The sequence below is a fragment of the Ensifer sp. ENS10 genome, from assembly GCF_014852025.1.
Taxonomy (GTDB): Bacteria; Pseudomonadota; Alphaproteobacteria; order Rhizobiales; family Rhizobiaceae; genus Ensifer.
The window spans coordinates 163,172-278,514 of the sequence record NZ_JACVAS010000008.1 but is presented as its reverse complement, the minus strand read 5'-3'; the positions used below and the strand labels follow the sequence as shown (position 1 = coordinate 278,514).

Below are 115,343 nucleotides of genomic sequence, written 5' to 3'. Positions count from 1 at the left end.
CCATCAGGGAAAACGCCATGAGCCTCTCCAAGCGAACCACCCGCCCGCTCGATCACCTCGTGCTGCCGGTGGATACGCTTACGCAGGCACGGCGCCGCCTATCTAATCTCGGCTTCACCGTCGCTGAGGATGCCCGCCATCCCTTCGGTACCGAAAACGCCTGCGTGTTCTTTTCCGATGGCACCTATCTTGAGCCGCTCGCCGTTGCTTCCCGCGAGGAATGCGAAGCCGCTGCACTCGAAGGTAATGCCTTTGTCGCGCGCGACCAGGCCTTCCGCTTCCGCCAGGGTCCTGAAGGTCTCTCGGCGCTGGTCCTCGGCACCGAAGATGCGGCGAGCGATCACATCCGCTTTCGGGCGCGCGGCATTTCCGGTGGCGACATGCTGGAGTTCTCGCGGCCGATGAAGCTGCCGGATGGCCGTGAGGGATTGGGTTCCTTCCGCCTTGCCTTCGCGGCAGACCTGCGCTCGCCGGATCTCTTTCTCTTCAACTGTCAGCGTGTCCGGGCGCTGCCCACCGATCGGGCTGCGCTGGAGCAGCATGAAAACGGCGTGATCGGCATCGCCGAGGTGGTTCTGTCGGAAACCAACCCCACCGATTTCCAGTACCTGCTGCAGGAAGCGATCGATGAGCGCGAGGTCGCGGCCCACTCCTTCGGCATGGATGTGTCGGCCACCAACGCCAAGATCTCGGTGCTGAACGCCGCCGGCATGGAAGCCTTCTTCGGCCGTTCCGTGCGCGGTGCCGAGCGCGGCCTGCGTGGTCGCGCCATCGTCTTCCGTGTCGCCGACCTCGAGGCGACGCGTGCACTGTTTGCTGAAAACGACATCGAATTTGCAGAAATGGGCGGGCGCCTCATTGTTCCCGAAATGCCGGGGCAAGGGGTGATCTTTGCTTTTGGAGCTTGATGATGAAAACCAATGCCAGAGTAGTAGTCGGCAACGGCGGCCATGAGGTCGCCTTCGCGCAAACCGAGAAGCTGTCGCTGATCGCCGGCCCCTGCCAGATGGAGAGCCGCGAGCACGCCTTCATGATGGCGGGCGCGCTCTCCGAACTCTGCAGGAAGCTCGATCTCGGCCTCGTCTACAAGTCCTCCTTCGACAAGGCGAACCGCACGTCGCTCTCCGGCAAGCGCGGCATCGGCCTGGATAAGGCGATGGAAATCTTTGCCGACCTCAAGAAGGAGTTCGGCTTTCCGGTCCTGACCGACGTGCACACCGAAGAGCAGTGCGCTCTCGTCGCCGAGACGGTCGACATCCTGCAGATCCCCGCGTTCCTGTCGCGCCAGACGGACCTCCTGGTCGCGGCCGCCAAGACCGGCCGGGCAATCAACGTCAAGAAGGGCCAGTTCCTCGCCCCCTGGGACATGAAGAACGTACTGGCGAAATTCACCGAGAGCGGCAACCCGAATGTCATGCTCTGCGAGCGCGGCGCCTCCTTCGGCTACAACACGCTCGTGTCCGACATGCGCTCGCTGCCGATCATGGCTTCGCTCGGCGCACCCGTCGTTTTCGATGCGACCCATTCCGTGCAGCAGCCGGGCGGGCAGGGCGGCTCTTCGGGCGGCCAGCGTGAATTCGTCGAGACCTTGGCGCGCGCCGCCGTCGCGGTCGGTGTCGCCGGTGTGTTCGTCGAGACGCACGAAGATCCGGACAACGCGCCGTCGGACGGTCCGAACATGGTGCACCTGAAAGACATGCCGCGGCTGCTCGAAAAGCTGCTCGCCTTCGACGCGATCGCCAAGAGCTGAGCCATCAGCGGCGCTTCGTGAAATTTTCATGAACCGCAATGGCGCGAACGGTTTTGCATCTTGCGCGCCATTGAAATTTCGAGGCCTTGGCGTATGACAGGCCCCGACCATTCCACCGTCCTCAAGCAGGGAAGAGATCATGACTGCAATCATCGACATCATCGGCCGAGAAATTCTGGACAGCCGCGGCAACCCGACCGTCGAGGTCGACGTGTACCTGGAAGACGGAAGCTTCGGCCGTGCGGCGGTCCCGTCGGGCGCCTCGACCGGTGCGCATGAGGCTGTCGAGCTGCGCGATGGTGGTACGCGTTACCTCGGCAAGGGCGTCGAGCGCGCCGTCGAAGCCGTCAATGGCGAGATCTTCGAAGCGATCGGCGGTCTCGATGCCGAGAACCAGATCCAGATCGACAAGACCATGATCGAACTCGACGGCACGTCGAACAAGTCGCGCCTCGGCGCCAACGCCATCCTCGGCGTGTCGCTGGCCGTCGCCAAGGCTGCCGCCGAAGCGGCCGGCCTGCCGCTCTACCGTTACGTCGGCGGCCCGAACGCCCACGTGCTTCCGGTTCCGATGATGAACATCATCAACGGCGGCGCCCATGCCGACAATCCGATCGACTTCCAGGAATTCATGATCGTTCCGGTTGGTGCCGATACGATGCGCGATGCGGTCCGCATGGGCTCGGAAGTGTTCCACACGCTGAAGAAGCAGCTTGCAGCCGACGGCCACAACACCAATGTCGGTGACGAAGGCGGCTTCGCTCCGGGCCTCGCTTCCGCTCCGGCAGCGCTCGACTTCATCATGAAGTCGATCGAGAAGGCCGGCTACAAGCCGGGCGAAGACATGTTCGTCGCGCTTGATTGCGCCGCGACCGAATTCTTCAAGGACGGCAAGTACGTTCTCGAAGGTGAAGGCCGCACGCTGGAGCCGGGCGCAATGGCTGAATACCTGGCGGAACTCGCTGCCAAGTACCCGATCTTCTCGATCGAAGACGGCATGGCGGAAGACGACTGGGACGGCTGGAAGGCCGTGACCGACCTCATCGGCAACAAGTGCCAGCTCGTCGGCGACGACCTGTTCGTCACCAACTCGGCGCGCCTGCGCGACGGCATCAAGATGGGTGTCGCCAACTCGATCCTCGTCAAGGTCAACCAGATCGGCTCGCTCTCCGAAACGCTCGACGCCGTCGAGACCGCACACAAGGCGCGCTACACCGCCGTCATGTCGCACCGCTCGGGCGAAACCGAAGACGCCACGATCGCCGATCTCGCGGTTGCCACCAACTGCGGCCAGATCAAGACCGGTTCGCTCGCCCGTTCGGACCGGCTCGCCAAGTACAACCAGCTGATCCGCATCGAAGAGCAGCTCGGCCTGCAGGCCACGTACGCCGGCCGTTCGATCCTGCGCGGCTGATCCTGTAGCGCCGCGCGTCTTTTCAGACGCGCAAAGGTCGCTGTAGCTGACAAACGAAGCCCGCCCACGTTCCCACGTGGGCGGGTTTCTGTTTTCCTGCCATTCATGGTCAACGGTCGGTTAATCAATCGACGCTAGTCTCATTTCCGTAATGCGTATCAGGGCGTGAATGGATGTGGACACGGCATCATAAGAAACGGAAACTGGGCCGGCTGGTTATGCCGTTGATCGCGGTCGCCTTTCTCTCTTACTTCGGCTATCATTCCATCCACGGCGGCTATGGCTTGAAGGCGACGGAGCAATTCGATCGCCAGATCGTCGAGCGGCAGGCGCGGCTGGATAAGCTCACGAAGCAGCGGATGATCCTTGAAAAAGAGGTCCAACTGATGAGTGATGGGTCGCTGGAACGGGACATGCTGGATGAAAAAGCTCGCCTCGCGCTGAACATGTCGCGAAGTGACGAGATCGTTATTTTTCACCGCCCCGAAAATTAACTTGAATTCAGTTAATTGAAATTTGTGAAGCAAATTCAATTGTTTGCGTGGAATGCGAGCCATGCAAATATGGCATTGCTGTGGCGCTTTTCTTTCCCTATGGTAACCGCCAAAGGCTAACCATTGGGAGGAATGAATGGCTCCGCGAAAAACCGCGTCCGTCTCCAGCCGTAAGGCCGCCGCAAAGCCGGCCAAGAAGGACTTCAACGGCGGCACCATCGCCGATTTCACCAAAGAAGATGACCTGAAGGCTTACCGCGAAATGCTGCTCATCCGGCGTTTCGAGGAAAAGGCCGGCCAGCTCTATGGCATGGGTTTCATCGGCGGCTTCTGTCACCTCTACATCGGCCAGGAGGCTGTTGTCGTCGGCATGCAGATGGCACTGAAAGACGGTGATCAGGTCATCACCGCCTATCGTGACCATGGCCACATGCTGGCCTGCGGCATGAGCGCTCGTGGCGTCATGGCCGAACTTACCGGTCGTCGCAGCGGTCTTTCCAAGGGGAAGGGCGGCTCGATGCACATGTTCTCCAAGGAAAAGCACTTCTACGGCGGTCACGGCATCGTCGGCGCCCAGGTTTCGCTTGGTACCGGCCTTGCATTCGCAAACCGCTATCGCGGCAACGACAATGTCAGCGTCGCCTATTTCGGTGACGGCGCTGCCAACCAGGGTCAGGTCTACGAAAGCTTCAACATGGCGCAGTTGTGGAAGCTGCCGGTGATCTACGTGATCGAGAACAACCGCTACGCCATGGGTACGGCAGTATCGCGTGCCTCGGCCCAGACCGACTTTTCGCAGCGCGGCGTTTCCTTCAACATTCCGGGCTTCCAGGTCGACGGCATGGACGTTCGCGCCGTCAAGGCGGCCGCCGACGAGGCCGTCGAGTATTGCCGTTCCGGCAAGGGCCCGATCATCCTCGAAATGCAGACCTACCGTTATCGTGGCCACTCCATGTCCGACCCGGCGAAATACCGCTCGAAGGACGAAGTGCAGAAGATGCGCTCGGAGCATGACCCGATCGAGCAGGTGAAAGCCCGTCTGACCGAAAAGGGCTGGGCGAGCGAGGACGAGCTCAAGCAGATCGACAAGGATGTCCGCGATATCGTTGCCGACAGCGCCGATTTCGCCCAGGCCGATCCGGAGCCGGATGCATCCGAGCTCTACACCGACATCCTGCTTTGATCCGGGGAGGGACAAACATGCCAGTAGAAATTCTTATGCCCGCCCTTTCCCCGACGATGGAGGAAGGCACGCTCTCGAAATGGCTGAAGAACGAGGGGGACAAGGTGTCCTCCGGCGACGTCATCGCCGAAATCGAGACGGACAAGGCGACGATGGAAGTCGAAGCCGTCGACGAAGGCACGATCGGCAAGCTGTTGATTGCCGCCGGCACCGAGGGCGTCAAGGTCAACACGCCGATCGCCGTGTTGCTGCAGGACGGCGAAGCGGCAGGCGATATCGCCGCTCCGAAGGCCGAAGCGCCGAAGGCGGCAGCCACTGAGGCTCCGGCTGCGTCCGCGCCGGCTCCGGTTGCAGCCCAGCCGAAGGTTGAAGTTGCCGCCGATCCGGCAATCCCGGCCGGCACCGAAATGGTGACGATGACCGTTCGCGAAGCGCTTCGCGACGCCATGGCCGAAGAAATGCGCTTGAGCGACGACGTTTTCGTCATGGGCGAAGAAGTCGCCGAGTACCAGGGCGCCTACAAGATCACCCAAGGCCTGTTGCAGGAATTCGGTTCGCGTCGCGTCATCGACACCCCGATCACCGAGCACGGCTTTGCCGGTGTCGGCGTCGGCGCTGCCATGACCGGCCTTCGCCCGATCGTCGAGTTCATGACCTTCAACTTCGCCATGCAGGCGATCGACCAGATCATCAACTCCGCTGCCAAGACGCTCTACATGTCCGGCGGCCAGATGGGCGCGCCGATCGTCTTCCGCGGCCCGAGCGGTGCCGCTGCCCGCGTGGCTGCCCAGCACTCGCAGTGCTATGCCGCCTGGTACAGCCATATCCCCGGCCTCAAGGTCGTCATGCCCTATACGGCAGCCGACGCCAAGGGGCTGCTGAAGGCCGCGATCCGCGACCCGAACCCGGTCATCTTCCTCGAAAACGAAATCCTCTACGGTCACTCCTTTGAAGTGCCGAAGCTTGACGATTTCGTGCTGCCGATCGGCAAAGCCCGCATCCACAAGGTCGGCAAGGACGCAACTATCGTCTCCTTCGGCATCGGTATGACCTATGCGGTCAAGGCGGTTGCTGAACTCGAAGCCCAGGGCATCGACGTCGAGCTTATCGACCTGCGTACCATCCGTCCGATGGACCTGCCGACGGTCATCGAATCGGTCAAGAAGACCGGTCGCCTCGTCACCGTCGAAGAAGGCTACCCGCAGTCGTCCGTCGGTACCGAGATCGCGACCCGCGTCATGCAGCAGGCATTCGATTACCTTGACGCTCCGATCCTGACGATCGCCGGCAAGGATGTGCCGATGCCTTACGCCGCGAACCTCGAGAAGCTCGCGCTTCCGAACGTTGCTGAAGTCGTCGATGCGGTGAAAGCCGTTTGCTACAAATAAGGGGAGGGTTCTTCGATGCCTATCAACATCACAATGCCGGCCCTCTCTCCGACGATGGAAGAAGGCAATCTGGCCAAGTGGCTGGTCAAGGAAGGCGACAAGGTCAAGTCCGGTGACGTGATTGCCGAGATCGAGACCGACAAGGCGACGATGGAAGTCGAAGCCGTCGACGAAGGCACCGTCGCCAAGATCGTCGTTCCCGCCGGCACCGATGGCGTCAAGGTCAATGCGCTGATCGCCGTTCTCGCCGCAGATGGCGAGGATGTTGCTGCCGCTGCAAAGGGTGGCAACGGCGCAGCCGCACCGGCTCCCGCGGCCAAGGCGGAAGCGCCGGCACCGGTGGCGCCGAGCGCTCCGGCTGCGGCTCCTGCCGCTGCTCCGGCTCCGGTTGCAGCCCAGCCGGCGAAGTCCGAAGGCGCTCGCGTCTTCTCCTCGCCGCTCGCCCGTCGTCTGGCCAAGGACGCCGGCATCGACCTGTCGGCAATCGCCGGCACAGGCCCGCATGGTCGCGTCGTCAAGAAGGACGTTGAGACTGCCGTTGCCGGTGGCACCGCGAAGCCTGCAACCGCACCGGTTGCCGGCACTGCCGCTCCCGCGGCCGCTCCGCTTGCCAAGGGCCCGTCGGACGATGCCGTTCTCAAGCTCTTCGAGCCGGGCTCTTACGAGCTCATACCGCATGACGGCATGCGCAAGACGATCGCCAAGCGCCTGGTCGAATCCAAGCAGACGATCCCGCACTTCTACGTGTCGCTCGACTGCGAGCTCGACGCGCTTCTTGCACTGCGCGCCCAGCTCAATGCCGCTGCTCCGGAGCAGGGCGGCAAGCCGGTCTACAAGCTCTCCGTAAACGACATGGTCATCAAGGCCCTGGCGCTTGCGCTGCGCGACGTTCCGAATGCGAACGTCTCCTGGACCGAGAGCAACATGGTCAAGCACAAGCACGCTGACGTCGGCGTTGCCGTGTCGATCCCGGGCGGCCTGATCACCCCGATCGTGCGCCAGGCGGAGCTGAAGAGCCTGTCTGCCATCTCCAACGAGATGAAGGACCTCGGCCAGCGCGCCAAGGACCGCAAGCTGAAGCCCGAGGAGTACCAGGGCGGCACCACGGCGGTCTCCAACATGGGCATGATGGGCGTCAAGAACTTCGCCGCCGTCGTCAATCCGCCGCATGCCACGATCCTCGCGGTCGGTGCGGGCGAGGAGCGCGTCGTCGTCAAGAACAAGCAGATGGTCATCGCCAATGTCATGACCGTTACGCTCTCGACCGACCATCGCTGCGTCGACGGAGCGCTCGGCGCCGAACTGCTCGGAGCCTTCAAGCGCTACATCGAAAACCCGATGGGCATGCTGGTCTGAGTTGGATAGGGACCGGCCTTCGGGCCGGTCCGTTCCTTTTCGCGCAGTCGAAGGCGGGCCCGGACGATGAAAACAGTTCTCTGCTATGGCGACAGTCTGACCTGGGGCTACGATGCCGCGGATGGCGGCCGTCACGCGTTTGCCGATCGCTGGCCGAGCGTGTTGCAGAAGGCGCTGGGCTCGGGCGTTCAGGTCATCGCCGAGGGACTGAACGGTCGCACGACCGCCTATGACGACCATCTCGCCGATTGCGACCGCAACGGCGCAAGAGTGCTGCCGACGGTGCTGCACAGTCATGCGCCGCTCGATCTGATCATTCTTCTTCTCGGCGCCAACGATATGAAGCCGGTGATCCACGGAACCGCTTTCGGCGCAGTGAAGGGCATCCAGCGTCTCATCACGCTCGTGCGCCGGCATGACTGGCCGGTCGAAGACGAGGGTGGGCCAGAAATCCTGATCGTCTCGCCGCCGATGCTCTGCGAAACGGCCAATGCCGCCTTCGGCGCGATGTACGCCGGCGGTGTCGAGCAGTCGGCGATGCTGGCACCGCTCTATCGCGATCTCGCCGACGAACTCGATTGCGGCTTCTTCGATGCCGGATCGGTCGCTCAGACCACGCCGCTCGATGGTGTGCATCTCGATGCCGAGAATACGCGTGCGATCGGCCGGGGTCTCGAACCGGTCGTGCGGATGATGCTTGGGGTCTAGGGATGGTGGGGGGCGTCACCATTCGTCCGGCGGAAAAGCGCGAGGCGGCCGAGCTCGCCATCCTCGTCGATATCGCCGCGCATGGCTTTGCCTCCTGGCTCTGGTACGGCGCCGTTCTTCATGGGGTGACGGATACGGCCTTCGAGCGTGGCCGCAACAAGCTGCGCGAAGAGCCCGGGCCTGGAAACTGGCGCGACGCTCTCGTTGCTGACGTTGATGATGAGGTTGCCGGCCTGACGGTCGGTTATTCGATCGGTCCGGAAGTGCTGGAGATCGTTCCCAAGCATCCGGTTCTGGAACCCTTGCTGGCACTGCAGAGGCAGATCGTCGGTCACTGGTTCATCGAGAGCCTCGGCGTCTATCGCCATCAGCGCCGCCGCGGAATCGGCAGCGCGCTCCTGGCAAAGGAATTCGAACGCGCCGGATCGGCGCCGGTGAGCCTGATCACCGAAAGCCACAACGACAGGGCCCAGGCACTATACAGAGCAAACGGTTTCGGCGAGGCAGCGCGCGCCGGGGCGGTTCCGCTCTTTGAGGAAAGCAAGAAACACGACTGGGTGCTGTTCACCCGCAAGGTCGCTTGAGACAAAGGCAGGAAACATATGGCTGAGAATTACGACGTCATCGTCATCGGTTCGGGTCCAGGGGGCTATATCGCCGCCATTCGTGCGGCGCAGTTGGGTCTCAAGACCGCGATCGTCGAGCGCGAGCATCTGGCCGGCATCTGCTCCAACTGGGGCTGCATTCCGACCAAGGCGCTGCTGCGCTCCGCCGAAGTTCTGCACTACGCCCAGCATCCGAGCGCCTATGGCGTCAAGATCGAAGGCACGGTGACGCCGGACCTGAAGGCGATCGTCGCACGCTCGCGCGGTATTGCCGAACGCATGAACGGCGGCGTCGGCTTCCTGATGAAGAAAAACAAGGTCGACGTGATCTGGGGCGAGGCGAAGCTGACGAAGCCCGGCGAAATCGTCGTCGGTAAATCGACGAAGCCGGTCGTCCAGCCGCAGGCGCCGCTGCCGAAGAACACCAAGGGCGAGGGCACCTACACCGCCAAGCACATCATCATCGCGACCGGCGCCCGGCCGCGCGCGCTTCCGGGCATCGAGCCCGATGGCAAGCTGATCTGGACCTATTTCGAGGCGATGAAGCCTGAGGAAATGCCGAAGTCGCTGCTGGTCATGGGCTCGGGCGCGATCGGCATCGAGTTCGCCTCGTTCTACCGCACCATGGGCGTTGACGTAACGGTTGTCGAAGTCATGTCGACCGTGATGCCGGTCGAGGACGCCGAAATATCCGGCGTTGCCAAGAAGCAGTTCGAAAAGCAGGGCATGAAGATCCATCTCGAAGCCAAGGTGACGAAGGTCGAGAAGGGCGCGAACTCGATCACAGCCCATGTTGAGATGAAGGACGGCAAGGTCGAAAAGATCACCGCGGACCGGATGATCTCCGCCGTCGGCGTGCAGGCCAATATCGAGAATATCGGTCTTGAGGCGCTCGGCGTGAAAACCGATCGCGGCTTCATCGCCATCGATGGTTACGGCAAGACCAACGTGCCGGGCATCTACGCCATCGGTGACGTCGCCGGCCCGCCGATGCTCGCCCATAAGGCCGAGCACGAAGCCGTGATCTGCGTCGAAAAGATCGCCGGCCTGCCGAATGTGCACCCGATGGACAAGCTGAAGATCCCGGGCTGCACCTATTGCCATCCGCAGGTCGCCTCCGTCGGCCTCACCGAAGCCAAGGCCAAGGAATTGGGCCGCGACATCCGCGTCGGCCGCTTCCCCTTCGTTGCCAATGGCAAGGCAATCGCGCTCGGCGAGGACCAGGGTCTCGTCAAGACCATCTTCGACAAGAAGACCGGTGAGCTGCTCGGCGCCCATATGGTCGGGGCCGAAGTCACCGAGCTCATCCAGGGCTTCGTCGTCGCGATGAACCTCGAGACGACAGAAGAAGACCTGATGCACACGATCTTCCCGCATCCGACGATTTCGGAGACGATCAAGGAAAGCGTGCTCGACGCCTACGGCCGCGCGCTCAACGCCTAAAGCCCCGTATAATTCCTTAAATCGACATCGATTTAAGGGCAAAATTATACGACATTCAAAGGGTTACAGCGACCTTTGCGCGTCTTTCGAGACGCGCGGCGCTGTATCCTCGCCGGAACTTTTGATAGGCTTCGGCATTGAGAATGGCCTCGTTTTCAATGCACGGAGATCAAAATGAGCGTGAACGGCGTCGGCATTCTGGCTGCGATCATCATCGGCGGTTTGGCCGGGTGGCTCGCGGAGAGGTTCATGAACAGCGAGATGGGGCTGTTCATGAACATACTGCTCGGCATCATCGGCGCGGTGGTGCTGAATTTCATCCTGGCGGCCTTCGGCATGGCTTTTGCCGGATGGGTCGCCTATCTGGTCATCGGCTTTATCGGCGCCTGCCTGCTGATTGCCGTTGGTCGCGCCGTCAAACGATAGCCTGCCGGGCCATTTGCGCTTCCGTCGGGCAAGACGGCCTGACATTTCCCGTCGGGCCGTCTATATAGAGCGAAAATGGGTCATCCGGCCTGATGCCGGCCCGCCGCGACGAGGAAGACAGTATGGTAACGGTATTCGATGCCGTCTCTGACCGGGCGCAACGCGTCCGCCACCCGGAAAAGGCCCACAAGCCCGACACCGAAGTGATGCGCAAGCCGGAGTGGATCCGCGTCAAGGCGCCGATGTCCAAGGGATATCAGGAGACGCGTTCGATCGTGAAGAGCAACAAGCTCGTCACTGTTTGCGAAGAAGCGGGCTGCCCGAACATCGGCGAATGCTGGGACAAGAAGCACGCCACCTTCATGATCATGGGCGAGATCTGTACCCGCGCCTGCGCCTTCTGCAACGTCGCGACCGGCAAGCCGAATGCGCTCGATCTCGAAGAGCCGGCGAACATCGCCAAGGCCGTCAAGCAGATGGGCCTCAGCCACGTCGTCATCACCTCGGTCGACCGCGACGACCTGGAAGATGGCGGCGCCGAGCACTTCGAGAAGGTGATCTGGGCGATCCGCGAAGCGTCCCCGGCAACGACCATCGAAATCCTGACGCCGGACTTCCTGAAGAAGCCGGGTGCACTGGAGCGCGTCGTCGCTGCCAAGCCTGACGTCTTCAACCACAATATGGAAACCGTACCGGGCAACTATCTGACGGTCCGTCCGGGTGCGCGCTACTTCCACTCCGTCCGTCTGTTGCAGCGCGTGAAGGAACTGGACCCGACGATGTTCACCAAGTCGGGCATCATGGTCGGCCTCGGCGAAGAGCGCAACGAAGTGCTGCAGCTGATGGACGACCTGCGCACCGCGGATGTCGACTTCCTGACGATCGGCCAGTACCTGCAGCCGACGCGCAAGCACCACAAGGTCGAGAAGTTCGTGACCCCCGAGGAGTTCAAGTCCTACGAGACCGTCGCCTACACCAAGGGCTTCCTCATGGTCTCCTCGAGCCCGCTGACGCGCTCGTCGCACCATGCCGGCGACGACTTCGCCCGCCTCAGGGCAGCGCGTGAGAAGAAGCTGCAGGCTGCCGAGTAAGACGGAAACAGGTTCTCAAAAAACGATCGGCTCCGGCGCTTGCGCCGGAGTTTTTGTTTTGGGGAGGGCGTCGGAGCGACAACTGGCCGCTCGCGCCAGGCTTGCATCCTCCGATCCAATCACCTAACGGCTGTCACTGGAGGAGGCGAGCCGATGCCGCGATGCATGAGCAACTGGGACGAGGCGGCGACGCATCTCAAGAATGCGCAGCGTATTCTGGTGATCGGCTGTTCCGGCAGCGGCAAGAGCACGCTTTCCCGGCAACTGTCCGAACAGTTCGGTTTGCCGCATCTGGCGATGGATCGGGAATTCTTCTGGTTGCCGGGGTGGAGGCTGCGGCCGAGGCAGGAAATGCTTGCCCTGATCTCGAAGGCTGCTGCTGGCGAACGCTGGATCATGGATGGTACCAGTCCGAAGACGCTGCCGCTCCGCTTGCCACGCACACACGTGGTGATCTGGATGCGGCCGCCGCGCTGGGTTTCGTTGCGCGGTGTGCTCTGGCGCTGGTTCGCCCATTGGAAAAAGACCCGCCCGGATATGGCCGACGATTGTCCGGAGAAGGTCGATCTCGATTTCCTTCGCTACATCTGGAACTTCGAGCGCAGGGATGCGGTTGAGATCGAGGCACAGCTTGCCGGTCATGCCAACCTGCCGGTTCTCGTGTTGAAATCGCACGCGGAAACGGCGTTACTACTTGCGAAGATAAGGCGGGGCGACTAGCTCTCGATCATGCCGCATTTCGAAACCAACCACGTCGTCAAGCATACCGCCGATCAGATGTTCGATCTCGTTGCCGATGTCGAGCACTATCCCGCATTCCTGCCGCTCTGCGAGGCACTGACGGTGCGCACGCGCAAGGAGCGCGACGGCAAGGTGTTGCTGCTGGCCGACATGACCGTCGGCTACAAGGCGATCCGCGAGACCTTCACGACGCAGGTGCTGTTGAACAAGGACGAGCGCGTGATCGAGGTCAAGTACATCGACGGGCCGTTCAAATATCTCGACAACCGCTGGCGCTTCGAACCCGCGGGCGAGGGGCAGTCGATCGTGCATTTCTACATCGACTACGAGTTCAAGAGCCGCATTCTCGGCGCGTTGATGGGATCGATGTTCGACCGGGCCTTCCGCATGTTCTCCGACGCCTTCGAAAAGCGCGCCGACAGCATCTATACGGTCTGAGCGATTTCCGTGAGCATGTCGAGCGCGGTGCGGACGGTCGCAAGCCGGATGCCGCTGCGGCCAATATCGCCGTAGCGCATCTCCCGATGCAGCATCGCGCCGTTTCGCCCGGATGCCGCAAGGTGCACGAGCCCGACCGGCTTTTCGGCCGAACCGCCGCTGGGACCCGCAATGCCGGTGACGGCAACGGCGAAATCCGCTGCCGAATGGGAGATGGCGCCACGCGCCATCTCGATTGCAGTCTCCCGCGAAACGGCGCCATGGGCCGCAAGGGTGGCGGTCTCGACGTCGAGCATCGCTACCTTCGCTTCGTTGGAGTAGGTGACGAAACCGCGATCGACGACCGCGGACGAACCGGAAATTTCGGTCAGCGCCCCGGCGATCAGGCCGCCGGTGCAGGATTCGGCGGTGGCGACTTTGAGGTCCCGCGCCGTGAACTTGGCGATGATCTCACCGGCTTTGACTTCGATATCGGCGGGCCACATTACGAAAGGCTCCCATAGACGACGGTGGCCGTGGCGATGGCGGCAATGCCTTCATCGCGGCCCACGAAGCCGAGACGCTCGTTCGTCGTTGCCTTGACCGAGCAGCGGTCGAGCGAGATGCCCAGTATCTCCGCAAGCTTTTCGCGCATCGTCAGGCGATGCGGGCCGACCTTCGGCGCTTCGGCGATCAGCGAGATGTCCGCATTGGTGATGATGCCGCCGCGCTCGCGCACGATCCGTGCGGCATGTTCAAGGAAGATGCGCGACGGCGCGCCCTTCCATTGCGGGTCGGACGGCGGGAAATGGTCGCCGATGTCGCCGGCGCCACAGGTGGCAAGCAGCGCGTCGGTGAGCGCATGCAGCGCCACATCGGCATCGGAATGGCCGGAGAGTTTTTTCGTGTGCGGAATGAAGACGCCACAGAGCGTGACACCGTCTCCTTCGATGAGCTGGTGTACGTCGTAACCGTTTCCCGTGCGCACATCAGGCAGGGCGATGCGCGTGAGTTTCTCGTCGGCCATGGCGATATCCCTTCTCAGCGTAAGCTTGACGTTGTCGACCGTGCCCTCGACGAGGACGACCTTGAGGCCGGCCCATTCGGCGATCGAGGCATCGTCGGTAAAATCGGTGCGGCCGCTCTTGGCTGCATCCCGGTGGGCAGCAAGAATGGCCGGAAGATCAAAGGTCTGCGGTGTTTGCGCGCCATAGAGACCGTCGCGCGGCACCGTCTCCAGTACGACGCCATCCTTGCCCCCGCGCTTTAGCGTGTCGGCAACGGCAATCGCCGGCAAGACGGCTTTGACCTTGCCACCGAGCGCCGCTGCGCAGCGCGAAAGCAACGGGTGATCGGCAAAGGGACGGACCGCATCGTGGATCATCACATGACCGACGCCAGTTTCAGCCAGGGCTTCGAGGCCGGCGAGCACGGAGATCTGCCGGGTCGCGCCGCCATGGACGATGATCACATCGCCGGCCACCGAGCGTCTGCGTGCGGCGTCGAACAAGGCCCCGTCGTCCGGATGGATGACGACGACGATCGGGCCAGCGCCCGGCCATGTCGCGAAAGTGTCAAGCGTATGGGCGATAACGGGGCGGCCGCCGATGGTTCGATACTGCTTTGGGCCTTCGGCGGATTGCCCGGCACGCTCGCCGCGTCCGGCCGCAACGATCACCACGCCGCACTTAAGCTGTTCTTGAGGCTGCATCTTCTGTATGAGGTCCCGCATTCGCCGATCTTCGCGGTGATGTACCGCGAAGGGTCGCGCTTTGCCAGCAGTTCTCGTTTCTTACGGCCACCTTGGCGCGTCTTGAAAGACGCGCGGCGCTGTAAACCGGGAAATTTGCGCAAGGCGCCGAAATCGCTTGGCAAGCCCGAGAACAATGTCTAAAAATAGTGCAGGAACAACATGTGCCTGAAAGATATGCATTTGCCAATTCCGGCTCTTTCGTCTCCGCTCCGGATAGGGACTATCGAACTGCGCAATCGCGTTGCGCTCGCCCCCATGTCCGGCGTTACCGATCTGCCGTTCCGGCGGCTTGCATGGCGTTATGGTGCCGGCTTCGTCGTGACCGAGATGGTTGCAAGCCGCGAACTGGTCGGCAATGCGTCTGAATCGTGGGCGCGGCTCAAGAACTCCGGCATCAAGCCGCATATCGTTCAGCTTGCCGGCCGTGAGGCCCATTGGATGGCGGAAGCCGCCAAGATAGCTGCAGACAATGGTGCCGATATCATCGACATCAACATGGGATGCCCGGCCAAGAAGGTGACGGGTGGCTACTCCGGCTCGGCACTCATGCGCGATCCCGATCACGCGCTGTCGCTGGTTGAGGCGACAGTCGATGCCGTCGAAGTGCCGGTGACGTTGAAGATGCGGCTCGGCTGGGACGAAAACTCGATCAACGCGCCGCTGATTGCCAAGCGCGCCGAAGACGCCGGGGTTAAGGCGATTACCGTGCACGGCCGTACACGCATGCAGTTCTACAACGGCAAGGCGGATTGGGATGCCATTCGCCCGGTCCGCGAGGTCATTACCGTCCCCCTGGTCGCCAATGGCGACGTGGAGACGATCGCCGACGCGCAAGAGATTCTCCGCCGGTCGGGCGCTGATGCCGTCATGGCCGGGCGTTCGTCGCAGGGGCGCCCGTGGCACGTCGGCTTTCTTGCCGGTGCCGTTGAGCACCCGTCGCAGGCGGAGATCGCCGATATCTTTGCGGAGCACTACGAAATGATGCTCGAATTCTATGGTGTCGACGTGGCCGTGCGGCACGCGCGCAAACATGTCGCCTGGTACCTTGACCGCTTTGCCCCTGATATCGCAGGCACGGAAAAGGCAGCGATCCTGACATCGACTGATGCCCGTTTCGTCTGCGACAGGGCAAGCGCCGTGATACTCGACGCGGCTCCGGCCAAGCTGGACGGCGAGGCGGTCGCGGAAGGAATGGCCGCATGACCGAGAAACCGAGCATTCCCGATACGGCCGCAAACGGTCTGTCGATGGCGGTTCTGAACGCCATTCAGAATCCGGTGATTCTGGTCGATGCCAATGGTTTGGTCGCGTTTGCCAACTGGGAAGCCGAATCGTTTTTCGGCGCGAGCGCCAATCATCTGGCGCGCCACAACATCAGCGCCTTCATCCCCTTCGGCAGCCCGCTCTTGACCCTGATCGAACAGGTGCGCGAGCGCAAGGCGCCGGTCAACGAGTACCGCGTCGACCTGAGTTCGCCGCGTCTCGGCGCCGACAAGCTCGTCGATCTCTATGTCGCCCCGGTCCTTTCCGAGCCAGGCTCGGTCGTCGTCGTCTTCCAGGAGCGCTCGATGGCCGACAAGATCGACCGGCAGCTTACCCATCGTGGTGCTGCCCGTTCGGTGACGGGGCTTGCCTCGATGCTGGCGCACGAAATCAAGAACCCGCTTTCGGGCATCCGCGGTGCCGCCCAACTGCTGGAAACCTCCGCCAATGACGAAGACAGGGCGCTGACACGTCTGATCTGCGATGAGACCGACCGCATCGTCTCGCTGGTCGATCGCATGGAGGTGTTTTCCGACGAGCGCCCGGTGGATCGCGTGCCGCTGAACATCCATTCGGTGCTCGACCATGTGAAGGCGATCGCCAAGGCCGGTTTTGCCCGACACATCAAGTTTGCGGAGAACTACGATCCGTCTCTGCCGCCCGTTTATGCCAACCGCGACCAACTGGTTCAGGTGTTCCTGAACCTGATCAAGAATGCGGCCGAAGCGATCGGCGACCGCAGCGATGGCGAGATCGTGCTGACGACGGCCTACAGGCCGGGTATACGCCTGTCGGTAGCCGGGACGCGCGAGAAGATCTCGCTGCCGCTGGAATTCTGCGTGCACGACAATGGACCGGGCGTGCCGTCCGACCTGCTGCCGCTGCTCTTCGATCCTTTCATTACCACCAAGACCAACGGTTCCGGCCTGGGGCTGGCGCTGGTCGCCAAGATCATCGGTGCCCATGGCGGCATCGTCGAATGCGACAGCCAGCAGAACCGCACCACTTTCCGTGTCCTGATGCCGGCCTCCAAAGGCCAGGCAGCGGATGAAGACGACATGCCGATGACAAAAGGAAGCCTTGCATGACGGGTGCCACGATCCTCGTTGCGGATGATGATGCCGCCATTCGCACCGTGCTGAACCAGGCGCTGAGCCGCGCCGGCTACGATGTCCGCATCACCTCCAATGCGGCGACGCTCTGGCGCTGGATCGCAGCGGGCGACGGCGATCTCGTCGTGACCGACGTTGTCATGCCCGACGAGAATGCCTTCGATCTCCTGCCGCGCATCAAGAAGGCGCGCCCCGATCTGCCGGTGCTGGTCATGAGTGCCCAGAACACCTTCATGACGGCGATCAAGGCTTCGGAGAAGGGTGCCTACGACTATCTGCCCAAGCCCTTCGACCTGACCGAATTGATCGGCATCATCGGCCGGGCGCTGTCGGAGCCCAAGCGCCGGCCGGCCAAGCTCGACGACGACACCCAGGACGGTATGCCGCTGGTTGGTCGTTCGGCGGCGATGCAGGAAATCTACCGGGTGCTGGCGCGCCTGATGCAGACGGACCTCACCCTGATGATCACCGGCGAGTCCGGCACCGGCAAGGAACTCGTCGCCCGCGCGCTGCACGATTATGGCAAGCGACGCAACGGTCCGTTCGTTGCGATCAACATGGCGGCGATCCCGCGCGATCTTATCGAATCGGAGCTTTTCGGCCACGAGAAGGGCGCCTTCACCGGTGCCCAGGTGCGCTCGACTGGTCGTTTCGAACAGGCCGAGGGCGGCACGCTTTTCCTCGATGAAATCGGCGACATGCCGATGGACGCACAGACCCGCCTGCTGCGCGTGCTGCAGCAGGGCGAATACACGACCGTTGGCGGCCGCACGCCGATCCGTTCGGACGTGCGCATCGTGGCGGCGACCAACAAGGACCTGAAGCAATCGATCAATCAGGGCCTGTTCCGCGAAGACCTCTATTATCGCCTCAACGTCGTGCCGCTGCGTCTGCCCCCGCTGCGTGACCGCGCGGAGGATATTCCGGATCTCGTTCGTCACTTCGTCCAGCAGGCCGAAAAGGAAGGGCTCGACGTCAAGCGCTTCGATCATGAAGCGCTGGAACTGATGAAGGCGCATGCATGGCCGGGCAACGTGCGCGAGTTGGAAAACCTGGTGCGGCGCCTGACGGCACTTTATCCACAGGACGTGATCACCCGCGAGATCATCGAAAACGAGTTGCGTTCCGAGATACCGGACAGCCCGATCGAAAAGACCGCGGCGCGGCCCGGATCGCTCACCATTTCGCAGGCCGTCGAAGAAAACATGCGCCAGTATTTCGCAAGCTTCGGCGAAGCTTTGCCTCCGGCCGGCCTTTACGATCGCGTGCTTGCCGAAATGGAGTATCCGCTGATCCTTGCGGCGCTCACCGCAACCCGTGGTAACCAGATCAAGGCGGCCGATTTGCTCGGCCTCAACCGTAACACGCTGCGCAAGAAAATCCGCGAACTCGGTGTTTCGGTCTATCGCAGCTCACGCAGCGCTTGACTTGGACACGGCCACCGTTGCATTTTCGCCACAATGCGTTGCTTGAACGTGTGACGATCGCCGAATCGCGTGTCGTTGCCGTCTCGTTCAATCGATTTGACCCAATTGATTGACTGGGGGTGCAACGCGGCAGCCCTTTGGGCGGCGAGGTCAACCTTTGACCAGAGAATGCTAGCAAGTGATGCCGTCGCCGGCTGGCGCCGGTTGGGGGAACGCTTTTCATGGTGGACGCAATGGCCTTGCCGCTGGGCACAGATGAGGGACTCGCGGCGCAGGACCGGCGCGCGTCCTTTGCCCTGCCGGGGCTGATGCTGGCGACCGGCGCCTTGATCTGCGCCACTGTCTCGCTGCTCGTTCTTCTCGGATTGACGCCGATACGGCTCGAGCGAAATGTCGTCATCGCCTGCGCTGCCATCAACAGCCTGTTCGTCGTTGGCCTGATCTATCTGATCGCCCGCGAAATCCTGCGGCTGCTACGCGCCCGACGCAAAGGCCGCGCCGCCGCGCGCCTTCACGTGCGCATCGTTGCGCTGTTTTCGATCGTGGCGATCACGCCTGCGGTTCTTGTCGCGATTTTTGCCAGCATTACGCTCGACGTCGGCCTCGATCGCTGGTTTTCGCTGCGGACGCAGGCGATCGTCCGCTCGTCGATCAACGTCGCCCAGGCCTATGTGCTCGAGAATGCCAGCTATCTGCAGGGTCAGACGGTGTCGATGGCCAACGACCTCGAACGCAACCGGCAGCTCTACAGCCTCGACCGCACCGGTTTCACGGAACTCATGACCCGCCAGGCGCGCGGCCGCGGCATGCTTGGGGCATTCCTGGTTCGTGCTGATGGCAGCGCTATAATTCAGGCCAACATCTCCACGGACCGTCCGCTGCCCTCCATTCCGCCGGACGCACTGAAAAGCTCGGTATCCGGTCAACCGACACTGATTCCGCCAGGGGTCACCAACCTTGTCGGGGCCGTTATTCCGCTCGACGACATTCCGGGCACCTATCTCTACACGGTTCGCAATGTCGATCCGGAAGTGATGCGCTCGCTGCGGCTGATGGAAGAGAACACGGCCGAGTACAAGATGCTTGAGGCCGGTCGAACCTTCACGCAGATCGCCTTCGGTGTTCTCTATATCGGGTTTGCGCTCATCGTTCTCCTGGCTGCGATCTGGACCGCGATCGCGGTTGCCGACCGGATCGTCCGGCCCATTCGCCAGTTGATCGGCGCTGCCGACAGTGTCGCCTCCGGCAATCTCGATGTTGTCGTGCCGGTCCGTGCCGTCGACGGCGACGTTGGTAACCTGTCGCGCACCTTCAACAAGATGGTCTCGGAAATCCGCAGCCAGCAGGAACAGATCCTGGAGGCCAAGGACGAAGTCGATCATCGCCGTCGTTTCATCGAGGCTGTTCTTTCAGGCGTGACTGCGGCGGTGATCGGTGTCGGGCGCGATCGACAGATCACCATCGTCAACTCGTTTTCCGAAGAGTTCCTGAAGAAGGCGGCGCCTGAACTCCTCGGCGCGGACCTGCGCACGGTAGCGCCGGAGGTCGAAGAGGTTCTGGTGGAGGCCGAAAGCCGCCATCGCAACGACTACCGCAAGCAGATCAATATCATGCGCAGCGGAACCGAGCGGACGCTGAACGTTCAGGTGACGCGCGAAGAGGGTGGCGAAGCGAACGAATCCTACGTCATCACCATCGATGACATCACCGACCTCGTCATCGCTCAGCGCTCGACCGCCTGGGCCGATGTCGCGCGCCGCATCGCGCACGAGATCAAGAACCCGCTGACGCCGATCCAGCTCTCCGCCGAACGTCTGAAGCGCCGTTATGGCAAGCAGATCAACCAGGAAGACAAGGCTATCTTCGACCAGTGCACCGATACGATCGTGCGCCAGGTAGAAGACATCGGTCGCATGGTCGACGAGTTCTCGGCTTTCGCGCGCATGCCGAAGCCGACCAAGGAAAAGGCGGATCTCCGCACGATCCTGAAGGATGCGATGTTCCTGCGCGAGATGGGCAACAATCACATCGATTTTGTGCGGGACCTCGGCGAAGAGCCGCTCGAGGGCCTGTTCGACGGGCGCATGCTCGGTCAGGCCTTCGGCAACATCGTCAAGAACGCGGTCGAATCGATCGAGGCGGTGCCGGCCGATGCGGCGCGCGGCCATCCGAGGATCGTCGCGCGAGCACGAACCGACGTGGCAACGGGCCGCTTCGTTGTCGATATCATCGACAACGGCAAGGGGCTGCCGACGGAGAACCGGCACAGGATTCTGGAGCCATACATGACGATGCGCGAGAAGGGCACGGGCCTGGGACTCGCCATCGTCAAGAAGATCATTGAGGACCATGGCGGACAATTAGAGTTGCACGACGCGCCAGCCGATTTTGACGGCGGTGTCGGGGCGATGATCCGCGTGGTCCTGCCGCCTGCCGGAGAAACCGGGGGCGAAGACAGTTTGAAGGATAAGGGTGCGAGCGATGGCCGCTGATATTCTGGTTGTGGACGATGAGGAAGATATCCGCGAGATCGTGTCGGGTATCCTCTCTGACGAAGGGCACGAAACCCGCACCGCCTTCGACAGCGACAGTGCGCTGGCGGCGATCAGCGATCGCGTGCCGCGCCTGGTCTTCCTCGATATCTGGATGCAGGGAAGCCGGCTCGACGGCCTGGCGCTGCTCGATGAGATCAAGGGGCGCTATCCGGACCTCCCCGTCGTCATGATTTCCGGTCACGGCAATATCGAGACCGCCGTCAACGCCATCAAGCGTGGCGCCTACGATTTCATCGAGAAGCCCTTCAAGGCCGACCGGCTGATCCTGATTGCCGAGCGGGCGCTGGAAAACTCGAAGCTCAAGCGTGAAGTCTCGGAGCTGAAGAAGAAGTCCGGCGATCCGGTCGAACTGATCGGGACGTCGGTTGCCGTGTCGCAGCTTCGTCAGACGATCGAGAAGGTCGCGCCGACCAACAGCCGCATCATGATCCAGGGGCCGTCCGGATCGGGCAAGGAACTGGTCGCGCGGATGATCCACCGCAAGTCGACGCGGTCGACCGGTCCCTTCGTGGCGCTGAACGCGGCGGCGATCACGCCGGACCGCATGGAAATTGCGCTGTTCGGAACCGAGGGAACGCCGGGACAGCCACGCCGCACTGGTGCGCTCGAGGAAGCCCATGGCGGCATCCTCTATCTCGACGAAATCGGCGAGATGCCGCGCGAGACGCAGAACAAGATTCTGCGGGTGCTCGTCGACCAGCAGTTCGAGCGTGTCGGCGGTACCAAGCGCGTCAAGGTCGATGTCCGGATCATCTCCTCGACCGCCTACAATCTCGAAAACATGATCTCCGAGGGCCTGTTCCGCGAAGACCTGTTCCACCGGCTTGCCGTCATTCCGGTGCGCGTGCCGGCGCTCGCCGAGCGGCGCGAGGATATTCCGTTCCTCGTCGACATGTTCATGCGCCAGGTCAGCGAACAGGCCGGCATTCGTCCGCGCAAGATCGGCGACGATGCCCTGGCCGTGCTCCAGGCCCACGACTGGCCCGGCAACATCCGCCAGCTTCGCAACAACATCGAGCGCCTGATGATTCTTGCCCGCAGCGACGGTCCGGACACGCCGATTTCCGCAGACATGCTGCCGACGGAGGTGGGCGATACGCTGCCGAAGATCTCCGCGCAGGGCGACCAGCACATCATGACGTTGCCGTTGCGCGAGGCTCGCGAAATGTTCGAGCGTGATTATCTGATCGCGCAGATCAACCGATTCGGGGGTAATATTTCGCGCACGGCGGAATTTGTCGGAATGGAGCGGTCGGCGCTGCATCGCAAGCTCAAATCGCTGGGCGTCTGAGGCATTTTTCCGGCCATCGCGGCAGTGCTCCCAGCTGAAAGTACGACATGAAGGTAGTCATTTGTGGTGCGGGCCAGGTGGGGTACGGCATTGCCGAGCGGCTCGCGCAGGAAGATAACGACGTATCGGTGATCGATACCTCGGCGACGCTGATTGCCAACATCACCGAGAGCCTCGACGTGCGCGGCTATGTCGGCCACGGTGCGCATCCGGATGTGCTGGCCAGGGCCGGCGCCGACCAGGCCGACATGCTGATTGCCGTCACGCTCTCCGACGAGGTCAATATCGTCGCCTGTGAAGTGGCCCATGCGATCTTCAACGTGCCGACGAAGGTCGCGCGCATCCGGGCGCAAAGCTATCTCGCGCCCGAGTATTCGAACCTGTTTTCACGTGAGAACGTGCCGATCGACGTCACCATCTCGCCCGAAGTCGAGGTTGGGCGGCTGGTGCTGCGCCGTATTTCCTTTCCCGGCGCGATCGACGTCGTGCGTTTCGCCGAAGATCGTATCGCCATGGTCGCCTTCGAGTGCCTGGAAGATTGCCCGGTCGTCGGCACGCCGCTCCAGCAGCTGAGCGAACTGTTCCCCGATCTGCTTGCAACAGTTACCGGCATCTTCCGCAACGGCAAGGTCATGGCGCCGCATTCGGATGACCAGCTGCAGGCCGGCGATATCGCCTATGTCGTTTGCGACCGGGACCACGCCCGCCGGACCTTGGCGCTCTTTGGCCATGAGGAGCAGGAAGCGCGGCGCATCATCATCTTCGGTGGCGGCAATGTCGGCTACTTCGTTGCCAAGGCCATCGAGGAGCATCAGCCGCGGACCCGGGTGAAACTGATCGAAAGCGATCGCGACCGGGCGGTGGTGATGGCGGATAAGCTGAGCAACACGGTTGTGCTCAACGGTTCGGCGATGGATCAACGGATTCTGGCCCAGGCTGACGTTCAGGATGCCGATCTCGTGGTGGCGCTGACCAACAACGACCAGATCAACATTCTCGGCAGCATGATGGCGAAGCGGCTGGGCGCCAAGTCGACGCTGGTGCTGATCAACGAACCGTCCTATCAGGATTTTGCCGGCACGGCTGGCGTCGACGCCTATGTGAACCCACGTGCCGTTACCATCTCGCGCGTGCTGCAGCATGTCCGCAAGGGGCGCATTCGCGCGGTCTATGCGGTGCAGAAGGGCATGGCCGAGGTGATCGAGGCCGAAGCGTTGGAAACCTCGCCGCTGGTTGGCAGGGCCCTGCGTGACCTCGATCTTCCCGAAGGCATCCGCATCGGTGCACTCTATCGCGACAAGACGTTTATTCGTCCGGACGGCAATACAAAGATCAAGGCGAAGGACCGTGTCGTGCTCTTTGCCACCGCCGATGCCGTACGGCACGTCGAACAGCTTTTCCGCGTCAGCATCCAGTACTTCTAGGGCCGAGATCCATGCCGAGAATTGCCGATGTCAACGGTGCCTACGTGCCGCATGCCGACGCCGGCATCCATATCGAAGACCGCGGTTATCAATTTGCGGACGGCGTCTACGAAGTCTGCGAGATACGCCATGGTTACATCGTCGATCTCAACCGGCATCTCGATCGCCTCGACCGTTCGCTTCGTGAACTGCGCATCGACCGGCCGATGAGCCGGGCGGCGCTCGTGCATGTGATTCGAGAGGTGGTTCGGCGCAACCGGGTCCGGAATGGTCTGTTCTATATCCAGGTCACGCGCGGCGTGGCGCGCCGTGACCATGTGTTTCCGGCCAAGGAGACGATGCCGACGATCGTGGTGACGGCGAAGCGCATCGATGCCGAGGCCATCGCCAAAAAAGCGACGCATGGGATCGCCGCGATCACCGTACCGGAAAACCGCTGGGACCGGGTGGACATCAAGTCCGTCGGGCTCCTTCCCAACGTGCTCGCCCGCCAGAAGGCGAAGGAGGAGGGTGCCCAGGAGGCAATTTTCGTCGATGCCGATGGCACGGTGAAGGAGGGCGCCGCGACCAATGTCTGGATCGTCGATGGCGACGGAACCCTGCGCACGCGTCCGGCCGAGCACGGAATCCTGAAGGGTATCACCCGCACCACCCTGATGGATGTGGCGGGGCCACTTGGGCTCAAGGTCGAGGAGAGAGCGTTCTCGGTCGAGGAAATGCTCGCGGCGCGCGAGGTCTTCATTACCGCTGCCACCAGCATCTGCTTTCCGGTGATTTCGGTGGACGGCAGGCCGATCGGCAATGGGCATCCGGGAAGCATAGCACAGAATATTCGTGAAGCCTTTTTCGGCGTTGCGGAAAAGACATTGATTTGATACCAAACTTAAAGAGGTGTCGGGGAAGGTACTTGTGGCGCCTCTGATTGCAGATATCGACAAAAATGCACCGGCGCGAAACGCCGGCAAATAAGAAAGAAGCGGCGCGATGGCGGAACGTTCTCAAAACTTGCAGGATCTCTTTCTCAACACGGTCCGCAAGCAAAAGATTTCATTGACAATTTTTCTTATCAACGGTGTCAAGCTCACCGGCGTCGTGACGTCTTTTGATAATTTCTGCGTCCTGTTGCGTCGCGATGGCCACTCGCAACTGGTCTACAAGCACGCAATCTCGACCATCATGCCCGGCCAGCCGCTGCAGATGTTCGAGAACGAAGAAGCTGCATCCTGACGGGACGTTAGGCACATTACCAAGCGGGATTCAAAGTCGTCGTCGATCATTCCGGAGCTCGAGAAGCTCCGCGACGACATGCGCGCGGTTGTCATCGTTCCGGTCTTGAAGAAGACCGGAAGGCAGTCCGCAGACATCCTCTCGACTACAACGACGCGTACCGACGAAAGTCGCCTTGAAGAGGCGACCGGTCTGGCGATGGCGATCGATCTGGAAGTCGTGCATGGCGCCATCGTTCCGGTGTCGCAGCCCAAGCCAGGCACGCTGCTCGGCAGCGGCAAGATCGAGGAAATCGGTCACATCCTCGTCGAGCTCGATGCTGGCCTGGTGATCGTCGACCATCCCTTGACGCCGGTGCAGCAACGCAACCTCGAAAAGGAATGGAACGCCAAGGTCATCGACCGGACCGGCCTCATTCTGGAGATTTTCGGTCGCCGCGCCTCCACCAAGGAAGGCACGCTGCAGGTCGATCTCGCCCATCTCAATTACCAGAAAGGCCGCCTGGTTCGAAGCTGGACCCACCTTGAGCGTCAGCGCGGTGGTGGCGGCTTCATGGGCGGTCCGGGTGAAACCCAGATCGAGGCGGACCGGCGCTTGCTGCAGGACCGCATCGTCAAGCTCGAGCGCGAGCTGGAGCAGGTCCGCCGCACCCGGCAGTTGCACCGTTCCAAGCGCAAGAAGGTGCCGCATCCGATCGTCGCTCTCGTCGGCTATACCAACGCCGGCAAGTCCACGCTTTTCAATCGCATGACCGGGGCGGGCGTTCTGGCCGAGGACATGCTGTTTGCGACGCTCGATCCGACACTTCGGCGCTTGAAGCTGCCGCATGGCCGCATGGTCATCCTCTCCGACACGGTCGGGTTCATTTCCGATCTGCCGACGCACTTGGTCGCCGCCTTCCGTGCGACGCTTGAAGAGGTGCTGGAAGCGGACCTGATCCTGCATGTGCGCGATCTCTCCGACCCGGACAACCAGGCGCAGGCAAGTGATGTACTTCGCATTCTCGCCGATCTCGGCATCGACGAGAAGGAAGCCTCCGAACGGCTCATCGAGGTCTGGAACAAGATCGACCGGCTCGATACCGAATCGCGTGAGGCGCTGCAGAGCAAGGCGGCAACCTCGGGCAATACGGTCGCCGTTTCCGCCATCACCGGTGAGGGCGTCGATGAGCTGCTAGGCGAAATTGGTCGCCGCCTGTCAGGCGTGCTGACCGAATGCACCGTCGTGCTCGGCATCGATCAGCTGCAGCTTCTGCCCTGGGTCTATCAGCACGCCATCGTCGATGGCCGTGAGGACCTGGAGGACGGGCGTGTGAGCCTTGAACTCAGGCTGACCGAAAACGAGGCCGCCGATCTGGAACGCCGCCTCGGAAACGGGCCAAAGCCGGTTGAGGAAGACTGGTAAGCCTGCGCTTCCGATTCGCTCACTGTTGACCTCAGCTTTCGCGCGAGGGAACGCATAGGATATATGCGTTCCCGATTGCCTTAGCCGAGTTGCCGCTCGATCGCCTTCGCCGCCTGCCAAAGCTCTTCCATCCGCTCGAGCGTCGCGCCATCCAGCGTCTCGCCGGCGTCGCCGAGTTCGCGCTCGATATGGGCGAAGCGGCGGCGGAACTTGGTGTTGGTTCCGCGAAGGGCCATTTCCGGATCGGTCCCGACATGACGGCCGATATTAACCACCGCAAAAATCAGGTCGCCCAGTTCATCGCTGACCTTGGCGCGGTCCTTTTCGCGCAGCGCCTGGCGCAATTCGCCGATCTCTTCCTCGATCTTATCGAGAATAGGCTCGGGCTCCGACCAATCGAAACCGACCTTGGCAGCCCGTTCCTGCAGCTTTAGGGCCTCGACCAGTGCCGGAAACGAGCGCTGGACCGAGCCGAGATGGCTTGCGGCGGAGTCCGGAAGAAGGCCGCGCTTAGCGCGCTTTTCCTGCCGCTCAGCCTTTTCGGCCTGCTTGATCTCGTCCCACTGCAACTTGACCGCTTCAGGCGTATCGGCCTCGGAGCGGGCAAAGACATGCGGATGGCGGCGGATCATCTTGCGCGTCACCGCTTCGACGACGTCGCCAAAGGCAAAGTCGCCGGCTTCCTCCGCCATCCGGGCATGGAACACCACCTGCAGCAGCAGATCGCCGAGTTCGTCGCAGAGGTCGTGCATGTCGCCGCGCTCGATGGCATCGGCAACCTCATAGGCTTCCTCGATCGTGTAGGGTTTGATCGTCTCGAAGGTCTGGACGATGTCCCAGGGGCAACCGGTTTCCGGCTGCCGGAGCGCGGCCATGATATCGAGCAGGCGTTTTATATCGCGTGAAGGTTCCATGGATCTCAGTTCAGCGGAATGGCGTTGTGATCCTTGCCCGACTGGTAGTTGTCGGAAAGGCTCTGGTAGCGGGCGCGAATGCGCGAATCTTGTTCGGCGAGCCGCGCCTTGGTCACGGGGTCGGCATCCCTGACGAGCGCGGCGATCGAGGCCGAATGCCAGAAGGCATTGTCCTGCGCATAGCCGCCCGGCTCCAGCCGGAAGACTTCCTTCAGGATCTTGAGGTCATGCGGGATCGCAAAGCTGTCACGCGAATCTTCGTGGCTGAAAAAGTAATAGAAATTGTCGAAGCCGGCCCAGGTTATGGCCGAAAGGCACATGGAGCAGGGCTCGTGCGTCGAAAGAAAGATGAGGTCGCGCGTATCGGGCTTCTCGGCCATCTCGTAGAAGCGCTTCAGCGTATGAACCTCGCCATGCCAGAGTGGATTTTCCGTCTCGTTATTGGTTTCGGCCAGCACCAGCGACAGGTCGGATTTGCGCAGGATCGCGGCGCCGAACACCTTGTTTCCGGCGGCGACACCCTTTTCGGTGAGCGGCAGGATATCTTGCTCGATTACGGTCAAAAGCCGTTCGGCGAGGTCCGAATGGGTCATGTCTTGCATCTCCGGCGGGTCAGTGACCGCATTTAACGGAGGTTGCCCCCGCGGCGCAATGGCTGCGGAAGGGCAGGCGTTTTGGTGACCTCGGAGATATTTGCTCAAAATGATGCACCGCCGAGCAAAACAATACGTGCCCGGAAAGGCAATGAAATTTCTGTTCCTTCAAATGTCGTGCCCCATGCGGGATATTCGGCGCAGCCTGTAGAAGGAACCGTTTGCCAGACCATGACGCAGCAGCTCGCCGTTTTCCCAGCATTCTTTCGCGTCGCGCAGAAGCGCGTGGCGGTGTTCGGCAATGGCGACGAGGCCCTTGCCAAAGTGCGGCTGCTCTTGAACACGGAAGCGTCTCTCGTCGTCTTTGCCGATGAGCCTGAAGCGGATTTTGCACAGTATCTGCGCGACCGCGGCGTTGAACATGTTCGGGCTGCCTTCGCAGCCGAGCAGCTTGACGGCGCCATCCTCGTTTTCGCTGCAACCGGCGACGGCGCGGAGGATCGCCGTATTGTCACTTCCGCGCGCGAGCGCAAGATCCCGGCCAACGCCGTCGACCAGCCCGACTATTGCGATTTCTTCACCCCCGCGCTCGTCAACCGCGCGCCGGTCGCCGTTGCCATCGGTACGGAAGGTGCGGGCCCGGTGCTCGCGCAGATGATCCGCGCCCAGATCGATCAGCTTCTTTCGCCGTCGCTCGGAGTCGTCGCCTCGCTCGCGGCAAGCTACCGCGAGGCGGTTGATCGCCTGGTGCCGCGTGGCGTGGCGCGTCGGCTCTTCTGGCGCCGGTTCTTCCAGGGGCCGGTTGCCGATAAGGTCGCCGGCGGTGATCTGGCCGCTGCCCGCCGTGAGGTTTCACGTCTGCTCGATGCGCCCGAGAAGGCGCCGGGCCACGTGTGGCTCGTTGGCGCCGGTCCGGGTGCCGAAGACCTGTTGACCCTGCGCGCCCAGCGCGTGTTGATGGAAGCCGATGCGATCGTCTATGACGCGCTGGTACCGCAGGCGATCGTCGACATGGGCCGCCGTGACGCCGAGCGTCTCTCTGTTGGCAAGCGCAAGGGCTGCCACACTAAGTCTCAAGGTGAGATCAACCAGTTGCTCGTGACGCTCGCGGCCGAAGGCAAGCGCGTGGTTCGGCTGAAATCCGGGGATCCCCTGGTCTATGGCCGCGCTGGTGAGGAAATGGCTGCCCTCCGCGAAGCCGGTATCAGCTACGAGATCGTCCCGGGCATCACCTCCGCCTTCGCCGCTGCCGCTGATTTCGAACTGCCGCTGACGCTTCGGGGTGTCGCATCGTCGCTGGTCTTCACGACAGGTCACGATCTGACTGGCGAGGTCCTACCCGATTGGGCGCGGCTTGCCGTTTCTGGCGCGACGATCGCTGTCTATATGGGTCGCACGGTCGCGGCCTCCGTCGCCGAGCGTCTGATGCAGGCGGGTCTGCCTGCGGAAACCACGGTCGCGGTGATCGAGAATGCCAGCCGCGCGGATCGTCGCCTGCTGCATGGCACGCTCAAGGACCTTCCGGACCTGGAAAACCGGACTGAGCTTTCGGGTCCCGTCATGGTCATCATCGGCGACGCCGTCGCAGGCGCCAACTTCGAGCGGTCCGAGCCGCTGGTCGTCGGCAAGGCACGCGATGCCAAGAGAATCGTTGAAGTCGCCCTGGGGCGTAACGAACAGATTTTGAACTGAGGAAGAGGTCATGGTGAGCAAGGTTTTGACGGCAAACAGGCTTTCGGACGGCATTTCCGTCTGGCTGGATGCTGCGGGCAACTGGGTCGAATCGCTTCAGGATGCCTTCATCGCCCGCCATGCTGAGGCCGTGACGGCGCTCGAAGCCACCGGCAAACAGGCTTTCGACGACAACAAAGTCGTCGATGCCAATGTGGTCGACGTCGAAGAGGTCAACGGCACGCTTCGCCCGCTGCGCATGCGCGAGCGCATTCGTGCCGAAGGCCCGTCGATCCCCTATGCTGCCGGCTACAACGGGCTGGCCGGCCCGAAACACGCTGCCTGAGGAACCGATACCCGATGTACCGTTACGATGAATTCGACCACGCTTTCGTTTCCTCCCGCGTCGAACAGTTCCGCGATCAGGTCGGGCGCCGCCTGAGCGGCGAGCTCGCCGAGGACGCCTTCAAGCCGCTGCGCCTGATGAACGGTGTCTACCTGCAGCTTCATGCCTATATGCTGCGCGTCGCCATTCCCTATGGCACCTTGTCGAGCCGCCAGATGCGCATGCTTGCCCATATCGCGCGCAAGTATGACCGCGGCTACGGCCACTTCACCACGCGCCAGAACATCCAGTACAATTGGCCGCGCCTGTCGGACACGCCGGATATCCTGCAAGAACTGGCAAGCGTCGAGATGCATGCGCTGCAGACGTCAGGCAATTGCATTCGCAACGTCACAGCCGACCATTTCGCCGGTGCGGCTGCCGATGAAGTAGCGGATCCAAGGCCTTACGCCGAAATCTTAAGGCAGTGGTCGAGCGTGCATCCGGAATTCTCGTTCCTGCCGCGCAAGTTCAAGATCGCCGTGACCGGTGCTGAGCGCGACCGCGCCGCGATCCAGGTCCACGACATCGGCCTGCACCTGAAGAAGGACGAGAACGGCCGCATCGGCTTTGCCGTCTATGTCGGCGGTGGCCAGGGCCGCACGCCGATGATCGCCAAGAAGATCCGCGACTTCCTGCCGGAAGAGGATTTGTTGTCCTACACCACGGCGATCATGCGCGTGTACAACCTGCATGGCCGTCGCGACAACAAGTACAAGGCGCGCATCAAGATCCTCGTGCACGAAACCGGTGCCGAGGAGCTGTCGCGTCAGGTCGAAGTCGAGTTCGCGGCGTTGAAGGACACCGAGCTGAAGCTGCCGGAAACCGACATTCAGGCAATCTCCACCTACTTCGCGCCGCCCGCCCTCGAAAACCGCGCCGAGGGCTGGGAAAGCCTTGCACGCTGGAAGAAAACCGATACGGACTTTGCCCGCTGGGTGCAGCAGAACGTGCAGCCGCACAAGCACCCGGACTACGGCATGGTGACGATCTCGCTGAAGCCGATCGGCGGCATTCCGGGTGACGCCAGCGACGCGCAGATGGATGCCGTTGCCGATATCGCCGAGGAATATGCCTTCGACGAAATCCGCGTCAGCCATGAGCAGAACCTCATCCTGCCGCATGTGGCACTGGCCGATCTTGAACCGGTCTACCGTGCGCTCGTTGCCGCCGGTCTCGCCACCGCCAATGCCGGCCTGATCACGGACATCATCGCCTGTCCCGGGCTGGACTATTGCGCGCTCGCCAATGCGCGCTCCATTCCGGTGGCCCAGGAGATTTCGACCCGCTTCGGTTCGCCCGAGCGCCAGGCCGAGATCGGCGAGCTGAAGATCAAGATCTCCGGCTGCATCAACGCCTGCGGTCATCACCATGTCGGCCATATCGGCCTGCTCGGCGTCGAGAAGAAGGGTGCGGAACTTTATCAGATCACGCTCGGCGGCTCCGGCGACGAGAACACGTCCATCGGCGAGATCATCGGCCGCGGCTTTGAGCCGGAGAAGGTGACCGACGCGGTGGAGACGATCGTCGACACCTATCTGGGACTGCGCCGCGACAGGCAAGAGACCTTCCTCGAAGCCTATCGCCGCGTCGGCCCGCAACCCTTCAAGGACGCGCTCTACGGCAGTGCGCAGGAAGCTGCCTGAGGCGCAAGGAACGAACATGACGAAAATCTGGAAGGAAACCGGCTTCGTGGGCGATGATCCCTGGGTCATCGAGACGGAGGAAACCAAGGCAGGCTCGAACGAGAAGGCGATTATCGGCCTCGACGCGTTCCTCGCCAGGGTGGAGACGAGCGACGAAACCGGCCTCGGCGTGGTGATCGCGCCGGCGGACGACGTGACGAAGCTGGCGCCCCATCTCGATCGCGTTGCGCTGGTGGCGGTGGCGTTCCCGGCCTTCAACGACGGCCGCGCCTTCAGCCATGCGTCGCTGCTGCGTTCGCGGCTCGGCTTCGGCGGTGAGGTGAGAGCGGTTGGCGACGTGTTGATCGACCAGATTCCGCTGATGCTGCGCTGTGGTGTCGACAGCTTTGCGGTCAGCAATGCGACGGCTCTTAAGCGCCTAGCAGAGGGACGCCTGCCGGGCATCGCCGTGCACTACCAGCCGACGGCAAAGCCTTCCGCCGACGCGAAATCCTATAGCTGGCGGCGGGTTTCTTAAGTCTCGATCAGCCGCGACAGTGTGAAGCACGCGGAAATCCCCGAAAGCGACTATATTTGGAAGGGATTTCCTTCCCATTGCGCGTGGCTTGGAATATCCGATCATTGTTGATAAACAGGGTCATCATTACAGGACTTTAGCCAGATGAATGCTCCGGCAAAAACGGAAGATTTCGCGATCCAGGCACCGGCAGGCGTTTACGTCGAGACGGTGACGAGCGTTGAGCACTATACGGATCGGCTCTTCCGCTTCCGCATGACCCGCCCTGCCGAATTCCGCTTCCGCTCGGGCGAATTCGCGATGATCGGCCTGATGGTCGGCGACAAGCCGGTCTATCGCGCCTATTCGATCGCCAGCCCTGCCTGGGACGAAGAGCTGGAGTTCTTCTCGATCAAGGTGCCGGATGGCCCGCTGACCTCGCATCTGCAGGGAATCAAGCCCGGCGATAAGGTGCTGATGCGCAAGAAGCCGACCGGCACGCTGGTGCTCGATGCGCTGGTTCCCGGCCGAAGGCTCTACATGTTCTCGACCGGAACCGGTATTGCGCCCTTCGCAAGCCTGATCCGTGATCCGGAAACCTATGAGAAGTTCGAGGAAGTGATCCTCACCCATACCTGCCGCGACGTCGCCGAGCTGAAATACGGCTTCGACCTCGTGGAGGAGATCCGCAACCACGAGTTCCTGAACGAGATCGTCGGCGACAAGCTACGCCACTATGCGACAGTCACGCGCGAGGACTATCCGTTCAAGGGCCGCGTCACCGACCTGATGGTCAACGGCAAGTTCTTCTCCGATCTCGGCCTGCCGCCGCTTGATCCGGCGATCGATCGCGGCATGATTTGCGGCTCGACGGCGATGCTGAAGGACACCAAGGAAATCCTCGAAGCTGCGCGCTTGACCGAAGGCGCCAACAACAAGCCGGCCGAATTCGTGATCGAGCGGGCCTTCGTCGGCTGATCCTTTTTTGTGCAGTCTTATCGTTTGAAGGGCGCGCCTTGGGTGCGCCCTTCGTCGTTTGTGGCGATGCGTGGTGGAGCTATGCATTTGCGGTAGCTCGGCCCTGTCCATTCTGCGTGTCGCGCAGCTTCGCCAAGGGCTATCGTGCCTCCGTAAAACTTCATAACGTGTGCGTGCAGCCATGCAGATTTAGCGCACCAAAAACCAAGCCCGCGCCGTCCTGATGTGAGCCCCGCGGGCTCTGCAGGGAGTGCCCGATGAGCCGCGATACTCGAACAAGCCTTGAGACCAGGATTCGCTGCAAGCCACTGCGTGATCGCATCGCCACGCCGGAAGCGGCGGCCGCGCTCATCAAGGATGGCATGACAATCGGCATGAGCGGCTTCACCAAGGCGGGCGATGCCAAGGCGGTTCCGCTCGCGATGGCCGAACGTGCGGCGCGCGAGAAGTTTCGCATCACGCTGATGACCGGCGCTTCGCTCGGTCACGACATCGACAGGACGTTGACGGAAGCCGGTGTCCTTGCCCGGCGCCTGCCGTTTCAGTCCGATCCCGTTCTTAGGGCCGCGATCAACCGTGGCGAGGTGATGTTCATCGACCAGCATCTCTCGGAAACCGTCGAGCAGTTGCGCTCCGGACAGATCAGCCCGATCGACTATGCGGTGGTTGAGGCGGTGGCAATTACCGAGGATGGCGGCATCGTGCCGTCGACATCGGTCGGCAACTCCGCAAGCTTCGCGATCCTGGCGAAGAAGGTGATCGTAGAGCTCAATCTCAGCCATAGCCCCGAGCTCGAAGGCCTGCACGACATCTACATTCCGGCGAAGCGCCCGAGCCGCACGCCGATCCCGGTCGTTGCTTGCGACAGCCGCGCAGGTTCACCCTACATCCCGGTCGATCCCGAAAAGATCGTCGCTATCGTTGTCACGGAGAAAGAGGACAGCGCTGCGCGCATCTCGCCGCCGGACGCCGAAACCACCGCGATTGCCGGCCACCTGATCGGCTTCCTGCAGGAAGAGGTGCGCAGAGGCCGCCTCGACATGACGCTCAATCCGTTGCAGGCCGGCATCGGCGTCATCGCCAATTCAGTGCTGAGCGGTCTCGTCGACAGTCCCTTCCATGATCTGCGCATGTACAGCGAGGTGCTTCAGGACAGCACGTTCGAGCTCTTCGAGGCAGGCAAGCTGAGTTTCGCCTCGGCATCGTCGATGACGTTGAGCAGCGCTTGGGCCGATCGGGTGTTCCGCAACATCGGCGCCTACAAGGACAAGCTGGTCCTCCGGCCGCAGGAGGTGAGCAACCATCCGGAGATCATTCGCCGCCTGGGTGTCATCGGCATCAACACGGCGCTCGAATTCGATATCTATGGCAACGTCAATTCGACCCATGTCGGCGGCACCGACATGATGAACGGCATTGGCGGCTCTGGCGATTTCGCCCGCAACGCCTTCCTGTCCATCTTCGTCGCCAAGTCGGTTGCCAAGGGCGGCGCCATCTCGTCCGTCGTGCCGATGGTGTCCCATGTCGACCACACGGAGCATGACGTCGATATTCTTGTGACCGAGCACGGACTTGCCGATCTGCGCGGGCTGGCGCCACGGGAGCGTGCGCCCGTCGTTATCAGCAACTGTTGCCACCCGGCCTACCGCGAATTGCTCCTAGACTACTTCGAACGTGCGGTCGCGACCCGCGGTGGCCAGACGCCTCACATCCTTGAGGAGGCTTTCGCTTGGCATGTACGACGCCTGAAGACTGGAAGCATGATGCCAACCGCGTGATTTGAAGGATTTGAAGCGAAGAAATCACTGTGAAAGCAAGTATTTGCGATGATTTCTTCGAGTTCATTCAAGCATCTTCAGGCGTCTGAGAGATAGTTCATCAACTCCGTCATGGCTGCAGACGCACCTGGAGCGTCAGCCCTCTCGATCGCATCGATCACGATGACATGGCGGCGGACGGATCCCACCATCTTCTCGGGAGAGGATGACGCAAACCAGATCCGGCGCGCATGCGTCTGCAAAGGCGCCAGCGCCGCAGTCAGGAAGCGGTTGGGACAGGCCTCCTCCATCAGTTCGTCAAAGACCTTGTCGGCCACGAGGAACCCCTCCATGTCGCCTGCGTCGAGGCGGGCGGCCATCTCCGCGCCGCAAGCCTTCATCGCACTTCTGTCATCGGCGCTCGCGTGTGTCGCTACCAGAGCGGCCGCAAGCGGCTCCAGCTTCTGCCGGGCCTGCATGACATGGACCTGGTCGTCGGGGCGGATCGTGGTGATCTGCAGGCCGACGCGTGGTCGGACATCCATCAGGCCCTGCCAGGCAAGCTTCTGGATCGCCTCGCGAACCGGCGTTCGGCCAAGCCCCGCGAGCTCGATCAATTGTCTCTCGGTGACCAGCGCGCCGGGCTCGAGCTTCAGTGTAACGATGAGGCGTTCGAGCGCGAGGTAGGCGAGGTGAGCATGGGATTGCAGTGACATGCCGTTCCTTTGCTTCTGATATATCAGGAGCTTGCACAATTTTTGAGAAGGAGGCAAGCAAGGCGATCGTCGCATCTCTGTATCGCCCCTCAAGCTGATGCGAGCCTTGAGAAATATAATTAAGCGATCGCTCAAAAATCACGAATTTCAAAGGCATGAATAAAGGAAGCTCATAGGCCGTTTCCAAGGGGATTGATGTTGACGAATGGTAAGGGGCTTGTCAGTCTTCCCCTTGGCAACAACCGTCTGACGTCGGCGTTGAGGGGCGCAAGATGCAAGTGGGCGCGTTTCTGGTCTGGTCGCTGATGGTGCTCGCAGGGCTGCTGGCCGTACCGGCGGTCAGCCACACCAATGCATTGACGACATTCTCGCTGATGGCGTCGTCCGCTGCCTTCGTCGGCATGGCGATCGCCCAGTTCATGGCGACCCGCCCGCCTTTCGTCGAAGCCTTGTTCGGTGGGCTCGATCGCGTCTACCACTTCCACCGGAGGATCGGCATCTCGGTGCTGTGCCTTATCCTCATCCATTATTTCCTGAAACCGGACTTCAAGGGCCTGGCACTGACGAGCGGTTTGAACCAGCTGGCTGCTTCTGCCGGAAAATACGCGTTCTATGGTTTCGTCATCCTACTTGTTCTTAGCATTGTCAAAATCATCCCGAGGACGAAGATCGAGATTCCCTACCATCTCTGGCGCTACACGCACCGTCTGATCGGCCTGCTCTTCGTTCTCGTCGCCTTCCATCAGATGTTCATCAAACGTCCCTATGACGGCACGGCACTTCTGGCGGTTTATCTCAATGCCTTCGCCGCGCTCGGCATCCTGAGCTATGCCTACACCCAGCTTCTGCCGTGGCTCAGAACCCGCGGCTACGAAGTTTTCGAGGTGGCGAAGCATGACGGAGCGACGATGATCACGGCGCGACCGGTCGGACGGCCCATGCGAGCGAAGCCGGGCCAGTTCGGATTCCTGCGTGTCATGAAGCCGGGCCTGCGCGAGCCGCATCCGTTTACGATCGCGGGCATCGAGGCTGACGGTATCGTCCGCTTCGCGATCAAGCCGCTCGGCGACTACACGCAGGCGCTGCGCGATGGTGTCGCGGTCGGTGATCGGCTGAAGCTCGAAGGCGGCTATGGTCGCTTCAACCATCGCCGCGGCGGCAAGAAGCAGATCTGGCTCGCCGGCGGCATCGGCGTCACGCCGTTTCTGGCAATGGCCCGGCACTTGAAGGGCGATGAAGGCCAGGAGATTCACATGGTCTACTGCGTGCGCGACAGGCGCGAAGCGATTGGCCTGGAGACCTTCGAGGGGCAGGCGCAGAAGCTCGGAAACTTCAGTTTTGTCCTGCACGATTCTTCCGTGAACGGGCGCTTGGACGCTGCCAAGCTGGCGACCGGAAGCGCGATCGATCCGGCGGAGGCCGATCTCTGGTTCTGCGGCCCGGCGCCGCTGAGGGAGGCAATCGTCAAAGGCTTGAAAGATCTTGGCAAGAGGCCGCGACGGGTCGAATTCGAGCAATTTCAGTTTCGATAGACAGCAGATTTCAGTAGCGATTCTATTGTTTTAGGGAGAGGTTTTCATGCGCGGTCTGCAGGCAAAAGGAGAGAGTGCTTCGCCAAGAGCCGGCCGCGGCCGGGGACCACTGGCATTCTCGTTGGCGGCGTTGGCCGCCGCCCTCTTGCTCTGTCCCGCCCTTGCCGAAGCGCGCGACGCCTTCGCCGACGACGCGTTTTCGACCTACAAGGCCAATGTCGACAATGGCAAATACGTGTTCAATGCCGCGGGATGCGGCGCCTGCCACGGATCCGGCGACAATACCGAATTGCTTTCCGGCGGCATGGAGATGAACACGGCGATCGGCACATTCTACGCGCCGAACATTTCGCCCCACGCCAACGGCATCGGCGGCTGGACCAACGCCCAGTTCTTGAACGCTGTGCTGGTCGGTCTCGACCGGGAGGGCAACAATCTCTATCCGGTCATGCCCTATACATCCTATGGCGGGATGAAGCCGGAGGATGCGCTCGATATCAAGGCCTATATCGAGACACTGCCGCAGTCTGACGCCGCCTCGAAGGAACACGAGATCGCCTTCCCCTTCAGTCGTCAGACGACGATCACGCTGTGGAAGCGCAGTCACTTTACGGTGCCGGGCTATCAGCCGCGGGAGGAGACGCAAGCCGAGCGCGGCCGCTACCTTGTCGAGAACGTCGGCGGCTGCGGTGATTGTCATACCCCGCGCACCACCACCTACGGGCTCGATCTGGAGCGCGCTTACCAGGGCGAAAAGGATCTGACGGGTGCGGTCGCCCCGGACATCAGCAAAGCGAAGATGGCGGGGCTTGCCTCGCCGGAAGTCTTCACCAAGGGGCTAATTGACGAAGGCAAGAAACTCTCGGGCGCCCCGGTCAGCGATCCCGTGATGCGGCGCATCGCCAAGGGCCTGAGCGTTCTGACGGAGGAAGACCGCAGGGCGATCTACGCCTTCCTCTCCGACCGCGAGGTGAAGGCGCCGGCGCCGGTGGCGCAATCTGTGACCGCCGTCTGCAAGGAAAACACGGCAGCGGAAGCGCTCGGTGGCGACAATGCGGCACTGGCACAGCAGGCGGACGCCTTCATCGGCAAATACTGCCGCAACTGCCACGGACCGGGCGAAAGCTCGCAGGGGAGCTACCCCGCCGGCGACCTCGCTTCGATCGGCGCGGATGCCAATTTCGTGGCGCCGGGCGACGCATCGAAGTCACGCCTCTATACGACCGTCGTTAGCGGCCGCATGCCGCTCGGCAAGCGGCCCTCGGCCGAAGAGATCAAGGTGCTGGAGGACTGGATCAATTCCCTCAGCGAGAAGAGTCTGCCGCAAACGGCGGCGGCCAAGCCCGACCGTTCCCGCCCGATGCAGAGCTATGGCCAGTTCGTCGAGGCGGCGCTGAAGGACATCGATAAGGTCAACGAACTCGACCGTCCGTTCATGCGCTATTTCTCCTACCGCGACCAATATAACGGCATGATGGGCTGCGAGGACGACCAAACCTTCATGAAGCGCATGGATGTGCTCGCCGGCGGCTTCAAGAAGCTGCTGAATTCGCTCTCCTATGGGCCGAAACTGGTTCTGCCAGCCGAAGTCGATGGCACCAAAGGGCTGCTCGTGCGGGTCGATCTGCGCGAGCTGCAATGGGAGACCGCGGATTACGACTTCCTCGCCAAACGTTACTTCTATGGCATCGCCCCGGAGAGCGACGCGTCGCTGGCGGCGCTTTCTAAGGAGACTGCCACGTCACTGCCGATCATGCGGATCGACTGGTTCATGAGCAATGGCGCACGGCCCGAGATCTACAACCGGCTGATGCGGCTGCCGACTGAGATCAGCGAACTCGAAAAGCGCTTCAAGATCGACGTGGCCGACAACATTCGCCGGCGCAACGTCCTGCGCGCCGGTTTCGCCGACGGCTCATCCGGAGTGTCCGACCACAACCGCATGCTGGAACGGCATGACATGCCCTTTGGTGGTTACTACTGGAAGTCCTATGACTTCGGCGGCGAGCTGGGCAAGCAGGTATTGAAGCGTTTCCCACACGGGCCGAAGGAACTCGCTCCGCTCGACGCGGGCCTTGTGCCCTTCGAGCATGATGGCGGCGAGATGATCTTCTCGCTCCCGAACGGATTGCAGGGCTATTACCTCTCCACCTCGGCGGGCAAGCAACTCGATGTCGGACCGACGACGATCGTATCGTTCCGCAAGCGGCCGATCGGCAAGGGCGTCGAGATCATCAATGCACGGTCCTGCGTCGATTGCCACGCCGACGGCATTCTATCGAAGCGCGATCAATTGCGTGAACATATCGAGACATCGACGCTCTTCAGCAAGGATCAACAGGACGTTCTGCTCGCCATGTATGTGAAGCAGGAGGAATTGGACGAGGCCTATCGGAACGACCGCGAGCGTTTCGTCAATGCGCTGAAGGCGCTGGGTGTCACCGAGCCGACGCCGGATGGCGGTCTCCAGAGCAAGCACGCTCCGGGCGATGCAGAGATCATCACCTACTTCGCGGACAAATACGAAGACGAGCTCGACTTTGACGGTTTGGCGGCCGAGTTCGACATGACGCCGAAGCAATTCTCCGATGCGATCAAGCGCGTGACGAATACGGATGTTTTGCGCCTGGGGCTCGATTGGGTGACGACGCTTGAAGCCGGCGGAACGATCCCGCGCAATGAGGTCGAACAGCAATATGCCTTGCTGCTGGAGCCGTTGCTGCAGCGTCGTCCGCTGGATACCGCAGTGATCGTCGTTGCCGGTTCCGAGCACCCGGTGGGCGCCAAGCCGCAATCGATCGTGGCTGCCGTGCCCGAGTATCGCAAGGAGGATGCGGCGGCTGGCAACAAGCTCGAGCTCGCGCTCAACGTGAAGTCGACGACGGCGAAAGTTGGCGATCAGCTTTCTTTCGAGCTTAGCGCCAACCACGCCTGCGAGTTGCAGATCCTCTATGTCGAGGAGAATGGCAATGTCGAGGTCATCCCGGATGTGATGATCGGCAACATCACGCTGCAGCCGGGCGAACGGCGCCTTATCCCGCAGCCGGGGACGGGCACGCTGACCTTCGATACGCCAGCACCATCCGAGTCGATGTTGGCTTTCTGCCGTGTCGGCGGACTTGGCGATCAGAGGCTCACCGTGGAGAAGGCGCGCGACTACGTGGCGAAGTCGAGGTTGCCACCGACAAGGGGGCTGGCAATCAACCTGGCCAAACAGGCCCAGGGCGATGCTGGGGCCAGCAGCGTTCAGATGGTGACCTTCGAGATCAAGAACTGACGAGCGAACAATGGCAAAGGTGATCCGGTCTCTTATTCTCGCGTCGGCAATGGTGCTGCCAGTCGCCTTGCCCGCGATGGCCTGCGATGGTCTTCGCCAGGCGTCCGAAGCGCTGAACCGCGGCGACGAGGCGGCCGCGCGTGCTGCCGCTGCTCCGGAGAGTGTGGCGGGATGTTCGTCAACGGAGATCGCGCTGACGCGTCGCGTCGTGGCGCTGGTGACCTTCAACCGTGTCGCGGCTGCTGTGGGGCAGGGCGCCAAGCTCGAAAGCTTCGAAGGCGACCTGACGACAGCGAGCAGAGACGCCGGCGGCCCGTGGCAGATCCTTGATGCGCTCGGCGACATTAGCCGGGAGCACCGCGACTATGAGGCGGCGGCGACCTATTATCAGCAGGCGCTGGAAGATTCGGCGAACGAGGAACTGACGCCCGATTGGATGGCGCCGGACAAGGACTACATCCTGCGGCTGGACAGGTTGGGCTCGGAAATGCGGCTTGCGGCAACCAAGCCCGTCAAGCTCGCCGCGCGCGGCGCCTGCAAGTTCTCCTATCGCGGCGTCTCGATCAAGAAGAAGGCCACCCCGGTGCGCTACGTCTTCGGCACCGCCGAGTTCACGCCGGAGGGGCTGCAGTCGGCAAAGGATCTTTTCGAATGCCTGAAGTCGGCGAAACCGCCGGCAATCACGCTGATTGGTCATACCGATCCGGTTGGCACGACCGAGGCGAACAAGGCATTGTCGATCGCCCGCGCCGAGGCCTTGGCGCATTACCTTGTGGATGCCGGATATCCGGGTACCTGGATAGCCGTCGGCAAGGGCGAGGAAGAGCCGTTCAAGCCGGATGACCCGAGCGCCTACGACGAGGCGATGCTGCACCAACTCGACCGGCGGGTGGAAGTGGACGTGGGGAACTAGTTGTGTTGCACAGAATCCTGCTTTCGACGGTCCTGTTCGTCCTGCCCGTGCCCCCCGTCCTCGCGGCCACGTCGGCGCTGGTCGTCGGGGTGGATGCCTATCCGCATGAAGTGAGCCTCGACGGCGCAGTGAAGGACGCACGCGATGTCACGCAGGCGCTAAAGGCGGCCAATGTCGACACGATACGGCAGTTCATCAATGAGCAGGCGACGAAGGACGCCATCCGCTCCGCCTGGACCGAACTGGTCGCCGGCGCAGCCCGCGGCGATACGATCGTCTTCACCTATGCCGGGCACGGCGCGCAGATGCCGGAACTGATTGCGGGCAGCGAAGAAGACGGTCTGGACGAGTTCCTGGAACTACCCGGCTTCGACAGGAGCCGCGCGGAAGAAACCAGCAAGGAGATCATTGTCGACAACGAGCTGAACGCCTGGTTCGCGGAAGCGGAGGCCAAAGGTATTCAGGTTCTGTTCCTTTCCGACAGTTGCTTTTCCGGCGGCATGAACCGTTCCATTTCCGGTAAAACGCGGCTTGCACCGATCGTGCGTGCGAAGGTGCCGCCGCCGTCCGAAGAGGCGCTCAGGGGCGCGAAGGTGAAGGAAGCGGATCTGTCTCGCGTGACGATCCTGGCCGCGTCGCTCGAAAGCCAGCCGACGCCGGAAGTGGTGATCGGCGGCGAGCCGCGCGGGGCCCTGAGCTGGAGCTTTGCCCGCGCCATAGAGGGGGCTGCGGATCGCGACAGCGATGGCCGGATCTCGCGCATCGAGCTCGAGGACTATGTCTTCTCCAACGTCAAGCTTCAGTCGGAAGCGCTGCAGGTGCCGAACTTCACGCCGCAAGTGCCGCGCTCCGACAAGGAGATTGTCCTGTCCCTGCCGCGAAGCGCGACCATCGGCGCGGGCGCGACAGGCGACGCCGGAGCGAAATTGAAGTCGCCGCGTGAAATGGGCTGGACGGGGAAACTGGCACTCAGCGTGACCGGTACGGCGCCGCCGCTCAACAATCTCGGCGACAATGGTGTGCCCTATCGCTGGGATGCTGCCACCGGGGTGTTCTACACGCCGAACGGCGATGTCGCCGGCGAACACATCGCGCCGGACATGCTCCAGGGCGCCGTCGACAAGTTTATCCTGGTCGATTTCCTGAAGGTCCTGGCGACGCAGAGCCCCGGCAGCGTTTCGCTCACGCCGTTGAAGGACATCTACGCGGCAGGCGACAGGCTGAATTTCAAGGCGGCGCAGGGCGACTACGCCAACATGCTGGTTTTCAATCTGGCGAATACCGGCGAAGCACAGCTTCTCGATGCGCAGATTGCCGGTACCGGCAGCCACGCGTTTCAGCTTCAGGGCCTGGAGGTGGTGAAACCCTTCGGCGCCGATCACCTGGTCGCCATCTCGACGAATGCGCCGATCGACGCCATTGCGGCGGCCTTCTCCAACTCGAAGCTCGATGCCGCAGCGCTTCTGCGCCTCCTTGAAACACGGTTGGAAGGCAGCGAAAGCACCATCGCCATCCAACCGCTTTACACGAGGGACCGGGGCCAATGAGCGCGCGTGGCAAGTCGTGGTGTACCGCGGCGCTTTCTGTGGTGGCATGGCTCGCCTTGCTTGCGGCTCCGGCCGTGGCCGGCGACCGGGCCTTGCTCATCGGTGTCGGCAGCTACCCGAGCCTGTCGCCAAAATTCGCACTCAAAGGTCCGAAGAACGATCTCGTGGCAATGCAGGGCCTGCTGACGGGAAAACTTGGTTTCGACCCGTCCTCGATCCGCATTTTGAAGGAGGAGCAGGCGACGCGATCAGGGATACTCTCGGCCATGAACACGTGGCTGGTCGAAGCAACCGGACCCGGCGATCGCGTCTACATCTACTTTTCCGGTCACGGCCTTCAGGTGACGGATGCAGATGGCGACGAGCAGGATGGACTGGACGAGGCGCTGGCGCCCGTCGATATCGTCTCCGGTGAAACGGACTGGCAAGGCGCGATCCTCGACGATGAGATCGACCGGATCCTGGAACGGCTGCAGGGGCGGGCGGTGACGATGGTGATTGATGCCTGCCATTCAGGCACGATCTCTCGTTCGCTTTCCGACGACGTCTCGTCGGGCATCGAGGGCGCTCGTTTCCTGCCCCGCCCGCATGCCAAGCCGGTTGAGCAGGCATTGACCCGCGGCCTCAGGATCGATCTTGCCGTCGTCGATAAGCCGAAGCTGGTGGAATCGGGCGTGACCGCCTGGAGCGCGGCCGCTCCATACCAGGTGGCCTGGGACGATGTGCGGCTTCCCGTCGAAGATCGGCACGGCGTGTTCACCGCGGCTTTCGTCGCTGGCCAGACCGGCAATGCGGCGGACGCCAACGGCAACGGTTTGACGAGCAATGCCGAACTGCTCGAATTCGTAAAGGTGCAGTCGACCGCTTACTGCTCCTCGCAGGAAAAATGCGGCAATCTCGACCCGCAATTGGAAAGCAAGGCGCAGACGCTTGGCGAGAGTGCAATCGCACCCGAAAAGCTCGGTGCGGGTGGCAACGGGCAGGGGACTTACCAGCAATCCAGCGCTCCAAGTGGGACGCCGACGACCTATCAGGACTCCGATGCGGTCAACGCGATCGGTGACATCATCGGCAAGACCGAGACCGGCGAAGTGAAACTCGTCATAGACCGACCCACGACCATGAAGGCCGGCGACGTTTTCAAGCTGACAGTCACCAGCCGGACCGGCGGCGACCTGCTGCTCTTCGACGTGAACAGCCAGGGCAAGGCCACGCAGGTCTTCCCGAACGAGTTCGCGCAGAAGATCACGCCGCTTGCGCCGGACGTACCGCTGACATTACCGGACGACTATTATGGCTTCGATTTCGAAGCGTCGGGTGAGGGCGAGAGTGCCTTCGTTGCACTCGTGGTCAGCGATGCCGTCGATCTGAGCGACGTCGCGCCGAAATCCCGTGGTCTGAAGGTTGAGCTGAATACCCGGGAGACCTTGAGCGACATCGTCGCGCGGCTACAGAAGACCTGGGCCGATGATCTTGACAGGCGTAGTATCCGCTGGTCCGTCGGCACTTTGCGCTATCGCGTTGAATAGGACCGAGCCAAGCAATCCGAATAGAAAAAGCCCGCCTCGATGAGACGGGCTTCCTTGTGAAGGTGTCTGCCGATCCTAGTGCAGGATCTGGCTGAGGAAGAGCTTGGTGCGCTCGTGCTGCGGATTGTCGAAGAACTCGGCCGGCGAGTTCTGCTCGACGATCTGGCCCTGGTCCATGAAAATCACGCGGTTGGCGACCTGGCGGGCAAAGCCCATTTCGTGGGTCACGCAGAGCATGGTCATGCCTTCCTCGGCGAGGCCGACCATCGTGTCGAGCACTTCCTTGATCATTTCCGGGTCGAGCGCCGAAGTCGGCTCGTCGAACAGCATTATCTTCGGATTCATGCACAGCGAGCGGGCGATCGCCACGCGCTGCTGCTGACCGCCGGAGAGCTGGCCCGGATATTTGTTCGCCTGTTCGGGAATCTTGACGCGCTTCAGGAAGTGCATCGCGATTTCTTCCGCCTGCTTCTTCGGCATCTTGCGCACCCAGATCGGCGCAAGCGTGCAGTTTTCGAGGATCGTCAGGTGCGGGAAGAGGTTGAAGTGCTGGAACACCATGCCGACTTCGCGGCGCACTTCGTCGATCTTCTTGAGGTCGTTGGTCAGCTCGATGCCGTCAACGACGATCTTGCCCTTCTGGTGCTCTTCGAGGCGATTGATGCAGCGGATCATCGTCGACTTGCCGGAGCCCGACGGGCCGGCAATGACGATGCGCTCGCCTTTCATAACCTTCAGGTTGATGTCACGAAGGACGTGGAAGTCCCCGTACCACTTGTTCATTCCAGTGATTTCGACTGCGACATCCGTTGCGGAAACAGTCATTTTGGAAGCAGTGGCTGCGTTTGCCATGCGATCCTCCCCTCATTTTATCGTTTATGGGCCGTGTCGAGAACGCGTTCCATGAAGCCTGAATAGCGCGACATACTGAAGCAGAAAAGCCAGAATATGAAGCCAGCGAAAATAAGGCCCGAGATCGGCGTGACCGAAGAGGCCCAGTTGGCGTCGGTGAAGTTGAAGCGAACGATGCCGAGCAGGTCGAACATGCCGATAATCGACACCAGCGACGTATCCTTGAAGAGACCGATGAAGGTGTTGACGATGCCGGGAATCACAAGCTTCAGCGCCTGCGGCAGCACGATGAGGTTCATCTTCTGCCAGAAGCTGAGGCCGAGCGAATCTGCGCCTTCATACTGCCCCTTCGGAATGGCCTGCAGACCGCCGCGCACCACTTCGGCCATGTAGGCCGAGGCAAAGAACGACACGCCGATCAGTGCGCGCAGGAATTTGTCGAAGGTGACGCCCTGCGGCAGGAACAGGGGCAGCATGACGCTCGCCATGAACAGCACGGTGATCAGCGGAATGCCGCGCACCAGCTCGATGAAAGCGGTGCAGAGCATCTTGATCACGGGCATGTGTGATCGCCGGCCAAGTGCTAGCAGGATGCCGAGCGGCAATGACACGGCGATGCCGACGAAAGAGAGAATGAGCGTCACCATCAGGCCGCCCCAGAGCGGCGTCTCGACGAATGTCAGCCCAAACCAGCCGCCCGGAAGCAGGATCAAGGAGATGAGCGGCAGAACGGCGAAAAGCAGGATGGCGTTGATGCCCTTGTAAGGGACCTTCGGTATTGCCATCGGCACGAGGAAAAGAATGAAGAGGATGCCGACCAGCGTCGGTCTCCAGCGTTCATCGAGCGGATAGCGGCCGTAGACGAACTGGTCGAGCTTCGCGTTGACGAAGGCCCAGCACGCGCCGCTCCAGCCTTCCGGCTGGCTACCGCCCTGTGCAACCGTGGCGCAGACGCCACGGCCTCCACCGGTCCAGGCGGCGTCAAGGAACAGCCATTGGATTGCCGGCGGCAGGAACCACGCGAGCGCAAGTGCGCCGATGATGGTAAGCACCGTATCCTTCGGCGTGGCGAAAAGGTTCTCGCGCAGCCAGTGGACGACGCCGCCTTCTGCGATCGGCGGTGCGGAAGCCTCGATCATCGAGGCGCGGACGAAATTTGCCTGGGGTGTGGTCATGGTCTTATCTCTCCACCAGGGCCATTCGGGCATTGAACCAGTTCATGAATAGCGACGTCGCGAGGCTCAGCGACAGGTAGACGACGATCCAGATCGTAACGATCTCGATCGACTGCCCCGTCTGGTTGAGGATCGTGCCGCCGACGGCCACGAGATCGGCGTAGCCGATGGCGACGGCGAGCGAGGAGTTCTTGGTCAGGTTCAGATACTGGCTGGTGAGCGGCGGAATGATGATCCTCAGCGCCTGGGGAACAACCACGAGGCGCGTCGTCAGACCCGGGCGAATGCCGAGCGCGTGCGCGGCCTCCGTCTGCCCCTTGGAAACACCGCGAATACCGGCGCGCACGATCTCGGCGATGAAGGCCGCGGTATAGAACGAGAGCGCCAGGAACAGCGACAAGAATTCCGGCCCGATGACCGAGCCGCCGGTGAGGTTGAACTTGCCGGCAACGGGAACGTCGAAGGTGATCGGCGATCCCGTGGCGAGGAACGTCAAGAGTGGCAAGCCGATGATCAGGCCGAGAGCCGTCCAAAGAACCGGGAAGCGCTGTCCGGTGGCTTCCTGCTTCTTGCGCGCATACCGCGCCACGAAGAAGCTGGCGACGATCGCGATGAAGAAGGCAAGAACCGTGTACATCGAGCCGTCTTCAAAGATCGGTTTGGGAAAGGCGAGACCGCGGTTGTTGAGGAACATGTTGAGCGGCAGTGCCGCAGATTCACGTGGCTGCGGCAGGATCGCCAGAACGCCGCTGTACCAGAAGAAGATGACGAGCAGCGGCGGGATGTTGCGGAAGATCTCGACATAGGCGAGCGACAGCTTGGCAATTAGCCAGTTGTGCGACAGCCGTCCGATGCCGACCGCAAAGCCGATGATGGTGGCGGTGAAAATACCGCAGACAGCGACCAGCAGCGTGTTGAGCAGACCAACGACAAGCGCACGCTGATAGGTCGAATCGCTGGTAAAGGCGATCAGCGACTGTCCAACGTCGAAACCGGCGCGCCCATTCAGGAAGCCGTAACCGGAAGCAATATTCGCTCGTTTGAGGTTCTCGATCGTATTGTCGGCGATCCAATAGACGAAGGCCGCGAGAACGACGAGGGTGAGTACCTGATAGAAGATCCCGCGCACTTGCGGGTCGTAGATGATCGACCCCGACGGTTTGCTTTTTTCAGGCGTAGTTGTGACGCCAATCGCCATGCAATGCCTCTTTCCCCTTTGTCACCCTTTGGGTGTTTTTATCGTTGGATGGGGAAGCGGTGACCCGCTTCCCCAGTCTTGGCTAATCGCTTAGCGGACCGGCGGGGCGTACTGGATGCCGCCCTTGTTCCACAGGGCGTTGAGGCCGCGCTCGATCTTGAGCGGGCTGCCAGCGCCGATGTTACGGTCAAAGACTTCGCCGTAGTTGCCGACGGCCTTGATGATGTTCACGGCCCATTCGTTGGTCAGGCCAAGGTCGGTGCCGATCTTGCTGTCAGCTTCGACGCCGAGGAAGCGCTGAACGTCCGGGTTGGCGGACTTCTTCATTTCTTCGACGTTGGCCTGGGTGATGCCGAAATCTTCGGCCTGGATCAGCGCATAATGAACCCAGCTGACGATATCGAACCACTGGTCGTCACCCTGGCGCACGGCCGGGCCGAGGGGTTCCTTCGAGATGATTTCCGGCAGGATCATGTGATCGTCGGGCTTCGACAGCGTCAGACGCAGCGAATAGAGGCCCGACTGGTCGGTGGTGTAGACGTCGCAACGACCGGCGTCATAGGCGGCGTTCACTTCTTCGAGCTTTTCGAAGACGACCGGATTGTACTGCAGGTTGTTGGACTTGAAGTAGTCGGCAAGGTTGAGTTCGGTGGTGGTACCGGTCTGCACGCAGACGGCTGCGCCCGAAAGCTCGAGAGCCGACTTGACGTTCAGGCTCTTGCGAACCATGAAGCCCTGGCCGTCATAGTAGTTGACCGGGCGGAAGTTGAAGCCGAGCGCGGTGTCGCGGTTGATCGTCCAGGTGGTGTTACGCGCGAGGACATCGACCTCGCCGGACTGCAGCGCCGGGAAGCGTTCCTTGGCCGAAGTGGGCGTGAACTTCACCTTGCTGGCATCCGCGAAGATCGCGGCGGCGATTGCCTTGCAGTAGTCGACGTCGAAACCGCTCCAGTTGCCCGAGGCATCCGGTGCCGCGAAGCCGGCGAGACCGGTGTTCACGCCGCACTGGACAAAGCCCTTGGCCTTCACGTCATCAAGGGTAGCGCCCGAAGCCGCCTGTGTGCCAATCCCCATGACAGCGGCGCCAACGAGAGCTGTCAGAATTCTTTTTGCCATTTTTAGAACCTTTTTCTGTTGTCGTTAGTTCCCGTCTGCACCAGCGCGTCTCCTGGCGCGTGCAGCCTCCGCCACCCTCCTGGCGCGAGTACAGGCTATCTCATGCTCAAATTCCATGAGGGTCAAGAGAGGCCGCCGATTTTCTGGTTTTGCATGTGAAAAACCCGAAACAAGCCAGAAAGTTAGGCAGTTTTTGGGGGCAATGGGCGGGCCCTGGGCGAAAAATCGCCAAATGCCGGCCGGTGACGGCCAAAACGACGCTCCATGATTTTTGCCACTTGACCGCGGTTGTGGCTCATTCGAAGAGTTTCTCTTTCGAAATCAGAAGCGGAACATGCAATGGCAGACAGCGGCAATGTGAATGGCAAGGCGGGCATCAACACCCGTCTCGCTCATAGCGGCAACAATCCCTCCGACTATTTCGGCTTCGTCAACCCGCCCGTGGTACATGCGTCCACCGTGTTGTTTCCGAATGCGAAGGCGATGGAAACGCGCGCGCAGAAGTACACCTACGGGACGCGCGGAACGCCGACCACGGATGCGCTTTGCGACGCGATCAACGAACTTGAAGGTTCCGCCGGGACGATTCTTGTACCCTCGGGCCTGGCTGCCGTAACGGTGCCGTTCCTTACCTATCTCTCGGCGGGCGATCACGCGCTGATCGTCGATTCGGTTTATTTCCCGACGCGCCACTTCTGCGACACCATGCTGAAGCGTCTTGGCGTCACCGTCGAATACTACGATCCGATGATCGGTGCCGGAATCGAAAACCTGATCCGACCGAACACGCGCCTGGTGCATACCGAAGCGCCGGGTTCGAATACGTTCGAAATGCAGGACATTCGCGCCATCGCCGACGTTGCCCATCGCCACGGCTGCGTCGTCACCATGGACAACACCTGGGCGACGCCGGTTTACTTCAGGCCGCTCGATCACGGCGTCGATGTGTCGATCCATGCGTCCACCAAGTATCCGTCCGGTCATTCGGATGTTCTCCTGGGTACGGTGTCGGCGAACGCCGCCCACTGGCCGGCCTTGACCGAGGCGATGGTGACCCTCGGTGTCTGCGTTTCGCCCGACGACAGCTACCAGATCCTGCGTGGCCTGAGGACGATGGGCATTCGCCTCGAGCGGCACCAGGAGAGCGCACTTGCCCTGGCCCAGTGGCTGGAAGGGCGGGATGAGGTCGCCCGTGTCCTGCATCCGGCACTGCCGAGCTTCCCGGGACACGAACTCTGGAAACGCGATTTCGCCGGCGCAAGCGGCATCTTCTCCTTCGTCCTAAAAGCGGAAAGCGCCGATCGGTTCAAGGCCAAGGCGCATGCCTTCCTCGACGCGCTGAAACTGTTCGGGCTCGGCTATTCCTGGGGCGGCTTCGAGAGCTTGGCACTCCATGTCAGCCTGTCGGACCGCAAGGTGGCGCTGGCGCCGACAGAAGGTCCGGTCATCCGCCTGCAGATCGGGCTTGAGGATGTGCCGGATATCCGCCGCGACATCGAAGCGGGATTGGCCGCGGCCAACGCCGTTTGACGGCTTGAGGCGCCGCATTCATTCGCGGCGCCTCATCACCATCGACTATGGAATCTGCGTGTTGCCCACTCGCCTGTCCGCATTCAGCGCTGGGCGCCGTAGCCGTAGAGCCAATCAAGGTCGGCAGCGAGCGCATCCGGTCCCTTGAGTTTCAGGACGATGTCGCGGCCGAGGCGTAGCGGCCCACGGGCGTGGTAGGCGAAATGATTGAGCGCCGCACGGCGCCGGACCCGCGCGATGCGTGGTCGGCGCCTCGCTTCGAATACAGCCAGCGCCTTCGGGATATCGATGCCGGTGGCCAGGCAGTCGGAAAGCTCGAAGGCGTCCTCAATAGCCATGGCCGCGCCCTGCGCCGCAAAGGGCGTCATCGCATGGGCCGCATCGCCGATCAGTACGGTCTTTCGCCCGTCTTGCCAGGCCCCGTCGTCGACTGTGCACAATGGCCAGTAGGTAGGGGCGGCAGCCTTTTCGAGTAGCGAGCGGATGCCCGCGTTCCAGCCGGAGAAAGCATTCAGGCAATCCTGGCGCCGCTTGTCCGAATCCTTGCCGACCCAGACGGCATCGGTCTCCTTGCCCTCGATGATCGCGACGAGATTGAAACCGTCAACTTCCCGCAACGGGTAGGCGACGAGATGGGCGCGAGGGCCGAGGAACGCTGTGACCTGGTTCGGCTTGAGAAGGCCGGCGGCCGTGTCGCGCGCAAGCGTCATGCGCCAGGCGACGTTGCCTGAAAACCGTACGCGACCGGCACCGGGGACGCCGTTGCGCAACCGCGACCAGATGCCATCGGCGCCGACGATGATGTCCGGGCGGCGCCCCGTCAGTGTTATGATGGTCTGCTCATCAGGGTTGTCGATAAGGCAGCCGAGTTGCAGGCGGCAGCGCGGTTCTGCCTCCACGGCGGCAAGCAGGACTTTCTGCAGGCTCGCGCGGTGCATGACGGCATAGGGCGCGTGCCAGCGGCGACGCGCGAAAGCGCCGGCCGATACGCTGGCAAGAGGGCTCAAGGATACGCCGTCAACCAGGCCGATGCGCTCGGGCTCGCTCCAGTAGGCTTCGAGTTCCGCAAGCAGGCCGAGTTCTATGAGGATGCGTGAGGCGTTCGGCGACAATTGCAGGCCGGCGCCGACCTCGGTCAGCGCCGTTGCCCGTTCGATGATGTCGACTTCGAAGCCTCGGCGGGCGAGGCACAAGGCGGCCGTGAGTCCGCCGATACCGGCGCCGATGATCGCGACAGGGCGCGACATCGTGGCTTATCAGGCGGCTTTGTGGGCGAAGAGGCAGCCGGGCGGGTTGGTTTCCGTCGCCTTCAGCTTCGGATTGTAGCGATAGAGCGTGGAGCAGTAGGAGCAGACCTTTTCGTTGTCGTCGCCCATATCGATGAAGATGTGCGGGTGATCGTACGGAATGGACGCGCCGGTGCACATGAATTCCTTGACGCCGATTTCGATTGCCTGATGTCCGCCGTCGTTCTGGAAGTGCGGGATGCTGTGGCCGGCCATGTCATGCTCCGATGAATGCAAGTCTCTAAAGTTGGCGGCACCATAGTGAGCTTTGCTGCAAAAGTGTAGCGGCAAACACGCCGCAGCTGTGGTTTTTGCCGGGGCGGGGTTTCACTCGCCAGAGCGACGAACTAGGTTGCGCCGGATCGATACCTCCCAGGATGATAAAGATGGATCTCAATCCGCCGCCGTTTTCCCGCTTTACCCATGAAGGCCTGGAGATCGCCTTCTTTGACGAAGGTGATCCAGCCGGCGCGCCCATTCTCCTCATTCATGGGTTTGCCTCGAGCGCCAACGTCAACTGGGTTTTCCCGGGGTGGCTGAAGACGCTGGGCGATGCCGGCTACCGTGTGATCGCGCTCGACAACCGCGGGCATGGCAAGAGCAGTAAACCCTACGATCCAGCGCTTTATCATCCGCAGCAGATGGCGGGCGACGCCGTAGCGCTTTTGGGTCATCTCGGCATCGCCGAAGCACATGTGATGGGCTACTCGATGGGCGCACGCATCTCGGCCTTCATGGCACTCGCCCATCCCCACCGCGTCCGTTCGCTGGTCTTTGGCGGGCTCGGCATCGGCATGGTGACGGGGGTAGGGGATTGGGACCCGATTGCCGATGCCTTGTCGGCGCCGTCTCTGGATGTCGTGACCCATGCACGCGGCCGCATGTTCCGCGCCTTTGCCGACCAGACCAAAAGCGACAGGCAGGCGCTTGCGGCCTGCATCTCGACGTCTCGCGATCTGCTGACGGCTGAGGACATGGGGCGCATCGACGTGCCGACCCTGATCGGTGTCGGGACCAAGGACGACATTGCCGGCTCACCGCAGGAGCTGGCGGAGTTGATGCCCAACGCGCGTGCGCTTGATATTCCGGGCAGGGATCATATGCTCGCCGTGGGTGACCGGGTTTTCAAGAAGGCCGTGCTCGAATTCCTCGAGGAAGTGGCGCGCGCCTAGACTGCCGAACAAGACGGAACGCGGGAAGCACCGCAAGCTTGCCCGCTTCTGAGCTGCTCGACCGAGGGTGGAACTGAGGCCGAGCCATTTAAGTCATACCGGATTTCCCCTATAGTGACTGTAGGACGGACAGGAAGGAGAGCGACGATGGTCGCCAAGACCGAACTTCGCCAGACGGAAGCTTTGAAGGTGATGGACCCGATCTGGAACAGCCTGCGTGAGGAAGCCCGCGTGGCAGCCGAGCAGGACCCGATGCTTGCGGCCTTCCTCTATTCGACGGTGGTCAATCAGCACTCGCTCGAAGAAAGCGTGATCTATCGCATCTGCGAAAGGCTCGATCATCCCGATCTTCAGGCAAACCTCTTGCGACAGACCTTCTCGGAGATGCTGGAGGATTGGCCGGAATGGGGCACCATTCTGCGTGTCGACATCCAGGCCGTTTATGACCGCGATCCCGCCTGCACCCGTTTCATCGAGCCGGTACTCTACTTCAAGGGCTTCCATGCCATCCAGACGCACCGCCTGGCCCATTGGCTGCTGAAGCGCGGCCGCAAGGATTTCGCGTTCTATCTGCAGAGCCGAGCGTCGAGCGTCTTCCAGACGGACATCAATCCGGCCGCCCGCATCGGGCGCGGCATCTTCCTTGATCACGCCACCGGCCTTGTCGTCGGCGAGACGGCGGTGATCGGAGACAACGTCTCTATCCTGCACGGCGTGACGCTCGGTGGCACGGGCAAGGAGGGCAGCGATCGCCATCCGAAGATCGCCGATGGCGTCCTGATCGGCGCCGGCGCCAAGATCCTTGGCAATATCCATATCGGCCATTGCTCGCGCATCGCCGCCGGCTCGGTCGTGTTGAAGCCGGTGCCGCCGAAAACGACGGTCGCAGGCGTGCCGGCGAAGGTGGTGGGCGAGGCCGGTTGCTCCGAGCCATCACGTCAGATGGACCAGATCCTGAGCAGCTTCGATATCTGAACATACGGGAACCGGTGCGTAAGCCTCTTTCGAGGGGTTTACACCCGGCGATGCAGCGTGCGAGAAGCGCCGCACAGATAAACGGCTACGGAGACGTGTTTTGAAGCCCGAAGAAATCCGCAAGCTTGAAGCCTATTTCAAGCGCACCTTCAATCAGCAGATGGTCGTCAAGGCGCGCCCGAAGAAGGACGAGTCCGCTGAAGTCTATCTCGGTGACGAGTTCCTCGGTGTCGTTTTCCGCGATGAGGAAGATGGCGAGCTTTCCTACAATTTCTCCATGGCAATCCTCGACATCGACCTCTAAGTCTGACGAGGACGTCCGAAAACAATAAACCCCGAAAATCCCCTGAGATTTTCGGGGTTTATTGTTTTAGTGGGGATTTATGCATCGCGCTGAGCAATTGCTCGCGTCGCTCATCTTGGTTCTTCATCGCGCCGTAAGAATTTTTTTCGCGGGAGCGCATTTCTTCATCAAGTTGTTGCATCCGTTGTATTTTATTGCGTCGCACACTCGTCTTGACTTTTTGTGCAGTGCACATAAACTGAAGCCTCCAGATCAGGCCGTCACTAAGGAGACACCCGATGTTCAACTTCGACGATGCAAACAAGAAGAGCAAAGAAGCCATTGACGTGGCTGTAAAGAGCTATTCCGCTTGGACCAAGGGTCTCCAGGCTATCGCGACTGAAGCTGCGGACTACTCCAAGAAGTCCTTTGAAGATGGCGTTGCGCACGTCGAGAAGCTGTCGAGCACCAAGAGTGTGGAAGCTGTTTTCGAACTGCAGACCAATTTCATCAAGGCGAGCTACGAAGGCTTCGTCGCCGAGGCAACGAAGATCGGCGAAATGTACGCTGATCTCGCCAAGGACGCTTACAAGCCCTACGAAGCGCCGGTTGCCAAGGCAACGGCAGCAGTCAAGGCCGCCGCTGCCGCCGCCTGATCGTCAGGCAAAGAACCACTTTCCAAAAAAGGCCGGTCGCAGCGCTTGCGACCGGCCTTTTTGTTTCTCGCATTAGCTGTGCGCAGCCCGAAGAAAGTTGATCAATCTTACGCGCGGTCGTGCGATTATGATTGCAGTGCGTTGGTTCGGTCTTAAAATCTGAAAACGAACCATTAGATAAAGGGCAAGCACGCTGCGGCCAAGTTCAGTGGGGTCGCTGCTGTACAAGGAACTGACAAGAATGATCGCCATGCCGGTCCGGATGCAGCAAGGTAGCGATGACGAGGGAAACGGCAACAACCGCAGCACGTCCGTCATCACGCGTACCAAGCCGAAGACCAAAAAGCCGAGTTTGTATCGTGTTCTGCTTTTGAATGACGATTACACGCCGATGGAATTTGTCATCCATATCCTGGAGCGCTTCTTTCAGAAGAACCCGGAAGAGGCGACCCGCATCATGCTTCATGTCCACAATCATGGCGTGGGAGAGTGCGGCGTCTTCACCTATGAGGTCGCCGAAACCAAGGTGACGCAGGTGATGGATTTTGCCCGGCAGCATCAGCATCCGTTGCAATGCGTCATGGAAAAGAAATGAGGAACTAACGTGCCAACATTTTCGCCCAGTCTCGAAAAGGCGCTACACCAGGCACTGACTTTTGCCAACGAGCGCCACCATGAATACGCCACGCTCGAGCATCTGCTTCTGGCATTGATCGATGATGCCGACGCGGCGGCCGTGATGGGCGCCTGCAACGTCAATCTCGAGACGCTGCGCAAGACCGTGACGGATTATGTCGACAACGAGCTTTCCAATCTCGTGACCGGCTATGACGAAGATTCCAAGCCGACGGCGGGTTTCCAGCGTGTCATCCAGCGCGCGGTCATCCATGTCCAATCGTCCGGCCGTGAAGAAGTCACCGGTGCCAACGTGCTGGTTGCCATCTTCGCCGAGCGCGAAAGCCATGCCGCCTATTTCCTGCAGGAGCAGGAGATGACGCGTTACGACGCCGTCAATTTCATTTCACACGGCATCGGCAAGCGGCCCGGCACCTCCGAATCCCGGCCGGTGCGCGGCGCCGACGATCACGAATCCGAGCAGAAGCCTTCGCGCGACACCGAGGAAACTGGCGCCAAGAAGCAGCAGGACGCGCTTACGGCCTATTGCGTCAACCTCAATGAAAAGGCGAAGTCCGGCAAGATCGACCCGTTGATCGGGCGTCACGCCGAGGTGAACCGCACCATCCAGGTGCTGTGCCGCCGCTCGAAGAACAATCCGCTCTATGTCGGCGACCCCGGCGTCGGCAAGACGGCGATCGCCGAAGGCCTTGCCAAGCGGATCATTGAAAAGAAGGTACCGGAAGCGCTACAGGATGCGACGATCTTCTCGCTGGATATGGGCACCTTGCTCGCCGGCACGCGCTATCGCGGCGATTTCGAAGAGCGCCTGAAGCAGGTCGTCAAGGAGCTTGAGGACTATCCGGGTGCCGTGCTTTTCATTGACGAGATCCACACCGTCATCGGCGCTGGAGCCACCTCCGGTGGTGCCATGGATGCGTCCAATCTCCTGAAGCCGGCACTCTCCTCCGGCGCGATCCGCTGCATCGGTTCGACCACCTACAAGGAATACCGCCAGTTCTTCGAAAAGGACCGGGCGCTGGTTCGCCGCTTCCAGAAGATCGACGTGAACGAGCCGACGATTGCCGACGCGATCGAGATCATGAAGGGTCTGAAGCCTTACTTTGAGGAATATCACCACCTGAAATACTCGAACGAGGCGATTAAGGCCGCGGTTGAACTTTCCGCCCGTTACATCAACGACCGCAAGCTGCCTGACAAGGCGATCGACGTGATCGACGAATCCGGCGCGGCACAGATGCTGTTGCCCGCGAGCAAGCGCCGCAAGCTGATCACCGAGAAGGAGATCGAGGCGACGATTGCGACGATGGCGCGCATCCCGCCCAAGACCGTTTCGAAGGACGACGAGGCCGTTCTCGCCAACCTCGAGAAGGAACTGCGCTCGGTCGTCTATGGCCAGGACCTGGCGATCGAAGCGCTCGCGTCTTCGATCAAGCTGGCGCGTGCCGGCCTGCGGGAACCGAACAAGCCGATCGGCTGCTATGTCTTCTCCGGCCCGACCGGCGTCGGCAAGACGGAAGTCGCCAAGCAGCTTGCGACGTCGCTCGGCGTCGAACTTCTGCGCTTCGACATGTCGGAATACATGGAGCGGCACACGGTTTCGCGTCTGCTCGGTGCACCTCCCGGCTATGTCGGCTTCGACCAGGGCGGCCTGTTGACCGATGGCGTGGACCAGCATCCGCATTGCGTGCTGCTGCTCGACGAGATCGAGAAGGCGCATCCGGACCTGTTCAACATCCTGTTGCAGGTCATGGACCACGGCTCGCTGACCGATCACAACGGCAAGAAGATCGACTTCCGCAACGTCATCCTGATCATGACCACCAATGCCGGCGCATCGGAAATGGCCCGGGCCGCCATCGGCTTCGGTTCTTCCAAGCGTACCGGTGAAGACGAAGAGGCGCTGAACCGTCTGTTCACGCCGGAATTCCGCAACCGTCTGGATGCGGTCATTCCCTTCGCCTCGCTGCCGACCCCGGTCATCCACCAAGTCGTGCAGAAGTTCGTCATGCAGCTGGAGACCCAGCTCGCCGAGCGCAACGTCACCTTCGACCTCGCGCCGGAGGCAATCGCCTGGCTCGCCGAGAAGGGCTACGACGAGAAGATGGGTGCCCGGCCGCTGGCCCGCGTCATCCAGGAAAACATCAAGAAACCGCTCGCCGATGAGATCCTCTTCGGCAAGCTGAAGAAGGGCGGCGTCGTCAAGGTGACGATCGGTACCAAGGCCGATGGCACCAAGGGCTTGCTGCTCGATGCGGTTCCGGAAACGACGCCGATCAAGCCGAAGGCGGAGGTTTCCCGCCCGGCGATGAAGGCGACAAAGCCGAAGAAGGCCGACGACAAGGAAGAAGTGGGCGCCGAGCCCGCGCCGAAGTCCAAGCCGAAGAAGGCGGCCGCCAAGGCATCGACCGATGGCGAAGCCGGGGCCGGCGACGCGGCTCCGAGAAAGGGCCGCACGGTGCCGAAGGTGCCGCGCAAGAAATAGACCTCGCAAGAGATGTTCGACGGTGCCGGATGCAAGCCATCCGGCACCGTTTTCTTGAGAGCGGGATGAGGAAAAGTGTGCGCGGCTTTTCGCCCGCATCCCGCTCCAATAACTTATATTCGACCCGAGACCATCGTGATCGAAATCAAAGACAATCCGGAATTGCCAATGGATAGGGAAGAAGACGAGCAATCATCGCTCGCCTGGTTCGGAAGGGGTATGCGCGGCATCTTCAGCCTGCCGGCCTTCATCCTGATGCTGTCCTTCGTCGGCTTCTGTTCGCTGACAGCGCAAGCTGGGATCCCAGTGCAGCAGGTCGTCTTCATGGTCGGCATGGTCTGGGCACTTCCGGCCAAGGTCATTCTTGTCAGTTCGATGATGAGCGGCGCGAATTTGGCGGCGGCTTTCCTCGCGGTTTCGCTGTCTTCCGTCCGGCTGATGCCGATGGTTGCGGCGCTCGTCCCGGAACTGCGCGCATCGCGAACGCCGACCTGGCTGCTGCTCTTCCTTTCGCACTTCGTCGCGATCACCGCCTGGGTTTTCGCAATGGAGAAGGTGCCGCAGGTGCCGCGTGAACGGCGCGTCGCCTTCTTTGCCGGCTTCGGCATCACGCTCGTTGCGGCGAACATGCTGCTGGTTGCCGTCGTCTATCATTTCGTCGCGGACTTCCCGCCGATCATTGCCGGTTGCCTGTTCTTTCTGACGCCTGTCTATTTCCTCGCGTCGATCTGGCATTCGGCACGCCACCCCGTCGTCTACGTGGCGCTGCTCTTCGGCCTTGTCGGCGGGCCGCTGTTCTATTGGCTGTTTCCGGAATTCGACATCCTGCTCGCCGGTCTAGTCGGCGGCACGCTCGCCTGGCTGGTCGAGCGCCTCTGGCGCCAACGCAAGGAGGTGGGCGTATGACGTGGCAGGATGGTTGGTGGGCCTATGCCTTCATCGCGATCGCCGGCTGGCTCGCGACCGACATCTGGCGCTGGCTCGGCGTCGTTGCCGGCAACAAGTTGCGGGACGATTCCGAGGCGCTGAACTGGGTGAGGGCGGTCGCGACCGCTCTGGTCGCGGCGGTCATCGCGAAGCTCATCCTTTATCCGACAGGCGTGCTCGAACAATCCCCGCTCTGGCTGCGCGTGGGGGCCGTCGGACTTGGGGCGGTCGCTTTCTTTCTGTTCGGACGAAAGCCGGCGATCGGAATAGCGACAGCCATCGCGGCGCTCGCATTGGGGCTCTGGTGGCTGGGTTTTTAGGCGAAGCCTGAGCCGAGAGCCGACGGGGCGCCGGCTCAATCCGTTCATGGAGTGTCGGTTATCGAGTGCAGGCGAGACTACAGCGCTTGCCGAACCTTTTCGGCATTGGCCGCGAGCACGGCGCCGTCTTCGATCGTACCGGAATGCGGCTTCAGCGGCACGCCGGCCCGTCGCGGAATGACATGGAAGTGCAGGTGGAAGACCGATTGGCCGGCCGGTGTCTCGTTGAACTGCATGACCGTCACGCCATCGGCCTCGAAGGCCTCTTTCGCCGCGACCGCCAGTTTCTGCACGGTAGCGATGAGCGCCGGCAGCGTCGCTGCATCGGCATCGAGCAAGTTGCGCGAGGGTGCCTTCGGTACGACGAGCAAGTGGCCTTCGGCCTGCGGCATCACATCCATGAACGCGATCGTCGCGTCATCCTCGTAGACGCGGTGCGAGGGAATTTCGCCGCGCAGGATCTTGGCGAAGATGTTGTTGTCGTCGTAGCTCATTGTTCTTCCTCGTGAATTGTCGCGGGCCGACCTTGGCCGAAAGCCGTTCAGTCGTCTTGCCGCTCACCTTTGCGGAAAGGCCCGTGTTCTGCAAGAATCTCGCCCGTTTCCTCCACGTCTCTACGCTCGCGCTGGAGATAATCAGCGACAGCGCGGGCGAGCCCTGAATGCATGAAGAAATGCGCGGAGTGGGTGGTGACGGGCATGTAGCCGCGCGCGAGCTTGTGTTCACCCTGGGCACCGGCCTCGACCCTCTTCAGTCCCTTGGCGATCGCGAAATCGATCGCCTGGTGATAGCAGACCTCGAAATGCAGGAACGGATGGTCCTCGATGCAGCCCCAGTGACGGCCGTAGAGCGCGTCGCCGCCGATGAAGTTGATCGCGCCGGCGATGTAGCGGCCGTTGCGGCGCGCCATCACCAGCAGGATATCGTCGGCCATGCGCTCGCCGATCAGCGAATAGAAGGCGCGCGTCAGATAGGGACGACCCCACTTGCGACCGCCGGTGTCCATGTAGAAGGCAAAGAACTGGTCCCAGATCGCTTCCGTCAGATCGCTGCCGGTCAGCCAGTCGATCGAGATGCCGTTTTCGACCGCGGCCCTGCGTTCCTTCTTGAGTGCCTTGCGCTTGCGCGAGGCCAAGGTCTCCAGGAAATCGGCGTGCGATCCGTAGCCTTCGTTGGTGAAATGGAACTGCTGGTCGGTGCGGTGCAGGAACCCGGCGCGCTCTAGGGCAGGCATCTCGGCTTCCGGCACGAAGGTGACATGCGCCGACGAGACATCGTGTCTGCGTGCGAGCTCCTTCATGCCTGCGGCAAGCGCATCCTGAACTGCGCCCTGGTTTTCACCCGGCGCCGTAAGCAGTCTCGGTCCGGTGGCCGGCGTGAAGGGAATGGAGCTTTGCAGTTTAGGATAATAGCGCCCGCCGGCCCGCTCGAAAGCGTCGGCCCAGCCATGGTCGAAGACATATTCGCCCTGGCTGTGGTTCTTCAAGTAGCAGACTAGACCGCCGCGCAGATGGCCGTCCGATCCTTCGAGAAGCAGGTGTTGGCCGAGCCAGCCTGTTTTCGCAGTTGCGGATCCGGATTCCTCAAGAGCCGAAAGATAGGCATGCGAGAGGAAGGGATTGTAGACGCCGCCGGGATGCACCTTCGATGCACCGGAAAGCACATTCCAGCGTGCTGCCGGCACATCGGCGAAGGATTGGGCTATGCGGATGGTGACGGCGTCTGACATCAGATCAGGAAACCAGGGCCTCCCGCGGGTCGAAGCCCTCGAAGGTCATCTGATCCGCGTGAGCGAAGGTGTAGGTCTCTGCCTGGCGGTCGCGCACGGTCCAGGTGATGATCGTCTTGCCGAGCGTCCGCTCCTTGGTGATGAACGAGTTCGGCAGGTGGCCGTAATGGTAGGAGATGAAGTCGAGGCCGAGCTGCATGGCTTCCTCGTGCACGAAGAACGTCTCGGGATTGGCGCCTTCCGCAGTGAGGCCGAGCGGGTAGGGCGCATCGAGCGCCTTCAGGTCCTTGAGCAGCCAGTGATCGAAGCTCATCAGGGCGACGTGTCCCTTGTAGCCTTCGAGCGTCTCCAGCACAGCGGCGGCAAAGCCCTCGTCGTCGCCCTTGCGGCCCTTGAGTTCGATGACCAGCGGTACTTTGCCTGCGACCAGGCGCAGCATCTGCGTCAGCGTCGGCACCTTGTCCTTCGTTCCGCCGATCGCCATCAGGCCGAGCTCGCCGGCGGTTCGCGCGCGCACGTCGCCCTTGATGCCGCAGAGACGCTGGGTGTCGTCATCATGGAAGACGACCGGGATGCTGTCGGCGGTGTATTGCAGGTCGCACTCGATGGCGAAACCGGCATCGACGGCACGGGAGAAAGCCGAGAGCGTGTTCTCCCACACGTCTCTGTTCATGTCGTGATAGCCGCGATGGGCGATCGGTTGAGCCTTCAGCCAGGAAATATCAGCCATGGTGGGCACCCTAATCAGGCGATCTCGATGACGGCGTCGATCTCGACGGCGGCATTGAAGGGCAGGGAAGCCATGCCGACGGCGGCGCGGGCGTGTTTGCCCGCTTCACCGAGCACGGTGGCGAGCAGATTGGAGGCGCCGTTGATGACGAGGTGCTGCTCGACAAATTCCGGCGTCGAGGCGACGAAGCCGTTGATCTTCACCAGACGACGGATGCGTCCGAGGTCGCCGCCGAGCGCGGATTTTGCCTGTGCGAGGATGTTGATCGAGCAGAGTTCGGCGGCGCGTTGCGCGCGGGCGACGTCGACATCCTTGCCGACAATGCCTGTCACGGCGACCTTGCCGTCTTCCATCGGAAGCTGTCCGGAGATGTAGAGCATCGAGCCGCTGATCACGTACGGCACATAGTTCGCGACCGGGGTCGCAGCCTGGGGAAGGGTGACGCCGAGGTCCTTGAGGCGCGTTTCGATCTCTGCGGACATGGAAAGCTCCATTGTTGTCTTTTGTGTTAAAATCCTGCATTCAGGCCGGATCGCGGCGGGCGCCGGCATTTTCCTGCAAACACCGCCTCGCTTCTGCCGAACGCTTGTTTATAGCATTGCCGGCGAGTCCAATAGGAGGAAACGGATGTTTCATAAAGGCTTCGGTCTCGTCACTCTGGGCAGCGTTTGTTTCGCCGTCGTGACGGCGTCAGGTGCTACGGCGGCGAGTGCGAATGTCCTCGTGCCGCATCGCGCCGTCTATGATCTTGAGCTCAAGGATGCGTCGGATCGTTCGGGCATTGCCGGAATGTATGGTCGCATGGTCTATGAATTCAATGGTTCGTCCTGCGAGGGCTATACGGTCAGCTTCCGCTTCGTCACCCAGGTCGACACCGGCGAGGAAGTTCGCCTCACGGATCAGCAGACGACCACCTATGAGGATCTGAAGACGGGTAATTTCCGCTTCTTGACGCGCTCTTTCACCGACGAGAAGCTGGACAAGGAAGTGCGCGGAACGGCGCATGAGGAAAAGAGCGGTGTCAAGGTGGAGCTGACCGCGCCCGACAAGCGCGAAGTGGAACTTGCGGCCAGCCGTTTCCCGACCGCCCATATGATGGAAGTGATCTCGCGGGCGAAGAAGGGGGAAGGCTTGTTCGAGGCGCGCATCTTCGACGGCTCCGATTCGGGCGACAAGACGCTGATCACCTCGACCTTTGTCGGTAAATCGCGCAAGCCCACCGCTGATGAGCCGGATGCCGGCAAGGCTGGCAAGTTCGGCAGCGAAGCCTATTGGCCGGTGACGATCTCCTATTTCAACGACGACAAGAGCGGCGATGCGCTGCCAATCTACCGCATGTCGTTCAAGCTCTACGAAAACGGAATCACCCGGGACCTGACGATGGACTACGGCGATTTTGTCCTCAGCGGTAAGCTTGCCGATCTCGAAGTCTTCAAATCCGAGGACTGCAAATAGCCGATCGCGACGAAAATCGGCACTCGCGTCTTGATTTCTCGGGCAGTTGCGGTTAAGGGGCTGCCATTCCACACGTGAAGCAAGGGATGTTCCGGGAGAAATCCGGATCGTTCCGCCGGTGGGCTGTTCGAAAGACCATGCTCGACGCTTCGCGGAGGTTCAACCGGAAAAGGAGAAAAAGGCATGGCATTGCCTGATTTTAGCATGCGTCAGCTTCTGGAAGCTGGCGTTCACTTCGGTCACCAGACGCACCGCTGGAACCCGAAGATGAAGCCGTACATTTTCGGCGATCGTAACAACGTCCACATCATCGACCTCGCTCAGACCGTACCGATGCTGTCGCGCGCCCTGCAGATCGTCAGCGACACCGTTGCCAACGGCGGCCGCGTTCTGTTCGTCGGCACCAAGCGCCAGGCTTCGGAAATCATCGCTGACGCAGCCAAGCGTTCGGCCCAGTACTACGTCAACGCTCGCTGGCTCGGCGGCATGATGACGAACTGGAAGACGATTTCGAACTCCATCCAGCGCCTGCGCAAGCTCGACGAAATCCTTTCTTCGGAAGCTTCTGGCTTCACCAAGAAGGAACGCCTGAACCTCGAGCGCGAACGCGAAAAGCTGAACCGTGCACTCGGCGGTATCCGCGATATGGGCGGCACCCCGGACCTGATGTTCATCATCGACACCAACAAGGAATCGATCGCGATCGACGAAGCCAAGCGCCTCGGCATCCCGGTTGTTGCCGTGATCGACTCGAACTGCGATCCGGACCAGATCGACTATCCGATCCCGGGCAACGACGACGCTTCGCGCGCCATCGCTCTCTACTGCGACCTGATCGCCCGCGCAGCCATCGACGGCATTGCGCGCCAGCAGGGCGCATCTGGCCGTGACCTCGGCGCCTCTGCCGAAGTTCCGGTCGAGCCGGCGCTCGACGAGGCCTCCGACGCCTGATCGGCCCCAGGCGGCAGCCAACCCTGCCGCCCCCAATGAAATGTCGGGACAAGGCCGTTTGTGATGAAAGTCTGAACGGCCTTGTTCTTTTCAGCCGGGGATGGCGCGATCCGTTCGGGTCGTTGGATCCGGGCAGCGGCCACGATGACGCGTTCATCATGGTGTCACATTGAAAAGCCATTCCCTGCCAAACCTCCTGGCATCGCGCCACGCGCGGGCAACCCCCGCCAAACAGACAAAGAGGCAAAAAAGATGACTGTGACTGCAGCAATGGTGAAGGAACTGCGCGAAAAGAGCGGCGCAGGCATGATGGATTGCAAGAAGGCACTTGCTGAAACCAACGGCGACATGGAAGCAGCGATCGACTGGCTGCGCGCCAAGGGTATCGCGAAGGCCGACAAGAAGTCGGGTCGTACGGCTGCTGAAGGCCTCGTCGGCATCGTCAGCGGCGGCGTCAAGGCCGTCGTCGTCGAAATCAACTCCGAAACCGACTTCGTTGCCCGCAACGAAGCCTTCCAGGAACTCGTCCGCGGCGTTGCCAACGTAGCGCTCACCACCGACGGCTCCGTCGATGCGATCGCGGCTGCAACCTACCCGGCGACCGGCAAGTCGGTCGACGAGACGATCAAGGACGCGATTGCCACGATCGGCGAAAACATGACGCTGCGTCGCGCAGCTCTGCTGCAGGTCGAAGATGGCGTTGTCGCCACCTACATCCACAACGCTGCTGGCGACGGCATCGGCAAGCTCGGCGTTCTCGTCGCGCTGAAGTCGATCGGCGACAAGGAAGTGCTGTTCTCGGTCGGCCGTCAGGTTGCCATGCACATCGCTGCGACCAACCCGCTGGCGATCCGCGCTGAAGAAGTCGACGCCGCTGTTGCTGAGCGCGAACGCAACGTCTTCATCGAACAGTCGCGCGCTTCGGGCAAGCCGGACAACATCATCGAGAAGATGGTTGAAGGCCGTATGCGCAAGTTCTTCGAAGAAGTCGCACTGCTGTCGCAGGCCTTCGTCATGAACCCGGAAATCACCGTCGGCCAGGCCGTCAAGGACGCTGAAAAGCTCGCTGGCGCACCGATCGAAGTCACCGGGATGGCTCGCCTGCTGCTCGGCGAAGGCGTCGAGAAGGAAGAGTCCGACTTCGCCGCAGAAGTTGCAGCCGTCGCCAAGGGCTGATTTCTTCACCCATATTGGGAAAACCTCGGGGCATCGCGTGACAACGCGGTGCCCTTCGTGTATCGGGCTTCGTCAATGCGCCGGACCCGCCGGAAATCACTCCGCAGCGGTTGAAACCGGGTAGCGCAATATGTCCTTATGCGCTGTGCGCCGTCGTCGTGCGCACGCGCACCGATCTGATCAGGAGCGATGATGCCCGCCGAACCAATCTACAAGCGTGTTCTCCTTAAAGCCTCCGGTGAAGCCCTGATGGGTAGCCAGGGCTTCGGTATCGACGTGGCGGTCGCCGACCGCATTGCCGCCGACATCGCCGAAGCACGCGCGATGGGCGTCGAAGTCGGTGTCGTCGTCGGCGGCGGCAACATCTTCCGCGGCGTCGCGGTGGCCTCCAAGGGCGGAGACCGGGTGACCGGCGACCACATGGGCATGCTGGCAACGGTCATCAACGCGCTGGCGCTCGCAACCTCGCTGCGCAAGCTCGACATCGACACGGTCGTGCTTTCGGCAATCGCGATGCCGGAAATCTGCGAAAGCTTCTCGCAGCGCGCAACGCTTCATCATCTCTCGCTTGGCCGCGTCGTGATCTTCGCCGGTGGCACCGGCAACCCCTTCTTTACGACGGACTCGGCCGCAGCGCTCCGCGCGGCGGAAATGGGTGCGCAGGCCATTTTCAAGGGCACGCAGGTCGATGGTATCTATTCTGCCGATCCGAAGAAGGATCCGACCGCGACCCGCTTCGACCGCCTGACCCACAGCGAGGTGCTCGAAAGAGGCCTGGCCGTCATGGATGTTGCCGCCGTTGCGCTTGCACGCGAAAATACCATTCCGATCGTCGTCTTCTCGATCCACGAAAAGGGTGGCTTCGCGGAAATCTTGACCGGCGGCGGTCGCGCGACCATCGTCACAGACAACTAAAGAGCTGCAAAGCGGCCCCCTGCGGCCGGCGAATGTTAGAACGGGAGTTTTGACCATGAGTGAAGGTGTTGAACTGAAGGAACTGAAGCGTCGCATGGATGGCGCCATTTCCGCATTCAAGAGCGATATCGCATCGCTTCGTACCGGCCGGGCGTCGGCGAACGTTCTCGATCCGGTGACCGTTGAAGCCTACGGCTCGCGCGTGCCCCTCAACCAGGTCGCCAACATCACCGTTCCGGAGCCGCGCATGCTGTCCGTTTCGGTCTGGGACAAGCAGATGGTTGGCGCCGTCGACCGTGGCATTCGCGAATCGAACCTCGGCCTCAACCCGATCATCGACGGCCAGAACCTGCGCATTCCGCTGCCCGAGCTCAACGAAGAGCGCCGCAAGTCGTTGGTCAAGGTGGCACACGATTACGCGGAAAAAGCCAAGGTTGCCGTGCGCCACGTGCGCCGCGACGGCATGGATGACCTGAAAAAAGCCGAAAAGGATGGCGACATCGGTCAGGATATCAGCCGTTCTCAGTCCGAGCGCGTGCAAAAGATGACCGATGAAACGATTTCCGAGATCGACCGCTTGCTCGCCGAGAAGGAAAAGGAAATCATGCAGGTCTGATCTGCTCGTGATCTGAGTCTCCTTTCGCGGACGCCTTATGCAAAACCTCATCTCCACGACCGTTCCGGAACATGTTGCCATCATCATGGATGGCAACGGGCGTTGGGCGAATGCACGTGGGCTACCGCGTACCATGGGGCATCGCAAAGGCGTCGAGACCGTTCGCGATGCCGTCAAGACGGCGGCCCAGGTGGGTATCCGCTATCTCACGCTTTTTGCATTTTCTTCGGAAAATTGGAGCCGGCCGGAGTCGGAGGTGAGCGACCTCATGGGGTTGCTCAAGACCTTCATCCGCCGGGATCTCGCCGATCTGCACCGCGAGAATGTCCGCATCCGTGTCATTGGCGACCGCTCGAACCTGCGTGGCGACATCCTGCCGCTATTGATAGAGGCCGAGGAAACGACGCGGGCGAACACGGGAGTTACCCTGGTGATCGCCTTCAACTACGGCGCGCGTGACGAGTTGACCCGGGCGATGCGTCGCCTCGCGGTGGACGTCGCCGAAGGGCGTTTGCGCCCTGAGGACATCAATCAGGAACGCATTGCAGCCTCGCTGGACACCGCCGACATACCCGATCCGGACCTGATCATCCGCACGAGCGGTGAAGAGCGACTGTCGAATTTCCTGCTCTGGCAGGGCGCCTATTCCGAACTGATCTTCGTTCCCGAACTGTGGCCGGATTTCACGCGTGAGATTTTCCTGTCGGCGCTGGAGAAGTATGCATGCCGGGAGCGCCGTTTCGGCGGACTGGTCGAGCCGACGCGGGCGGTTGGTTCCTGATGCAAACTGAACTCAAGCTTCGCATCGCTTCGGGAGTGGTGCTCGCGGCGGTCGCTCTCGCTGCGACCTGGTTTGGCGGTTTCGCTTTCCAGCTACTTTCGGTCCTGATCGCGCTTCTCGTCTACTACGAATGGTCGACGATCACCGGCCTTGTCGAGCGCGATTTCCAGGGCAACGCCTTCGGTTGGCTCTCCATAGTTGTGATCGCAGGCCTCGTTGTCACCGGTTACATTGGCTACAGCCTTCCTTTCCTGGCGTTCGGCCTCGGAGCGGCATTGCTTTGGGTCCTTACTCAAAAGACAAGCTGGTGGCTGCCGGGCGGCATCGCCTATGCGGGCCTCACCGGCATATCGCTCGCAGCACTTCGTGGCGCCGACGATCTCGGCCTGATCGCAACGCTGTTCGTCTTCGCGGTGGTCTGGGCAACCGACATTTTCGCCTATTTCACCGGCCGTGCGATCGGGGGGCCCAAGCTTGCGCCGCGCATATCGCCCGGCAAGACCTGGTCCGGCGCCATCGGTGGCACGATTTGTGGCATTCTTGCTGGCGTCGCCGTCTTTATGGCTTATTTTTCGCTGCAAGATCTTCGGATCCCGATCATCGCCCTGGTGCTCTCGGTTGCCAGCCAGGTTGGGGACTTGTTCGAGTCCTTCATCAAGCGGCGCTTTGGCGTGAAGGATTCGAGCCGTCTCATTCCAGGGCACGGCGGAGTCATGGATCGGGTCGACGGTTTGATATTCGCCTGCGTGGCGGCGTTGATTCTGGTCATGGTTCAGTATTTCGTCAGCGATGGGCGCCAGATCGCCTTCGGTTCGGTCCTGCTTGGCCCTTGATGCCGACCGCAGGGACTTGAGGAACGTTCATGACATATCTGCTTGATGCCTTTCAGCTTCTGACCGGCTACATCATTCCCTTCCTCCTCGTGCTGACCCTTTTGGTCTTCGTGCACGAGATGGGGCACTATCTCGTAGGCCGCTGGTCGGGAATCCGTATCCTCGCCTTCTCGATCGGTTTCGGTCCCGAACTTTTCGGTTGGACCGATCGGCACGGAACACGTTGGAAACTGTCGGCGATCCCGCTTGGTGGCTACGTCAAGTTCTACGGTGACGAGGACGCGGCGAGCGTGCCGGACTACAAGCGTCTGGAGGCAATCGCGCCGGAAGAGCGCGGCAAGACCTTCCTCGGCGCCAGGCTCTGGAAGCGGGCAGCGACGGTTGCCGCAGGGCCGATCGCCAACTTCATCCTCGCGATTGCCATCTTCGCCGTTCTGTTCTCCGTCTACGGACGCCAGGTCGCAGATCCCGTGGTTGCGCGTGTGAATGAAAATAGCGCAGCCGCACAGGCAGGCGTTGTTCCGGGCGACCGCCTGATCTCGATCGACGGCTCGCCGGTGACGACCTTCGACGACGTTCGTCGCTACGTCAGCGTGCGCCCCGAGCTGAAGATCACCATCCGAATCGAACGCAACGGCGCGACACTCGATTTGCCGATGGTGCCCCAGCGGACGGAGCTCACCGACCAGTTCGGCAACAAGATGGAGATCGGCGTCATCGGTATCCTGACCGATCAGGAAGCCGGCAACTTCCGCACCGTCACCTATGGCCCGATCGAGGCCGTAGGGCAGGGCGTCCTGCAAAGCTGGCACGTCATTACGGGCACCTTCGACTACCTCGGCAATGTGCTGACCGGGCGGATGAAGGCGGACCAGATCGGTGGCCCGATCCGCGTCGCCAAGGTTTCCGGGCAGATGGCGACGCTCGGCATTCCATTCTTGCTGAATATCGCCGCGATCCTGTCAGTTTCCATAGGATTGCTTAACCTCATGCCCGTACCGGTGCTTGATGGCGGCCATCTGATGTTCTATGCGGTTGAGGCGTTGCGCGGGAAGCCTGTCGGTCCCGCCGCGCAGGATGTCGCCTATCGGATCGGCTTTGCCATGGTGCTGATGCTCATGGTCTTTGCCACCTGGAACGACATATCGATGTTCTTCGGCTAGCGTTCGGTCGGGGAAACGGCGAGGGGAATTCGGCGGATACTGTGAACGATTGGTTTTCAACGGCTTGCGAAGAAAGGTTTTGTTTACGATAACTCGAGGCTGTAGTGGCCGTTAAGCCACGGTTCGAATTGAAGTAAACAGAAATTAACGAGCTGGCTTGCTTGTATGGGAAAAGCGGTTAAAACGGCAACCGTGACCGGAGTCGGCACGAAACTGCCGCGCGACGTTTGGAAAAGGTAAGATTTGAACATGAAAGCTGGTTCAAGGTTTTTGAACGCGGTGTCGGCGGCTGCGCTGTCAACAAGCATTGTTGTTTCTGGCGCTGGTGTTGGGTTGCTCGCAGGCACGTCCGTCGCAGAAGCTGCGGTCATCAATCGTGTCGAAGTACGCGGGGCAACGCGCGTCAGCGCTGAGACGGTCCGTGCGAACATCACGATCGTTCCCGGCAAGGCCTTCAGCAACGCGGATATCGACGCTTCCGTGAAGCGCCTGTACTCCACGGGCTACTTCTCCGACGTCAGCATCAATGTCGCCGGCGGTACGCTGGTCGTCAGCGTGAACGAGAATCAGCTGGTCAATCAGGTCGTCTTCAACGGCAACCGCAAGATCAAGGACGACAAGCTGCAGGGCGTCGTGCGCACGCAGCCGCTCGGCCCGTACAGCGAAGCGACGGTCGAAACGGATATCCAGTCCATCAAGGACGCCTACGCTGCCATCGGTCGCAGCGACATCACGGTGACGACGCAGGTTGTTCCGGTTGCCGAAGGGCGCGTCAACCTTGCCTTCGTGATCAATGAAGGTGAGCGCACCAAGATCTCCCAGATCAATTTCGTCGGCAACGAAGCCTATAGCGACGGTCGTCTTCAATCGATCATCGCGACGAAGGAATCGGGCATCTTCTCGTTCATCACACGCAAGGATGTCTACAATCCGGACAAGCTTCGCGCCGACGAAGAGCTGCTGCGCCAGTTTTATTTCAACCGCGGCTACGCGGACTTCCAGGTCGTTTCCTCGGACGCGGCGCTCAATGAAGCGACGAACGAGTACACGGTGACGATCACCGTCGAAGAAGGTCCGCGTTATGACTTCGGCGCCGTCAATGTCGAATCGACCGTCGAGGGCGTCAATGCCGAAGAGCTGAAGGGGCTTATCCTCAGCCGCGAGGGCTCGGTCTACAAGGCCAAGGACGTTCAGGCGACGATGAGCGAGATTTCGCAGCGTGTCGCTTCGGCCGGATATCCTTTTGCGCGCGTCACGCCGCGCGGCAACCGCGACCTCGCCAATCACACGATCGCCGTCGACTACCTCGTCGACCAGGGCGAGCGTGCTTACGTCGAGCGCATCGAGATCCGCGGCAACACCCGTACGCGTGACTACGTCATCCGTCGCGAATTCGACATGGGTGAAGGCGACGCCTTCAACCAGGAAATGGTTGCCCGCGCCAAGCGTCGCCTGGAGGCACTCGGCTACTTCTCGACCGTCAACATCTCGACCGCGCCGGGCAGCGCTGCCGACCGCGTCGTCGTGATCGTCGACGTGCAGGATCAGTCGACCGGTTCGTTCGGTATCGGTGCTGGTTACTCTGCGGGTAGCGGCGGCGGCTTCCTCGTCGAAGCTTCGATCGAAGAAAAGAACTTCCTGGGTCGTGGTCAGTACATCCGCGTCGCCGCCGGTCGCGGTGACGAGAGCCGGACTTACAACGTTTCGTTCACCGAGCCGTACTTCCTTGGCTATCGTCTGGCTGCCGGCTTTGACGTCTTCAAGAACGAGAACGACTTCGACGACGAGGACTACAGCTACGAAGATCAGGGCTTCAGCCTGCGCGTAACGGCGCCGATCACCGAAAATCTGTCGACCACGCTGCGCTACAACTTCACGCAGTTCGACTATAGCGGTAACGTCGCGAAGCTGTCGTCGCCCTACGTTCGTGCAGTTGAGGGTGGAAACTGGGTCCGTTCGTCGGTATCGCAGTCGATCACCTACAACACGCTCGACGATCCCCAGCTGCCGCATGACGGCATCCTGGCGACCTTCACGCACGAGTTTGCAGGTCTTGGTGGCGACTCCGACTTCTACAAGATGACTGGTAAGGCCAAGTGGTACTACACGGTCAACGACGAGGCGGATATCATCGCGTCGCTTGCTGGTAGCGCCGGTCATGTCTTCGAAACCGGCAGCGATCTGCAGGTCTTCGACCAATTCCAGCTCGGCTCCAACGATATTCGTGGCTTCGAGCGCAACGGTATCGGTCCGCGCGATCAGGCGACGGGCGATGCGCTCGGCGGCACGACCTACTTTACGGCTTCGGCCGAAGCGTCGTTCCCGCTTCCGGGCATCCCGCGTGACAGCGGCTTCCGCGGTGCGGTCTTCGCCGATGCCGGTACGCTCTACAGCAACAAGGTCGCGACCCTTCCCTCTGAAACGGTGCAGGGCAACGACGCGTCGCTGCGTGCATCGGTCGGTATCGGCCTGATCTGGGCTTCGCCGTTCGGTCCGCTGCGTGTTGACTATGCTTGGCCGGTTGCCAAGGAAGACTTCGACCGGGTACAGAACCTGAAGTTCGGTATTTCCTCGTCGTTCTGATAAAAAGCAGTCCAGAACTGCCGGAAAAAGATCGTTCTGGAGTGTCCATGGAACAGAACTGGTTTTTTCCGCCCCATAAAGGGATTCGTCTGGGTGACCTGGCGAATCAAATTGGGGCGGAGTTGAGCAATGGTGCGGTCGCCGACTGCACCATTCATTCTGTAGCGCCAGTCTATCGGGCCAAGCCCGGCGACGTCTGCTACATGTTGTCTCGCAAGAGCCGAGCCGAGCTTGATACCTGTCAGGCATCCGCGATCATCTGCGACAAGACGATCTTCAGCCTTGTGCCTGCCCATATCCCAGTCCTGCTGGCGGCTCGCCCGCATACGGCCTTCGCCCTTGCCGGCACCTTGCTGCACGAGGCGGCGATGCGTCCTGCGCGCAACACCAGCCTCAAGGGCGTGGCACCGGGTGCTTTCGTGGATCCGACCGCGCGTCTGGAAGACGATGTCGAGGTCGAGCCGACGGCGGTCGTCGGGGCTGGCGCCGAAATCGGCCGCGGCACCCGCATCGCTGCCGGCGCCGTCATCGGGCCGGGCGTGCGCATCGGCCGTGACTGTACGATTGCCTCTGGCGCAAGCGTGCTCTGTGCTCTCGTCGGCAACAGCGTGATCATCCATCCCGGCGCCCGTATCGGGCAGGATGGTTTTGGTTATGCGCCCGGGCCGAAAGGCGGAATGATCAAGATCGTTCAGGTCGGGCGCGTGATCATTCAGGATCATGTCGAGATCGGCGCCAACACGACGATCGACCGCGGCACGATGGATGACACGGTGATCGGCGAGGGGACGAAGATCGACAATCTCGTCCAGGTCGGCCACAACGTGCGCATTGGCCGTTATTGTGGCATCGTCGCCCAAGTGGGCATTGCAGGCAGCACAAAGATCGGCGACGGCGTGATGATCGGCGGTGGCAGTGGCGTCAACGGCCACATCACGGTCGGTGATGGCGTACAGATCGCCGCGATGAGCGGCGTGGCGAGCGATGTTCCCGCCGGCGAACGTTATGGCGGTATTCCGGCGCGCCCGATGCGCGATTTCCTGCGCGATGTCGCGGAGATGGCGATGCGGGCAAGCGACAGACAGAAAAAGAAGAAGGGCGGCGCGAATGAGTGAGGCAGCAACGGTTCTCGGTACGGCGGACATTCAGGAAATTCTGAAACTGCTCCCGCATCGCTACCCATTTCTGCTCGTCGATCGGATCATCGAGATCGACGGCGACAATTCGGCGATCGGCATCAAGAACGTCTCGGCGAACGAACCGCATTTCACCGGTCACTTCCCCGAACAGCCGATCATGCCTGGCGTTTTGCTTGTCGAGGGCATGGCCCAGACGGCCGGTGCGATCTGTGCCCGCAAGGTGGGTAGCGGAACGAACCTCGTCTATTTCATGACCATCGACAATGCGCGCTTCCGCAAGCCGGTCGTTCCCGGCGATCGCGTCGAATTCCATGTCGTGAAGCAGAAGCAACGCGGCAATATCTGGAAATTTCACTGTGACGCAAAAGTTGACGGGCAACTGGTCGCAGAAGCTGATATCGGCGCGATGATCGTCAGCAAGGAAGACGCCTGAACATGATTGCAGCAACAGCGAAGATCCACCCGTCCTCGATTATCGAAGACGGCGCTGCGATCGGCGAGAACGTCAAGATCGGCCCTTTTTGCCACGTGGGGCCGAAAGTCGTTCTTGGCGACGATGTCGAGCTTCACAGTCATGTCGTGGTCACCGGCCGTACGACGATCGGCACGGGAACCAAAATTTTCCCGCAGGCGGTGATCGGCGCCGATTCGCAGAGCGTTCATCATAGCGCCGTCGATACGGAACTGTTGATCGGTGCGAATTGCACGATCCGCGAAGGCGTGACGATGAATACGGGCACCGTCGAACATGGCGGACAGACGGTCATTGGCGACAACAATCTCTTCCTGGCCTATTCGCACGTGGCGCATGATTGCCGGCTCGGCAACCATATCATCCTGTCGAACAACGTGATGTTGGCGGGCCATGTCACGGTCGAAGACCGCGCCATTCTTGGCGGCGGCTGCGCCGTGCATCAGTTTACCCGTGTCGGCCGTCAGGCGTTTGTCGGGGGCCTCTCCGCCGTCAGCTACGACGTCATTCCCTACGGTATGCTCAACGGCAATCCGGGCATACTGAGCGGGCTGAACGTCGTAGGTATGACGAGGGCCGGGATCGACCGCGCGACGATCCACGTCGTTCGCCGCGCCTACAAGCAGATCTTTGAAGGCCCGGAGTCGATCCGCGCCAATGCTGCGGCCATTCGCGAAGAATATGCCGACTGCGCACCGGTCGTCGAAATCCTCGATTTCATCGCGGCCGAGAGCGACCGGGCACTATCGTCGCCGTCTCGCGGCAAGGCGTGAGCGTGATGTCGGCTGCTGCGAGCCACGCAGCGACCGGCGGTCGGCTCGCAATCATCGCCGGCGGTGGCGCGCTACCGCACCACGTAGCCGAAGCTGTGCGCGCGCGCGGCGAAGATCCATTCATCATCGCATTGTCGCGAGAGGCGGAAGAAGCCGATTGGGTCGGCTTCGATCATTCCGTGCTGGGGATCGGCGACTTCGCCAATATCAGCCGAACCTTCAAGGAAGAGGGGATCGATCGGGTCGTCCTGTCGGGTTGGGTTCGCCGCCGGCCGGAATGGCGTGACATTCGCCCGACGCTGAGAACGCTGGCAAAGATCCCGGCCGTCTTGAAGACGCTGGTGTCCGGTGGAGACGACGCCGTCCTGCGCATGGCGATGGCACTGATCGAAGCAAGCGGCGCCCATGTCATCGGCGTTCATGAAGTGGTGCCCAATCTCCTGGCAGAACCGGGGCCGATCGGGGCGGTTACACCTGATGCCGACGATCGCCGCGACATCGAGGCGGGCATCGCTGCCGCCAACGCGCTCGGCGCGCTCGATGTGGGGCAGGGTGCTGTGGCCGTCGGTGGGCGCGTCGTGGCGCTGGAGGGCGCTGAGGGTACCGATTCTATGCTGGAGCGTGTCGTCGCCTTGAAGGCCGAGGGCCGTGTCTCTTCGCGCCGGCGAGGGGTCCTCGTCAAGCTTTGCAAGCCCGGGCAAGATTTGCGCGCCGACCTCCCGTCGATCGGACCGTCGACCGTTGCACTTGCAGAAAAGGCCGGTCTCGCCGGCATTGCGGTCGAAGCAGGCAGGGCTCTGGTCCTGGAGCGCGGCAACGTGATTGATGTCGCCAATCGCGCTGGTCTGTTTGTCGCCGGTGTCGAACGATCGGCCAAGGGAGCCGAGCGATGAGCGCATCCAGCTACAAGCTTGCAGTCATTGCAGGCGAGGTTTCCGGCGACCTCCTGGGCGCCGATCTCGTCCGGGCGATTCGAACGCAAAGCAGCAGCACGATAGAGCTCGTCGGTGTCGGCGGCGAGGCGCTGGAGGCGGAGGGCCTTCGATCGCTCTTCGACTATTCCGAACTATCGATCATGGGCTTCACCCAGGTCCTGGCACGATTGCCGAAGCTCATTATGCGCATTCGCCAGACGGCAAAGGCGATCATCGCCGCGTGTCCCGACGCGTTGCTGATCATCGACAGCCCGGACTTTACCCACCGCGTGGCACGGAAAGTCCGAGCGGCGCTGCCGGATGTGCCTGTCATCAACTATGTCTGCCCGAGCGTCTGGGCCTGGAAGCCGGAACGCGCGCCGCGCATGCGTGGCTATGTTGATCACGTCTTGGCCGTGTTGCCGTTCGAACCGCAGGCGATGGAGAAGCTGCAGGGCCCGCCGACGACCTATGTCGGCCACCGCCTCGCAAGCGATGCGAATGTGCTCGCGGTTCGGGCAAACCGCCAGCAGCGCCTTGTCGGCGCCATCGATGGGCGGGTCGCGACGTGCCTCCTTCTGCCGGGCTCCCGTTCGAGTGAGGTCGGCCGTCTGTTGCCGACCTTCGGCCGGGTGGTTGAGGAGCTTGCCGGCCGACATCCCGGCATTCGCTTCCTGTTGCCGACCGTTTCGCGGCAGGAAAAGCTGGTGCGCGAAATCACGGCATCCTGGCCCATCCAGCCGGAGATCACCGTAGGGGCGGCGGAAAAGTGGGCCGCTTTCGATCGGGCCGATGCGGCGATCGCTGCCTCGGGAACGGTTCTTCTGGAACTGGCGCTTGCCGGCGTTCCCGTCGTTTCAACCTACGATCCCGATTTCCTGGTGAAGCTCTTGCACAAGCGCATCCGCATCTGGAGCGGCGCGCTGCCGAATTTGATCGCAGACTTCCCCATCGTGCCGGAATACTTCGGCGAGTCCATCCGCCCTGGTGCCTTGACGCGTTGGATGGAGCGGCTTTCCGGTGCAACGGCGCAGCGCGCCTCGATGCTGGATGGCTATGCACTGGTGCAACAGCGCATGGCGACAATTCATCCGCCCGGTGAGAAAGCAGCCGAGATTGTTCTTGGCTATCTCACGAAGAATAACAGGTAAGCTTCATAGTTCCTTGAGCGAGCGCGATGCATCCCTCAATGCGTCGACGTCGTCGTAAGTGTGCGCAAGGGTCCCGCCGGGGGAGCAGGTTTGCGGCCGGCATTGCTTTGCGGCCAGCTGGATGGAAGACGGGGTTCGAACCGATGTTCCCGGACCGACAAAATAAAAGCCCGGTCATCGCTGACCGGGCTTCGTTTTTCTTGGCTGATAACGATCAGCGCTTGGAGACCGGCACGTAGTCGCGCTGCGGGGCGCCGACATAGAGCTGGCGCGGACGACCGATGCGCTGTTCCGGATCTTCGATCATCTCGTTCCACTGCGCGATCCAGCCGACGGTGCGGGCGAGCGCGAAGAGCACGGTGAACATGGTGGTGGGGAAGCCCAGCGCCTTCAGCGTGATGCCGGAGTAGAAGTCGATGTTCGGATAGAGCTTCTTCTCGATGAAGTACTCGTCGGTCAGCGCGATGCGCTCGAGTTCCATCGCGACTTCGAGCAGCGGATCGTCCTTGTGGCCGAGTTCCGCCAGCACTTCATGCGTGGTCTTCTGCATGATCTTGGCGCGCGGATCGTAGTTCTTGTAGACGCGGTGGCCGAAGCCCATGAGGCGGAACGGATCGTTCTTGTCCTTGGCGCGCGCAATGAACTCTGGAATGCGGTCGGCCGTGCCGATTTCGGCCAGCATGTTGAGCGCCGCTTCGTTGGCGCCGCCGTGAGCCGGGCCCCAGAGGCAGGCGATGCCGGCAGCAATGCAGGCGAACGGGTTAGCGCCCGACGAACCGGCCAGACGGACCGTCGAGGTCGACGCGTTCTGCTCGTGGTCGGCGTGCAGGATGAAGATACGGTCCATGGCGCGCGACAGAACCGGGTTGACGACATATTCCTCGCACGGAACGGCGAAGCACATGCGCAGGAAGTTCGAGGCGTAGTCCAGGTCGTTCTTCGGGTAAACGAAGGGCTGGCCGATGTGGTACTTGTAGGCCATTGCCGCGATCGTCGGCATCTTGGCGATCATGCGCAGCGAGGCAACCATGCGCTGATGCGGATCGGTGATGTCGGTCGAGTCGTGGTAGAAGGCCGAAAGTGCGCCGACGCAGCCGCACATGACGGCCATCGGATGCGCGTCGCGGCGGAAGCCGGTGAAGAAGCGCGACATCTGCTCATGCACCATGGTGTGGTGCGTGACCCGATAATCGAAGTCGGCCTTCTGTGCCTTCGTCGGCAGTTCGCCGTAGAGCAGCAGGTAGCAGACTTCGAGGAAGTCGCCATGTTCTGCAAGCTGCTCGATCGGGTAGCCGCGGTGCAGGAGCACGCCTTCGTCGCCGTCGATATAGGTGATCTTGGATTCGCACGACGCCGTTGACGTGAAGCCCGGGTCGTATGTGAACATTTTCGTCTGCTTGTAGAGCGAGCCGATGTCCACGACGTCAGGGCCGATGGACCCCGATCGCACCGGAAGATCCGCAGACTTTCCATCGAGTGTTACAACCGCGGTTTTTTCAGTCATCGGACCCTCCGTCTTATGGCAACGTGACATAGAGACATGCCACGACAATGAACGTTGCGAATTTGCTATATGATTTATTTTCGACTGCCAAGCTGTACGAAAGGCAAATTGTGCGATGCGAAAATGTGCATATGGCGACGCAACAATGGCATGTTACGGCAATAAGTCCAAGGAGATCAATAATCTCGTCGGATGATGGTGCGGTACCATTCTATATAGGTTTGCCGCTTTTTTCAGCAGATAGCGCGTCGGTTGCGGTTATGTGCCTTTGGTTGCATGATCGGCCGGGTATTCCGGGGAAAGAGCGCTGGCGCAATGAGCGATACTGAAAGGCGGCAGGCGTCGCAGGACGCTGAGCGCGGCAGCTTCATGTTGTCCGGTTCCGATGCCGCCACTGCCGTTACAGTCTTTGCTCCCAATCGCCGCGCGGCTTGCTTTCGACACAGGTGCGCCGCGGCATGTCGACGCTCTCGGCGCGTCTCGGCCGCGCGCGGTCAAGGCGTCGGTCGCCTCCGCAATCGAGGAAGAACGCGCATTCGGTCACGGTTTTGTGTTGATACCGGTGCTGCTGGTCTCAGGCGTCCTCACCTGGCTGTCGCTCCCTTTTGACGTCGGAATTGTCAAACTTGCACTGCTGCTTTGCGTTTTCGGCATGGCGGCGGTGGCATGCGTCGGAAAATTTGCACGGCTGCGGGTGCCGCTGACTGGGGCGACACTGTTTGTGGCGGGAATGGTGCTGGTCGCGGCCGAGACGGCGCGGATCGATACGATCGTCCTCGACGCACCGGTGACGACGAACGTGCGGGGTGTGGTGTTTTCGCGTGAGCAGGACGACCGGGGCCAGTGGCGCTACGGGGTCGAGATCCACGAGACGACCAGGCCGCGCCTGCGCCGTCAACCGACGAAAGTCACGCTGGTGGCGCGGGGCCGGGAAGATCCGCTGCCGATAGGTGCGACCATCGAGGGCAGGGCGCGGCTGTCTCCGCCCTCCGGTCCGGCATTGCGGGGTTTGAACGACTTCGCGTTTGACAGCTACTTCCGGGGTATCGGTGCAGTCGGGTTTTTCTACGGTTCGCCCACGGGCGGAAAAGCGCCTGCGACCGGAGAATCGGAAGCGGCCTCTTCCTTTGGTTCATCCCTGGCGACCAGCATCGCCGCGATGCGGGAGGCCGTCGGAGAGCGCATCCGTGCATCGATCGGCGGCGACACGGGAGCGCTTGCGGCAGCGCTGGTGACCGCGGAAGAGCGGGCAATCAGCCGTGAGACGGTCGAGGTGTTGCGGCAAGCCGGGCTTGCGCATGTGCTGGCGATCTCCGGCCTCAACATGGCGCTTGCCGCCGGGACCTTTCTGATTGGCGCCCGCACCGTTCTCAGCATGATCCCTGGCCTAGCGCATCGTGTGCCGATCAAGAAGGTTGCGGCGACCGGCGCACTGCTGATGGTTTGCCTCTACATTCTCATCTCCGGGGGAGCGGTGTCGGCATTGCGCGCCTGGATCATGATTTCCATCATGCTCGTGGCGGTGTTTTTCGATCGTATGTCGATCAGCCTGCGCAACGTTGCCCTCGCGGCGATCGTCATCGTCGCCACAACGCCGTCTGCGGTTGCTGGGCCGGGTTTCCAGATGTCGTTCGCTGCGACCCTTGCGCTCGTTGCCGGCTATGCGCGCTGGCGCGAGCGACGGGAGACGGAGGTACCGACGGCGGCGAGGCAGGGCAAGGGAAGGGGCCCGGTCACCAGCGTGATCGCCGGTGTCGTCATCACCTCTCTCATCGGCGGTTTGGCGACATCGGTCTATTCGATCGCCTATTTTCACCGGTTGCCGGCCTATGGCCTGCTTGCCAATGTTCTCACGATGCCGGTGATCAGCATTGTGATCATGCCGTTCGGCCTGTTCGCCATGCTTCTGATGCCACTGGGACTTGAACACTATCCATTGATGGCGATGGCATGGGGCCTCGACCGGATGCTCGACATCGCCCGCTTCGTAACCTCTCTCGACGGTGAGATCGTCACGGGTCGCATCGGGCATTTCGGCTTTGCGCTGATTGCCGCAGGCGGTGTTCTCGTCTGTGTGTTGCGGAGCTGGCTGGCCCTGTCGGGAGCGGTATTGATCAGCGTCGGTCTCGTCAGCCTCGCAGTCGAGCACGATCGTCTGCCCGATGTCGTGATTGCCGAGGATGGTCGCCTCGTCGGCCTCGTTGCGAACGGCGCGATAGCAACCAACAGGATGCGCCCGTCGGATTTCGTGTTTTCGCAATGGCAACGGGCCCTCGCGGTGGAAAACCACCTCAAGCCAGCGATGCTTCCGCCGCCGGCAGCTGCCGATCCTTACCCGGCTACGGAGCCGGCCGGGAAGGGCGCTCCGCCGCTCGACCAGGAAAAACAGGCCGCGATCCGCGCGGATCTGTCGTCGGCGATCGAGGCGAATGCTGCGGGTGTCTTCATCTGCCGGGAAAAGCAATGGTGTGCGGCGCGCAACGGCTACGGCTGGACGATCCTTGCCATCGAGAACCCGCGGCTCTTTCCGGCCTTGTGCGACCAGGCGGATCTTGTGGTGACTGCGGCGCGGGTCGATGGCGCGACGTGCCCGACCAACCGCGCCCGTATTGTGAATGCGCAGACGCTGCGTCGCACGGGCGCAATCGAAATTCGAGCGCAGTCGGATACGGAGCACGCGCCGCCCGCAATGCAGTTTCGAACGGCATTCACGGCCCTTGCCCGCCCATGGGAACGGCACCGCGCGTATGACTGGCGGACCGGTTCTTTCATGGACGTTTCGCCAGATTTCTGACCGCAGTCACCGGTCGCGCCCTGAGCGGGCGGGTTGCGAAATTATTCTTGATTAATAAACTCCACAAATCCTTGTCATTCCGCTCCCCTTTGCGTAAAGAGCCCGAAAGCACGCAAGGGATGTGACGGGTGGCGGCAATCCCTTCGCTCTGAAATGACGAAACGGACCAGTACGTGAGGAACAAGATGCCGAACCGAGCCCGATCGACGATCAATCTGCTGGCAGCCGCAATGCTGGGTCTGTCATCGGCTGCTATGCCCGTGGTTGCGTTCGCTCAGTCAGCGAGTGAAGGGGCATCGTCAGCCCCGGCTACGAACGGCACTCAGGGCACTGTCGCACAATCTCCCACGCCGACGCCGGTCGTAGAGGGCCAGACGGCAACCGGCAGCGCACCGGTAAACCAGGCGACGCCGATCACTCAGGTGCAGCCCGCACCACAAGCCGCGTCGCCGGAGACTGCCCCCCTTGCTGTCGAGGGCACTGCCGTTGCGACCGAAGGTGCGGCGAACCCGGTGCTGCCGCACGATCTGTCGCCGATCGGTATGTTCATGGCGGCGGACCTTGTCGTCAAAAGCGTTATGGTCGGCCTGGCAGTGGCGTCCATTGCCACCTGGGCGATCTTCCTGGTCAAGGCACTCGAGCTTTTCAGCGCCAAGGCGCGCCTCAAGCGGGCGGTGCGTCTCCTGTCAGCCGCTAACGGTCTGGCTGATGTCAATACTGCATTCGACGGGAAGTCGGGCCCAGCACCTGAGATGGTGGCTGCGGCGATCGACGAGATGGTGCGTTCGGAAGCGGTTGTCGACCATGCGCCTGCGAGCGGTATCAAGGAACGCGTCTCTTCGCTGCTGACCCGCATCGAGGTTCGCGCCGGCAAGCGCATGACGAGCGGCACCGGTATTCTGGCCTCGATCGGCTCGGTCGGACCGTTCGTCGGCCTCTTCGGCACGGTTTGGGGGATCATGAATTCCTTCATCGGCATCAGCAAGGCGCAGACGACCAATCTCGCGATCGTCGCACCCGGCATTGCCGAAGCGCTGCTCGCCACTGCTATCGGCCTTGTTGCGGCAATTCCAGCGGTGGTGATCTACAACTATTTCGCACGTGCAGTGGGTGGCTACAAGGTGATCCTTGCCGATGCTACGGCCGCCGTTGAACGGCTCGTCAGCCGCGACCTCGACCACCGCATGGTCCGCAAGGCGCAGCCCCGCCGGCAGGAAGGCTTCGTCCATGCCGAAACGACCATCGCACGGATCGGGTGACCCATGGCCGGAAAAGTAAGCCAGGACGGCGGCGATCTGGACGAGAACAGCGAAATCAACGTCACGCCCTTCATCGACGTCATGCTCGTGCTGCTGATCATCTTCATGGTGGCGGCGCCGCTTGCCACGGTGGATATGAAGGTGGATCTGCCTCAATCGGCGGCAAAGCCAGCGCCGCGCGACGACAAGCCGGTCTTCGTGACCTTGAAGGCCGATCTGGCGCTGGCCATAGGCAACGAGGAAACGGCGCGTGAGACCTTCGCCGACGAGCTGAAGCGCCTGACGGAGGGCAACACCGAGACGCGTGTCCTGCTCCGGGCCGACAAGGCCGTGGACTACGGCGAGCTGATGACGGTCATGAACCTCATCCAGAACGCCGGCTACACCAAGATCGCCCTCGTGGGCCTGGAAGGCGCACCCGGGCGCTGAGTTTGCCCGCGGTCCACGTGCCAGCAATGCGTCGCGCCCATGTCCGCGCGTCGCCGCCATGATCGATCAGGGCTCTTCTTCCCCGTTTTTCCGGCGCAATTTGCCGCTGTCGCTTGAATCCCGCGGGGCGGCGATTTAAGAGCTTACGTCAAAGGCTTTCCGTTGAGAGCCACAAGACGATCGCGCGGGCTTCTCCGAAAAGCGGCGCCGCGCCTATCCGGATACGAGGGCACCAGCATGAATTTCGAAGCAGCGCGCACCAAGATGGTGGACAACCAGATCCGGACCACGGATGTGACGTCTCACTCGGTCTTGTCCGCCTTCCTCACCGTGCCGCGCGAGGAGTTCGTGCCCGCGAAGATGAAGGAGCTCGCGTATATCGACACCGACATCGCGCTTGACGCCGCCAACGGCGGAGGGCCGCGCTTCCTGATGGAGCCGTCGCCGCTTGCCAAGCTTCTGCAGCTCGCCGAGATCGCCAAGTCCGACGTCGTGCTCGAGATCGGTTGCGGTACCGGCTATGCCTCGGCACTGCTTTCCCTGATTGCTGGTTCCGTCGTCGCGCTCGAAAGCGATCAGGGTCTTGCCGCCACCGCGACCGAAACGCTGGCACGTCTCGGCTATGACAATATCGCCGTCGTCACCGGCGAACTCGAGAAGGGCTACGCTGCCGAAGCGCCTTACGATGTCATCTTCGTTCACGGTGCGGTGGAAGTGTTGCCTGCGGCTCTGTTCGAGCAGTTGCGTGATGGCGGCCGACTCGTGGTGGTCGAAGGATTTGGCAACGCTTCGCGCGCTAAACTCTATGTGCACGAGCACGGAAAAACCTCCGAGCGTGCCGACTTCAACACTGCGGTGAAGCCGCTTCCCGGCTTCCGCCGCGAGCAGGAATTTGTTTTTTGAGGTCCCGCTTATTGAGGGATATCAACATTTGAATGTACTGCTAAAATAACAATGTTGCCAATTCGCAACGCGGTACTTGTTTCTTTTTGAAATGCCTGCGCAGAGTAGGGCTGCGCAGTTGTCGGAATTTGGAATCCGGGTTTCAAAGAGTGCAGTGGTAGTGATTTGCTCACCAGTGGGCGGTGTGAGCGCTCATCGCCGTGTCTAGGCAGCGCCGTTTTGTAACGAGGACAGCGCTGCGGGAAATGAGGGCAGGCTTTGCCGCCCCCGATCGGAGAGAGAAGTAATGGTGTCGATTGTCCGCAAAGCGGCCCTGTGGGCCGCCGTCTCGACGAGTGTGCTGCTTGCCCCGCACGCAGTACTGGCCGAGACGATCTTCGGCGCAATGGCCAAAGCCTACGCAAACAACCCGGATCTGAACGCTGCGCGGGCGGGGCTGCGCGCCACCGACGAGAGCGTACCGATCGCCAAGTCCGGCTTTCGCCCCCAGGTGGCTGGTTTCGCCAGCGGGACGCTTTCGACCATCGACAGGGAGAGTTCCGGAACTCAGGACGTTCACCAGGGGCAGGTCGGCATCTCCATAACGCAGATGGTCTTTGATGGCTTTCAGACGCTGAACAATGTTCGCGCGGCCGAATCGAATGTGTTTGCCACCCGCGAATCGCTGCTCGCCAACGAGATGCAGATCCTGCTTTCGGCGGCGACCATCTATTCCAATATCGCCCGCGATCAGCAGCTCGTGTCGATCCGCAAGCAGAACATCGCGTTCCTTCAGGAACAGGTGAACGCCGCGAAGGCGCGGCTTGATGTGGGTGAGGGCACCCGTACGGACGTGAGCCTGGCAGAGGCTTCGCTCGCCAACGCGCAGTCGCAGCTTATCGTCGCTGTTGCGCAGCTGAAGCAGAGCGAAGCGACCTATGTGCGGATCGTCGGCGACTTGCCGAAGAACATCAAGCAGGCGTCTCCCGCATCGAAGAGCCTGCCGCGCTCGCTCGACCAGGCGGTCGCAAGCGGCCTGCGCGACCACCCGACCATTCTGGCGGCGCAGTACTCGGTTGATTCGGCCGGTTACCAGGTGAAGTCGGCTGAGGGCACGATGCTGCCCGGCGTGACGCTTCAGGGACAGGTCGGCCGCACCACTGGCAATGTCGGTGATGGCATCGACAGCAACACATCGAGCATCACTGCTCGCCTCGAAGTCCCGATCTATCAGGGCGGCCTCGAATACGGCCAGATCCGGCAGGCGAAGGAACGCCTGGGGCAGCAGCGCATTCTGGTTGATTCGGCGCGAGCATCGATTCAGGAAACGATTGTTTCGGCCTACGCACAGCTCGAAGCAGCGATCGCGCGTATTTCCGCCAACAAGGCGCAGATCTCTGCCGCCAAGCTGGCACTGGATGGCGTCATTGAAGAGCGCAAAGTCGGCCAGCGCACGACCCTCGACGTTCTCGATTCGCAGCAGGACGTGCTGCAGGCGCAGGAACTCCTGGCGCTTGCGCAGCGCGATGCGGTCGTCGCGAGCTATACCTTGCTTGCAGCCTCCGCGAGGCTGACCGTGAAGAGCCAGGGTCTGCAGGTGGCCGAATATCGCGCCGAAGAACATTACGAGGCGGTCAAGGATAAATGGTTCGGTCTTCGAACTGTCGACGGTCGCTAAAGAAAACGCCCCGGTCTCCCCGGGGCGTTTCTATTTTTCCCCCTGAAAACAAATCTGTGCAAGGATCTGAGTGGCTGATTCGTGGCGTATGTTTCGTCCGCGAACTCACATAAGGTTTGTCGGAAATCGGCGCATGTCCTGTTTTGAAACACATGCCGGCCGCGTCAAACGGGGATAGAAATGGCACAGCTCAATGTCGCGCGTGAACCTTCGATGGATGAGATCCTGGCATCCATTCGCAAGATCATCGAGAGCAATGAGCCTGGGCAGGCCGGGCTTTCGCCGCAGGAGCATTTCGAGGACGAGGCGGGTGACGAGATCGAGCTGACGATCGACAGCGAGATCGAGACCGTAGCCTTCGGGCGGCGCGAGGAATCTGCCGAAACATCGAGGCCCGCCCCCGCGGCTCCTGCCGTAGAGCTTTCCATCGTCTCGTCCGAGGCCAGCGCGTCGGTTGCACAGCCGCCGCTTTCGCTGGCTGATGTCGCAGCACGCGTTCGTGCGGCTTCGGAGCGTCACGCAACGGGGTTTGCCCCGCGCGAAACGCAGCCAGTCGCGCCAGCGCCGGCGATCCAGGACAGCCCCGTCGTAACGTCGCGCATGGCCGCGGTATCAGCGCCCAAGGCTCCGGCCGTTCAGTCGATCGTGGCCCCAGAAACACACGAGGATGCGGAAGCCGTCGCTGCCCCAGAGCCATCGGAGCGTCGCGACAGCGTCGAATCGCCAGCGCCGGCGCCGGCGCCCGTGATCGACACGGTGGCCCCCGAGAAGGCGATCGCAGCCATCGTCTCTCCGGAAGTCGGCCGGAAGGTCGCGCAGTCCTTCGACAACCTCGCTCTCGCGGTCGATCAGGGCGCAAGGCGCTCGTTCGACGAAATCGCCCAGGAAATGCTGCGGCCGATGCTACAGGAATGGCTGGACGACAATCTGCCGACACTCGTCGAACGGCTGGTTCGCGAGGAAATCGAGCGTGTTGCCCGCGGGCCGCGTCGCTGAAATTCAGATCTTTTGATGCGTGGGGCCGCGGCGACCGTCGCGGCTTTTTGCGTTCGTGTTGACTTGCACCGGCCGTTCCGGTTTACAAGACACAGACATCACTCTCCAAAATTGGCTCCAAAATGCTTGATAAGACCTACGATTCCGCATCCGTCGACCCACGTATCGCCAAGAAGTGGGACGAAGAAAACGCGTTTCGTGCAGGCGCGGGTGCCAAGCCCGGCGCCGATAGCTTCTGCATCGTGATCCCGCCGCCGAACGTAACCGGTTCGCTGCACATGGGCCACGCGCTCAACAACACGCTTCAGGACGTCATGGTTCGCTTCGAGCGCATGCGCGGCAAGGACGTGCTGTGGCAGCCGGGCATGGACCATGCCGGTATTGCGACCCAGATGGTCGTCGAGCGCAAGCTGATGGAAACCCAGCAGCACCGTCGGCAGATGGGGCGCGAGGCCTTCATTGAGAAGGTCTGGGAGTGGAAGGCCGAATCCGGCGGCTTGATCTTCAATCAGTTGAAGCGGCTCGGCGCATCCTGCGACTGGTCGCGTGAACGCTTCACCATGGACGACGGCCTCTCGGAAGCCGTTCTGGAGGTCTTCGTCTCGCTCTACAAGGAAGGGCTGATCTACAAGGACAAGCGCCTGGTCAACTGGGACCCGAAGCTTCTGACGGCGATTTCCGATCTGGAGGTCGAGCAGCACGAGATCAACGGCAATCTCTGGTATCTGCGCTATCCGCTCGAACCGGGTGTCACCTATGAACATCCGGTTGCCTTCAATGAGGAAGGCAAGGCGACCGAATGGGAGAAGCGCGACTATCTGGTCGTCGCGACCACCCGCCCGGAAACGATGCTCGGGGACAGCGGCATTGCCGTCAACCCGGACGACGAGCGCTATAAACCGCTCCTCGGCAAGCATGTCATCCTGCCGATCGTCGGCCGGCGCATTCCGGTTGTCGCCGACAGCTATGCGGATCCGACGGCCGGCACCGGCGCGGTGAAGATCACGCCTGCGCACGACTTCAACGACTTCGACGTCGGCAAGCGCGCAGGCCTCAGCGCGATCAACGTCATGACGATCGAAGGTCGCATCACCATCAAGGACAACGAGGAGTTCCTCGAAGGGCTTTCCGATCCGGCAGCCCTGCATGGTGCGTGGGACGAACTCGAAGGCAAGGACCGCTTCGAGGCGCGCAAGATCATCGTCCGCATCTTCGAAGAGGCTGGCCTGCTCGACAAGATCGAGCCGCACAAGCACATGGTCCCCCATGGCGACCGTGGCGGCGTGCCGATCGAGCCGCGCCTGACGGAACAATGGTACGTCGACGCCAAGACGCTCGCGAAGCCTGCGATTGCCGCCGTCAAGGAAGGCCGGACGAACTTCGTTCCGAAGAACTGGGAAAAGACCTACTTCGAGTGGATGGAAAACATCCAGCCCTGGTGCGTCTCGCGCCAGCTCTGGTGGGGGCATCAGATCCCGGCCTGGTACGGCCCGGATGGTCAGGTCTTCGTCGAGAAGACCGAGGAAGAGGCGCTGCACGCCGCGATCCAGCACTATCTCGCGCATGAAGGCCCGATGAAGGCCTATGTCGAGGACCTGCTCGAAAACTTCAAGCCGGGCGAAATCCTGACTCGCGACGAAGACGTGCTCGACACCTGGTTCTCGTCGGCGCTCTGGCCGTTCTCCACGCTCGGCTGGCCGAACGAGACGCCGGAACTGGAGAAGTACTATCAGACCGACGTCCTGGTGACAGGCTTCGACATCATCTTCTTCTGGGTCGCCCGCATGATGATGATGGGCCTGCACTTCATGAAGGATGCCGACGGCACCCCGGTCGAGCCGTTCCATACGGTCTACGTCCATGCGCTCGTTCGCGACAAGAACGGCCAGAAGATGTCGAAGTCGAAGGGCAACGTCATCGACCCGCTCGAACTTATCGACGAATATGGGGCCGACGCACTGCGCTTCACGCTGGCGATCATGGCTGCCCAGGGCCGCGACGTGAAGCTCGATCCCGCCCGCATCGCCGGTTATCGCAACTTCGGCACGAAGCTCTGGAACGCGACGCGTTTTGCCCAGATGAACGGCGTGGTCGACAGCGACGGTTTCATCCCCGAAGCCGCGTCGCTTACCATCAACCGCTGGATCCTGACGGAGCTTTCGCGCACCATCCGCGACGTCACCGAGGCGATCGAGGCCTATCGTTTCAACGAAGCCGCCGGCAGTCTCTATCGTTTCGTCTGGAACCAGTTCTGCGATTGGTATCTCGAACTGCTGAAGCCGGTCTTCAACGGCGAGGACGAGGCGGCCAAGCGCGAGTCGCAGGCCTGCGTCGCCTATGTTCTCGATGAGATCTACAAGCTGCTGCACCCGTTCATGCCGTTCATGACCGAGGAGCTCTGGGGGCAGACGGCAGGCGAGGGCCGTGAACGCGAGACGCTGCTCTGCCACGCCGAATGGCCGGCGGCTTCCTATGCCGATGATGCGGCCGCCGACGAGATCAACTGGCTGATCGACCTCGTTTCGGGCATCCGCTCCGTCCGCTCGGAGATGAATGTTCCCCCGGCAGCAACCGCGCCGCTGATTGTCGTCGGTGCGAACAATCTGACGCGCGAACGCCTGCAGCAGCATGCTCCGGCAATCGCGCGCCTGGCGCGTGTCGAACACATCGACTATGCGACTGTCGCCCCGCGCGGCAGTGCCCAGATCGTTGTGGGTGAGGCGACCGCGTGCCTCCCGCTTGGCAACCTGATCGATCTCTCCGCCGAGAAGTCGCGCCTGGAGAAGGCGATCGCCAAGGTGGATGCGGAGCGCGAGCGTATTCTTGGCAAATTGGCCAATGAAAAGTTCGTCGCGAACGCAAAACCGGAACTGGTGGAAGCGGAGCGTGAGCGCCTGGTGGAACTCGATCTTCAGAAAGATTCGCTTGGCGTCGCGCTCACGCGCGTGGCGGAAGCCGGTTAGGAAGCACGCTAAGGGTGCAACCGCCCACAGGGTTGATCGGCCAAGGAAGTCAAAATCCGCGACAGGTCCGTCGCGGATTTTTTATTTTAGTATGATTTTATATACTTGCCGGGGCGCGCTTCGCGATCGAATCGCTGAGCTGAATACTGTCGGCCGTTCACGAAATCGCTTGGCATGGGCAGGCGGAGTTTCAACGGCCATTTTTGTTGATCTTCAGCAAAAACCAATATTGTTGTCTCCACGACACAGCTTTCGCGAGTGTTGGAAGTTTTTCCTATTTTATTGGGTTATTTACCTATTTTCCGGAATATCATTTCGGAAATGCGCGAATGTGTCTAAATCATGAGAATCTTACGTAAATTATGTGACGCATAGTGCCGCACCGCCTCTGCATCTGGCATTTGCGATTTCACATGTTCGTGAGAATACTTCCGCCATACGCGGCATGAGGTGGAATGTCGCAGATTGCAGTGCAGGGGAGGAGCTTGATGGCTCACATGAATTTTAAGCGTGGCGTCCTGACGGTGGCGGCTGGTTTGCTGGTTGCGTCGGCGGCCCACGCCGGCGGTCTTGAGCGCGGTGGTTACAACATCGATCTGCTGTTCGACCCGTCGGACTACGCCGGCGAAGCTTCGGCGACCTACGTCAATCCGCAGCGCGAACTGAAGAATGTCAGAGACACGGATACGACGTCTGCGGTTTTCCCGTTTAATGGAACGGGGCCGGGTGCTGGCGGTGGTAACTTGAATTCCCGACCGAATACCGCCGACGATACCGAGAGCTATTGGGTTCCGCGCGTTGGGGTCAAAGCGCGCTTTGCTGACGATATCGACTGTATGGCCGACTATTCACAGCCCTGGGGTGCGCATACCAACCCGGGCCTCAACTGGGCCGGTGCAAACAACAACGTCGAGACGAAGGTCGAAAGCGACAACTACGCCGCAACCTGCTCCTATAAATGGGACGTCGGCCAAGGTCAGTTCCGCATCATCGGCGGCGTCTTCTACCAAGAGGTCAGCGGCTTCAAGGAGCGGTTGGTTCAGGATTTCACGGGCGTGCCACCGGTATTGGCCGCCGGGCGTACCGGCATCGGTCGGCTGGATCTCGAGGGGGATGGTTGGGGCTGGCGCGCTGGCGTCGGCTACGAAATTCCTGAATACGCAGTGCGGGCGAGCCTCGTCTACAACAGTGCCGTGGACCTCGACAACCTTGCGGGAACGATCGACCTGCGTGACGTTCGCGGGCCGACTCCGGTTAACTTCTATGGGGTCTCAGGCTTTGCATCGATGCCGGATTCACTCGAATTGAAGATTCAGTCCGGTATTGCGCCCGACTGGGTCGCCTTCGGCTCGGTCAAATGGACGGATTGGAGCCAACTCCAGGTTCTCAAGTTTTGCCCTTCGTCGGGCGGAACCCTGGCTCAGCCCTGCACCTCGCTTGACCTGCTTTATCGAGACGGCTGGACGATTTCAGGCGGCTTTGGTCACAAGTTCAACGATCAGTGGAACGGCGCTGTTAGCCTGACCTGGGACCGCGGTACCAGCCACGGCTATGGCACTCAGTCCGATACTTGGTCGCTTGGCTCGGGTGTATCCTATTCGCCAAACAAGAATATCGAGCTTCGACTGGCTGGTGCAGTGGGCATCCTGACGAGCGGCAGTTCGGGCCCCGTTAACTTCGACGGGCAGGTTATCGGCGGCGATGTGTCCTACGACTACGGTAACGATTTCTTCGGCGCCATATCGACGTCCCTTAAGGTCAAGTTCTGATCCTTCGCCAATCTGAGTGTTTGGGCCCGGTTTCGACCGGGCCTTTCTTTTTGATGTGGAACTGTTCGCTGTTGCCTTTGCACCGTTCGCTAATGTGACGATTCAGCAACACATTTAATGCTAGAGTTTGCTAGCATCGGACTCGTCCCGGCTATGTCCATTTCCCGCCACAAACAGGGAGCAGCGATAGTAGGGACAAAGCTGCAACCGTGAAAACGAAACCTGCGGCGTTTGGTGTGAAGTGAAACTTGGACCGTCGATGTTCATGTCAGATGTGGCCTTCGGCACTTTTGTGCAAGTGGTCGACTGAAATGGTCTTTTCGGTGCATGTGTCGAAGTTTCGTTCTGGAATGGTGCGTCGATGTTCTCGGCGGAATTGGTGAAGTTTTGGGCGGCGACGGGTCGTCCGGGCGTTTGTGTTTGCAGCGGTGATGAGTTCGGCGTGGCCGGCTGGAACGGAAGAATTAGACTGTGATGCTTGCGGGTGAACTGAAGTCACTGAAGGTTGCGATACTCGGCGTGTCGCTGGCGGTCTGCGGGACCAGCACCATGCCGGCCCTTGCCTTTGATCCGGGGGCAGGCGTCACGAAGGAATCCGGTCCCTTCGCGCTCTTCAAGTTCGGTTTCTCCGCTTACAAGAACGGCCGCAAGGACGAGGCCGTCGAGGCCTACAAATACGCTGCGGAGAAGGGGCATACCGGCTCCCGCTGGGCTCTGGCCAACATGTATGCCTATGGCGACGGTGTCGCCGAAAACGACCTCGAGGCCTTCAAGATCTACAGCGAGATCGCCCAGCAGGGTGTGGAGCCGGGTTCTGAGGATACCGGCTATTTCGTCAACGCGTTGATCTCTCTTGCCGGCTACTACCGACGCGGCATTCCCGACAGCCCGATCCAGTCGGATATGGCCCAGGCGCGGCAGCTCTATTTCCAGGCGGCGTCGACCTTTGGTGTCGCTGAGGCGCAGTTCCAGCTTGCGCGCATGCTGCTGTCGGGCGAGGGCGGTAGCGTCAACGTTCAGCAAGCCAAGAAGTGGCTCAACCGTGCCCGCAAGAGCGGCCATGCCGGTGCCATGGGTGTCTTCGGCAACGTAATCTTCCAGGAAGGCCAGACCATTCGCGGTCTCGCCTATATGACCGCCGCGCTCGACCAGTGTTCGCCGAAGGATCGGCCCTGGCTCCAGTCGATGCAGGAGCAGGCGTTCTCGCTTGCCACCGAAGATGATCGCCGTACGGCGATCTCGCTGTCACAGAACCTGCATATGCAGGTCGACGACGACTGAGTTCACCGCACGGCTACCCCTCAGCCAGCACCGAATAGCCGAACGGCAGATCCGCACCTCAGGCGGCCGCGAAAGCAAACTCGCCGATAACAGGAACGTGGTCCGAGGGCTTTTCCCAGGCGCGAACATGTTTGTCGATCGACGTCGAAACCAGTCGATCGGCTGCCTCCGGCGACAGCATCAGATGGTCGATGCGAATGCCGAAATTCTTCGGCCAGCAGCCGGCCTGATAATCCCAGAACGTATAGAGCGGCACCGCGTCTGAGGTGGCCCGCACCGCGTCGGTGAAACCGAGATTGCGCAGGCGCCGATAGGCCGCGCGCGTCTCCGGCAGGAAAAGTGCGTCGTTCTGCCAGACTTTGATGTCCCAGCAGTCGTGCTCCTCCGGGATGACGTTGTAGTCGCCTGCCAGGATGAAGGGCTCTTCGAGCAGAAGGCGCTGCTCGGCATAGGCGGTCAGCCGGCGCATCCAGGCGAGCTTATAGGGGTACTTCTCACTATCGACGGGATTGCCGTTCGGCAGGTAGAGCGAGCAGACACGGATCACGCCGCCGGCAACCGAGAACACGCCTTCGATGAAACGCGACTGCTCATCGGAGTCGTCGCCCGGCAGGCCGCGGTTGACTTCGTCCGGACGCAGCTTGGAGAGCAGGGCGACGCCGTTGAAGCCCTTCTGGCCGTGGGTCTCGACATGATAGCCGAGGGCTTCGATCTCCAGACGAGGAAAGCCGTCGTCGACAGACTTGATCTCCTGCAGGCAGACGATGTCCGGATTGGCTTCCTTCAGCCATGCCAACAGGCTGTCGATTCGCGCCTTGACGCCATTGATGTTCCAGGTGGCAATCTTCATGGCTCGAAACGCCCTTCCATACAGGTGAGTCCTTGCGGCGGGACTCTTCTAGCCGCTCCGGATTCTTTTGACAAATCCGATACCTGCGGACTTTCAGCGCTGGGCAGAGCTGCAACGACGACGGGCGACGCCGCGCGCAGTTTATATACGGTATAGGTGCGGCTGCTTGAATTGATTCCGATCCATGGCCGGCTATAGTCCGGCGCATGATCGATCTCGTGCAGAACTACTGGCCGCATATCCTGGCGCTGCTGTCCTTCGCGCTTGGCATCCCGGCTGCCATTCACGCCGCCATGACCAAGGACGACGTTCGCGCCGCCGCAGGTTGGGTCGGTGTCGTTCTGCTCTCGCCGATCGTCGGGGCATTGCTCTATGCCGTTGCCGGCATCAACCGTATCCGCCGCTCCTCGATCGGCTCGCAACGCGCACTGCTGCGCGGGCAAGGCCCCGATCAGTTCGGCAGGTTCGATATCTCTGAAACAGATATTGCCGGAAGTTTCGGGAATCGTTTTGCCGCGATGAAAATCCTCGGCGACCGTGTTTCCCGGCACCGCATGTGTTCCGGCAACGGCATCGAGGTGCTGGCCGGCGGGGATGCTGCCTATGAGGCCATGCTGGTGGCCATTGCCGGTGCGCAGCGCAGCATCCTGATAGAGAGCTATATCTTCGATCGCGACGTGGTCGGCCTTCGCTTTTCCGACGCCTTGATCGCCGCGATCGCGCGTGGCGTCCAGGTGCGCGTACTGATCGACGCAGTCGGCGCGCGCTACTCCGTCCCCAGCATTGTCGGTCATCTGAAGACGGCCGGCGTTCCGACGGCCGTCTTCAACGGCAATATCATCATGGGGCTGAGGTTGCCCTATGCCAATCTGCGCACGCACCGAAAGATTCTCGTGGTCGACGGCCGCGTCGCCTTTGCCGGCGGCATGAACATCCGGGCGGGCTTTAGCAGCGAGATTGCCGGCGAGGAGCCGGCCCTCGACACGCACTTTCGGGTAACGGGCCCGGTGGTCGCCGACATCTTTCAGGTCGCCGCCGAGGACTGGCAGTTTTCCAGCGGGGAGATGCTGACGGGCGGTGCCTGGGCGCTCGAAGAAATGCCTTTGCCGGCAGAAACGTCTTCTGTGCTGATGCGCGCCATACCCTCAGGGCCGGACGCCACGAACGAAACCAATCACAAGATGCTGATGGGGGCGTTCTCGGTGGCGCGCAAGAACATCCGCCTGATGTCGCCCTATTTCCTTCCGGACCGCGAACTGATCAGCGCCTTGGTGACCGCGGCGCGCCGGGGCGTCGAGGTCGACATCATCGTGCCGGCGGTCAACAATCTGCTTCTGGTCGATCGCGCAATGACCGCCCAGTTCGATCAGGTATTGAAAGGTCATTGTCGGGTCTGGCGCGCCGAGGGCGCCTTCAACCATTCGAAGCTTCTGATCGTGGACGAGCGCTGGGCCTATGTTGGGTCGACCAATCTCGATCCGCGTTCCCTGCGTCTCAACTTCGAGTTCGATCTCGAAGTGCTGGACGATGGTTTCGCCCATACGATCGGCGGCATGATATCGGATGTGCTGGCTTCGGCCGAACCGGTCACGCTCGAGGCCTTGCGCGCCAAGCCACTTATCGACCGGCTGGCGAACCGTGTGCTTTGGCTGGGGTCGCCGTATCTCTGACGGCGACCGCAGGCAGGCCAGGTGGCCGTTGGCTCAGATGGAAAAACTCGTTCCGCATCCGCAGCTTGCGACCGCATTCGGATTCTTGATCTGAAACGACTGGCCGAGCAGGTTGTCGACGAAGTCGATCTCTGAGCCGCCCATATAGACGAGCGACAGGCTGTCGATCAGCACCTTGGCGTCGTTCTTCTCCAGCACCAGATCGTCGTCGTTGGCGCTGTCGACCAGGTCGAACTTATAGGAGAATCCCGAGCAGCCGCCGCCTTCGACGGACACCCGCATCGCGTTGTTGTGACTGTCCGAACGAAGGATCGTGGCGATCCGCTTTGCAGCAGCGTCCGAAAGGGTCACGGTTTCTTGCGTCATATCTGCCTCCTGCCGGGGTCAAGAACCGGAGAGATTTGATTGTCGTTTGCAGCACCGCCTCGGCCAACGCCGGAGGTCGTTTCAACCCCCGCGGCCAAGCCGTTGCTTTCGCTTGCGGAATCGGTCGATGCTTGCGCGACGCGTTTCCGTGGCTTTCACTATAGGTATGAAGGCTTCAATGTCCCGTCAATGGGATGACGATTTGGGTGGAAAATGACATTCGACAAAAATGCGCTGGGCTTCGGTTATGGTGAACACGCGCCGTTCGCGTCGAACCCCTGGGCGACGCGCGGCAGGCTCTATCCGGAAGCGTCGAGCGCGACACGTTCGGATTTCCAGCGCGATCGCGATCGCATCGTCCACACGACGGCCTTTCGCCGGCTGAAGCACAAGACACAGGTCTTCATCGCTGCCGACGGCGACCACTATCGGACGCGGCTGACGCACACGATCGAAGTGGCGCAGATCGCCCGCGCCCTGGCGCGTGCCCTCAAGCTCGACGAGGACCTCGCCGAAGGCGTCGCCCTCGTTCACGATTTCGGTCACACGCCGTTCGGCCATACGGGCGAGGACGCCCTGCACGAGATGCTGAAGCCCCATGGCGGCTTCGACCACAATGCCCAGTCGCTGCGCATCGTCACCAAACTCGAGCGGCGCTACGCCGAGTTCGACGGGCTGAACCTGACCTGGGAGAGTCTTGAGGGGCTGGTCAAACACAATGGGCCGTTGCTCACGCCCGACGGGCAGGGCACGCGTGGACCGGTCCCTCAGCCGATCCTGGACTACTGTGCTCTTCACGATCTGGAACTGGCGAGTTACGCGAGCCTGGAGGCGCAGGTCGCGGCCATCGCCGACGATATCGCCTACAACACCCATGATATCGATGACGGCCTGCGGGCCGGCTACCTGACCTTCGAAATGCTGGAAGACGTGCCGTTCCTTGCCCGTCTGATGCGCGAGGTTCACGATCGCTATCCCGGTCTTGAAAGCAGCCGCTTCACGCACGAAATCATGCGCCGTCAGATCACGGCAATGGTCGAGGACGTGATCGGCGTCGCCCAGCAGCGTATCGCGGACATTCGCCCCGAGAGCGTAGCCGAGGTACGTCAGGCGGGTACGGTCATGGCGACGTTCTCCGAGGAGATGAGCGAGACGGACAAGCAGATCAAGCGTCTGCTGATGACCCGGATCTATCGCCACCCGGAAGTGATGCGGGTGCGGGAAGGTGCGGCGTCGATCGTCTGCGATCTCTATCATGCCTTCATGGACGACCCACAATTGATGCGGGAGCACTATTGGATCGATCAGATCTCGGGCATGGCCGAACCGGCGAGGGCCCGTCATGTCGGCGACTATCTGGCCGGCATGACCGATACCTTCGCGATCAGCGTGCACAAGCGCTTGTTTGACCACACGCCGGATTTGCGGTAGGGACGCCCCGCCCGGAGGCTTACGGTTCAAGCGAACCGAGCCTCCTTTTTGAGTTTTGCGCCGGCCACATGTGGTCGGGAAAAGCGGACGGATCAGATGAATCTCTTCACGGACTTCGAATCAAGAATTAAGGACATTCTCGAAACGCTTGACAGCGTTCGAGAAAAGCGATCCGAGCTTGACTTCGGCCGTGTCAATGTCGAGCCGCCGCGCGATCCAAGCCACGGTGATGTCGCGACCAATGCCGCCATGGTACTGGCCAAGCCCCTCGGCCTGAACCCGCGGGCGCTCGCTGAACTCATCGTTGAGAAGCTCAAGCAGGATCCGGAAGTCACCGAAGTGACCGTTGCCGGTCCGGGCTTCATCAACGTCCGGCTTTCGGTTTCCTATTGGCAGAAGCTGCTGTCGAACATGGTGCGCACCGGCCCCGACTATGGTCGCAGCACCGTCGGTTCGGGCCGCAAGGTCAACGTCGAATATGTCTCGGCCAACCCGACGGGGCCGATGCATGTCGGCCATTGCCGCGGCGCCGTGGTCGGCGACGCGCTTGCCAACCTTTTGGCCTTTGCCGGTTATGCGGTGACCAAGGAATACTACATCAACGACGCCGGGTCGCAGATCGACGTTCTCGCACGTTCTGCCTTCATGCGGTATCGCCAGGCGCTTGGTGAAGACATCGGCGAAATCCCGCCGGGTCTTTATCCGGGTGATTATCTCGTCCCGGTTGGCGAAGCGCTCGCCGATGAATTCGGCACGAGCCTGCGCCTGATGCCCGAAGACAAGTGGATGCCGCTCGTCAAGGACCGGACGATCGATGCCATGATGGTGATGATCCGAGAGGATCTCGCGGCGTTGAACGTCACTCACGACGTCTTCTTCTCCGAACGCACGCTTCACGCCAATGGGGCGGCTGCGATTCGTACGGCAATCAACGACCTGACCTTCAAGGGGCACGTCTACAAGGGTACGTTGCCGCCGCCGAAGGGGCAGCTCCCGGAGGATTGGGAAGATCGCGAGCAGACGCTGTTCCGCTCGACGGAGGTCGGTGACGATATCGACCGGCCGCTGATCAAGTCGGATGGAAGCTACACCTACTTCGCCGCCGACGTTGCCTACTTCAAGGACAAGTTCGACCGCGGCTTCGACGAGATGATCTATGTGCTGGGCGCCGACCACGGCGGTTACGTCAAGCGGCTTGAGGCGCTGGCACGCGCCGTGTCAGGCGGTTCGTCGAAACTTACGGTTCTGCTCTGCCAACTGGTGAAGCTCTTCCGCGACGGTGAGCCGGTGAAGATGTCGAAGCGCTCCGGCGATTTCGTCACGCTGCGCGAAGTCGTCGATGAAGTCGGCCGTGATCCGGTTCGTTTCATGATGATCTACCGGAAGAATTCCGAGCCGCTCGACTTCGACTTTGCCAAGGTTACAGAACAGTCCAAGGATAATCCGGTCTTTTACGTGCAGTATGCGCATGCGCGTTGCCGGTCTGTGTTCCGCCAGGCGGCGGACGCGTTCCCGGATCTGGACATCGAATCGCTTGATTTCGCCGGTGCGGTTCAGGGGCAGATCGAGGATCCGACGGAGCTTCAGCTCGTTGCCAAGCTCGCAGAATATCCGCGCGTGATCGAGGCCGCGGCACTGGCTCAGGAGCCGCATCGCATCGCGTTTTACCTGTACGATCTTGCCGCTGCCTTCCACGGACACTGGAACAAAGGTAAAGAGAATCCGGAATTACGTTTTGTTAACGATAAAAATAGACAATTAAGTACTGCCAGACTCGGGCTGGTGCATGCTGTCGCTTCGGTATTGAAGTCCGGCCTGTCTATTACAGGCACCTCCGCACCGGAGGAAATGCGATAAGTATTGTCACCATTTTCCCACAATGCACTGGCACATAAATACAGGCAATTGTGAGTGGAGAGCATGGCAGACAAACAATTCGCACGAAGCGGGCCGGCTGAATTCGATGTATTGGCAGACGATGATCCGTTGGCCGAACTCGCCCGGATCGTCGGTTACGATGCCCGTTCGGCCGTACAGCAATTGCAAGAGTTGCAGCGACATCAGGAGGCGGTCCGTCAGGAACCCGCCTTCGATCTCGAAGACGAACTCCTTCGCGCTTTCGACAGCTACGATGCACCCCGTGCTGGGCAGCAGCCTGTTGTGGAGCCGGCTTCGGCGCCGCAGCCGGTCGAAGAGGCCCGGATCGAGCCGGTAGCCGAATTCGCGGAAGAGTACGAGGCGCCGATATTCCGTCAGCCCGAGCCGGTCGCAGCACCGGCCGCTGTCGCCGAAGAGGAACCGGAGCAGGTTGTCGAGGTGCAGTCGTTCTCGGCCGCCCCTCAGGGTGCCGAAGTCGATAGCGCGGAATTCGTCGCCGACGAGCCGGCGTTCGACCTGGAGCGCGAGCTCGAACTGTCGCTCGGCGAAGCCGATCTGTTGCCGTTCGAAGAAGAGCCGGTATCTGAGGCGAAGGAACAGGTAGTCGACGACTGGCAGGCACCGGCCGCAGAATTGTCGACGGCTTGGTCCGAGCCCGCTGCTGTCCCCGAGCCGTTCCCGGTTTACGACGAGCCGAGCCTTGAGGTCGCCAACCTTGATGCTACTAGCCTCGACGTCGTTCCTGAGGACCGCGCGGACGAGACCGTATACGTGAGCGAGACAATCCCGGAAGAGCCCGCTGGCCATGACACTGCCCGCGACGATCTTCTTGCGGATATCGAGCGCTTCCCGGTTCCGCCGGTGACCGCCGTGGTTGCCGCTGCCGTGCAGTCTCATCCTGCCCTTCACGCCACGCAACAGCCGGTCGTTGCTCCCGCCGCCGCCCCGGTAAACACGGTTGCGACGCCGGCGAAGAAGAGCCCCTATCCCTTTACGCCGACCTTCAGCCGGGCGACGCCCGTTGCTTCGCCCTCGGGCGCCAGCCAGCAGCGCGCCTTCGCCGGTCCGCTCGTGACACAGGCAGCGCCTGTTGCGGCAGCTGCCGCAGTCGCCACTCCTGCCGTTACGCCGGTGGTCGAGGCTGCCCAGCCGGTCCAGCCGGTCCAGCCCGTTGCAGAACCGGAGAACGAGCCGGGCTTCGACATCGAGAACTTCGAAATGGAGCTCTCCGATGCCGCACTGAAGCTCGATCTTGCGGACCTCGGGCCGACCGAACCGATTGCCGTCGCACCTGCGGTCGTGCCGCAGGCTGCTGCGCAGCCGGTCATCGAAGCGGTTGCTCCGCAGCGTGAACCGGAACGTTCCGTCGAGACCTTCGTGGCTCCGGCCCCGGTGGAGCAGCAGGACGTGCAGCCTGAAAGCACGCTGCCCTTCGATCCCTCGATGATCGCCGACGCCGAGAATGGCGTTGCGCCGATCGCCGACATGGACGTGCCGCAACTGCCCGTCATCGAAACGGAAAAGCCGGTCGCCTATCCGGCAGACTACGACCTCGATATCGACGCGGAAATGGCGCAGCTGTTCGGCACGCCGGCTCCGGCCGCCAAGGATGCCCGTCCGGCCGCGGTTGAAAAGGCCGAGGCGGCTCGTCCGGCCCCGGCAGCAAATGCAAATCCGTCGTTCGGAGGCGGCGCGCTCGACGATTTCGACGAATTCGAGAAGGCGATGGAAGAGGACTTCCGCCGCTCCATCACCGAACGTAAGTCCCCGACGCGTGATGCCGAGCGGGTTTCCCCGGTGCAGAGCCAGGACGATGCGGGCGACTATCACGACTACGGCTCGGGTCGGCGATCGCAGCGCACGATGCTGCTTGCGGCAAGCGTTGCTGGCGTCATCATTCTCGGTGGTGCGGCTGTCTACGCCTGGATGGGCGGCAGTGGTGCGGTAACCTCTGCCGAGGGTCCCAAGATCATTCTCGCCGACAAGGGACCGGTTAAGGTCGTGCCGGAAGAAAAGGGCGGCAAGACCGTACCGAACCAGGATAAGGCCGTTTACGATCGCGTCGCTGGAGCCCAAGCCGGAGCGCCGCAGCAGGAAGCATTGGTTTCTTCGACCGAAGAGCCGATGGACGTCGTTCAGAAGACGCTGACGCCGGAAACGCTGCCGCTCGAAGGCAGCGACGACTCGGACGGCGTGCAGGCCAACCTGCCGGCGGATGACGAGGACGGCGCTCGCTTGCTGCCGGATGGCGGCGCCCAGACTGCCGCTCAGGAAGAAGACAAGGCACCGGCCGTTGCACCGCGCAAAGTGCGCACAATGATCGTCAAGCCGGATGGCACGCTGGTTGCTCGTGAAGAGCCGGTTGCCGCACCGGCGACCGATGTCGCCGGTGCGACGCAGCCGCTGCCGGAAGCGGCCTCGAAGGAAGTCGCTTCGGCTGATGTCACTGCTGCCGGTCAGGCATCGGCCAATGTCGATCAGGTGGCGCTTGCCGCAACGGGCAATGCCGATATCGAACAGGTTCCGGTTCGCAGCGTGACGACGACGGCAACAGGCGACAAGGCGCCGACGCCGCAGGCGCGTCCGGTCGAGCAGCCGGCTAAAGTTGCCGGCACTGCTACCGAGCGCGGCAACGTGCGTCCGGCCGAAGAGCAGGCGGTTGCCACTGCAGAAGCCCAGCCGGCGCAGCAGGTTGCAACCGCATCGGTTCCGACCGGCGGATACTTCATCCAGGTCGCATCCTTGCCGTCCGAAGCCGAAGCACAGAAGTCCTACAACAGCCTTTCCAGCAAGTTCGGCAGCGTCATTGGCGGCCGTGGCGTCGATATCCGCAAGGCGGAGATCGCCGGCAAGGGCACCTACTATCGCGTCCGCATCCCGGCCGGCTCCAAGGAAGAGGCAAATGCCCTGTGCTCCAAGTACAAGGGCGCTGGCGGAAGCTGCCTGGTGACCAAGTAAGTCGGGCACAACGGATAGAGTTGAGGAGGGCGCGGCTCATAGGCCGCGCCCTTCGCATTTCAGGGTTTTCGTTTGCCCCATGGCCTTGTGCATGAACGACGGGGCTTCGTCTTTGTGGCTTCGCGCCGGGCGGCGCCCGCTCTATGCTCTCTCAATGAGCGAATCAAAAGCATTTATCTCGGGCTGCAAGGGCCTTTCTCTTAACGAAGACGAACGCCAGTTCTTTGCCGGCGAGCGGCCATGGGGCTTCATCCTGTTCGGGCGCAATATCGGCGAGGAGCAGCAGATTTCCGATCTGGTGGCGTCACTTCGCGACAGCATCGGCAATCCGAACGCGCCTGTGCTCATCGACCAGGAAGGCGGGCGCGTGCAGCGCATTCGGCCACCGCTCGTCCAGCAATACCCGAATGGCGCGGCGATCGGCGAAATCTATCGCCGCGACCGGGAGCTCGGTCTGCGTGCTGCCTGGCTGATGGGACGCCTCCACGCCTTCGACCTGATGCGCTTCGGCATCACGGTCGATTGTCTGCCGGTGCTCGATGTGCCGGTGCCCGGCAGCCACGACGTCATCGGTAATCGCGCTTATGGTCACGCCCCTGAGGCCGTAACGGCGATCGGCCGCGCGATGGGCGAGGGGTTGAAGGCCGGCGGCATGCTGCCTGTCATGAAGCACATGCCCGGTCACGGCCGCACCTTCGTCGACTCGCACCACAATCTGCCTGTGGTCAGGGCTACTTTCGAAGAGCTTGCCGCCAGCGACTTCCTGCCCTTCGTTGCGATGAAGGACGAGGTGATGGCGATGTCGGCGCACATGGTCTTCACGACGATCGACCCGGACAATCCGGCGACAACCTCGGCGAAGGTGGTGCGCGAGATCATTCGCGGTCACATCGGTTTCGACGGTCTTTTGATGTCGGACGACGTCTCGATGAACGCGCTGGCCGGCGACATGACCACTCGCGCGCGCAACATCATCGCCGCGGGGCTTGATCTCGTCTTGCATTGTCATGGCATAATGGAAGAAATGAAGGCCGTCGCCGACGTGGTGCCGGTTCTCGCCGGCGAGAGCCTGCGTCGGGCGAAGGCTGTCGAAGCGGCGTTCCGGGCGCCTGACGATGCGAGCGAAAGCGATCTACGGACGGAGTTTAACGGCCAGTTCGCGACGGTGTAAGGTAGGCGCGGCCGGCAGGAAAGGATTGGACTGTCAGTGAGCAATGCGGGCGAAAGACAAGGCAAGCCTGCGTCGAAGGCGCCGATGGAGCCCCTGTGGCAGGAAGAGACTTCAGAGCGCGGGCTGCATGAAGAAGCGCTGGTGGTTGATCTTGCCGGTTTCGAAGGCCCGCTCGATCTCCTGCTTCATCTTGCCCGCAGCCAGCGTGTCGATCTTTCGCGCATCTCCGTACTTGCACTCGCCGAGCAATATATCGCCTTCATCGAGCGGGCGCGCAGCATCCGCATCGAGCTTGCCGCCGACTATCTCGTCATGGCGGCATGGCTTGCCTATCTGAAATCGCGCCTGCTGATCCCACAACAGGCGAAGGACGACGGTCCAACGGGCGAGGAAATGGCCTCGGCCCTGGCTTTCCGGCTGAAACGCCTGGAGGCGATGCGTGAGGCGGCAACAAGGCTCATCAATAGAAACCGGCTCGGCCGGGATGTCTTCGTTCGCGGTGCCCCGGAACATATCGTCACCGAGAAGAAGTCCGGCTTCGATGCCTCGCTCTATGATCTCCTGAGCGCCTATGCGAGCCTGCGTCAGCGTCAGGCGATCACGCAGGTGACGATCGAGAAGCGCCATGTGTGGTCGCTTGCCGACGCGCGCCTGATACTGGCGCGCATGATCGGCGGTCTCGACGATTGGACAGCGCTCGATCATTTTCTCATCCGCTACATGACGACGCCGAAGGAGCGGGCAACGGCGATCGCCAGTTCCTTCGCAGCTTCGCTCGAGATGGTTCGCGAGGGCCGGCTGGAGATCCGCCAGGAAGAGGCCTTTGCGCCCATCTATCTTCGGCGCGGACCGAACCCGATCGATGCGGAGACGCTTGCCGAAATGGAGGCAGCCCGTGGCTGAAGCCCAAAAGTACGTGCCCGAAGCTTCCGACGAGGACGATGAGATCGGAGCGACGCCGACCTTCGATCCTCGGATGGAGCAGGAAGCCGAGCGGATCGCGGAAGCCCTGGTGTTTGCTTCGGCGCAGCCGGTGTCGGAGACCTATATCGAAAGTCGCCTGCCGCGTGGTGCCGATGTCGGTCGCATCATGATGCGGCTGAAGGCGCTCTACGCGACGCGCGGCGTCAACCTGGTTCAGGTCGCCGACCACTGGGCTTTCCGCACGGCAGCCGATCTCTCCTTCGTCGTGCAGACCGACGAACAGGAGGTCCGCAAGCTCTCGCGCGCTGCGCTCGAAGTTCTTTCCATCATTGCCTACCACCAGCCGGTGACCCGCGCGGAGATCGAGGATATCCGCGGGGTTCAGACGTCGAAGGGCACGCTCGACGTGCTGATGGAAGCGGGCTGGGTCCGCTTCAGGGGACGCCGGCGCACGCCGGGCCGGCCGGTCACCTTCGGCACCACCCGCGATTTTCTCGATCACTTCGGTCTCGAAGAACTGCGCGACCTGCCGGGTATCGAGGAGCTGAAGGGGGCGGGGCTGCTTTCCGGCCGCGTGCCGTCCAATCTCAATATTCCCGTTCCGGTAGGCGAAGACGAACTTGCCGAGAACGAAGACCCCATCACCCAGCTGGACCTTGAAGAACTGGGGCTCTTGACACCGAAGGGCGAAGAAGCTGATTAAAACCTGAATGGGGATATCGGCTTTCCCTGGCGCCCGGCCGTTTCAGCGGGCGCGACTGGTGTCAAGGAATGCAAGCATGGTTTCAGATCCGCAGGACGCTCCCGTCATGACAACGCGACGGACGGCGGGTGTATCCTTCGCGGCGAGCCTGGCCTTCGAAGATATTCATCACAGCTATCACGCCAAGGAAACGATCAAGGGCGTCAGCCTGGCGGCCAAGGCCGGCGAGGTCCTTTGCCTGCTCGGTCCGTCTGGGTCCGGCAAGACGACCTTGCTGCGTATCGCCGCAGGGATCGAGAAGCAGAGCACGGGACGCCTTCTGCTCAATGGCCAGGAGATTTCCGGCCCCACGGTTTTCCTGCCGCCCGAAAAACGCGGTGTCGGGCTGATGTTCCAGGATTTCGCGCTCTTCCCGCACATGTCCATTCGCGACAACGTCCGCTTTGGCCTGACGGCGATTCCAAAGAAGGAAGCCCTGAACCAGGCGGACGCGGCACTCGAGCGTGTGGGGCTCTCCCACTACGCTAACCAGTACCCGCACGTGCTTTCCGGCGGCGAGCAGCAGCGTGTGGCGCTTGCGCGCGCGCTTGCGCCGCGTCCTGCCGTACTTTTGATGGACGAACCGTTTTCCGGCCTCGACTCGCGTCTGAAGGATTCGATCCGCGCCGATACGCTCGCTATCCTCAGAGAGACCCGGGCGACGGCGATCGTCGTCACCCACGATGCGGAAGAAGCGATGCGCATGGCCGATCGAATTGCGCTGCTGCAAGATGGGCGACTTGTCCAGGTTGGTACGGCAGATGAGCTTTACCGCCATCCGAGAAACCTCTTTGCGGCCGGTTTCTTCTCGGAAATCAACGTGTTCAATGCGCAGGTTCGCAATGGCCGCGTCGATACGCCGGTCGGCACCGTAGCGGCCGGGCGCCACGGCGAAGGGGAGCGCGTTTCGGTCGCGGTGCGGCTTTCCGGGGTGCGCGTCGGCGAGGAGAATGGCGACACGCCTGCGCGCATCGTTTCCCGCCGGTTCATCGGTGTGGTGGAGTTGTTGGAACTGGCCGTGCCGGGCTGCGAGGACATTGTGCGCGCCCGTATCCGCGCGGACCAATTGCCGCAAGGATTGCGTGACGTAATGCTTTCGGTTAACGAGCGGGATATATTGCTGTTTGAAAAAGACGCATCAACGTCTTAGGGTCGATCGCAAGGCGCGATTGTCCGTGGCACGCCTGAAATTTGACATGTGGCAGGCTCTTAATTTTGATGAGAGCCTCAAGGGAGTAAGAGCATGGGGTCCTTAAGCATCTGGCACTGGCTAATCTTTTTGGCGGTGGTCCTGCTATTGTTCGGCCGTGGCAAGATTCCGGAATTGATGGGCGACGTTGCCAAAGGCATCAAGAACTTCAAGAAGGGCATGAGCGAGGACGACGCCGGTTCGGCTGACAAGACGATCGACAACAAGACGGTCGACCACAAGTCAGACGAAGTTCGCTAACGATCAAGCGTCCGTAGGGCCCGGCTGGCATTGATGCCAGGCGGGCTGGATCATGGATTTGCAGGACATATCAAATGCTTGATATCGGCTGGACCGAGCTTGTCGTCATTGCAATCGTTCTCATTGTCGTTGTCGGGCCGAAGGATCTGCCGCCGATGCTGCGGGCATTCGGGCGCATGACCACGAAATTGCGTGGCATGGCCTCCGAGTTCCGTCAGCAGTTCGATGAAGCGTTGCGCGAAGCGGATCTGGACGACGTCCGAAAAACGATCAGCGATGCGCAAAGTCTCAACCCGGCCAATGCGCTCAGGGATGCGATGAATCCGCTTCGCCAGATCGGCAACGATATCAAATCGGACCTGCAGAAGGCTGCGACGCCTGATAAGCCCGCCACGACGGGTACCACCGAGCCCGCGACTGCGGAGCCGGTCATGGCCGCTCCGGTAGCTGTCGCGGAAGCGAAGCCCGCAGATGCGGTCGCCGCTGCGGCCGTAGGCTCTGCCACTCGTCAGCTCGAGCGCGCCGAGGTTGCCGTCCCGGCTGAAAAGCCCAAGCGGATGCCAAAGGCGAAGGCCGATCCGGCACCGGTGGCAAAGAAATCTGCAACGCCAAAGGCGGCTGCGCCCAAAACTCCGGCAAAGGCACCCGCAAAGGCGGTGGCCGAGAAGAAGTCGTCGAAGCCCGCTCCAGCCGAGCCGGCTACCAAGACGTCCAAGCCGCGCGCCAGCACGCGCAAGAAAGGTGAAGCATGAGCGGCGATATCGAGGACCGGCCGCAGCCGCTGATCGAGCATCTGATCGAATTGCGCAGACGCCTGATGTGGGCCGTCGGTGCGTTCTTCATGGCGTTCCTCGTCTGCTTCTACTTTGCCAAGGGCCTCTTCAACCTTTTGGTGCTGCCGTTCAAATGGGCAGTGGGCTGGGCCGGCCTGAACCATCGCAATGTCGAGCTGATTTATACGGCCCCGCAGGAATTCTTCTTTACCCAGATCAAGGTGGCGATGTTCGGCGCTATGGTCATCGCCTTTCCCGTGATCGCCGCGCAGATCTACAAGTTTGTCGCCCCAGGCCTCTACAAGAACGAACGCGCTGCCTTCCTGCCATTCCTGGTCGCGTCGCCGATACTGTTCCTCATGGGGGGCGCCCTGGTCTATTTCTTCTTCACGCCCATGGTTATGTGGTTTTTTCTGGCCATGGAGCAGGGCGGCGGCGAAGGGCAGGTGGCAATCCAGCTCCTGCCAAAGGTATCGGAATACCTGAGTCTGATCATGTCGCTGGTCTTCGCTTTCGGCCTCGTCTTCCAGTTGCCGGTGGTGACGACGTTGCTTGCGCGCGTCGGGCTCGTCACTTCCCAGGGCCTCAAGGATAAGCGAAAGTACGCGATCGTCATTGCGTTCTTCGTCGCAGCCATCTTGACGCCGCCCGATCCCGTTTCCCAGATCGGCCTTGCACTGCCAGCCATCCTTCTCTACGAAATTTCGATCTATACGGCGCGACTCATCGAAAGACAGCGGGCAGCGGACGCGCTCAAGAGCGAAGTTGCCGAGTCGCAGGAAGGATCTTCCGGAGAGGTCGGCCCCGCCAAGGGCTGAGCATTCGAGATTTCGCGCCGTGAGTTGACCAACGCGTGGAACGACAATGCTTGATATTAAATGGATCCGTGAAAATGCCGAGATGCTGGACGCCGCCCTGGCGAAGCGGGGCGCGGAGCCTTTGTCGGCGTCGCTGATCGCCCTCGACGAACGCCGCCGCACGATCCTTCAGTCGCTGCAGCACATGCAGTCGCGCCGCAACGCTGCGTCCAAGGACATCGGCGCCGCTATGGCGCAGAAGAACGCCGAGCTTGCCGAAAAACTGAAGGCCGAGGTGGCCGAACTCAAGAACGCCATGCCGGCGCTTGAGGAAGACAGCCGCAAGGTGGAAACAGAGCTCAACGACGCGCTCTCCCGCATTCCGAACATCCCGCTCGAGGACGTTCCGGTCGGCGAAGATGAGACCGGCAACGTCGTCAAGCGCGTGGTCGGCAACAAGCCCACCTGGAATCACCAGCCGCGCGAGCATTTCGAGATCGGCGAGGCGCTCGGCCTCATGGATTTCGAAGGGGCTGCCCGCATTTCCGGCTCGCGCTTCACGATCCTGAAAGGCCAGCTGGCCCGGTTCGAGCGTGCGCTCGGCCAGTTCATGCTCGACCTGCACACCCAGGAACACGGCTACACCGAAGTGCAGCCGCCGCTCCTCGTGCGCGACGATGCGATGTACGGTACGGGACAGCTGCCGAAATTTGCCGAAGACCTGTTCCGCACGACGGACGGTCGCTGGCTGATCCCGACTGCAGAAGTGCCGCTCACCAACATCGTTCGCGAGCAGATCCTCGAAGGCGAAAAGCTGCCGCTGCGCTTCACCGCGCTGACGCCGTCCTTCCGCTCGGAGGCGGGTTCGGCCGGTCGCGACACCCGCGGCATGCTGCGCCAGCACCAGTTCAACAAGGTCGAATTGGTTTCGATCACCGATGCCGAAACTTCGGTGGATGAGCACGAGCGCATGACGGCGTGTGCGGAAGAGGTGCTGAAGCGCTTGGGTCTGCACTACCGTGTGATGACGCTCTGCACCGGCGACATGGGCTTCGGTGCACGCAAGACCTATGATCTGGAGGTCTGGCTGCCGGGACAGGATACCTACCGCGAGATTTCGTCCTGCTCGGTCTGCGGCGATTTCCAGGCCCGCCGGATGAATGCCCGCTACCGCACCAAGGAAGACAAGGGCACGCGCTTCGTTCATTCGTTGAACGGATCCGGTGTCGCCGTCGGGCGCGCGCTGATCGCCGTCATCGAAAACTATCTGAACGAAGACGGTTCGGTATCGGTGCCGGATGTGCTGGTGCCCTATATGGGCGGCCAGACGCGCATCGAGAAGGCCGTCTGAGCGGACGTCAAGGGAAGGACGGCAACCATGCGGATCCTGCTGACAAACGATGACGGCATTCATGCTGAAGGTCTCGCTGTGCTCGAAAGGGTCGCCAGGACGATCTCGGACGATGTCTGGGTCGTGGCACCCGAAGCGGACCAGAGCGGTTTGGCGCATTCGCTGACCCTGTCGGAGCCGCTGCGGCTCCGGCAGATCGCCGAGAAGCGCTTTGCCCTCCGGGGCACGCCGACGGATTGCGTCATCATGGCGGTTCGCAAGGTGCTGGATCGCAAGCCTGATCTCGTGCTCTCCGGCGTCAACATCGGTGCCAACATGGCCGATGACGTGACCTATTCCGGCACGGTTGCGGGCGCTATCGAGGGCACGTTGCAGGGTATTCGCGCGATCGCGCTCAGCCAGGCCTATCACCACGCCGTCGGCAAGGCTGTGCCTTGGGATGTGGTGGAGACACACGCGCCGGGCCTGATCCGCAAAATGATGGCCGTGGACCTGCCCGATGGCACGTTCCTCAACGTCAATTTCCCGAACTACTCGGCTGACACCGTTGCCGGGATCGAGGTAACGTCGCAAGGCAAGCTCGACTTTGGCCTGTCGATCGATGAGCGGACGGACGGCCGTGGTTTTCCCTACTTCTGGCTGCGCTTCGGCGAGCGGTTCGGCGATTTTCGCGCCGGAACCGACATTCACGCTCTGCGCGAGAATCACATCTCGGTGACGCCGCTCAAGCTCGACCTGACGGACTATAGCGTCCAGGACCGTCTGATGCGGGCTTTGAACGAAGGGGCTCATTGATTGAGCGTGCGCGTTTCGGAACAGGAAGGCTTTGCCAAGATGGTGCTGCGGCTGCGCGCCGCCGGCATCATCAATCATGACCTTCTCAAGGCGGTCGAGCAGACCTCGCGCGGCCAGTTCGCGCCGCCGCAATATCAGGCCGAGGCTTACTCGCAGCGCACGATTCCGCTCGAGTGCGGCTCGTTCATGGAAGGCTATGATTTCGCGGTGCGGTTGCTGCATTGTCTGAACCTGAAGACAGGACAGCGCATCCTCGAGGTCGGTACCGGCAGCGGCTTTACCGCGGCTGTGATGGGGCGGGTGGCTGAACGCGTCCTGACGATCGACCGCTATCAGACACTCGTCGGTACGGCGCAGAAAAACCTTGAGAAATCAGGCGTTCGCAACGTCATCGTTCGCCATGCGGATGGCAGCGCCGGGGTGCCGGGCGAGGGCACGTTCGACCGCATCCTGATCACCGCTGCCTTCAATAGCCTGCCGCGCATGTTTTCCGATCATCTCGTCTCAGGCGGAACCTTGGTGGTGCCGATCATGATGAGTGAGACTCATTGCCGGGTCGTTCGGGTCAACCGAACGGGAAGCCGCTTCGATCGCGAGGATCTGTTCGATGTGCCCTACCTTCCGATCGTGCCGCAGCTCGCGTCGTTCCTGTGATACGGCCGCTGCCGAACATCTCCGCCGGCACTTTGGTGCGTTAAGGAATTCTTAACCGCGTCCAGCCTCGCGCAAGCTTCGCGCCATACCCCTCCACTGCACGATAGGTTCCGCCCGCGAGTCGTCGCTCTTGCACGACTGGGATGTTGCTGCCGGATCGTGAGATTGACGGAGACGGCAAATGCAGATCGCGAACAGGCTGACGGCCGCAGCATCGGGCGACGGGCTGAATAATCTTGCAGGGCGCAACGCCGGCCAGGCGAATTCCGCCGGCAAGGACGAACAGTCCGCACAGGCGCTCGCGGCGAGTCTCTTCGACCCCACTCCGCGCATCTCGCTTTCCGCCGATGCTCTGCTCTATCTCAGCCAGACGAAGAAGGCATCGGACGGACAGCCGGCGCTCAGCCGCGACGAGTGGAACAACCGCCTGTCTCCGCAGCTGGCGTTGCGCGAATACCAGGCCTTCGGCAAATTTCTCGATGCCGGGGATCATGAGGGCTACTACAAGAACTTCATCGACTACTACGACAGCCTTCGTCCCGAAGATCAGGACAGCCTGCGCTATTTTGGGACGCGTGAGGCCGCCGTGGCCGGTCTGCGGTCGCTTGAATATGAACGGGCGAGCGGTGCGGACGGCGACACCACGTTCCAGACGCTGGTGAGTGTCCTGCTTGAAGAAGACAAGACCGCTCAGTCCGAAACCCCGGTCCGTCCCGAGGGGCGTCCGATTTTCGCCTGGGATCTGACAAGCATCAGCTATGAAGATGAACCAACGGAGCGGCGTTCCGTTTCGGAAATCGAGCGTCTCTATTCCGAACTGAGCTAGGTTCTCGCGATTGCCGCACGCGGGGCTTCTGCGCCCGCGAAGCGTGGCGGGACGCTCGCGGCGTGCGGCCAGGCCGATCGGCATTCTCAGATGGCCGGCCGGGCCTATGGTTAGCGTTTCGTCAAATTAGTCCTTTGGTGGTGCTGACCTTAACCGGGCGGTAACTCTAATACGCTTTAATCATCCCACATCGAGTTGCGTTCGGAGTGGGTAAGCGTCATGCGTCAGTTTGTATCTCCCGGGGTTGGAAAGTCCACGATCCGCCTTTGCGTGGCGGTCCTGCTAGCAGGCGCCGCAACGGGCTGCAGTTCGGATGTCAGCCGATTTGATGGCCTGTTCTCCCGGTCGGACAACATCACCACAAATTCAATTCCGCGCGATGCGACGCCGGTTCCGCGTGGCGACGTGGCAGTCGGCCAGATGGCGGCAGCTTCTCCGGCGGATAACGGTGCTCTCGGCCAACCCTATCCGACTGCAAGCGCGCAGGGTGGCTATGATCCAGTGAATACCGCTTCCACTCCGGTGTCGGCTGCCCGTGGTGCGTCAACGCCGATCTCCGTCCAGCGCACGACCCTGACCGATCCGAGCGCGACGACGCGTCAGCGTCCAGAAGCGCAGCCGTTCCCCGCTGCTCGTCAGCAGGCGGCAATCGCGACGCAGCAGACGCTCCCGGCGGCCGTCAACGAAACCGCAAGCAAGAGCGGCTGGACGACGCAGAATGCGCCGACGATCATGGTTCGGCCCGGCGACAACGTCGCAGTTCTCTCCAAGCGCTTCGGCGTTCCCGAGAAGGAAATTCTGAAGGCCAACGGTCTGCAATCGGCTGCTCAGGTCGAAACCGGCCAGCGCCTGGTCATCCCGACCTTTGGTTCCGTCGGTAGCCCTGCGAAGGGGGCTGCGACCAACTCGATCGCTGGTCTCGATGGTAGCAAGCGCCAGCCTTCGCCCTTGCCCAACGATCAGCGCGACGTTGCAATCCTGCCGGGCTCCGCCCAGTCTCGCGACAAGAACGCTGGCAAGACGGATGTCGTTGCCGGCAAGCCGGCGACGAACGGCGAAGGCAGTGGCGGTGGCACCTACACCGTGAAGCCCGGCGACTCGCTCAATCGCATTGCCAAGACGACGGGCGTGTCTGTCGCAGCCCTCAAGCAGGCGAACGGTCTGAGCGCAGAATCGATCCGCGTCGGCCAGACGCTGCAGCTGCCGGGTGCGGCGGGTGCCGCGCCGGACCAGGTCAAAACCGCATCGGTTCCGAGCAAGAAGGCTGAGCAGCCGCAGGTTGCCTCACTCGAAAAAGGTAAACCGGCAGAATACCAGCCGCCGGCCGCCAAGCAGAGCGTTACGGACGTTGCTGCGCTCAAGGCGGATGTCGATGAGGACTCGCCGAAGTCGACTGGGATCAGCAAGTATCGCTGGCCTGTTCGCGGCGCAGTGGTTGCCGGCTACGGCGCCAACGTCGACGGCAACCGCAACGACGGCATCAACATCTCGGTGCCTGAGGGCACGCCGATCAAGGCGGCCGAGAACGGCGTCGTCATCTACTCGGGCAGCAGCCTGAAGGAACTCGGCAACGCTGTCCTGGTTCGCCATGACGATGGCACGGTCACGGTCTACGGCAACGCTTCCGAACTCAAGGTTCAGCGTGGCCAGAAGGTACAGCGCGGCCAGACGCTCGCGGCTTCCGGCATGACGGGTCGCGCCAGCCAGCCGCAGGTGCACTTCGAGGTGCGCAAGAATGCGACCGCGGTGAACCCTTCGACTTTCCTCGAATAGTCCGGTCTCCGGGTCTGACTGGATCTACTGCATGTCTCCTTAAATCGAGCTCGATTTAAAGACAAAGACATGCAGAAAATCAAAGTGCTACAGCGACCTTTGCGCGTCTGATAAGACGCGCGGCGCTGTAGGAAGCGTAAGAATCAGATACCGCCCGCCGGATTTCGGCGGGCGGTATTTTTTTGTCCATGGTCGAGCAGATTTGGCCAGCGATCCGATCGCTAGGCCCATGCGTCCAGTCGATGGCGCATGCGTCCGGCAAGATCCTGAATGAATTGCCAGGCGACGCGGCCGGACCTTGCGCCGCGGGTCGTCGCCCATTCGAGCGCTTCCGCATGCAGGGTCTCGGCCTCGACCGCAAAGCCGTAATGCTTTGCATAGCCATCGACCATGGCAAGGTAGTCTTCCTGGCTACATTTGTGGAAGCCAAGCCACAGCCCGAAGCGGTCGGACAGCGACACCTTTTCCTCGACCGCTTCGGAAGGATTGATGGCGGTCGACTGCTCGTTTTCCATCATGTGGCGCGGCAGCAGATGGCGCCGGTTCGATGTCGCGTAGAGCAGCACGTTCGACGGCCGACCTTCGACGCCACCGTCGAGTACGGCCTTCAGCGATTTGTAGGACGTGTCGTCATGATCAAACGACAGGTCGTCGCAGAAGACGATCACGGGCACCGGTGCGGTCTTGAGGATGTCCATCAGGGCGGGCAGGGTGGCGATGTCCTCCCGATGCACCTCGACGAGCTTGACCGCGACGCCGGTATCGCGAGCGACCTGCGCATGCACGGATTTCACCAGCGAAGACTTGCCCATGCCACGGGCGCCCCACAGGAGAACGTTGTTGGCAGGAAAACCTTCGGCGAAGCGCAGCGTGTTGTCGAGCAGGATGTCACGGACGTGATCCACTCCTGATATCAGCGACAACTCGATACGGTTGGGCTTGGCAACCGGTTGCAGGTGATGTGTGGCTGGAGCCCAGACGAAGCATTCGGCGCCGTCCCAGTCATTGCTTGCTGCGGCTGGACCGGCCATGCGCTCGATCGCCGCGGAAAGCTTCTGCATTTCCCTGATGAGAACGTCGATCTTTGCTTCCGGCATATGTCTATCTCCAACAACTGAATCAATCATTTGGTCGCGCTACAATGAAAACGGGGCGCCAGGAACGGCACGCGATTGCCCCGCAATTGCGACGCTACCGTTAACAGACACCCGGTAGCACGCAGGTTTGCGCTGGAAAAGGCCGCAGAGCCCCGTGCGGGGGGTTCTCCTCTTGTCCAAATTGTGTCAGAGGCACAGGAACGGGTAAGGGTGCCGCCGCTTTGCAGAGCGGCCGCGCGCCCCTATATTCCGGCCGATTTGGTGCGGAGGAACCGCCGATATTTGAACTCAAGGAGTGATCGATGTTCATTACCGAAGCTTTTGCGCAGACAGCCGGTGCCCCTTCCACCGGCGGCGCGGACATTCTCATGTCCATCCTGCCGTTCCTGCTGATCTTTGTTGTCATGTATTTCCTGATCATCCGTCCGCAGCGCGCCCAGATGAAGCGCCGCGAGGAGCTGTTGAAGAACATCCGTCGCGGTGATCAGGTGGTGACCGGCGGCGGCATCGTCGGCAAGGTTACGAAGGTCGTCGATGACAACGAACTCGAAGTCGAAATTGCCGAAGGCGTGAAGATCCGCGTCGTTCGCAGTGGCGTATCTGAAGTTCGCGTCAAAGGCGAACCTGTGAAAGAATAAGGGACGCGGACAGCCACCATCCGACGAGCAACTGGAGCGTTTGAGGCATGCGCAGATTTCCGCCGTTGAAACGTATCCTCGTTTGGTTGGTGGCACTCGCCGGCATCGCCTGTGCGTTGCCGAATGTTCTGAGCCGTGAAGAGGCAGCCGGATTACCGTCCTGGCTGCCGCATCGCCAGGTGGCGCTCGGCCTTGATCTCCAGGGAGGCTCGCACTTCATGCTGCGGGCCGCGCGCAGCGACATCGTCGCCGAGAGGCTCGAAGCGGTGGCCAGCGAAGTCGGCAAGTCCTTGCGCGATGCCGATATCGCCTATATCGGCCTATCGGGCGAAGGTCAGTCGATTTCGTTCCGGGTTCGGGACCGTGCGCAACTCCCCGCCGCTCGCGATAAGCTGAAGACACTGACGGCGCCGGTCGATGCCGGCGGATTTGGCTCCGGGTCGATTTCCGAAGTTGTGTTTGACAGCGCCGACGAGGATGAACTCGTCCGTCTGCGCCTGACCGACGAAGGCATCGACTACCGGCTGTCACTGGCCCTTGCGCAATCGATCGATGTGGTGCGTCGCCGCGTCGCTGAAGTTGGCGTTCTGGAGCCGCTGATCCAGCGCCGTGGCGAAGATCGGCTTATCGTCCAGGTGCCGGGGCTCGACGACCCGCAACGACTGAAAGATCTGCTCAGCCAAAGCGCACATCTGACTTTCAGATTGCTGGATACGTCCGTGCCGGTTGAGCGAGCCGTCGATGGCCAGGTGCCAGCGGGCGCAGAAGTCCTCTATTCCTATGACGATCCGCCGGTTCCCTATCTGGTCCAGAAGGAACCATTGCTGGCGGCGGCCAGTTTTGTCGCCGCGCAGCCGGAAGCAGATGCCGGCGCCGATACGGCGTCGGTCGCGGTCAAGCTCGAGGCGGCCGCGCAGCAGCGGGTTACCGCCGTCACGGCGCAGCAGCCGGAGGCGAAGATTGCGATCGTTCTTGATGGCCAGGTTGCCGCAACGCCCAAGCTTTCGGAAGCCGTCAAAGGCGACACGGCGCGCATTTCTGCCGAGCTTCCGGCCGACTCTGCTGCGGATCTCGCCGCTCTCATCAGGACCGGACCGCTCCCAACACCGCTGACTTTCGTCGAGGAGCGGACGGTCGGCCCTGGTGTCGGTGACGACGCGATTGCCTATGGCCTCAAGGCCGGCTTTGTCGCGGCGATCGCCGTCGCCGCCTCGATGATCTTCTTC

The 115,343-nt window shown here is 61.6% G+C and carries 104 protein-coding genes (1 of these 104 cut by a window edge); 84 read left to right on the top strand and 20 right to left on the bottom strand.

Annotation, left to right across the window (positions count from 1 at the left end; genetic code table 11):
* The first annotated feature begins 17 nt into the window (after positions 1–17).
* The 14 genes from IB265_RS25775 to IB265_RS25710 all read left to right on the top strand — a co-directional run bounded on the left by IB265_RS25775 (position 18) and on the right by IB265_RS25710 (position 13,037).
* Positions 18–908 (top strand): VOC family protein, encoded by an 891-nt coding sequence (locus IB265_RS25775; RefSeq protein ID WP_113131795.1) that lies wholly within the window; start codon positions 18–20, stop codon positions 906–908.
* Positions 908–1,750 carry a 3-deoxy-8-phosphooctulonate synthase gene (gene kdsA / locus IB265_RS25770; RefSeq protein WP_192495287.1) on the top strand — a complete coding sequence of 281 codons (843 nt, stop codon included), beginning with the start codon at positions 908–910 and terminating at the stop codon, positions 1,748–1,750. The genes IB265_RS25775 and kdsA overlap by 1 nt, the downstream gene beginning before the upstream one ends.
* Before the next feature lie 139 nt (positions 1,751–1,889).
* Complete coding sequence (gene eno, locus IB265_RS25765; RefSeq protein ID WP_057255655.1) at positions 1,890–3,164, top strand: phosphopyruvate hydratase; 1,275 nt, start codon at positions 1,890–1,892, stop codon at positions 3,162–3,164.
* A gap of 173 nt (positions 3,165–3,337) precedes the next feature.
* On the top strand, positions 3,338–3,658 hold the full coding sequence (locus IB265_RS25760; protein WP_057255656.1) for a septum formation initiator family protein: 321 nt from the start codon (positions 3,338–3,340) through the stop codon (positions 3,656–3,658).
* Positions 3,659–3,794: 136 nt separating this feature from the next.
* Entirely contained in the window at positions 3,795–4,841 is a 1,047-nt protein-coding gene (gene pdhA, locus IB265_RS25755) for a pyruvate dehydrogenase (acetyl-transferring) E1 component subunit alpha (RefSeq protein ID WP_057255657.1), read from the top strand.
* Positions 4,842–4,858: 17 nt separating this feature from the next.
* The gene (locus tag IB265_RS25750; RefSeq protein ID WP_057255658.1) at positions 4,859–6,229 is read left to right on the top strand and encodes a pyruvate dehydrogenase complex E1 component subunit beta; all 1,371 of its coding nucleotides are present in this window, start codon (positions 4,859–4,861) and stop codon (positions 6,227–6,229) included.
* Positions 6,230–6,244: 15 nt separating this feature from the next.
* Positions 6,245–7,585 carry a pyruvate dehydrogenase complex dihydrolipoamide acetyltransferase gene (locus tag IB265_RS25745; RefSeq protein ID WP_058320576.1) on the top strand — a complete coding sequence of 447 codons (1,341 nt, stop codon included), beginning with the start codon at positions 6,245–6,247 and terminating at the stop codon, positions 7,583–7,585.
* A gap of 66 nt (positions 7,586–7,651) precedes the next feature.
* Positions 7,652–8,293, top strand: a complete 642-nt coding sequence (locus tag IB265_RS25740) for an SGNH/GDSL hydrolase family protein (RefSeq protein WP_113736713.1) — start codon at positions 7,652–7,654, stop codon at positions 8,291–8,293.
* A 2-nt stretch (positions 8,294–8,295) separates the two neighbouring features.
* On the top strand, positions 8,296–8,877 hold the full coding sequence (locus IB265_RS25735; protein ID WP_057255662.1) for an N-acetyltransferase: 582 nt from the start codon (positions 8,296–8,298) through the stop codon (positions 8,875–8,877).
* An 18-nt stretch (positions 8,878–8,895) separates the two neighbouring features.
* A complete protein-coding gene (gene lpdA, locus IB265_RS25730; RefSeq protein ID WP_113512943.1) occupies positions 8,896–10,341 on the top strand; it encodes a dihydrolipoyl dehydrogenase in 1,446 nt (481 codons plus the stop codon).
* Positions 10,342–10,515: 174 nt separating this feature from the next.
* Entirely contained in the window at positions 10,516–10,767 is a 252-nt protein-coding gene (locus IB265_RS25725; RefSeq protein WP_058320579.1) for a GlsB/YeaQ/YmgE family stress response membrane protein, read from the top strand.
* Between the two features lie 122 nt (positions 10,768–10,889).
* Positions 10,890–11,858: a lipoyl synthase gene (gene lipA / locus IB265_RS25720; protein ID WP_057256065.1), complete on the top strand. Its 969-nt coding sequence runs from the start codon at positions 10,890–10,892 to the stop codon at positions 11,856–11,858.
* A gap of 153 nt (positions 11,859–12,011) precedes the next feature.
* The gene (locus IB265_RS25715) at positions 12,012–12,578 is read left to right on the top strand and encodes an AAA family ATPase (protein WP_113512945.1); all 567 of its coding nucleotides are present in this window, start codon (positions 12,012–12,014) and stop codon (positions 12,576–12,578) included.
* A 9-nt stretch (positions 12,579–12,587) separates the two neighbouring features.
* Positions 12,588–13,037 (top strand): type II toxin-antitoxin system RatA family toxin, encoded by a 450-nt coding sequence (locus tag IB265_RS25710; RefSeq protein ID WP_093232385.1) that lies wholly within the window; start codon positions 12,588–12,590, stop codon positions 13,035–13,037.
* Here the strand turns inward: IB265_RS25710 and IB265_RS25705 are convergent.
* Positions 13,025–13,522, bottom strand: coding sequence for a CinA family protein (locus IB265_RS25705; RefSeq protein WP_113736714.1), 498 nt, complete (start codon positions 13,520–13,522; stop codon positions 13,025–13,027). The two genes, IB265_RS25710 and IB265_RS25705, sit on opposite strands and share 13 nt — an antisense overlap.
* On the bottom strand, positions 13,522–14,727 hold the full coding sequence (locus tag IB265_RS25700) for a bifunctional 2-C-methyl-D-erythritol 4-phosphate cytidylyltransferase/2-C-methyl-D-erythritol 2,4-cyclodiphosphate synthase (RefSeq protein ID WP_375293085.1): 1,206 nt from the start codon (positions 14,725–14,727) through the stop codon (positions 13,522–13,524). The genes IB265_RS25705 and IB265_RS25700 overlap by 1 nt, the downstream gene beginning before the upstream one ends.
* 201 nt (positions 14,728–14,928) lie before the next feature.
* On the opposite strand from IB265_RS25700, the gene dusB reads away from it, so the two are divergent.
* The 9 genes from dusB to hflX all read left to right on the top strand — a co-directional run bounded on the left by dusB (position 14,929) and on the right by hflX (position 26,472).
* On the top strand, positions 14,929–15,972 hold the full coding sequence (gene dusB, locus IB265_RS25695) for a tRNA dihydrouridine synthase DusB (RefSeq protein WP_057255674.1): 1,044 nt from the start codon (positions 14,929–14,931) through the stop codon (positions 15,970–15,972).
* Positions 15,969–17,120, top strand: a complete 1,152-nt coding sequence (locus IB265_RS25690; RefSeq protein ID WP_093232389.1) for a nitrogen regulation protein NR(II) — start codon at positions 15,969–15,971, stop codon at positions 17,118–17,120. Before dusB ends, IB265_RS25690 begins: the two co-directional genes overlap by 4 nt.
* On the top strand, positions 17,117–18,571 hold the full coding sequence (gene ntrC, locus IB265_RS25685) for a nitrogen regulation protein NR(I) (RefSeq protein WP_057255678.1): 1,455 nt from the start codon (positions 17,117–17,119) through the stop codon (positions 18,569–18,571). The genes IB265_RS25690 and ntrC overlap by 4 nt, the downstream gene beginning before the upstream one ends.
* A gap of 221 nt (positions 18,572–18,792) precedes the next feature.
* Entirely contained in the window at positions 18,793–21,063 is a 2,271-nt protein-coding gene (locus IB265_RS25680) for a PAS domain-containing sensor histidine kinase (protein WP_058320586.1), read from the top strand.
* Positions 21,053–22,417: a two-component system response regulator NtrX gene (gene ntrX, locus IB265_RS25675; protein WP_057255682.1), complete on the top strand. Its 1,365-nt coding sequence runs from the start codon at positions 21,053–21,055 to the stop codon at positions 22,415–22,417. Before IB265_RS25680 ends, ntrX begins: the two co-directional genes overlap by 11 nt.
* Before the next feature lie 47 nt (positions 22,418–22,464).
* The gene (gene trkA, locus IB265_RS25670; RefSeq protein ID WP_057255685.1) at positions 22,465–23,841 is read left to right on the top strand and encodes a Trk system potassium transporter TrkA; all 1,377 of its coding nucleotides are present in this window, start codon (positions 22,465–22,467) and stop codon (positions 23,839–23,841) included.
* An 11-nt stretch (positions 23,842–23,852) separates the two neighbouring features.
* Positions 23,853–24,716: a D-amino-acid transaminase gene (locus IB265_RS25665; RefSeq protein WP_192495286.1), complete on the top strand. Its 864-nt coding sequence runs from the start codon at positions 23,853–23,855 to the stop codon at positions 24,714–24,716.
* A 109-nt stretch (positions 24,717–24,825) separates the two neighbouring features.
* Positions 24,826–25,068, top strand: a complete 243-nt coding sequence (gene hfq / locus IB265_RS25660) for an RNA chaperone Hfq (RefSeq protein ID WP_003535434.1) — start codon at positions 24,826–24,828, stop codon at positions 25,066–25,068.
* Positions 25,069–25,146: 78 nt separating this feature from the next.
* The gene (gene hflX / locus IB265_RS25655; RefSeq protein ID WP_057255688.1) at positions 25,147–26,472 is read left to right on the top strand and encodes a GTPase HflX; all 1,326 of its coding nucleotides are present in this window, start codon (positions 25,147–25,149) and stop codon (positions 26,470–26,472) included.
* Between the two features lie 80 nt (positions 26,473–26,552).
* Here hflX and mazG read toward each other — a convergent pair whose 3' ends face one another.
* Both mazG and IB265_RS25645 read right to left on the bottom strand, forming a co-directional pair.
* On the bottom strand, positions 26,553–27,386 hold the full coding sequence (gene mazG, locus IB265_RS25650) for a nucleoside triphosphate pyrophosphohydrolase (RefSeq protein ID WP_057255690.1): 834 nt from the start codon (positions 27,384–27,386) through the stop codon (positions 26,553–26,555).
* A 5-nt stretch (positions 27,387–27,391) separates the two neighbouring features.
* Entirely contained in the window at positions 27,392–27,979 is a 588-nt protein-coding gene (locus tag IB265_RS25645; RefSeq protein WP_192495285.1) for a deaminase, read from the bottom strand.
* A 231-nt stretch (positions 27,980–28,210) separates the two neighbouring features.
* Here IB265_RS25645 and cysG point away from each other — a divergent pair, with 231 nt between their 5' ends.
* From cysG to IB265_RS25615, 6 genes are all read left to right on the top strand, one after another.
* Positions 28,211–29,671: a siroheme synthase CysG gene (cysG, locus tag IB265_RS25640; RefSeq protein WP_192495284.1), complete on the top strand. Its 1,461-nt coding sequence runs from the start codon at positions 28,211–28,213 to the stop codon at positions 29,669–29,671.
* Between the two features lie 10 nt (positions 29,672–29,681).
* Entirely contained in the window at positions 29,682–29,996 is a 315-nt protein-coding gene (locus tag IB265_RS25635) for a DUF2849 domain-containing protein (RefSeq protein ID WP_057255696.1), read from the top strand.
* A gap of 14 nt (positions 29,997–30,010) precedes the next feature.
* Positions 30,011–31,681: a nitrite/sulfite reductase gene (locus IB265_RS25630; protein ID WP_192495283.1), complete on the top strand. Its 1,671-nt coding sequence runs from the start codon at positions 30,011–30,013 to the stop codon at positions 31,679–31,681.
* Between the two features lie 16 nt (positions 31,682–31,697).
* On the top strand, positions 31,698–32,198 hold the full coding sequence (locus tag IB265_RS25625; RefSeq protein WP_058320590.1) for a DUF934 domain-containing protein: 501 nt from the start codon (positions 31,698–31,700) through the stop codon (positions 32,196–32,198).
* A gap of 144 nt (positions 32,199–32,342) precedes the next feature.
* Complete coding sequence (locus IB265_RS25620; protein WP_113736719.1) at positions 32,343–33,155, top strand: ferredoxin--NADP reductase; 813 nt, start codon at positions 32,343–32,345, stop codon at positions 33,153–33,155.
* Between the two features lie 257 nt (positions 33,156–33,412).
* Positions 33,413–34,933: an acetyl-CoA hydrolase/transferase family protein gene (locus IB265_RS25615; RefSeq protein WP_192495282.1), complete on the top strand. Its 1,521-nt coding sequence runs from the start codon at positions 33,413–33,415 to the stop codon at positions 34,931–34,933.
* Positions 34,934–35,010: 77 nt separating this feature from the next.
* On the opposite strand, the gene IB265_RS25610 is transcribed toward IB265_RS25615, so the two are convergent.
* A complete protein-coding gene (locus IB265_RS25610; RefSeq protein WP_113513027.1) occupies positions 35,011–35,628 on the bottom strand; it encodes a GntR family transcriptional regulator in 618 nt (205 codons plus the stop codon).
* 272 nt (positions 35,629–35,900) lie between these two features.
* On the opposite strand from IB265_RS25610, the gene IB265_RS25605 reads away from it, so the two are divergent.
* From IB265_RS25605 to IB265_RS25585, 5 genes are read left to right on the top strand one after another with little or no spacing between them, the layout of a single operon-like run.
* Positions 35,901–37,160, top strand: a complete 1,260-nt coding sequence (locus IB265_RS25605; RefSeq protein ID WP_057255708.1) for a ferric reductase-like transmembrane domain-containing protein — start codon at positions 35,901–35,903, stop codon at positions 37,158–37,160.
* Between the two features lie 46 nt (positions 37,161–37,206).
* Positions 37,207–40,437, top strand: coding sequence for a c-type cytochrome (locus IB265_RS25600; protein WP_057255710.1), 3,231 nt, complete (start codon positions 37,207–37,209; stop codon positions 40,435–40,437).
* A 10-nt stretch (positions 40,438–40,447) separates the two neighbouring features.
* Complete coding sequence (locus tag IB265_RS25595; protein ID WP_082616294.1) at positions 40,448–41,350, top strand: OmpA family protein; 903 nt, start codon at positions 40,448–40,450, stop codon at positions 41,348–41,350.
* Positions 41,351–41,352: 2 nt separating this feature from the next.
* Positions 41,353–42,897 (top strand): caspase family protein, encoded by a 1,545-nt coding sequence (locus tag IB265_RS25590; RefSeq protein WP_057255714.1) that lies wholly within the window; start codon positions 41,353–41,355, stop codon positions 42,895–42,897.
* The gene (locus IB265_RS25585; protein ID WP_057255716.1) at positions 42,894–44,426 is read left to right on the top strand and encodes a caspase family protein; all 1,533 of its coding nucleotides are present in this window, start codon (positions 42,894–42,896) and stop codon (positions 44,424–44,426) included. The genes IB265_RS25590 and IB265_RS25585 overlap by 4 nt, the downstream gene beginning before the upstream one ends.
* Positions 44,427–44,501: 75 nt before the next feature.
* Here IB265_RS25585 and IB265_RS25580 read toward each other — a convergent pair whose 3' ends face one another.
* The 4 genes from IB265_RS25580 to IB265_RS25565 all read right to left on the bottom strand — a co-directional run bounded on the left by IB265_RS25580 (position 44,502) and on the right by IB265_RS25565 (position 48,767).
* Positions 44,502–45,278 (bottom strand): amino acid ABC transporter ATP-binding protein, encoded by a 777-nt coding sequence (locus IB265_RS25580; RefSeq protein WP_057255718.1) that lies wholly within the window; start codon positions 45,276–45,278, stop codon positions 44,502–44,504.
* Between the two features lie 17 nt (positions 45,279–45,295).
* Complete coding sequence (locus IB265_RS25575) at positions 45,296–46,453, bottom strand: amino acid ABC transporter permease (RefSeq protein ID WP_057255720.1); 1,158 nt, start codon at positions 46,451–46,453, stop codon at positions 45,296–45,298.
* Positions 46,454–46,457: 4 nt separating this feature from the next.
* The gene (locus IB265_RS25570; RefSeq protein ID WP_057255722.1) at positions 46,458–47,651 is read right to left on the bottom strand and encodes an amino acid ABC transporter permease; all 1,194 of its coding nucleotides are present in this window, start codon (positions 47,649–47,651) and stop codon (positions 46,458–46,460) included.
* Between the two features lie 90 nt (positions 47,652–47,741).
* Entirely contained in the window at positions 47,742–48,767 is a 1,026-nt protein-coding gene (locus IB265_RS25565) for an amino acid ABC transporter substrate-binding protein (protein ID WP_057255724.1), read from the bottom strand.
* 339 nt (positions 48,768–49,106) lie between these two features.
* On the opposite strand from IB265_RS25565, the gene IB265_RS25560 reads away from it, so the two are divergent.
* On the top strand, positions 49,107–50,297 hold the full coding sequence (locus IB265_RS25560; RefSeq protein ID WP_057255726.1) for a cystathionine beta-lyase: 1,191 nt from the start codon (positions 49,107–49,109) through the stop codon (positions 50,295–50,297).
* A gap of 83 nt (positions 50,298–50,380) precedes the next feature.
* Here the strand turns inward: IB265_RS25560 and IB265_RS25555 are convergent, their stop codons facing one another.
* Both IB265_RS25555 and IB265_RS25550 read right to left on the bottom strand, forming a co-directional pair.
* On the bottom strand, positions 50,381–51,544 hold the full coding sequence (locus IB265_RS25555) for an FAD-dependent monooxygenase (RefSeq protein WP_058326638.1): 1,164 nt from the start codon (positions 51,542–51,544) through the stop codon (positions 50,381–50,383).
* A 9-nt stretch (positions 51,545–51,553) separates the two neighbouring features.
* Positions 51,554–51,799 carry a zinc-finger domain-containing protein gene (locus IB265_RS25550; protein ID WP_057255736.1) on the bottom strand — a complete coding sequence of 82 codons (246 nt, stop codon included), beginning with the start codon at positions 51,797–51,799 and terminating at the stop codon, positions 51,554–51,556.
* A 170-nt stretch (positions 51,800–51,969) separates the two neighbouring features.
* On the opposite strand from IB265_RS25550, the gene IB265_RS25545 reads away from it, so the two are divergent.
* The 3 genes from IB265_RS25545 to IB265_RS25535 all read left to right on the top strand — a co-directional run bounded on the left by IB265_RS25545 (position 51,970) and on the right by IB265_RS25535 (position 54,034).
* Positions 51,970–52,755, top strand: a complete 786-nt coding sequence (locus IB265_RS25545) for an alpha/beta fold hydrolase (protein ID WP_057255738.1) — start codon at positions 51,970–51,972, stop codon at positions 52,753–52,755.
* 147 nt (positions 52,756–52,902) lie between these two features.
* Positions 52,903–53,730, top strand: coding sequence for a serine O-acetyltransferase (gene cysE, locus IB265_RS25540; RefSeq protein WP_057255740.1), 828 nt, complete (start codon positions 52,903–52,905; stop codon positions 53,728–53,730).
* A 100-nt stretch (positions 53,731–53,830) separates the two neighbouring features.
* A complete protein-coding gene (locus IB265_RS25535; protein WP_034796738.1) occupies positions 53,831–54,034 on the top strand; it encodes a DUF3126 family protein in 204 nt (67 codons plus the stop codon).
* Between the two features lie 58 nt (positions 54,035–54,092).
* Here the strand turns inward: IB265_RS25535 and IB265_RS25530 are convergent, their stop codons facing one another.
* Complete coding sequence (locus tag IB265_RS25530) at positions 54,093–54,269, bottom strand: hypothetical protein (RefSeq protein ID WP_156414766.1); 177 nt, start codon at positions 54,267–54,269, stop codon at positions 54,093–54,095.
* 43 nt (positions 54,270–54,312) lie between these two features.
* Here IB265_RS25530 and IB265_RS25525 point away from each other — a divergent pair, with 43 nt between their 5' ends.
* The 5 genes from IB265_RS25525 (at position 54,313) to IB265_RS25505 (ending at position 59,037) form a co-directional block, all read left to right on the top strand.
* Positions 54,313–54,669, top strand: coding sequence for a phasin family protein (locus tag IB265_RS25525; protein WP_057255742.1), 357 nt, complete (start codon positions 54,313–54,315; stop codon positions 54,667–54,669).
* Positions 54,670–54,910: 241 nt separating this feature from the next.
* Positions 54,911–55,264, top strand: a complete 354-nt coding sequence (gene clpS / locus IB265_RS25520) for an ATP-dependent Clp protease adapter ClpS (protein ID WP_043622145.1) — start codon at positions 54,911–54,913, stop codon at positions 55,262–55,264.
* 9 nt (positions 55,265–55,273) lie between these two features.
* The gene (gene clpA, locus IB265_RS25515; RefSeq protein ID WP_057255744.1) at positions 55,274–57,790 is read left to right on the top strand and encodes an ATP-dependent Clp protease ATP-binding subunit ClpA; all 2,517 of its coding nucleotides are present in this window, start codon (positions 55,274–55,276) and stop codon (positions 57,788–57,790) included.
* A gap of 168 nt (positions 57,791–57,958) precedes the next feature.
* On the top strand, positions 57,959–58,696 hold the full coding sequence (locus IB265_RS25510; protein WP_057256066.1) for an AzlC family ABC transporter permease: 738 nt from the start codon (positions 57,959–57,961) through the stop codon (positions 58,694–58,696).
* A complete protein-coding gene (locus IB265_RS25505) occupies positions 58,693–59,037 on the top strand; it encodes an AzlD domain-containing protein (protein ID WP_057255746.1) in 345 nt (114 codons plus the stop codon). The genes IB265_RS25510 and IB265_RS25505 overlap by 4 nt, the downstream gene beginning before the upstream one ends.
* Positions 59,038–59,114: 77 nt before the next feature.
* On the opposite strand, the gene IB265_RS25500 is transcribed toward IB265_RS25505, so the two are convergent.
* Genes IB265_RS25500 through IB265_RS25485 form a run of 4 tightly spaced genes read right to left on the bottom strand, consistent with a single transcriptional unit; the run spans position 59,115 to position 61,978 of the window.
* Complete coding sequence (locus IB265_RS25500) at positions 59,115–59,531, bottom strand: HIT family protein (protein WP_057255748.1); 417 nt, start codon at positions 59,529–59,531, stop codon at positions 59,115–59,117.
* A 47-nt stretch (positions 59,532–59,578) separates the two neighbouring features.
* Positions 59,579–60,766 (bottom strand): GNAT family N-acetyltransferase, encoded by a 1,188-nt coding sequence (locus tag IB265_RS25495; protein ID WP_057255750.1) that lies wholly within the window; start codon positions 60,764–60,766, stop codon positions 59,579–59,581.
* Positions 60,767–60,770: 4 nt separating this feature from the next.
* Positions 60,771–61,496 (bottom strand): glycerophosphodiester phosphodiesterase, encoded by a 726-nt coding sequence (locus tag IB265_RS25490; protein ID WP_057255752.1) that lies wholly within the window; start codon positions 61,494–61,496, stop codon positions 60,771–60,773.
* Positions 61,497–61,510: 14 nt separating this feature from the next.
* Complete coding sequence (locus IB265_RS25485) at positions 61,511–61,978, bottom strand: RidA family protein (RefSeq protein ID WP_057256068.1); 468 nt, start codon at positions 61,976–61,978, stop codon at positions 61,511–61,513.
* A gap of 145 nt (positions 61,979–62,123) precedes the next feature.
* Here IB265_RS25485 and IB265_RS25480 point away from each other — a divergent pair, with 145 nt between their 5' ends.
* The 14 genes from IB265_RS25480 (at position 62,124) to lpxB (ending at position 76,418) form a co-directional block, all read left to right on the top strand.
* Positions 62,124–62,951, top strand: coding sequence for a cell envelope integrity EipB family protein (locus IB265_RS25480; protein WP_057255753.1), 828 nt, complete (start codon positions 62,124–62,126; stop codon positions 62,949–62,951).
* 183 nt (positions 62,952–63,134) lie between these two features.
* Positions 63,135–63,902, top strand: coding sequence for a 30S ribosomal protein S2 (rpsB, locus tag IB265_RS25475; RefSeq protein WP_057255755.1), 768 nt, complete (start codon positions 63,135–63,137; stop codon positions 63,900–63,902).
* Positions 63,903–64,154: 252 nt separating this feature from the next.
* Positions 64,155–65,078, top strand: coding sequence for a translation elongation factor Ts (tsf, locus tag IB265_RS25470; RefSeq protein WP_057255757.1), 924 nt, complete (start codon positions 64,155–64,157; stop codon positions 65,076–65,078).
* Between the two features lie 192 nt (positions 65,079–65,270).
* On the top strand, positions 65,271–65,993 hold the full coding sequence (gene pyrH, locus IB265_RS25465) for a UMP kinase (RefSeq protein WP_057256069.1): 723 nt from the start codon (positions 65,271–65,273) through the stop codon (positions 65,991–65,993).
* Between the two features lie 55 nt (positions 65,994–66,048).
* The gene (gene frr / locus IB265_RS25460; RefSeq protein ID WP_057255760.1) at positions 66,049–66,609 is read left to right on the top strand and encodes a ribosome recycling factor; all 561 of its coding nucleotides are present in this window, start codon (positions 66,049–66,051) and stop codon (positions 66,607–66,609) included.
* A gap of 37 nt (positions 66,610–66,646) precedes the next feature.
* Entirely contained in the window at positions 66,647–67,390 is a 744-nt protein-coding gene (locus IB265_RS25455) for an isoprenyl transferase (protein ID WP_057255761.1), read from the top strand.
* Positions 67,390–68,223, top strand: coding sequence for a phosphatidate cytidylyltransferase (locus tag IB265_RS25450; protein WP_057255763.1), 834 nt, complete (start codon positions 67,390–67,392; stop codon positions 68,221–68,223). Before IB265_RS25455 ends, IB265_RS25450 begins: the two co-directional genes overlap by 1 nt.
* A gap of 29 nt (positions 68,224–68,252) precedes the next feature.
* The gene (gene rseP, locus IB265_RS25445; RefSeq protein ID WP_057255765.1) at positions 68,253–69,386 is read left to right on the top strand and encodes an RIP metalloprotease RseP; all 1,134 of its coding nucleotides are present in this window, start codon (positions 68,253–68,255) and stop codon (positions 69,384–69,386) included.
* Between the two features lie 249 nt (positions 69,387–69,635).
* Entirely contained in the window at positions 69,636–71,969 is a 2,334-nt protein-coding gene (gene bamA, locus IB265_RS25440) for an outer membrane protein assembly factor BamA (RefSeq protein WP_057255767.1), read from the top strand.
* 47 nt (positions 71,970–72,016) lie between these two features.
* Positions 72,017–73,084 (top strand): UDP-3-O-(3-hydroxymyristoyl)glucosamine N-acyltransferase, encoded by a 1,068-nt coding sequence (gene lpxD / locus IB265_RS25435; RefSeq protein ID WP_057255769.1) that lies wholly within the window; start codon positions 72,017–72,019, stop codon positions 73,082–73,084.
* Positions 73,077–73,541 (top strand): 3-hydroxyacyl-ACP dehydratase FabZ, encoded by a 465-nt coding sequence (gene fabZ, locus IB265_RS25430; protein WP_057255771.1) that lies wholly within the window; start codon positions 73,077–73,079, stop codon positions 73,539–73,541. The genes lpxD and fabZ overlap by 8 nt, the downstream gene beginning before the upstream one ends.
* Before the next feature lie 2 nt (positions 73,542–73,543).
* Complete coding sequence (gene lpxA / locus IB265_RS25425; RefSeq protein WP_093232411.1) at positions 73,544–74,353, top strand: acyl-ACP--UDP-N-acetylglucosamine O-acyltransferase; 810 nt, start codon at positions 73,544–73,546, stop codon at positions 74,351–74,353.
* Between the two features lie 5 nt (positions 74,354–74,358).
* A complete protein-coding gene (locus tag IB265_RS25420; protein WP_057255775.1) occupies positions 74,359–75,246 on the top strand; it encodes an LpxI family protein in 888 nt (295 codons plus the stop codon).
* Entirely contained in the window at positions 75,243–76,418 is a 1,176-nt protein-coding gene (gene lpxB, locus IB265_RS25415) for a lipid-A-disaccharide synthase (RefSeq protein WP_057255777.1), read from the top strand. The genes IB265_RS25420 and lpxB overlap by 4 nt, the downstream gene beginning before the upstream one ends.
* A 214-nt stretch (positions 76,419–76,632) precedes the next feature.
* Here the strand turns inward: lpxB and gltA are convergent, their stop codons facing one another.
* Positions 76,633–77,922 (bottom strand): citrate synthase, encoded by a 1,290-nt coding sequence (gene gltA, locus IB265_RS25410; RefSeq protein ID WP_057255779.1) that lies wholly within the window; start codon positions 77,920–77,922, stop codon positions 76,633–76,635.
* A gap of 409 nt (positions 77,923–78,331) precedes the next feature.
* On the opposite strand from gltA, the gene IB265_RS25405 reads away from it, so the two are divergent.
* From IB265_RS25405 to exoR, 9 genes are all read left to right on the top strand, one after another.
* Positions 78,332–80,716 carry a ComEC/Rec2 family competence protein gene (locus IB265_RS25405; protein WP_246806036.1) on the top strand — a complete coding sequence of 795 codons (2,385 nt, stop codon included), beginning with the start codon at positions 78,332–78,334 and terminating at the stop codon, positions 80,714–80,716.
* A 185-nt stretch (positions 80,717–80,901) separates the two neighbouring features.
* Positions 80,902–81,975: a tonB-system energizer ExbB gene (exbB, locus tag IB265_RS25400; RefSeq protein ID WP_057255781.1), complete on the top strand. Its 1,074-nt coding sequence runs from the start codon at positions 80,902–80,904 to the stop codon at positions 81,973–81,975.
* Between the two features lie 3 nt (positions 81,976–81,978).
* Positions 81,979–82,404, top strand: a complete 426-nt coding sequence (exbD, locus tag IB265_RS25395; protein WP_057255784.1) for a TonB system transport protein ExbD — start codon at positions 81,979–81,981, stop codon at positions 82,402–82,404.
* Positions 82,405–82,641: 237 nt separating this feature from the next.
* Complete coding sequence (locus IB265_RS25390) at positions 82,642–83,307, top strand: protein-L-isoaspartate O-methyltransferase (RefSeq protein ID WP_057255786.1); 666 nt, start codon at positions 82,642–82,644, stop codon at positions 83,305–83,307.
* A 286-nt stretch (positions 83,308–83,593) separates the two neighbouring features.
* Positions 83,594–84,964 carry a TolC family outer membrane protein gene (locus IB265_RS25385; protein WP_057255789.1) on the top strand — a complete coding sequence of 457 codons (1,371 nt, stop codon included), beginning with the start codon at positions 83,594–83,596 and terminating at the stop codon, positions 84,962–84,964.
* 180 nt (positions 84,965–85,144) lie between these two features.
* Positions 85,145–85,960: a PopZ family protein gene (locus tag IB265_RS25380; RefSeq protein ID WP_057255791.1), complete on the top strand. Its 816-nt coding sequence runs from the start codon at positions 85,145–85,147 to the stop codon at positions 85,958–85,960.
* Between the two features lie 122 nt (positions 85,961–86,082).
* On the top strand, positions 86,083–88,923 hold the full coding sequence (locus IB265_RS25375; RefSeq protein ID WP_057255793.1) for a valine--tRNA ligase: 2,841 nt from the start codon (positions 86,083–86,085) through the stop codon (positions 88,921–88,923).
* A gap of 488 nt (positions 88,924–89,411) precedes the next feature.
* On the top strand, positions 89,412–90,692 hold the full coding sequence (locus IB265_RS25370) for an OmpP1/FadL family transporter (protein ID WP_192495302.1): 1,281 nt from the start codon (positions 89,412–89,414) through the stop codon (positions 90,690–90,692).
* A 474-nt stretch (positions 90,693–91,166) separates the two neighbouring features.
* Entirely contained in the window at positions 91,167–91,973 is an 807-nt protein-coding gene (gene exoR, locus IB265_RS25365; protein ID WP_057255798.1) for an exopolysaccharide production regulator ExoR, read from the top strand.
* Between the two features lie 58 nt (positions 91,974–92,031).
* On the opposite strand, the gene xth is transcribed toward exoR, so the two are convergent.
* Positions 92,032–92,823, bottom strand: coding sequence for an exodeoxyribonuclease III (gene xth, locus IB265_RS25360; RefSeq protein WP_057255799.1), 792 nt, complete (start codon positions 92,821–92,823; stop codon positions 92,032–92,034).
* Between the two features lie 206 nt (positions 92,824–93,029).
* Between xth and IB265_RS25355 the strand changes: the two genes are divergently transcribed.
* Complete coding sequence (locus tag IB265_RS25355; RefSeq protein WP_192495280.1) at positions 93,030–94,493, top strand: phospholipase D-like domain-containing protein; 1,464 nt, start codon at positions 93,030–93,032, stop codon at positions 94,491–94,493.
* Between the two features lie 33 nt (positions 94,494–94,526).
* On the opposite strand, the gene erpA is transcribed toward IB265_RS25355, so the two are convergent.
* Positions 94,527–94,859, bottom strand: coding sequence for an iron-sulfur cluster insertion protein ErpA (gene erpA, locus IB265_RS25350; RefSeq protein ID WP_057255803.1), 333 nt, complete (start codon positions 94,857–94,859; stop codon positions 94,527–94,529).
* A gap of 213 nt (positions 94,860–95,072) precedes the next feature.
* Here erpA and IB265_RS25345 point away from each other — a divergent pair, with 213 nt between their 5' ends.
* The 15 genes from IB265_RS25345 (at position 95,073) to IB265_RS25275 (ending at position 112,382) form a co-directional block, all read left to right on the top strand.
* Positions 95,073–96,290 carry a deoxyguanosinetriphosphate triphosphohydrolase gene (locus tag IB265_RS25345; protein WP_057255805.1) on the top strand — a complete coding sequence of 406 codons (1,218 nt, stop codon included), beginning with the start codon at positions 95,073–95,075 and terminating at the stop codon, positions 96,288–96,290.
* Between the two features lie 96 nt (positions 96,291–96,386).
* Positions 96,387–98,147, top strand: a complete 1,761-nt coding sequence (gene argS, locus IB265_RS25340; RefSeq protein ID WP_057255806.1) for an arginine--tRNA ligase — start codon at positions 96,387–96,389, stop codon at positions 98,145–98,147.
* Between the two features lie 63 nt (positions 98,148–98,210).
* Positions 98,211–101,126: an SPOR domain-containing protein gene (locus IB265_RS25335; RefSeq protein ID WP_057255808.1), complete on the top strand. Its 2,916-nt coding sequence runs from the start codon at positions 98,211–98,213 to the stop codon at positions 101,124–101,126.
* A 154-nt stretch (positions 101,127–101,280) separates the two neighbouring features.
* Positions 101,281–102,297, top strand: coding sequence for a beta-N-acetylhexosaminidase (gene nagZ / locus IB265_RS25330; RefSeq protein WP_057255810.1), 1,017 nt, complete (start codon positions 101,281–101,283; stop codon positions 102,295–102,297).
* A 36-nt stretch (positions 102,298–102,333) separates the two neighbouring features.
* Positions 102,334–103,200 carry a ScpA family protein gene (locus IB265_RS25325; protein ID WP_373419810.1) on the top strand — a complete coding sequence of 289 codons (867 nt, stop codon included), beginning with the start codon at positions 102,334–102,336 and terminating at the stop codon, positions 103,198–103,200.
* On the top strand, positions 103,193–103,924 hold the full coding sequence (gene scpB, locus IB265_RS25320; RefSeq protein ID WP_057255812.1) for an SMC-Scp complex subunit ScpB: 732 nt from the start codon (positions 103,193–103,195) through the stop codon (positions 103,922–103,924). The genes IB265_RS25325 and scpB overlap by 8 nt, the downstream gene beginning before the upstream one ends.
* Before the next feature lie 76 nt (positions 103,925–104,000).
* On the top strand, positions 104,001–105,113 hold the full coding sequence (locus IB265_RS25315) for an ABC transporter ATP-binding protein (protein ID WP_058320619.1): 1,113 nt from the start codon (positions 104,001–104,003) through the stop codon (positions 105,111–105,113).
* Positions 105,114–105,206: 93 nt separating this feature from the next.
* The gene (locus tag IB265_RS25310; RefSeq protein WP_057255816.1) at positions 105,207–105,413 is read left to right on the top strand and encodes a twin-arginine translocase TatA/TatE family subunit; all 207 of its coding nucleotides are present in this window, start codon (positions 105,207–105,209) and stop codon (positions 105,411–105,413) included.
* 74 nt (positions 105,414–105,487) lie between these two features.
* A complete protein-coding gene (gene tatB, locus IB265_RS25305) occupies positions 105,488–106,165 on the top strand; it encodes a Sec-independent protein translocase protein TatB (RefSeq protein WP_057255818.1) in 678 nt (225 codons plus the stop codon).
* Positions 106,162–107,004 (top strand): twin-arginine translocase subunit TatC, encoded by an 843-nt coding sequence (tatC, locus tag IB265_RS25300; RefSeq protein WP_057255820.1) that lies wholly within the window; start codon positions 106,162–106,164, stop codon positions 107,002–107,004. The genes tatB and tatC overlap by 4 nt, the downstream gene beginning before the upstream one ends.
* 46 nt (positions 107,005–107,050) lie before the next feature.
* A complete protein-coding gene (serS, locus tag IB265_RS25295) occupies positions 107,051–108,334 on the top strand; it encodes a serine--tRNA ligase (RefSeq protein ID WP_057255822.1) in 1,284 nt (427 codons plus the stop codon).
* 27 nt (positions 108,335–108,361) lie between these two features.
* On the top strand, positions 108,362–109,129 hold the full coding sequence (surE, locus tag IB265_RS25290) for a 5'/3'-nucleotidase SurE (RefSeq protein WP_192495279.1): 768 nt from the start codon (positions 108,362–108,364) through the stop codon (positions 109,127–109,129).
* A complete protein-coding gene (locus IB265_RS25285) occupies positions 109,130–109,783 on the top strand; it encodes a protein-L-isoaspartate(D-aspartate) O-methyltransferase (protein ID WP_192495278.1) in 654 nt (217 codons plus the stop codon).
* 181 nt (positions 109,784–109,964) lie between these two features.
* Complete coding sequence (locus tag IB265_RS25280) at positions 109,965–110,609, top strand: hypothetical protein (RefSeq protein ID WP_057255829.1); 645 nt, start codon at positions 109,965–109,967, stop codon at positions 110,607–110,609.
* A gap of 219 nt (positions 110,610–110,828) precedes the next feature.
* Entirely contained in the window at positions 110,829–112,382 is a 1,554-nt protein-coding gene (locus IB265_RS25275; RefSeq protein WP_057255831.1) for a peptidoglycan DD-metalloendopeptidase family protein, read from the top strand.
* Positions 112,383–112,603: 221 nt separating this feature from the next.
* Here IB265_RS25275 and IB265_RS25270 read toward each other — a convergent pair whose 3' ends face one another.
* Complete coding sequence (locus IB265_RS25270; protein WP_057255833.1) at positions 112,604–113,479, bottom strand: ATP-binding protein; 876 nt, start codon at positions 113,477–113,479, stop codon at positions 112,604–112,606.
* Positions 113,480–113,781: 302 nt separating this feature from the next.
* On the opposite strand from IB265_RS25270, the gene yajC reads away from it, so the two are divergent.
* Both yajC and secDF read left to right on the top strand, forming a co-directional pair.
* Entirely contained in the window at positions 113,782–114,117 is a 336-nt protein-coding gene (gene yajC / locus IB265_RS25265; protein ID WP_057255835.1) for a preprotein translocase subunit YajC, read from the top strand.
* 47 nt (positions 114,118–114,164) lie between these two features.
* Positions 114,165–115,343, top strand: partial view of a protein translocase subunit SecDF gene (secDF, locus tag IB265_RS25260; protein ID WP_057255836.1) — the 5' portion only. It continues 1,392 nt past the right edge of the window; only the first 1,179 of its 2,571 coding nucleotides appear in the window; it begins with the start codon at positions 114,165–114,167; the stop codon falls past the right edge of the window.

Coding starts and splice junctions, on each gene's coding strand:
- surE (WP_192495279.1), top strand. CDS start 108,362: ATGCGGATCCTGCTGACAAACGATGACGGCATTCATGCTGAAGGTCTC.
- IB265_RS25565 (WP_057255724.1), bottom strand. CDS start 48,767: ATGGCAAAAAGAATTCTGACAGCTCTCGTTGGCGCCGCTGTCATGGGG.
- tsf (WP_057255757.1), top strand. CDS start 64,155: ATGACTGTGACTGCAGCAATGGTGAAGGAACTGCGCGAAAAGAGCGGC.
- dusB (WP_057255674.1), top strand. CDS start 14,929: ATGTGCCTGAAAGATATGCATTTGCCAATTCCGGCTCTTTCGTCTCCG.
- IB265_RS25375 (WP_057255793.1), top strand. CDS start 86,083: ATGCTTGATAAGACCTACGATTCCGCATCCGTCGACCCACGTATCGCC.
- lpxA (WP_093232411.1), top strand. CDS start 73,544: ATGATTGCAGCAACAGCGAAGATCCACCCGTCCTCGATTATCGAAGAC.
- cysE (WP_057255740.1), top strand. CDS start 52,903: ATGGTCGCCAAGACCGAACTTCGCCAGACGGAAGCTTTGAAGGTGATG.
- IB265_RS25715 (WP_113512945.1), top strand. CDS start 12,012: ATGCCGCGATGCATGAGCAACTGGGACGAGGCGGCGACGCATCTCAAG.
- IB265_RS25335 (WP_057255808.1), top strand. CDS start 98,211: ATGGCAGACAAACAATTCGCACGAAGCGGGCCGGCTGAATTCGATGTA.
- hflX (WP_057255688.1), top strand. CDS start 25,147: ATGCGCGCGGTTGTCATCGTTCCGGTCTTGAAGAAGACCGGAAGGCAG.
- rseP (WP_057255765.1), top strand. CDS start 68,253: ATGACATATCTGCTTGATGCCTTTCAGCTTCTGACCGGCTACATCATT.
- IB265_RS25775 (WP_113131795.1), top strand. CDS start 18: ATGAGCCTCTCCAAGCGAACCACCCGCCCGCTCGATCACCTCGTGCTG.
- IB265_RS25560 (WP_057255726.1), top strand. CDS start 49,107: ATGGCAGACAGCGGCAATGTGAATGGCAAGGCGGGCATCAACACCCGT.
- IB265_RS25680 (WP_058320586.1), top strand. CDS start 18,793: ATGGTGGACGCAATGGCCTTGCCGCTGGGCACAGATGAGGGACTCGCG.
- trkA (WP_057255685.1), top strand. CDS start 22,465: ATGAAGGTAGTCATTTGTGGTGCGGGCCAGGTGGGGTACGGCATTGCC.
- IB265_RS25625 (WP_058320590.1), top strand. CDS start 31,698: ATGACGAAAATCTGGAAGGAAACCGGCTTCGTGGGCGATGATCCCTGG.
- IB265_RS25385 (WP_057255789.1), top strand. CDS start 83,594: ATGGTGTCGATTGTCCGCAAAGCGGCCCTGTGGGCCGCCGTCTCGACG.
- IB265_RS25595 (WP_082616294.1), top strand. CDS start 40,448: ATGGCAAAGGTGATCCGGTCTCTTATTCTCGCGTCGGCAATGGTGCTG.
- tatB (WP_057255818.1), top strand. CDS start 105,488: ATGCTTGATATCGGCTGGACCGAGCTTGTCGTCATTGCAATCGTTCTC.
- lipA (WP_057256065.1), top strand. CDS start 10,890: ATGGTAACGGTATTCGATGCCGTCTCTGACCGGGCGCAACGCGTCCGC.
- IB265_RS25510 (WP_057256066.1), top strand. CDS start 57,959: ATGGATAGGGAAGAAGACGAGCAATCATCGCTCGCCTGGTTCGGAAGG.
- IB265_RS25630 (WP_192495283.1), top strand. CDS start 30,011: ATGTACCGTTACGATGAATTCGACCACGCTTTCGTTTCCTCCCGCGTC.
- IB265_RS25530 (WP_156414766.1), bottom strand. CDS start 54,269: ATGTGCACTGCACAAAAAGTCAAGACGAGTGTGCGACGCAATAAAATA.
- IB265_RS25700 (WP_375293085.1), bottom strand. CDS start 14,727: ATGCAGCCTCAAGAACAGCTTAAGTGCGGCGTGGTGATCGTTGCGGCC.
- exbB (WP_057255781.1), top strand. CDS start 80,902: ATGCCGAACCGAGCCCGATCGACGATCAATCTGCTGGCAGCCGCAATG.
- IB265_RS25665 (WP_192495286.1), top strand. CDS start 23,853: ATGCCGAGAATTGCCGATGTCAACGGTGCCTACGTGCCGCATGCCGAC.
- IB265_RS25555 (WP_058326638.1), bottom strand. CDS start 51,544: ATGTCGCGCCCTGTCGCGATCATCGGCGCCGGTATCGGCGGACTCACG.
- IB265_RS25380 (WP_057255791.1), top strand. CDS start 85,145: ATGGCACAGCTCAATGTCGCGCGTGAACCTTCGATGGATGAGATCCTG.
- IB265_RS25390 (WP_057255786.1), top strand. CDS start 82,642: ATGAATTTCGAAGCAGCGCGCACCAAGATGGTGGACAACCAGATCCGG.
- IB265_RS25615 (WP_192495282.1), top strand. CDS start 33,413: ATGAGCCGCGATACTCGAACAAGCCTTGAGACCAGGATTCGCTGCAAG.
- lpxB (WP_057255777.1), top strand. CDS start 75,243: ATGAGCGCATCCAGCTACAAGCTTGCAGTCATTGCAGGCGAGGTTTCC.
- IB265_RS25705 (WP_113736714.1), bottom strand. CDS start 13,522: ATGTGGCCCGCCGATATCGAAGTCAAAGCCGGTGAGATCATCGCCAAG.
- IB265_RS25620 (WP_113736719.1), top strand. CDS start 32,343: ATGAATGCTCCGGCAAAAACGGAAGATTTCGCGATCCAGGCACCGGCA.
- ntrX (WP_057255682.1), top strand. CDS start 21,053: ATGGCCGCTGATATTCTGGTTGTGGACGATGAGGAAGATATCCGCGAG.
- yajC (WP_057255835.1), top strand. CDS start 113,782: ATGTTCATTACCGAAGCTTTTGCGCAGACAGCCGGTGCCCCTTCCACC.
- lpxD (WP_057255769.1), top strand. CDS start 72,017: ATGGAACAGAACTGGTTTTTTCCGCCCCATAAAGGGATTCGTCTGGGT.
- IB265_RS25270 (WP_057255833.1), bottom strand. CDS start 113,479: ATGCCGGAAGCAAAGATCGACGTTCTCATCAGGGAAATGCAGAAGCTT.
- ntrC (WP_057255678.1), top strand. CDS start 17,117: ATGACGGGTGCCACGATCCTCGTTGCGGATGATGATGCCGCCATTCGC.
- pdhA (WP_057255657.1), top strand. CDS start 3,795: ATGGCTCCGCGAAAAACCGCGTCCGTCTCCAGCCGTAAGGCCGCCGCA.
- IB265_RS25610 (WP_113513027.1), bottom strand. CDS start 35,628: ATGTCACTGCAATCCCATGCTCACCTCGCCTACCTCGCGCTCGAACGC.
- IB265_RS25735 (WP_057255662.1), top strand. CDS start 8,296: ATGGTGGGGGGCGTCACCATTCGTCCGGCGGAAAAGCGCGAGGCGGCC.
- IB265_RS25490 (WP_057255752.1), bottom strand. CDS start 61,496: ATGGCTGATATTTCCTGGCTGAAGGCTCAACCGATCGCCCATCGCGGC.
- hfq (WP_003535434.1), top strand. CDS start 24,826: ATGGCGGAACGTTCTCAAAACTTGCAGGATCTCTTTCTCAACACGGTC.
- bamA (WP_057255767.1), top strand. CDS start 69,636: ATGAAAGCTGGTTCAAGGTTTTTGAACGCGGTGTCGGCGGCTGCGCTG.
- IB265_RS25605 (WP_057255708.1), top strand. CDS start 35,901: ATGCAAGTGGGCGCGTTTCTGGTCTGGTCGCTGATGGTGCTCGCAGGG.
- IB265_RS25455 (WP_057255761.1), top strand. CDS start 66,647: ATGCAAAACCTCATCTCCACGACCGTTCCGGAACATGTTGCCATCATC.
- IB265_RS25545 (WP_057255738.1), top strand. CDS start 51,970: ATGGATCTCAATCCGCCGCCGTTTTCCCGCTTTACCCATGAAGGCCTG.
- IB265_RS25370 (WP_192495302.1), top strand. CDS start 89,412: ATGGCTCACATGAATTTTAAGCGTGGCGTCCTGACGGTGGCGGCTGGT.
- IB265_RS25580 (WP_057255718.1), bottom strand. CDS start 45,278: ATGGCAAACGCAGCCACTGCTTCCAAAATGACTGTTTCCGCAACGGAT.
- erpA (WP_057255803.1), bottom strand. CDS start 94,859: ATGACGCAAGAAACCGTGACCCTTTCGGACGCTGCTGCAAAGCGGATC.
- clpS (WP_043622145.1), top strand. CDS start 54,911: ATGATCGCCATGCCGGTCCGGATGCAGCAAGGTAGCGATGACGAGGGA.
- IB265_RS25710 (WP_093232385.1), top strand. CDS start 12,588: ATGCCGCATTTCGAAACCAACCACGTCGTCAAGCATACCGCCGATCAG.
- pyrH (WP_057256069.1), top strand. CDS start 65,271: ATGCCCGCCGAACCAATCTACAAGCGTGTTCTCCTTAAAGCCTCCGGT.
- cysG (WP_192495284.1), top strand. CDS start 28,211: ATGACGCAGCAGCTCGCCGTTTTCCCAGCATTCTTTCGCGTCGCGCAG.
- rpsB (WP_057255755.1), top strand. CDS start 63,135: ATGGCATTGCCTGATTTTAGCATGCGTCAGCTTCTGGAAGCTGGCGTT.
- nagZ (WP_057255810.1), top strand. CDS start 101,281: ATGAGCGAATCAAAAGCATTTATCTCGGGCTGCAAGGGCCTTTCTCTT.
- IB265_RS25750 (WP_057255658.1), top strand. CDS start 4,859: ATGCCAGTAGAAATTCTTATGCCCGCCCTTTCCCCGACGATGGAGGAA.
- IB265_RS25500 (WP_057255748.1), bottom strand. CDS start 59,531: ATGAGCTACGACGACAACAACATCTTCGCCAAGATCCTGCGCGGCGAA.
- IB265_RS25585 (WP_057255716.1), top strand. CDS start 42,894: ATGAGCGCGCGTGGCAAGTCGTGGTGTACCGCGGCGCTTTCTGTGGTG.
- IB265_RS25725 (WP_058320579.1), top strand. CDS start 10,516: ATGAGCGTGAACGGCGTCGGCATTCTGGCTGCGATCATCATCGGCGGT.
- IB265_RS25345 (WP_057255805.1), top strand. CDS start 95,073: ATGACATTCGACAAAAATGCGCTGGGCTTCGGTTATGGTGAACACGCG.
- fabZ (WP_057255771.1), top strand. CDS start 73,077: ATGAGTGAGGCAGCAACGGTTCTCGGTACGGCGGACATTCAGGAAATT.
- frr (WP_057255760.1), top strand. CDS start 66,049: ATGAGTGAAGGTGTTGAACTGAAGGAACTGAAGCGTCGCATGGATGGC.
- xth (WP_057255799.1), bottom strand. CDS start 92,823: ATGAAGATTGCCACCTGGAACATCAATGGCGTCAAGGCGCGAATCGAC.
- IB265_RS25575 (WP_057255720.1), bottom strand. CDS start 46,453: ATGACCACACCCCAGGCAAATTTCGTCCGCGCCTCGATGATCGAGGCT.
- IB265_RS25315 (WP_058320619.1), top strand. CDS start 104,001: ATGGTTTCAGATCCGCAGGACGCTCCCGTCATGACAACGCGACGGACG.
- IB265_RS25690 (WP_093232389.1), top strand. CDS start 15,969: ATGACCGAGAAACCGAGCATTCCCGATACGGCCGCAAACGGTCTGTCG.
- lpdA (WP_113512943.1), top strand. CDS start 8,896: ATGGCTGAGAATTACGACGTCATCGTCATCGGTTCGGGTCCAGGGGGC.
- serS (WP_057255822.1), top strand. CDS start 107,051: ATGCTTGATATTAAATGGATCCGTGAAAATGCCGAGATGCTGGACGCC.
- IB265_RS25740 (WP_113736713.1), top strand. CDS start 7,652: ATGAAAACAGTTCTCTGCTATGGCGACAGTCTGACCTGGGGCTACGAT.
- tatC (WP_057255820.1), top strand. CDS start 106,162: ATGAGCGGCGATATCGAGGACCGGCCGCAGCCGCTGATCGAGCATCTG.
- IB265_RS25280 (WP_057255829.1), top strand. CDS start 109,965: ATGCAGATCGCGAACAGGCTGACGGCCGCAGCATCGGGCGACGGGCTG.
- exbD (WP_057255784.1), top strand. CDS start 81,979: ATGGCCGGAAAAGTAAGCCAGGACGGCGGCGATCTGGACGAGAACAGC.
- IB265_RS25275 (WP_057255831.1), top strand. CDS start 110,829: ATGCGTCAGTTTGTATCTCCCGGGGTTGGAAAGTCCACGATCCGCCTT.
- IB265_RS25355 (WP_192495280.1), top strand. CDS start 93,030: ATGATCGATCTCGTGCAGAACTACTGGCCGCATATCCTGGCGCTGCTG.
- gltA (WP_057255779.1), bottom strand. CDS start 77,922: ATGACTGAAAAAACCGCGGTTGTAACACTCGATGGAAAGTCTGCGGAT.
- kdsA (WP_192495287.1), top strand. CDS start 908: ATGATGAAAACCAATGCCAGAGTAGTAGTCGGCAACGGCGGCCATGAG.
- IB265_RS25495 (WP_057255750.1), bottom strand. CDS start 60,766: ATGTCAGACGCCGTCACCATCCGCATAGCCCAATCCTTCGCCGATGTG.
- mazG (WP_057255690.1), bottom strand. CDS start 27,386: ATGGAACCTTCACGCGATATAAAACGCCTGCTCGATATCATGGCCGCG.
- IB265_RS25550 (WP_057255736.1), bottom strand. CDS start 51,799: ATGGCCGGCCACAGCATCCCGCACTTCCAGAACGACGGCGGACATCAG.
- IB265_RS25760 (WP_057255656.1), top strand. CDS start 3,338: ATGTGGACACGGCATCATAAGAAACGGAAACTGGGCCGGCTGGTTATG.
- eno (WP_057255655.1), top strand. CDS start 1,890: ATGACTGCAATCATCGACATCATCGGCCGAGAAATTCTGGACAGCCGC.
- IB265_RS25485 (WP_057256068.1), bottom strand. CDS start 61,978: ATGTCCGCAGAGATCGAAACGCGCCTCAAGGACCTCGGCGTCACCCTT.
- IB265_RS25450 (WP_057255763.1), top strand. CDS start 67,390: ATGCAAACTGAACTCAAGCTTCGCATCGCTTCGGGAGTGGTGCTCGCG.
- IB265_RS25645 (WP_192495285.1), bottom strand. CDS start 27,979: ATGACCCATTCGGACCTCGCCGAACGGCTTTTGACCGTAATCGAGCAA.
- exoR (WP_057255798.1), top strand. CDS start 91,167: ATGCTTGCGGGTGAACTGAAGTCACTGAAGGTTGCGATACTCGGCGTG.
- IB265_RS25525 (WP_057255742.1), top strand. CDS start 54,313: ATGTTCAACTTCGACGATGCAAACAAGAAGAGCAAAGAAGCCATTGAC.
- IB265_RS25480 (WP_057255753.1), top strand. CDS start 62,124: ATGTTTCATAAAGGCTTCGGTCTCGTCACTCTGGGCAGCGTTTGTTTC.
- IB265_RS25505 (WP_057255746.1), top strand. CDS start 58,693: ATGACGTGGCAGGATGGTTGGTGGGCCTATGCCTTCATCGCGATCGCC.
- IB265_RS25600 (WP_057255710.1), top strand. CDS start 37,207: ATGCGCGGTCTGCAGGCAAAAGGAGAGAGTGCTTCGCCAAGAGCCGGC.
- IB265_RS25635 (WP_057255696.1), top strand. CDS start 29,682: ATGGTGAGCAAGGTTTTGACGGCAAACAGGCTTTCGGACGGCATTTCC.
- IB265_RS25310 (WP_057255816.1), top strand. CDS start 105,207: ATGGGGTCCTTAAGCATCTGGCACTGGCTAATCTTTTTGGCGGTGGTC.
- IB265_RS25420 (WP_057255775.1), top strand. CDS start 74,359: ATGTCGGCTGCTGCGAGCCACGCAGCGACCGGCGGTCGGCTCGCAATC.
- IB265_RS25745 (WP_058320576.1), top strand. CDS start 6,245: ATGCCTATCAACATCACAATGCCGGCCCTCTCTCCGACGATGGAAGAA.
- argS (WP_057255806.1), top strand. CDS start 96,387: ATGAATCTCTTCACGGACTTCGAATCAAGAATTAAGGACATTCTCGAA.
- IB265_RS25570 (WP_057255722.1), bottom strand. CDS start 47,651: ATGGCGATTGGCGTCACAACTACGCCTGAAAAAAGCAAACCGTCGGGG.